90 protein-coding genes and 6 tRNA genes (1 of these 96 only partly in view) are annotated in these 89,997 nt (G+C 60.9%); 53 read left to right on the top strand and 43 right to left on the bottom strand.

Annotated features, from left to right (window positions below):
• Window positions 1-87 precede the first annotated feature (87 nt).
• From JYJ39_RS09215 to JYJ39_RS09205, 3 genes are all read right to left on the bottom strand, one after another.
• A complete protein-coding gene (locus JYJ39_RS09215) occupies window positions 88-1,089 on the bottom strand; it encodes a cation diffusion facilitator family transporter (protein WP_205203813.1) in 1,002 nt (333 codons plus the stop codon).
• Window positions 1,090-1,125: 36 nt separating this feature from the next.
• Window positions 1,126-2,424, bottom strand: a complete 1,299-nt coding sequence (locus JYJ39_RS09210) for a condensation domain-containing protein (protein ID WP_205203812.1) — start codon at window positions 2,422-2,424, stop codon at window positions 1,126-1,128.
• Window positions 2,425-3,007: 583 nt separating this feature from the next.
• Window positions 3,008-3,083, bottom strand: a tRNA-Asn gene (locus JYJ39_RS09205).
• A 75-nt stretch (window positions 3,084-3,158) separates the two neighbouring features.
• Here JYJ39_RS09205 and JYJ39_RS09200 point away from each other — a divergent pair.
• Window positions 3,159-4,832 carry a hypothetical protein gene (locus tag JYJ39_RS09200; protein ID WP_205203810.1) on the top strand — a complete coding sequence of 558 codons (1,674 nt, stop codon included), beginning with the start codon at window positions 3,159-3,161 and terminating at the stop codon, window positions 4,830-4,832.
• 69 nt (window positions 4,833-4,901) lie between these two features.
• Here the strand turns inward: JYJ39_RS09200 and JYJ39_RS09195 are convergent, their stop codons facing one another.
• Entirely contained in the window at window positions 4,902-6,107 is a 1,206-nt protein-coding gene (locus JYJ39_RS09195) for an aromatic amino acid transaminase (protein ID WP_205203808.1), read from the bottom strand.
• Window positions 6,108-6,217: 110 nt separating this feature from the next.
• Here JYJ39_RS09195 and uvrB point away from each other — a divergent pair, with 110 nt between their 5' ends.
• Together uvrB and JYJ39_RS09185 are read left to right on the top strand one after the other, a co-directional pair.
• The gene (gene uvrB, locus JYJ39_RS09190; protein WP_205203806.1) at window positions 6,218-8,305 is read left to right on the top strand and encodes an excinuclease ABC subunit UvrB; all 2,088 of its coding nucleotides are present in this window, start codon (window positions 6,218-6,220) and stop codon (window positions 8,303-8,305) included.
• Window positions 8,302-8,784, top strand: coding sequence for a low molecular weight protein-tyrosine-phosphatase (locus tag JYJ39_RS09185; RefSeq protein WP_205203805.1), 483 nt, complete (start codon window positions 8,302-8,304; stop codon window positions 8,782-8,784). The genes uvrB and JYJ39_RS09185 overlap by 4 nt, the downstream gene beginning before the upstream one ends.
• Window positions 8,785-8,844: 60 nt before the next feature.
• Here the strand turns inward: JYJ39_RS09185 and JYJ39_RS09180 are convergent, their stop codons facing one another.
• The gene (locus JYJ39_RS09180) at window positions 8,845-11,586 is read right to left on the bottom strand and encodes an Rne/Rng family ribonuclease (RefSeq protein WP_205203804.1); all 2,742 of its coding nucleotides are present in this window, start codon (window positions 11,584-11,586) and stop codon (window positions 8,845-8,847) included.
• A 405-nt stretch (window positions 11,587-11,991) separates the two neighbouring features.
• Between JYJ39_RS09180 and JYJ39_RS09175 the strand changes: the two genes are divergently transcribed.
• The 3 genes from JYJ39_RS09175 to JYJ39_RS09165 all read left to right on the top strand — a co-directional run bounded on the left by JYJ39_RS09175 (window position 11,992) and on the right by JYJ39_RS09165 (window position 14,687).
• On the top strand, window positions 11,992-12,996 hold the full coding sequence (locus JYJ39_RS09175) for an RluA family pseudouridine synthase (protein WP_205203803.1): 1,005 nt from the start codon (window positions 11,992-11,994) through the stop codon (window positions 12,994-12,996).
• On the top strand, window positions 12,993-13,643 hold the full coding sequence (locus JYJ39_RS09170; RefSeq protein WP_205203802.1) for an HAD family hydrolase: 651 nt from the start codon (window positions 12,993-12,995) through the stop codon (window positions 13,641-13,643). Before JYJ39_RS09175 ends, JYJ39_RS09170 begins: the two co-directional genes overlap by 4 nt.
• An 84-nt stretch (window positions 13,644-13,727) precedes the next feature.
• Window positions 13,728-14,687 carry a S49 family peptidase gene (locus JYJ39_RS09165; protein ID WP_205203801.1) on the top strand — a complete coding sequence of 320 codons (960 nt, stop codon included), beginning with the start codon at window positions 13,728-13,730 and terminating at the stop codon, window positions 14,685-14,687.
• Here JYJ39_RS09165 and JYJ39_RS09160 read toward each other — a convergent pair.
• Together JYJ39_RS09160 and JYJ39_RS09155 are read right to left on the bottom strand one after the other, a co-directional pair.
• The gene (locus JYJ39_RS09160) at window positions 14,684-15,391 is read right to left on the bottom strand and encodes an SAM-dependent methyltransferase (protein WP_205203800.1); all 708 of its coding nucleotides are present in this window, start codon (window positions 15,389-15,391) and stop codon (window positions 14,684-14,686) included. The two genes, JYJ39_RS09165 and JYJ39_RS09160, sit on opposite strands and share 4 nt — an antisense overlap.
• Window positions 15,388-15,981 (bottom strand): Maf family nucleotide pyrophosphatase, encoded by a 594-nt coding sequence (locus tag JYJ39_RS09155; RefSeq protein ID WP_205203798.1) that lies wholly within the window; start codon window positions 15,979-15,981, stop codon window positions 15,388-15,390. The genes JYJ39_RS09160 and JYJ39_RS09155 overlap by 4 nt, the downstream gene beginning before the upstream one ends.
• A 77-nt stretch (window positions 15,982-16,058) precedes the next feature.
• On the opposite strand from JYJ39_RS09155, the gene JYJ39_RS09150 reads away from it, so the two are divergent.
• The 9 genes from JYJ39_RS09150 (at window position 16,059) to JYJ39_RS09110 (ending at window position 22,601) form a co-directional block, all read left to right on the top strand.
• A complete protein-coding gene (locus tag JYJ39_RS09150) occupies window positions 16,059-16,547 on the top strand; it encodes a YceD family protein (protein WP_240189605.1) in 489 nt (162 codons plus the stop codon).
• A 20-nt stretch (window positions 16,548-16,567) separates the two neighbouring features.
• Window positions 16,568-16,747, top strand: a complete 180-nt coding sequence (gene rpmF, locus JYJ39_RS09145; protein ID WP_205203796.1) for a 50S ribosomal protein L32 — start codon at window positions 16,568-16,570, stop codon at window positions 16,745-16,747.
• 53 nt (window positions 16,748-16,800) lie between these two features.
• A complete protein-coding gene (plsX, locus tag JYJ39_RS09140; RefSeq protein ID WP_205203795.1) occupies window positions 16,801-17,829 on the top strand; it encodes a phosphate acyltransferase PlsX in 1,029 nt (342 codons plus the stop codon).
• A gap of 1 nt (window position 17,830) precedes the next feature.
• Window positions 17,831-18,790: a beta-ketoacyl-ACP synthase III gene (locus JYJ39_RS09135; protein ID WP_205203794.1), complete on the top strand. Its 960-nt coding sequence runs from the start codon at window positions 17,831-17,833 to the stop codon at window positions 18,788-18,790.
• Window positions 18,791-18,807: 17 nt separating this feature from the next.
• Entirely contained in the window at window positions 18,808-19,734 is a 927-nt protein-coding gene (fabD, locus tag JYJ39_RS09130; RefSeq protein ID WP_205203793.1) for an ACP S-malonyltransferase, read from the top strand.
• Between the two features lie 4 nt (window positions 19,735-19,738).
• Entirely contained in the window at window positions 19,739-20,479 is a 741-nt protein-coding gene (gene fabG, locus JYJ39_RS09125; protein WP_205203792.1) for a 3-oxoacyl-ACP reductase FabG, read from the top strand.
• A 73-nt stretch (window positions 20,480-20,552) separates the two neighbouring features.
• Complete coding sequence (acpP, locus tag JYJ39_RS09120) at window positions 20,553-20,789, top strand: acyl carrier protein (protein WP_027458475.1); 237 nt, start codon at window positions 20,553-20,555, stop codon at window positions 20,787-20,789.
• A 102-nt stretch (window positions 20,790-20,891) separates the two neighbouring features.
• Window positions 20,892-22,127, top strand: a complete 1,236-nt coding sequence (gene fabF / locus JYJ39_RS09115; protein WP_205203791.1) for a beta-ketoacyl-ACP synthase II — start codon at window positions 20,892-20,894, stop codon at window positions 22,125-22,127.
• A gap of 30 nt (window positions 22,128-22,157) precedes the next feature.
• On the top strand, window positions 22,158-22,601 hold the full coding sequence (locus JYJ39_RS09110) for a protein YgfX (protein ID WP_205203790.1): 444 nt from the start codon (window positions 22,158-22,160) through the stop codon (window positions 22,599-22,601).
• On the opposite strand, the gene nadB is transcribed toward JYJ39_RS09110, so the two are convergent.
• The 4 genes from nadB to JYJ39_RS09090 form a co-directional block, all read right to left on the bottom strand.
• Window positions 22,576-24,159, bottom strand: coding sequence for an L-aspartate oxidase (gene nadB / locus JYJ39_RS09105; protein ID WP_205203815.1), 1,584 nt, complete (start codon window positions 24,157-24,159; stop codon window positions 22,576-22,578). The two genes, JYJ39_RS09110 and nadB, sit on opposite strands and share 26 nt — an antisense overlap.
• Window positions 24,160-24,240: 81 nt before the next feature.
• Window positions 24,241-24,630 carry a hypothetical protein gene (locus JYJ39_RS09100; RefSeq protein WP_205203788.1) on the bottom strand — a complete coding sequence of 130 codons (390 nt, stop codon included), beginning with the start codon at window positions 24,628-24,630 and terminating at the stop codon, window positions 24,241-24,243.
• Window positions 24,631-24,642: 12 nt separating this feature from the next.
• Entirely contained in the window at window positions 24,643-25,065 is a 423-nt protein-coding gene (locus JYJ39_RS09095; protein WP_205203786.1) for a DNA polymerase III subunit chi, read from the bottom strand.
• Window positions 25,062-26,552: a leucyl aminopeptidase gene (locus JYJ39_RS09090; RefSeq protein ID WP_205203784.1), complete on the bottom strand. Its 1,491-nt coding sequence runs from the start codon at window positions 26,550-26,552 to the stop codon at window positions 25,062-25,064. Before JYJ39_RS09090 ends, JYJ39_RS09095 begins: the two co-directional genes overlap by 4 nt.
• A gap of 85 nt (window positions 26,553-26,637) precedes the next feature.
• Between JYJ39_RS09090 and lptF the strand changes: the two genes are divergently transcribed.
• Both lptF and lptG read left to right on the top strand, forming a co-directional pair.
• Window positions 26,638-27,720 (top strand): LPS export ABC transporter permease LptF, encoded by a 1,083-nt coding sequence (lptF, locus tag JYJ39_RS09085; RefSeq protein WP_205203782.1) that lies wholly within the window; start codon window positions 26,638-26,640, stop codon window positions 27,718-27,720.
• A complete protein-coding gene (gene lptG / locus JYJ39_RS09080) occupies window positions 27,717-28,808 on the top strand; it encodes an LPS export ABC transporter permease LptG (protein WP_205203780.1) in 1,092 nt (363 codons plus the stop codon). Before lptF ends, lptG begins: the two co-directional genes overlap by 4 nt.
• On the opposite strand, the gene JYJ39_RS09075 is transcribed toward lptG, so the two are convergent.
• A complete protein-coding gene (locus tag JYJ39_RS09075) occupies window positions 28,758-29,222 on the bottom strand; it encodes an RDD family protein (RefSeq protein WP_205203778.1) in 465 nt (154 codons plus the stop codon). The genes lptG and JYJ39_RS09075 overlap by 51 nt on opposite strands.
• A 120-nt stretch (window positions 29,223-29,342) precedes the next feature.
• Here JYJ39_RS09075 and ilvB point away from each other — a divergent pair, with 120 nt between their 5' ends.
• The 4 genes from ilvB to pssA all read left to right on the top strand — a co-directional run bounded on the left by ilvB (window position 29,343) and on the right by pssA (window position 33,475).
• Window positions 29,343-31,043, top strand: a complete 1,701-nt coding sequence (ilvB, locus tag JYJ39_RS09070; RefSeq protein ID WP_205203776.1) for a biosynthetic-type acetolactate synthase large subunit — start codon at window positions 29,343-29,345, stop codon at window positions 31,041-31,043.
• Between the two features lie 18 nt (window positions 31,044-31,061).
• The gene (gene ilvN, locus JYJ39_RS09065; RefSeq protein WP_205203774.1) at window positions 31,062-31,553 is read left to right on the top strand and encodes an acetolactate synthase small subunit; all 492 of its coding nucleotides are present in this window, start codon (window positions 31,062-31,064) and stop codon (window positions 31,551-31,553) included.
• A 24-nt stretch (window positions 31,554-31,577) separates the two neighbouring features.
• Entirely contained in the window at window positions 31,578-32,594 is a 1,017-nt protein-coding gene (gene ilvC, locus JYJ39_RS09060; protein ID WP_205203772.1) for a ketol-acid reductoisomerase, read from the top strand.
• A gap of 125 nt (window positions 32,595-32,719) precedes the next feature.
• Window positions 32,720-33,475 (top strand): CDP-diacylglycerol--serine O-phosphatidyltransferase, encoded by a 756-nt coding sequence (pssA, locus tag JYJ39_RS09055; protein WP_205203770.1) that lies wholly within the window; start codon window positions 32,720-32,722, stop codon window positions 33,473-33,475.
• Here the strand turns inward: pssA and JYJ39_RS09050 are convergent.
• Both JYJ39_RS09050 and JYJ39_RS09045 read right to left on the bottom strand, forming a co-directional pair.
• Window positions 33,472-33,819: a DUF2069 domain-containing protein gene (locus JYJ39_RS09050; RefSeq protein WP_205203768.1), complete on the bottom strand. Its 348-nt coding sequence runs from the start codon at window positions 33,817-33,819 to the stop codon at window positions 33,472-33,474. The two genes, pssA and JYJ39_RS09050, sit on opposite strands and share 4 nt — an antisense overlap.
• Window positions 33,819-35,324 (bottom strand): hypothetical protein, encoded by a 1,506-nt coding sequence (locus JYJ39_RS09045; RefSeq protein ID WP_205203766.1) that lies wholly within the window; start codon window positions 35,322-35,324, stop codon window positions 33,819-33,821. Before JYJ39_RS09045 ends, JYJ39_RS09050 begins: the two co-directional genes overlap by 1 nt.
• Before the next feature lie 134 nt (window positions 35,325-35,458).
• Between JYJ39_RS09045 and rpsP the strand changes: the two genes are divergently transcribed.
• From rpsP to rplS, 4 genes are read left to right on the top strand one after another with little or no spacing between them, the layout of a single operon-like run.
• Entirely contained in the window at window positions 35,459-35,710 is a 252-nt protein-coding gene (gene rpsP / locus JYJ39_RS09040; RefSeq protein WP_205203764.1) for a 30S ribosomal protein S16, read from the top strand.
• A gap of 21 nt (window positions 35,711-35,731) precedes the next feature.
• Window positions 35,732-36,238, top strand: coding sequence for a ribosome maturation factor RimM (rimM, locus tag JYJ39_RS09035; RefSeq protein WP_205203814.1), 507 nt, complete (start codon window positions 35,732-35,734; stop codon window positions 36,236-36,238).
• Window positions 36,235-37,020, top strand: coding sequence for a tRNA (guanosine(37)-N1)-methyltransferase TrmD (trmD, locus tag JYJ39_RS09030; protein WP_205203761.1), 786 nt, complete (start codon window positions 36,235-36,237; stop codon window positions 37,018-37,020). Before rimM ends, trmD begins: the two co-directional genes overlap by 4 nt.
• A gap of 22 nt (window positions 37,021-37,042) precedes the next feature.
• A complete protein-coding gene (gene rplS / locus JYJ39_RS09025) occupies window positions 37,043-37,414 on the top strand; it encodes a 50S ribosomal protein L19 (RefSeq protein ID WP_205203759.1) in 372 nt (123 codons plus the stop codon).
• Window positions 37,415-37,476: 62 nt separating this feature from the next.
• Here rplS and folE2 read toward each other — a convergent pair whose 3' ends face one another.
• From folE2 to xseB, 4 genes are read right to left on the bottom strand one after another with little or no spacing between them, the layout of a single operon-like run.
• Window positions 37,477-38,271 (bottom strand): GTP cyclohydrolase FolE2, encoded by a 795-nt coding sequence (folE2, locus tag JYJ39_RS09020; protein ID WP_205203757.1) that lies wholly within the window; start codon window positions 38,269-38,271, stop codon window positions 37,477-37,479.
• Window positions 38,272-38,296: 25 nt separating this feature from the next.
• Window positions 38,297-40,144, bottom strand: coding sequence for a 1-deoxy-D-xylulose-5-phosphate synthase (gene dxs / locus JYJ39_RS09015; RefSeq protein ID WP_205203755.1), 1,848 nt, complete (start codon window positions 40,142-40,144; stop codon window positions 38,297-38,299).
• Window positions 40,145-40,157: 13 nt separating this feature from the next.
• The gene (locus JYJ39_RS09010; RefSeq protein WP_205203753.1) at window positions 40,158-41,042 is read right to left on the bottom strand and encodes a polyprenyl synthetase family protein; all 885 of its coding nucleotides are present in this window, start codon (window positions 41,040-41,042) and stop codon (window positions 40,158-40,160) included.
• Window positions 41,039-41,278, bottom strand: coding sequence for an exodeoxyribonuclease VII small subunit (gene xseB / locus JYJ39_RS09005; RefSeq protein WP_205203751.1), 240 nt, complete (start codon window positions 41,276-41,278; stop codon window positions 41,039-41,041). Before xseB ends, JYJ39_RS09010 begins: the two co-directional genes overlap by 4 nt.
• Before the next feature lie 101 nt (window positions 41,279-41,379).
• Here xseB and JYJ39_RS09000 point away from each other — a divergent pair, with 101 nt between their 5' ends.
• From JYJ39_RS09000 to JYJ39_RS08990, 3 genes are read left to right on the top strand one after another with little or no spacing between them, the layout of a single operon-like run.
• Window positions 41,380-42,513, top strand: coding sequence for an aromatic ring-hydroxylating oxygenase subunit alpha (locus JYJ39_RS09000; protein WP_205203749.1), 1,134 nt, complete (start codon window positions 41,380-41,382; stop codon window positions 42,511-42,513).
• 16 nt (window positions 42,514-42,529) lie between these two features.
• A complete protein-coding gene (locus JYJ39_RS08995; protein ID WP_205203746.1) occupies window positions 42,530-43,369 on the top strand; it encodes a DMT family transporter in 840 nt (279 codons plus the stop codon).
• A gap of 31 nt (window positions 43,370-43,400) precedes the next feature.
• Window positions 43,401-43,751 (top strand): STAS/SEC14 domain-containing protein, encoded by a 351-nt coding sequence (locus tag JYJ39_RS08990; RefSeq protein WP_205203744.1) that lies wholly within the window; start codon window positions 43,401-43,403, stop codon window positions 43,749-43,751.
• Window positions 43,752-43,785: 34 nt separating this feature from the next.
• Here the strand turns inward: JYJ39_RS08990 and JYJ39_RS08985 are convergent, their stop codons facing one another.
• The 3 genes from JYJ39_RS08985 to queG form a co-directional block, all read right to left on the bottom strand.
• Window positions 43,786-44,883: an EAL domain-containing protein gene (locus JYJ39_RS08985; RefSeq protein ID WP_205203742.1), complete on the bottom strand. Its 1,098-nt coding sequence runs from the start codon at window positions 44,881-44,883 to the stop codon at window positions 43,786-43,788.
• Between the two features lie 19 nt (window positions 44,884-44,902).
• Window positions 44,903-46,552, bottom strand: coding sequence for a methyl-accepting chemotaxis protein (locus JYJ39_RS08980; RefSeq protein WP_205203740.1), 1,650 nt, complete (start codon window positions 46,550-46,552; stop codon window positions 44,903-44,905).
• Between the two features lie 97 nt (window positions 46,553-46,649).
• Window positions 46,650-47,729, bottom strand: a complete 1,080-nt coding sequence (queG, locus tag JYJ39_RS08975) for a tRNA epoxyqueuosine(34) reductase QueG (protein ID WP_205203738.1) — start codon at window positions 47,727-47,729, stop codon at window positions 46,650-46,652.
• Between queG and tsaE the strand changes: the two genes are divergently transcribed.
• The 11 genes from tsaE (at window position 47,724) to JYJ39_RS08920 (ending at window position 62,216) form a co-directional block, all read left to right on the top strand.
• The gene (gene tsaE / locus JYJ39_RS08970) at window positions 47,724-48,272 is read left to right on the top strand and encodes a tRNA (adenosine(37)-N6)-threonylcarbamoyltransferase complex ATPase subunit type 1 TsaE (protein ID WP_205203736.1); all 549 of its coding nucleotides are present in this window, start codon (window positions 47,724-47,726) and stop codon (window positions 48,270-48,272) included. The two genes, queG and tsaE, sit on opposite strands and share 6 nt — an antisense overlap.
• Window positions 48,212-49,507 carry an N-acetylmuramoyl-L-alanine amidase gene (locus JYJ39_RS08965; protein ID WP_205203735.1) on the top strand — a complete coding sequence of 432 codons (1,296 nt, stop codon included), beginning with the start codon at window positions 48,212-48,214 and terminating at the stop codon, window positions 49,505-49,507. The genes tsaE and JYJ39_RS08965 overlap by 61 nt, the downstream gene beginning before the upstream one ends.
• Before the next feature lie 72 nt (window positions 49,508-49,579).
• Window positions 49,580-50,515 carry a bifunctional riboflavin kinase/FAD synthetase gene (locus JYJ39_RS08960; RefSeq protein WP_205203734.1) on the top strand — a complete coding sequence of 312 codons (936 nt, stop codon included), beginning with the start codon at window positions 49,580-49,582 and terminating at the stop codon, window positions 50,513-50,515.
• A 22-nt stretch (window positions 50,516-50,537) separates the two neighbouring features.
• A complete protein-coding gene (ileS, locus tag JYJ39_RS08955; RefSeq protein ID WP_205203733.1) occupies window positions 50,538-53,354 on the top strand; it encodes an isoleucine--tRNA ligase in 2,817 nt (938 codons plus the stop codon).
• Window positions 53,347-53,820 (top strand): signal peptidase II, encoded by a 474-nt coding sequence (gene lspA / locus JYJ39_RS08950; RefSeq protein WP_205203732.1) that lies wholly within the window; start codon window positions 53,347-53,349, stop codon window positions 53,818-53,820. Before ileS ends, lspA begins: the two co-directional genes overlap by 8 nt.
• Window positions 53,817-54,248, top strand: coding sequence for an FKBP-type peptidyl-prolyl cis-trans isomerase (locus JYJ39_RS08945; protein ID WP_205203731.1), 432 nt, complete (start codon window positions 53,817-53,819; stop codon window positions 54,246-54,248). Before lspA ends, JYJ39_RS08945 begins: the two co-directional genes overlap by 4 nt.
• A gap of 90 nt (window positions 54,249-54,338) precedes the next feature.
• On the top strand, window positions 54,339-55,820 hold the full coding sequence (locus JYJ39_RS08940) for an efflux transporter outer membrane subunit (protein ID WP_205203730.1): 1,482 nt from the start codon (window positions 54,339-54,341) through the stop codon (window positions 55,818-55,820).
• 10 nt (window positions 55,821-55,830) lie between these two features.
• Window positions 55,831-56,928, top strand: a complete 1,098-nt coding sequence (locus JYJ39_RS08935) for an HlyD family secretion protein (protein ID WP_240189604.1) — start codon at window positions 55,831-55,833, stop codon at window positions 56,926-56,928.
• Between the two features lie 3 nt (window positions 56,929-56,931).
• On the top strand, window positions 56,932-59,685 hold the full coding sequence (rbbA, locus tag JYJ39_RS08930) for a ribosome-associated ATPase/putative transporter RbbA (protein ID WP_205203726.1): 2,754 nt from the start codon (window positions 56,932-56,934) through the stop codon (window positions 59,683-59,685).
• Between the two features lies 1 nt (window position 59,686).
• Entirely contained in the window at window positions 59,687-60,820 is a 1,134-nt protein-coding gene (locus tag JYJ39_RS08925; RefSeq protein WP_205203724.1) for an ABC transporter permease, read from the top strand.
• A 37-nt stretch (window positions 60,821-60,857) separates the two neighbouring features.
• Window positions 60,858-62,216 (top strand): MBL fold metallo-hydrolase RNA specificity domain-containing protein, encoded by a 1,359-nt coding sequence (locus JYJ39_RS08920; protein ID WP_205203723.1) that lies wholly within the window; start codon window positions 60,858-60,860, stop codon window positions 62,214-62,216.
• Window positions 62,217-62,314: 98 nt separating this feature from the next.
• Here JYJ39_RS08920 and JYJ39_RS08915 read toward each other — a convergent pair.
• The 20 genes from JYJ39_RS08915 to JYJ39_RS08820 all read right to left on the bottom strand — a co-directional run bounded on the left by JYJ39_RS08915 (window position 62,315) and on the right by JYJ39_RS08820 (window position 75,811).
• Window positions 62,315-62,390: transfer RNA gene (locus JYJ39_RS08915), tRNA-Gly, on the bottom strand.
• A 415-nt stretch (window positions 62,391-62,805) separates the two neighbouring features.
• The gene (locus JYJ39_RS08910; protein WP_205203722.1) at window positions 62,806-63,735 is read right to left on the bottom strand and encodes a hypothetical protein; all 930 of its coding nucleotides are present in this window, start codon (window positions 63,733-63,735) and stop codon (window positions 62,806-62,808) included.
• On the bottom strand, window positions 63,725-63,964 hold the full coding sequence (locus tag JYJ39_RS08905; protein ID WP_205203721.1) for a hypothetical protein: 240 nt from the start codon (window positions 63,962-63,964) through the stop codon (window positions 63,725-63,727). The genes JYJ39_RS08910 and JYJ39_RS08905 overlap by 11 nt, the downstream gene beginning before the upstream one ends.
• A 70-nt stretch (window positions 63,965-64,034) precedes the next feature.
• A complete protein-coding gene (locus JYJ39_RS08900; RefSeq protein WP_205203720.1) occupies window positions 64,035-64,439 on the bottom strand; it encodes a hypothetical protein in 405 nt (134 codons plus the stop codon).
• Complete coding sequence (locus tag JYJ39_RS08895) at window positions 64,436-66,526, bottom strand: phage terminase large subunit family protein (protein WP_205203719.1); 2,091 nt, start codon at window positions 66,524-66,526, stop codon at window positions 64,436-64,438. The genes JYJ39_RS08900 and JYJ39_RS08895 overlap by 4 nt, the downstream gene beginning before the upstream one ends.
• Entirely contained in the window at window positions 66,523-67,029 is a 507-nt protein-coding gene (locus JYJ39_RS08890) for a terminase small subunit (protein ID WP_205203718.1), read from the bottom strand. Before JYJ39_RS08890 ends, JYJ39_RS08895 begins: the two co-directional genes overlap by 4 nt.
• A 221-nt stretch (window positions 67,030-67,250) precedes the next feature.
• Window positions 67,251-68,885 (bottom strand): hypothetical protein, encoded by a 1,635-nt coding sequence (locus JYJ39_RS08885; protein WP_205203716.1) that lies wholly within the window; start codon window positions 68,883-68,885, stop codon window positions 67,251-67,253.
• Window positions 68,882-69,883 carry a DUF7146 domain-containing protein gene (locus tag JYJ39_RS08880; RefSeq protein WP_205203715.1) on the bottom strand — a complete coding sequence of 334 codons (1,002 nt, stop codon included), beginning with the start codon at window positions 69,881-69,883 and terminating at the stop codon, window positions 68,882-68,884. The genes JYJ39_RS08885 and JYJ39_RS08880 overlap by 4 nt, the downstream gene beginning before the upstream one ends.
• A 255-nt stretch (window positions 69,884-70,138) precedes the next feature.
• A complete protein-coding gene (locus JYJ39_RS08875) occupies window positions 70,139-70,375 on the bottom strand; it encodes a hypothetical protein (RefSeq protein ID WP_205203714.1) in 237 nt (78 codons plus the stop codon).
• Window positions 70,372-70,614, bottom strand: coding sequence for a hypothetical protein (locus tag JYJ39_RS08870; protein WP_205203713.1), 243 nt, complete (start codon window positions 70,612-70,614; stop codon window positions 70,372-70,374). Before JYJ39_RS08870 ends, JYJ39_RS08875 begins: the two co-directional genes overlap by 4 nt.
• A gap of 111 nt (window positions 70,615-70,725) precedes the next feature.
• On the bottom strand, window positions 70,726-71,265 hold the full coding sequence (locus JYJ39_RS08865) for a hypothetical protein (RefSeq protein ID WP_205203712.1): 540 nt from the start codon (window positions 71,263-71,265) through the stop codon (window positions 70,726-70,728).
• Window positions 71,266-71,367: 102 nt separating this feature from the next.
• Window positions 71,368-71,679, bottom strand: coding sequence for a HigA family addiction module antitoxin (locus JYJ39_RS08860; protein ID WP_205203711.1), 312 nt, complete (start codon window positions 71,677-71,679; stop codon window positions 71,368-71,370).
• Window positions 71,680-71,689: 10 nt separating this feature from the next.
• Window positions 71,690-71,968, bottom strand: coding sequence for a type II toxin-antitoxin system RelE/ParE family toxin (locus JYJ39_RS08855; protein ID WP_205203710.1), 279 nt, complete (start codon window positions 71,966-71,968; stop codon window positions 71,690-71,692).
• Between the two features lie 116 nt (window positions 71,969-72,084).
• Window positions 72,085-72,444: a hypothetical protein gene (locus JYJ39_RS08850; protein WP_205203708.1), complete on the bottom strand. Its 360-nt coding sequence runs from the start codon at window positions 72,442-72,444 to the stop codon at window positions 72,085-72,087.
• Between the two features lie 3 nt (window positions 72,445-72,447).
• On the bottom strand, window positions 72,448-72,597 hold the full coding sequence (locus tag JYJ39_RS08845) for a hypothetical protein (RefSeq protein WP_205203707.1): 150 nt from the start codon (window positions 72,595-72,597) through the stop codon (window positions 72,448-72,450).
• 2 nt (window positions 72,598-72,599) lie between these two features.
• Window positions 72,600-73,490: a tyrosine-type recombinase/integrase gene (locus tag JYJ39_RS08840; RefSeq protein WP_205203706.1), complete on the bottom strand. Its 891-nt coding sequence runs from the start codon at window positions 73,488-73,490 to the stop codon at window positions 72,600-72,602.
• Window positions 73,491-73,565: 75 nt separating this feature from the next.
• A tRNA-Cys gene (locus tag JYJ39_RS08835) sits at window positions 73,566-73,639 on the bottom strand.
• A gap of 47 nt (window positions 73,640-73,686) precedes the next feature.
• Window positions 73,687-73,762: transfer RNA gene (locus JYJ39_RS08830), tRNA-Gly, on the bottom strand.
• Window positions 73,763-73,831: 69 nt separating this feature from the next.
• The gene (locus JYJ39_RS08825) at window positions 73,832-75,046 is read right to left on the bottom strand and encodes an MFS transporter (protein ID WP_205203705.1); all 1,215 of its coding nucleotides are present in this window, start codon (window positions 75,044-75,046) and stop codon (window positions 73,832-73,834) included.
• Window positions 75,047-75,139: 93 nt separating this feature from the next.
• Window positions 75,140-75,811 (bottom strand): c-type cytochrome, encoded by a 672-nt coding sequence (locus JYJ39_RS08820; RefSeq protein WP_205203704.1) that lies wholly within the window; start codon window positions 75,809-75,811, stop codon window positions 75,140-75,142.
• Window positions 75,812-76,000: 189 nt separating this feature from the next.
• Between JYJ39_RS08820 and JYJ39_RS08815 the strand changes: the two genes are divergently transcribed.
• From JYJ39_RS08815 to JYJ39_RS08805, 3 genes are all read left to right on the top strand, one after another.
• Entirely contained in the window at window positions 76,001-76,462 is a 462-nt protein-coding gene (locus tag JYJ39_RS08815) for a PaaI family thioesterase (RefSeq protein ID WP_205203703.1), read from the top strand.
• A 101-nt stretch (window positions 76,463-76,563) separates the two neighbouring features.
• Window positions 76,564-76,648 (top strand) — tRNA-Leu (locus JYJ39_RS08810).
• A gap of 29 nt (window positions 76,649-76,677) precedes the next feature.
• Window positions 76,678-76,762, top strand: a tRNA-Leu gene (locus JYJ39_RS08805).
• Between the two features lie 79 nt (window positions 76,763-76,841).
• Here the strand turns inward: JYJ39_RS08805 and JYJ39_RS08800 are convergent.
• Window positions 76,842-78,818, bottom strand: a complete 1,977-nt coding sequence (locus tag JYJ39_RS08800; RefSeq protein ID WP_205203702.1) for a SpoIIE family protein phosphatase — start codon at window positions 78,816-78,818, stop codon at window positions 76,842-76,844.
• A gap of 234 nt (window positions 78,819-79,052) precedes the next feature.
• On the opposite strand from JYJ39_RS08800, the gene JYJ39_RS08795 reads away from it, so the two are divergent.
• The 10 genes from JYJ39_RS08795 (at window position 79,053) to JYJ39_RS08750 (ending at window position 88,607) form a co-directional block, all read left to right on the top strand.
• Entirely contained in the window at window positions 79,053-79,436 is a 384-nt protein-coding gene (locus tag JYJ39_RS08795) for an STAS domain-containing protein (RefSeq protein ID WP_205203700.1), read from the top strand.
• Window positions 79,437-79,442: 6 nt separating this feature from the next.
• Complete coding sequence (locus JYJ39_RS08790) at window positions 79,443-79,874, top strand: ATP-binding protein (protein WP_205203699.1); 432 nt, start codon at window positions 79,443-79,445, stop codon at window positions 79,872-79,874.
• Between the two features lie 57 nt (window positions 79,875-79,931).
• A complete protein-coding gene (locus JYJ39_RS08785; RefSeq protein ID WP_205203698.1) occupies window positions 79,932-81,104 on the top strand; it encodes a hypothetical protein in 1,173 nt (390 codons plus the stop codon).
• Window positions 81,101-83,611: an acyl-CoA reductase gene (locus tag JYJ39_RS08780; protein ID WP_205203697.1), complete on the top strand. Its 2,511-nt coding sequence runs from the start codon at window positions 81,101-81,103 to the stop codon at window positions 83,609-83,611. Before JYJ39_RS08785 ends, JYJ39_RS08780 begins: the two co-directional genes overlap by 4 nt.
• Entirely contained in the window at window positions 83,608-84,876 is a 1,269-nt protein-coding gene (locus JYJ39_RS08775; RefSeq protein ID WP_205203696.1) for a phenylacetate--CoA ligase family protein, read from the top strand. The genes JYJ39_RS08780 and JYJ39_RS08775 overlap by 4 nt, the downstream gene beginning before the upstream one ends.
• On the top strand, window positions 84,866-86,374 hold the full coding sequence (locus tag JYJ39_RS08770) for a GNAT family N-acetyltransferase (protein WP_205203695.1): 1,509 nt from the start codon (window positions 84,866-84,868) through the stop codon (window positions 86,372-86,374). Before JYJ39_RS08775 ends, JYJ39_RS08770 begins: the two co-directional genes overlap by 11 nt.
• Window positions 86,375-86,525: 151 nt before the next feature.
• Window positions 86,526-87,113 carry an RNA polymerase sigma factor gene (locus JYJ39_RS08765; protein WP_205203694.1) on the top strand — a complete coding sequence of 196 codons (588 nt, stop codon included), beginning with the start codon at window positions 86,526-86,528 and terminating at the stop codon, window positions 87,111-87,113.
• Window positions 87,106-87,588, top strand: coding sequence for an anti-sigma factor family protein (locus JYJ39_RS08760; RefSeq protein ID WP_205203693.1), 483 nt, complete (start codon window positions 87,106-87,108; stop codon window positions 87,586-87,588). Before JYJ39_RS08765 ends, JYJ39_RS08760 begins: the two co-directional genes overlap by 8 nt.
• Window positions 87,585-88,028, top strand: coding sequence for a Spy/CpxP family protein refolding chaperone (locus JYJ39_RS08755; protein ID WP_205203691.1), 444 nt, complete (start codon window positions 87,585-87,587; stop codon window positions 88,026-88,028). The genes JYJ39_RS08760 and JYJ39_RS08755 overlap by 4 nt, the downstream gene beginning before the upstream one ends.
• 99 nt (window positions 88,029-88,127) lie before the next feature.
• Entirely contained in the window at window positions 88,128-88,607 is a 480-nt protein-coding gene (locus tag JYJ39_RS08750) for a hypothetical protein (protein ID WP_205203690.1), read from the top strand.
• A 102-nt stretch (window positions 88,608-88,709) separates the two neighbouring features.
• Here JYJ39_RS08750 and earP read toward each other — a convergent pair whose 3' ends face one another.
• A complete protein-coding gene (gene earP / locus JYJ39_RS08745) occupies window positions 88,710-89,822 on the bottom strand; it encodes an elongation factor P maturation arginine rhamnosyltransferase EarP (RefSeq protein ID WP_205203689.1) in 1,113 nt (370 codons plus the stop codon).
• A gap of 25 nt (window positions 89,823-89,847) precedes the next feature.
• Between earP and uvrC the strand changes: the two genes are divergently transcribed.
• Window positions 89,848-89,997: the 5' end (the start) of an excinuclease ABC subunit UvrC gene (gene uvrC / locus JYJ39_RS08740; protein ID WP_205203688.1), read on the top strand. It continues 1,734 nt past the right edge of the window; only the first 150 of its 1,884 coding nucleotides appear in the window; its start codon is at window positions 89,848-89,850; the stop codon falls past the right edge of the window.

Raw genomic sequence — 89,997 nt, 5'->3', positions numbered from 1 at the left:
TATCGCCCCTCAATTCAAGATTCTATCGAAGCGACAACTATTCTGACCCAGGGGGTGCTGAAGCGGGGCGATTTTCTCCATTGGGGACTAGATATGGGCTTCGATCAGTGGTGGCTGGGCGTCGTTGCCGCCAGGGTTTGTGAGATCCTCAGCATTTCCCCCTTGCTGTAGCGGCTTGATGACAACGCTGACTTCCGCATTTGGAATGTCTGTTTCAACGCCCATTCGCAAGGACTCGATAGTGATCTCTGCCTCGCCTATCGTCTTGGTGGGATCAAAGCCCAGAGCTATCTCGATGAACAGCCGGTTGCCGGCTCGTCGTGAGCGTACGCCGTGAAATGCCTCGTAGCCATCAAAATGCTTGGCCAGGTGCCGCATGATGACGATTTGCACGTCTTCGGCGAGTGTGCGGTCGAGCAGGTCATGGAGCGTTTCCAGCAGGACAGGAACGTATAACCCGATGGCAAAGATGGAATAAGCCAGAGCGCATGCCGGGTCGAGGTAGATAGCCCACGGCTGATCCTGGAATACCAGGGCAAGCCCAAGGGCGATCAGGATGGCCACGGCCCCCAGGGCATCGTTACGTTTGTGACGCCACTCCATGTCAATCAAGGGGGAGGGCGAAGTGGTGGCAAGCCGTTTGTAGTAGATCCACAGGCCACCATTTACGACAAACACCAGGACCTGAACGACGATGCCGACAAAGGTAAAGTCAGCGTCGAGCGGTTCCGGTTGCAGCAGACGCATGAATGAATAGATGGCAAGTGCGACCAATGTCCCGATATAGCACAAGGCTCCGAACAAACTACCGACTCGTTCAAGCTTTCCGGCGCCGTAATCAAAATCATGCAGCTGGCCTTCGCGAATGTTTCTGAGAATACGCAGAGACACCGCGTAGGAAGCGAAACTCTTGATGTAATCCGCAACGTCCGAGAGCAACAACATGGACCCGGAAAGAATGGCGATTAGTGCGTAGGGTATGAACGTCACGAGATAAATCACCACGCTGATCCACAGTGCGCGCGCCTGACGTGCAGCCTGCTCTTGTGCATTTGTTTTGGCTGCTTGCGATGAACGGGTTGTACTCATTTTTTGATTGTTTGGGTGTTTTTTGCTGCTGAAAAATTATTGCACGCGGCCAATTCTTACTAATTCTATCAGGCTGCACTCAAGCTCATTTTGAATTTCAATAATTGTTGCGCACGAGATGTACTGCCCCCAGAAGATATAGTAAAAACTCATTTCTTCGTAATCAAGGTAGTCTGAGATGTATAAGCTAAAAGGAAGGTTGGAGCTTTTTGAGTTATGATGATGCAAGCTTGCAAAACCCAGAGAGTGGTTTTTGTTGAAGCAAAAATATGATACTTCGGCCTGAGGTGTATATGGGCCATTTTTTTCCATATTCGATGGAGAGATTATTCCATTGCTCCAAGGGAAATCTTTGTGGCGATAAAATTCTCTGGATTGAATTTTGGCTGATTCAATGGCGTCATTCAATTTATTTGAGTTGCTGAAATCGAAGGTGAATGGTGCTGCGATTTCGTAAGCGCCAATGCTGTTTTTTTCTTCTTTTCCGACACGGTTTCCAATCGGTATTTCAATGCTGATCCGTTGGCATCCGTTTTTTTTCGCTAGCAATTCAGCAAGGGCTGAGGAAATCACGAGGTAAGGCGATATTTTTTTCTGCTCGCAATAGCCGAGTAGTGCGCTTTTTGATTCCTTGTCTAGCTGAAAATTCAAGCTGGTGGCATCTGATTCTTCGATCCCGATGGCGTCTTTAAAAATGGGCTCGCATCTTGATAGTTCATGAAATTTTGTTTCCCAGAATTTTTCATCATCAATGTGACTAATTCTGGTGCTGTTGAGACGAACCTTTTCTAGATGCGATGCGAATGGATGCCAGTGTATTTCCGTGTGCTCGTCAAGCAAAACTTTCTGGATGGCTTCGTAAAGAATGATTCCGGAAATTCCGTCGAAAACAAGATGGTTGAAGCAGAAGTGCAGATTGTTGAAAGAGTTGTTGATTGAGTAGATGAATGCGTGAAACAGCTTGTCTCTGTTGTTGATTTCTTTTTCTGGGATGCTGTCGCAGTATCTTTGATACTGTTCAGTCGATGGGAAGTTGTATGTTTTTATCTCCGGTATTGTGGGCGCTGAAAATTCCATGTGCTTTTCATTGCCATCAGTGAAGCATTTTGCACCGGAGATGTCTGCAGGCAGAAGACATTTTTTCACTGCGTGGCGTAGCTGTTCTACTGGGAAGTGTCTGGAAAACCTTATTTCGAATGAAATGTTGTAAGGCGTTCCTTTTGACCTGTCGTTGACGTCGAATATATAACTCTGTTCATCTGTCAGATGGAGTTTTTTCATTTTTATGTTCGGATTTCCAGGAAGATCGTTTCTTGCCGTTGCGGAGCTTTGCATGTTTTTGGAGTCTTCGCGCGGAATTCTGGTGTGCTGTCAAAACTATGCTGACCCAGGGGGGGCAGATTGTCGACTCTGATCACTACGCCGCAGCCAAACACGCACAGGCATGCAGCATAAACTGCCTCAGGCAGAAAAAATACGCACAATCACTGGTGGGGGCACAATTTTATTGCAGCACGAAGGAGGAATTCGGCTACTTGCAATGCGCGTAATCTCACGGTTACGTGGGCTTTTCCGTTGCCGTTCACTGCAGCATGAAGGCCTCGTACTCCAGGCGGTTGAGTTGACGGGTCAGCAGGATCAGGCCGGTGCACAGTGTGATCAATACAGACAACGTGAAACCATAGCCGTGCAGTGCCGCGCCGAAGGCGAGTGTGGGGCCGCGACGCCGCCCAAAAAACGAAGCGGGGGATTCGGGAGAAACGGGTGATGCCCGAATCCCCCGTTTCTCCCGTGGCAAAAGTTGGAGTAGGCTACGACGTGGGGGGCGGCAGGCAACCGACGGACTGGGGATCTACCGGACGACGGACCAGAAAAGCAAAAAGCCCGCAAAAATGCGGGCTAAGTGCTTGTGTTTATTTGGCTCCCCGACCTGGGCTCGAACCAGGGACCTACGGATTAACAGTCCGGCGCTCTACCGACTGAGCTATCGGGGAATATAAAGATGGCATTATAGTAGTAGAATGCCTTAAAGTCAAGATAGACGGTAGATTTCCGAGGAAAGGAAGTTCATGGGTTCTGCACGAATTTATGCAAAAACGCCTGCTGGCGATGAGGCGGTACGGCAAAGTACACGTGTGGTTCAGAGGAACCTGCGCCTAGTTCTGGTGCAGGTGGATGGCAAGTTGAGTGTCGATGAATTGATTGCCAAAATTGGCAACGCGCGACTGGTGGAAAGCGCGATCAATGACCTGGAGCGCGGGGGGTTTATTGTGCCGCAGGCTGAGGCAGCTGCGGCATGGGCGGTAGGCGTGCCGCCGGAGAAGGAGGAGTTGCATTCGGCGATTTCACAATTCTCGACTTTCGGCGAACGTGCGCCTACGTTCGTCTCCATGGAAGCGCCCGGGGCTGGGCCTGCCAGTGTTTTCTCCGCATTCGGCAAGCCGGTCTTGCCCGCGAGTGAGCAGGAAGCTCCGCCGAAGAAACGGCAGAAACTGGAGGAAGAAACCGCTGAACCAGGCCCAGGGCGGCAATGGCGGATTTTTCCTCTGCTTGGCGGTGCCTTTATGGTGCTGGTGGCACTGTTGGTTTTGCTGGTGTTCTTTTTTCCCTATAACAATTACCGTGCCGATCTGGAGCAGTTGGCTGGCAAGTTGTTGCACATGCCTGTCACGATCGGGGAGGTGGAGTTTGTTGCTCTGCCACGACCGCGCCTCGAGTTGCATGATTTACGTCTGAGTGGCGCGGGCGAGGAGACCGCCAGGATTGGCAAGGTGAGTTTGCCGCCGCCTTGGCACTTGTTGCTCAAAGGCGGTGCGGCGGTGACGCAGCTGGACTTGGTAGATGTGAGCTGCTCGCTGGACAGGCTGCTGATGCAGCCGGGGGTGGCCAGCGACAAGGCGTTTGCTCTGCTGGCCTTGCGTCAGGTTAACGTCGATGGTCTGCAGGTTCTTGCTGCAAAGAATACGGTTTTGGGACCGTTTAACGGCCTGCTCCGCTATGAAAACGGGCATTTCGTCGAAGGGCGCCTGGAAACTGGGGAACGTGAATTGCTGATTGAGGCAAAGCCTGCCGCAGGTCAGCTTGCTTTGCGTATTGAAGGGCGCGCCTGGCTGCTACCTGGTACGCCTGTGCGCTTTGGGGCGCTGGATGCGAAAGCGACCCTTGATATCCAGGGTTTGCAGGTGCGGGAAATCGACGCGAGTTTTTCTGGTGGGGTCTTGAGGGGGGACTGGAGCCTGGGCTGGTATGAAAATGGTTTGGCCATGCGGGGAGACTTCCTCCTGGCGCGGGTGGATCTGCAGCAAGCTGGTGGTGTGTTGCCCAGGCTCAAGTTGGCAGGTGCTCTGGAGGGGCCGCTGCGCCTTGAGGGCAGTGGTGCCAGTTGGGCGGATATGTGGTCGGCTGCCCGTCTGGAGATGCAGGCCAAGGTGCTGCGCGGTAATTTGTTTGGTGTGGATCTTGGCGAGGCCAGCCGGCGTGGCCCCGGGTCTGTGGTCCGGGCGGGAAGTACACGTTTTGATCAACTGACGGCAAGGGTAAGCGCAGATGCGTCAGGGATTGCGCTCAATGAATTGCAACTGGATGCTGGCGCCTTGAATGCCGGCGGCGCCCTGCGCCATACACCGGACGGGCGGCTGGAGGGGCGTTTGACAATCGAGGTGCGCTCTTCGGTGGCTGCAATCAAGGTCCCGGTGCGGGTCAGTGGTGTTCTACCCAATGCAGAAGTGATGGTTGAGCGCTGATTTTCCTTTTTTCCATGAACAAAGGCCGCGATCTGCGGCCTTTGGTTTATTGAACGCCGGCAGTGCGTGTCAGCGGATCACCGTGGCAACAGCCTTGGCGACGTAATCGATGTTCTTGCTGTTCAATGCGGCCAGACAGATGCGGCCGGTCGATACGGCATAGATACCGAATTCCTCTTTCAGGCGCTCGACCTGGGCTGCCGAGAGTCCCGTGTAGGAGAACATGCCGCGCTGCTGAACAACGAAAGAGAAGTCCTGCGCGCAGCCGGTGGCCTTGATGGCATCGACCAGGCCGGTACGCATGGCACGGATGCGGTCGCGCATGCCGGCGAGTTCGGCTTCCCACTGGGCGCGCAATTCGGAAGAGGCAAGCACGCCGGCAACCAGTGCGGCACCATGGGTGTGGGGGTTGGAATAGTTGGTGCGAATGACGCGTTTGACCTGCGACATGACACGCGCTGATTCTTCCTTGGAGGCGGTCACGATGGACAAGGCGCCGACGCGTTCGCCGTAGAGCGAGAAGTTCTTTGAGAACGAGCTGGAGGCAAAGAACTGCAGGCCGGAAGCCGAGAAGGCACGGATGGCCACGGCGTCGGCGTCAATGCCGTCGGCGAAGCCTTGGTAGGCCATGTCGAGGAAAGGCACCAGACCGCGTTCTTTGCAGATGGCGACGACTTCGGACCACTGGGCGTCGCTCAGATCAGCGCCGGTCGGATTGTGGCAGCAGGCATGTAGCAGAACGACCGAGCCTGGAGCCATCTTGTTCAAATCGGCCTTCATGCCGACGAAGTTCACGCCACGGGTCGCCGCATCGTAATAGGCGTAGTCTTCGACGATGAAGCCGGCGGCTTCGAACAAGGCGCGGTGGTTTTCCCAGGAGGGATTGCTGATGTAGACCTTGGCGTCCGGGTTCAGGCGCTTCAGGTAGTCGGCGCCGATGCGCAGCGCGCCGGTGCCGCCGATGGCCTGGGCGGTGATCACGCGGCCCGCGGCGAGCAGTTCCGAGTCCTTGCCGAAGAGCAGGTTCTGGACGGCGGTGTTGTAGGCCGGAGCGCCTTCGATTGGCTGATAACCGCGCGGCAGGGCGGCTTTGACGCGGGCATCTTCAGCGGCCTTGACGGCGGCGAGCAGGGGGATTTTCCCGTTGTCGTCGAAGTACACGCCAACACCGAGGTTCACCTTGGTGTCACGTGCATCGGCGTTGAAGGCTTCGTTCAGACCCAGAATCGGGTCGCGCGGGGCGAGTTCCACCGCGGCAAAGATCGAAGAGGACATGACTGACTCCGTGGAATAATAGGAAGGAAATGTGCGACAGCCGTCAGGGCTGCCGGAAGGCGGCGGTTCTGCTGGCCAGAGCGGCGCGACAGAAAACGTAAAATACTAACATGAGCGAATCTACCCAAAGCACGCCTGTGGTGACTTTTTCGGGCAGTCCTTACCGGCTGCACCAGCCTTTTCCTCCGGCCGGCGATCAACCAGTGGCGATCAAACAATTGGTCGAGGGCGTCGAGGATGGCTTGTCCTTTCAAACCCTGCTGGGTGTGACCGGCTCGGGCAAAACCTACACCATGGCCAACGTCATCGCCCGCACCGGGCGGCCGGCGCTGGTGCTGGCGCCGAACAAGACGCTGGCGGCGCAGTTGTACTCGGAGTTCAAGGAGTTTTTTCCGGAAAACGCCGTCGAGTACTTCGTTTCCTACTACGACTACTACCAGCCGGAAGCCTATGTGCCGTCGCGCGACCTGTTCATCGAAAAGGACAGTTCGATTAACGACCACATCGAGCAGATGCGCTTGAGTGCAACGAAGAGCCTGATCGAGCGGCGCGATGTGGTGATCGTGGCGACGGTATCGTGCATCTACGGCATCGGCGACCGTGACGAGTACCACAACATGATCCTGACCATGCGCGTCGGCGACCGCATGGACCAGCGCGACATCGTCAAGCGCCTGACCGACATGCAGTACGAGCGCAACGAAATGGATTTCCACCGCGGCATCTTCCGCGTGCGCGGTGACGTCATCGACATTTTTCCGGCCGAGCACGCCGAACACGCGATTCGTGTCTCGCTGTTCGACGACGAAATAGAAAAGTTGCAGTTTTTCGATCCGCTGACTGGCCAGTTATTGCACCAGGCGTTGCGCTTCACCGTATTCCCCGCATCGCATTACGTCACGCCGCGGGCAACGGTGCTGAAAGCTATCGAAACGATCAAGGCTGAATTGACCGAGCGTATCGCTTATTTCACCGCCAGCCAGAAACTGGTGGAAGCGCAGCGGATCGAACAGCGCACCCGATTTGATCTTGAAATGCTCGATCAGATTGGCTTCTGTAAAGGCATCGAAAACTACTCAGGGCATTTTTCCGGGCGTCAGGCGGGTGAGCCGCCTCCGACCCTGATCGATTATCTGCCGCGTGACGCGCTGATGTTCATTGATGAATCGCACGTGACCATCGGCCAGGTCGGCGGCATGTACAAGGGTGACCGTTCGCGCAAGGAAAATCTTGTTGATTATGGTTTTCGCCTGCCGTCAGCGCTCGATAACCGTCCCTTGCAGTTCAATGAATTTGAAGCGCATTTGCGGCAAACCATCTTTGTCTCGGCGACCCCGGCGGATTATGAAGCCACGCATGCAGGCCAGGTCGTGGAACAGGTGGTGCGGCCGACCGGGCTGGTTGATCCGGAAATCATCGTGCGGCCAGCGTCTACCCAGGTCGATGATCTGCTGGGGGAAATCAGGCTGCGGGTGGCGGCAGAGGAGCGGGTTTTGGTGACCACGCTGACCAAGCGCATGGCTGAGGATCTGACGGATTTTCTCGCTGATCACGGGGTACGCGTACGCTATTTGCATTCGGATATTGATACGGTCGAGCGGGTCGAGATCATCCGTGACCTTCGCCTGGGGGAATTTGACGTCTTGGTGGGTATCAATCTGCTGCGCGAGGGGCTGGATATTCCGGAAGTGTCATTGGTGGCGATTCTCGATGCCGACAAGGAGGGCTTTCTGCGCTCTGAGCGTTCGCTGATTCAGACCATTGGTCGGGCGGCCCGGCATATCCATGGTACGGCCATTCTTTATGCCGACAAGGTCACGCAATCGATGCAGCGGGCTATCGCTGAGACCGGGCGGCGACGCGAAAAACAGCTGGCATTCAACCTGGAGCACGGGATTGTGCCGCGCGGGGTATCGAAGAAAATCAAGGACATCATTGATGGTGTGTATGACGCCGGCCAGGCACAAAATGCGCTGAAAGTAGCCCAGGACCGGGCAAATTATGCGACGATGAGCGAAAAATCAGTCGCTAGGGAGATCAAGCGGCTGGAAAAAGAAATGCTCGACTGCGCGAAAAACCTTGAATTTGAAAAAGCGGCGGCAGCGCGGGATGCGTTGTTCCGTTTGCGCGAACAAGTGTTTGGTGCGGCGCAGCATGATGGATCTGGAGAGCATCCCGACAGAGGAGCTGAACAATGACAATCCGTGTTCTGATGGTGTGTATGGGGAATATCTGCCGGTCGCCTACGGCAGAGGCGGTATTGCGCCATTACGTGCGAGCCAATGGACTGGGCGACCAAGTGGAAATCGATTCAGCGGGCACCCACGGCTATCACGTTGGCGAGGCGCCTGATCCGCGCACGCAGCGGGCTGCTGCTGCGCGCCATTATGATTTGTCGCAGTTGCGGGCACGCAAGGTGGCTTATCAGGACCTCGATTATTTTGACCTGATTCTTGCCATGGACAAGAACAACTTCGACAACCTGCAGCGCATGGCAACGCCGGAGCAGTTGTCAAAAATCCATCTGCTGATGGAGTACGCCAGAAATTTCGACGATCATGAAGTGCCCGATCCTTACTACGGTCTTGGGCATGGTTTCGATCTGGTACTCGATATGGTCGAAGACGCCGCGCAGGGGTTGGTTGGTGTATTGAAGAAACAAGTCAGCAGGAAGTAGGTAGGCAAAAAAAACCGGGGAATTTGTCCCCGGTTTGTCTTGGTCGCTGCTCTGACGTGCTTACTTCGGTGCAGTTTCCACCATGACCATGGCTTCTGCCTCAGCCGGCGCGGTCCGGGTTTTGCGCGGACGTCCCAATTTTTGTGGCGGTTCAACTACAGCCGGTGCATTCGTGGCAGCGGTAGTCTGCACCAGCACCAGGCCACTGTCGGCAAGTGCGGCATCAATGTCGATGGCGGGCGCTGCTACTACTTCCGGGGCTGCTTCGTCCGTGATTGGCGGTGTGCTGGGAACGGATTGAACAGGTTCGGCAACAACGGGTTCTTCCATCACCTCGACCGCTGCGGCTGCTTCTTCAACAACCGGTGTGCTGGCAATCGGCTCAGCAGATACGGATCCGATTTCAGCCGCTGCGACGACAATAGCTGCCGGTTCAATGACCGTGGTGGCTTCAGCCGGGACTTCTTCGCTGGCAGTTGCTGCTACCAGCGGTTCAAGCGCAACCACGGCGGTAGGCAGCGGTGTCGTGAGCGGGAAGCTGGGGCTGTTTTCCGTATTTGTTTCGCTGGCTTGAGTTGCCATCGGCGGAGTTTCCTCGGTCGAGACGCTCAAGGTTTCTTCCGTGCTGGTGGAGATTTCACCTTCGCGCCGTTCCGGGCGGTCACCACGGTTACGGCCACCACGCCGGCCACGCCGACGGCCACTTCCTTGCTCTTCGCTCACGGCAGTCTCACTGGCTGGCGAAATGTTTTCTCCGCCAGTCGGTTGTGCGACAGTCTCTGCGACGGGTTTGTTTTCAGCGGGAGTGCGCTCGCGCCGCTCTCGGCGTGGTTTACGCTCCGTGCGTTCGCTCGTGGGTGTGGCTGCTACGTTGTCGCTGGCAACGGTTTCCTCCTGCGCGGCTTTCTGGCTGCGCTCGCCGTTGCGGGTATTCTGGCGCTCACCGCGTTCGCCATTTTCCTCGTTACGACCATTGCGGTTATTACGGCCGTTGCGCCGGTTGCCCTGACGCTCGCCGCGTTCGTTGTTGCGACCGTTGCGCGGTTTTTGTGCCGGCGTGGCGGTGGGTTCCGCCGGGGCTGCGGCTGCGGTGTTGCCGGCGAACAGCGATTTCAGCCAGCCCAGCAGGCCGCTTGTGGCAGCGGGGGTCGTGACCGGGAGGACAGCCTGTTTTTCGGCAACCACCGGGGCAGGTTGGGCCGGAGTGATACCTTTGACGGCGGCTTCCTGGCGTGGTTTTTGTTTGTCCGCCGGGTTGTTTTTGCGCGTTTCTTCCTCGCTGGGCTGGTCCACCATCTTGTAGGAGGGGGCGCGCTCGTCTTCGTTGTTCAGGTCGTCGTGGCGTAGGCGAGTGATCGTGTGCGCCGGAGTTTCCAGATGAACATTCGGAATCAGCAGGATGGTGACCTTGTGGCGCAGTTCGATGGCCTGGATGTCCGGGCGCTTCTCGTTGAGCAGGAAGGTGGCGACATCGACTGGCACCTGAACATGCACGGCGCCGGTGTTTTCCTTCATCGCTTCCTCTTCGAGGATGCGCAGGATATGCAGCGCGGCCGATTCGGTCGAACGGATGTGGCCGGTGCCGGTACAGCGCGGGCAGGAAATGTAGCTGGTTTCGGCAAGGGCCGGACGCAAGCGCTGGCGCGACAGTTCCATCAGGCCGAAGCGGCTGATCTTGCCCATCTGGACGCGGGCGCGGTCGAAACGCAGGGCGTCGCGCAGGCGGTTCTCGACTTCGCGCTGGGCCTTGCTGTTTTCCATGTCGATGAAGTCGATGACGATCAGGCCACCCAGGTCGCGCAGACGCAGCTGGCGGGCCAGTTCATCGGCGGCTTCGAGGTTGGTCTTGAGCGCCGTTTCCTCGATGTCGGCACCTTTGGTGGCACGACCGGAGTTGACGTCGACAGCGACCAGGGCTTCGGTGTGATCGATGACGATGGCGCCACCGGACGGCAGGTTGACCTGGCGAACGAAGGCGGTTTCGATCTGATGTTCGATCTGGAAGCGGGAGAACAACGGCACGTCGTCGCGGTAGCGTTTGACGCGATTGACGTTGTGCGGCATGACGGTGCCCATGAAGGCCTGGGCTTGTTCGAACACGTCGTCGGTGTCGATCAGGATCTCACCGATGTCCGGTTGGAAATAGTCGCGAATGGCGCGGATGACCAGGGAGCTTTCAAGATAGATGAGGAAAGCGCCCGAATGCTCTTTGGCCGCATTATCGATGGCGGTCCACAGCTGCATCAGGTAGTTCAGGTCCCACTGCAGCTCTTCTGCCTGACGGCCGATGGCGGCGGTGCGGGCGATCAGGCTCATGCCCTGCGGGACTTCGAGTTGATCCATGGCTTCGCGCAATTCGGTGCGCTCATCGCCGTCGACGCGACGGGAGACGCCGCCGCCGCGCGGGTTGTTCGGCATCAGCACGAGGTAACGGCCGGCCAGCGAGACGTAGGTGGTCAGGGCAGCGCCCTTGTTGCCACGCTCATCCTTGTCGACCTGGACGATCAGTTCCTGACCTTCCTTGAGGGCGTCCTGGATACGGGCCTTGCCCGGTTCGACGCCCGCCTGGAAATAGGCGCGGGAGACTTCCTTGAACGGCAGGAAACCGTGGCGCTCCGAACCGTAATCGACGAAGCAGGCTTCGAGTGACGGCTCGATGCGGGTGATGACCCCCTTGTAGATGTTGCTTTTGCGTTGTTCCTTGGCGGCGGATTCAATGTCGAGATCAATCAGTTTCTGACCATCGACAATGGCGACACGGAGTTCTTCCGCCTGTGTCGCATTGAAGAGCATGCGTTTCATGTTATTCGGGCTCCAGCTGGTCGGAGCACGGCGAAACGCCCATGCAGGCAGCGACAGGTTCAGTGATCGGGTTGCGTCATGATGAAAGAGGCAAAGGCGATGATGAGTGTGCTGATCGTTAAATGGCCACGCGTCTTTTTGCGACAGGCGCGGCTTGAAATTCCTGCAACGGGCGATCCGTGCGTGCTTGTGACAAGCTAATCCATTACCATCGCTACTTTTGGTGAGCGAACTTAACCAGGCGTTTTACGTGGTTTGCCCCGGGCAATTGGCACGGGAGGGAATTCATGGCCTGCCACGCGATGGTCGCACCCCGGTAGTATTTACCTTGGGCACTGCGCGCGTGGTCTGATGGTTCGGCATCCCTTCAAACGACGACGTGAAACCCGGGCAGTATATTTGAAAATGAGTGTGGCAGGGAATAATTCAGTCAGCTATCTGACGGTTGACGAAGATGCTGCAGGCCAGCGCCTGGATAACTTTTTGTTCCGGCATTGCAAGGGTGTGCCGAAGAGTCATGTCTACCGCATCCTGCGTAGTGGTGAAGTGCGTGTGAACAAGGGGCGGGTGGCCGCAACCTATCGTTTGCAGCCCGGTGATGTCCTGCGTCTGCCACCGCTGCGGCTGGCGCAGCGGCCGGCGGCTGAGGTGGTTGCGGCCGCCAAGGAGAGGGTCGAGTTGCCGCTTTTGTTCGAGGATGATGCCCTGCTGGTGGTGAATAAACCCGAAGGCGTGGCGGTGCATGGGGGGAGCGGGGTCAGTTTTGGTGTGATCGAAGCCCTGCGTCAGCAGCGACCGCAGGCCAAGTTTCTCGAACTGGCGCATCGCCTCGACCGGGAAACATCGGGAATCCTGCTGGTGGGCAAGAAACGTTCGGCGTTGACGGCCTTGCACGACATGTTCCGCGAGCATGGGGCGGGCGCGGATAAACGTTATCTGGTATTGGTCAGGGGGCGTTGGATGAATGCTGTCCAGCACGTTCGTTTGCCTTTGTACAAGTACTTGCAGGATAACGGCGAACGACGGGTGCGCGTGGATGCGTCAGGCAAGCCCGCGCATACGGTGTTCCGCCTGCTGGCACGCTGGCCGGGTATGAGTCTGCTGGAGGCGCAACTGAAAACTGGGCGTACGCACCAGATTCGTGTGCATCTGGCGCATCTGGGATTTCCCATTCTGGGGGACGAAAAATATGGCGATTTCGCTCTCAACCGGCAACTTGCTGCTGCAGGGCTGAAGCGGATGGCGCTGCACGCCTGGCGGATGGGTTTCCTGCATCCGTTGAGCGCCGAGCCGCTGGAGTTCATCGCGCCGTTGCCTGCGAATCTGCGCACCTATATCGCGCAGCTGGATGCGCAGGCGCCGCGCGAATTTTCTGCCGACACTTGTCCGGCCATTCTGGAGCGACAATGAAGTACGAATTGGTGATTTTTGACTGGGATGGCACCTTGCTCGACTCGACGGGGGCCATCGTACGTGCCATTCAGGCGGCTTGCGCTGATCTTGACTTGCCGGTGCCCAGTCGGGCTCAGGCCAGTCATGTGATCGGCCTCGGCCTGGGTGATGCCATGCGCCATGCGGTGCCGGATCTGAAACCGGAGAACTACCAGGCGATGATCGACCGTTACCGCTTCCACTACCTGTCGGGTGATCACGAACTAAGTCTGTTCGCAGGCGTGCCGCAGATGCTGGCCCGCCTGCAGGCAGCCGGGCATGTGCTCGCGGTGGCGACGGGCAAGAGCCGCCTGGGTCTGGAGCGGGCGCTCGATCATTCGGGTTTGCGCCCGTATTTTTCCGCCTCACGCTGTGCGGATGAGTGCCATTCAAAACCCCATCCGCAGATGCTGGAAGAATTGCTGGCTGAGTTTGGGGTGACGGAAGCTGCCGCCGTTATGATCGGTGATACCTCACATGACCTGCTGATGGCCCGTAATGCCGGGGTTGATGCTGTGGCGGTGACGTATGGGGCGCATCCGGTGGAACACCTGCAGGCGCACGCGCCGCGCGTCTGTGCGCAGGATGTGGCGGAACTCGATGGCTGGTTACGAGTCCATGGGTGATGATGTGCGGGTGCAACAAATGCGTTACAAACAATGGCATGATGCTCACCCTGTTGATTCAGATAACGATGTAGGACATACCTGATGGATAACACCTCACGCCCAGAAAACGATCCGGCCTGGGAACGCAAGACCCTGGAAAAACTGGCTTTTGCCGCGCTGAGCGAACAGCGGGCCAAACGTCGCTGGGGAATTTTCTTCAAATTGCTGGGTTTTGCTTACGTCAGCTTCATCCTGTTTGCCATGGTTGACTGGGATTCGGCCAAAGTGGCAGACAAGCATGTCGCGCTGGTGCAGTTGCGTGGCGTCATTGCGCCACAGTCTGAGGCGAGTGCGGAAAACCTCGTGGCTTCACTTAATTCCGCGTTTGAAGCGCCGAATTCGCAGGCCGTGATCTTGCGCATCAATAGCCCTGGGGGTAGCCCTGTGCAGGCAGGCATGGTTAACGATGAAATTCGTCGCCTGCGTGCCAAATATCCCGATAAACCGCTCTATGCGGTGGTGGAGGACGTCTGCGCATCCGGGGGGTACTACATTGCGGTCGCTGCGGACAGCATCTATGTCGATAAGGCCAGTATCGTGGGCTCCATCGGGGTGCTGATGGATGGGTTCGGTTTTACCGGCACCATGGAAAAGCTGGGTGTAGAACGGCGTTTGCTTACGGCAGGAGGGAACAAGGGGTTTCTTGATCCGTTCTCGCCGCAGTCAGAGGAGCAGACTGTGCATGCGCGTCAGATGCTGGCCAGCATCCACGAACAATTCATCAAGGTGGTGCGCGAGGGGCGTGGCAAGCGCCTGAAGGAAGGTGAGGATACCTTTTCCGGCTTGATGTGGACCGGCGAGCAAAGTGTGGCCATGGGGCTGGCTGATGCGCTGGGCTCGGTCGATAGCGTGGCGCGCGACGTGATCAAGAACGAGGAATTGCTCGACTATACCGTCAAGGAAAATCTGGCCGAGCGTTTTGCCAAGCGCTTTGGTGCTGGTGCGATGGATAGCCTGTGGCAGGGGCTGAGCAGCCGCCTGACAACGCCCGGGGTGTTCTAGGCCAGAAACAGGAAAACCGTCGGACGCCGCTCGAGATCGGGCGGCGTTTGTTTTTTCCAGGCAGCGATTGTCTGCGTGCGGATGCGCTCGCTGGGCAGGCTCAGGTCAGTCGCCACGCACAGCCGTGTGCCGGGCTGGCAATGGCGCAGCAGGGCGTCGAACAGGGCGGCATTGCGGTAAGGGGTTTCGATGCAGAGCTGGGTTTGCCGCTTCTGCCGCGACTCCTTTTCCAGGTCGCGCAACACCTTGCTGCGCTCGGCATCCTTGGCTGGCAGGTAGCCGTGGAAGGCGAAATGCTGGCCATCCAGGCCGCTGCCCATGAGGGCGAGGAGGAGGGATGAGGGGCCGATCAGCGGCACGACGCGGATGTTCTGCTGCTGTGCCAGTGCCACCAGCGCGGCCCCGGGATCAGCTACGGCCGGGCAGCCGGCCTCGGAGAGCAGGCCCACATCCTCGCCGGCGAGCAACGGCGCCAGTAGCGGGGCAATATCCGCCGGCCGGCTGTGTTCGTTGAGTTCATTCAGCTGCAATTCCTGCAAGGGCAGGGTGGTGCCGGCGATCTTGAGAAAGGCGCGGGCGCTTTTTGCGTTCTCGACCACGAAATGCCGCAGTGGCTGCAGGGTGGAGAGGGTGTGCGGTGGTAGCACATCCTGCGGCGCACCGGGGCCGAGCGGCACCGGGATCAGGTAAAGGGTGCCACTCATGCCAGCGGATTCATGCCGACCTGGCGCAGCATGGCGCACAGGGCGATCAGGGGCAGGCCGACCAGAGCGTTTGGGTCGTCGCCGGAAAGGCTATCCAGCAGAGCAATGCCGAGTCCTTCGGATTTGGCGGAGCCGGCGCAGTTGTAAGCGGGTTCGCGGGCGAGATAGTTCTCGATTTCGCTGTTGCTGAGCGAGCGGAATTTGACCTGTGTGGGAACGCCGCAGATCTGACGGCTGTCATTCCGGCTGTCGTAGAGACAGAGGGCGGTGTAAAAATTGACGCTCTGACCGGAGAGCTCCTGCAGTTGCGCCACGGCACGTTCGTGCGTGCTCGGTTTGCCGTAGATTTTGCCGTTGGCAATGGCCACCTGATCGCTGCCGATGATCAGGGCCTGCGGATACGCGGGCGCGACGGCGCGGGCTTTGGCTTCGGCCAGGCGCAAGGCAAGGGCTTCCGCTGCTTCGCCAGGGAGCGGGCTTTCATCGGTGTCCGGGCTGGCAACGGAAAATGGCAGTCCCAGGCGGGAAAGCAGCTCGCGGCGGTAGGGCGAGGTGGAGGCAAGAACGAGTGTGACGGGGGGCTGGTGCATGGTGTGGTTCTGGTTTTTCTTTGACTTGGTCAGCCGAAAATAATATCATCCGCCGTTTAAGTCGCAACAGATTCAAATTGAAAAGGATCAACGACGCCTTTCTCTTCGCCCGCGAAGCGCGTGTTCTGCAAGGAACAGTGCCGGTTTCCGGGATGGAGCGCCTGCATGACCTGCTGGTTGAGGTGGCGGGGGAAGTGGTCTGGCGCCTGGAAGGCATGCGCGGTGCGCGTGGGGAGTTTCTGCTGCACCTCACGGTGGGTGGGGTAATTCCTCTGGCCTGTCAGCGCTGTCTGAGTGCCATTCCTTTTCAGCTGGCGGTCGATAATTTGCTGGAGTTGGTGCCGGTGGATGCTGATCTGTCCCAGGATGAGCTGGAAGACGACAGCCGGGATTTTCTCCCGCTGGAAAAAGAACTGGACGTGGAAGCGCTGGTGGAGGATGAAATTCTTCTTTCCCTGCCGGTGGCGCCCCGTCATGAGCAATGCGTTGTACCCGGAGCTGCCGTGGCCGGTGAGCGGATCAATCCGTTTGCTGCCCTGGCGGGCTTCAAGGGTAAGCCGAACTGATTTTTTTGGAGTAACACATCATGGCCGTTCAACAGAACAAGAAGTCCCCGTCCAAGCGTGGCATGCATCGTGCACACGATTTTCTGACTGCTGCGCCGATCGCCATCGAGCCGACCACGGGTGAAACGCACCTGCGCCACCACATCTCGCCGAGCGGTTTCTATCGTGGCAAGAAAGTCCTCAAGGGCAAGGGCGAGTAATTATTCGAGGTAGGGGCAGGGCTTCTTCCGAAGCGCCTGCCCTTTCTTTTGCCATGACAACCCGCATCGCCATTGATTGCATGGGGGGAGACCACGGTCCGTCAGTGACGGTGCCGGCGGCGCTCCGTTTTCTCAGGGAAGATCCGGCGGTTGAGCTGATCCTGGTGGGCCAGGAGGCGCTGCTGCGTCCTTTGTTGCTGGGTGAGGAAGCTAACTCCCGCCTGCGTCTGCAGCATGCCTCGGAAGTGATCGGCATGGATGAGGCGCCGGCGCAAGCCTTGCGCAGCAAAAAAGATGCCTCGATGCGCGTCGCCCTCAATCTGGTCAAGGCCGGTGAGGCGGATGCCTGCGTCTCGGCGGGTAATACCGGTGCCCTGATGGCTATTTCACGCTTTGTGCTGAAAATGCTGCCAGGCATTGATCGTCCTGCGCTGTGTCCGATTTTGCCGACGGCGGATGGCGGGCACGTGCACATGCTTGACCTTGGCGCTAACGTCGATTGTTCGGCGCAGGATCTCCTGCAGTTTGGGGTCATGGGGGCGATGCTGGCTGCCGCAGTGGATCATCTTGAGCGGCCGCGTGTCGGATTGCTCAATATCGGTTCGGAAGAAATCAAGGGTAACGAAGTGGTCAAGGAGGCTGGGCGATTGCTCAAGGCTTCCGGGCTGAATTTCGTCGGCAATGTCGAAGGTGACGGTATTTATCGGCACGAAGCAGATGTCATCGTCTGTGATGGTTTCGTCGGCAACGTGGCGCTGAAAGCCTCGGAAGGGGTGGCACAGATGCTGGCCAGCCTTCTGAAAACGGAGTTTTCGCGTAATCCCCTGACCAAGCTGGCGGCTTTGGTCGCCCTGCCTGTGCTCCGTCGCTTCAAGCAGCGGCTGGATCCGCGTCGCTACAACGGTGCGGTGCTGCTGGGCTTGAAGGGGGTTTCCGTGAAGAGCCACGGTTCGGCCGACGCCCTGTCCTTTTATCACGCTCTGGCCCGTGCCCGCGATGCGGCGCAAAACCGGGTGGTCGAGCGGATTGCCGCGCAGTTGGCGCAGTTGCCTGCGACAGATGTGGCGGCGGAGGTTTCCTGATATGTACGCACGGATTACCGGAACCGGCAGTTATCTGCCGGGTGATGCCGTCAGCAACACTGAGCTAGCGGCGCGTGGTATTGATACGTCGGATGAATGGATTGTCACGCGCACCGGCATCCGCAGTCGCCATCTGGCCCCCGCCGGGACGACTGCCAGCCAGCTCGGCTGCGAAGCGGCCCGCCGCGCGCTTGAGATGGCCGGTGTCGAGGCGACTGCACTTGATCTGATCATCGTTGCGACGTCGACGCCGGATTTCATTTTTCCCAGCACCGCCTGCCTGATTCAGGCCCAGTTGGGCAACAAGGGGGCAACCGCGTTTGACGTGCAGGCGGTATGTGCCGGTTTTGCCTATGCGCTCGGTATCGCCGAGAAATTTATCCGTTCCGGGAGCCACAAAAGGGCACTGGTGATCGGTGCCGAAGTGTTTTCACGCATCCTCGACTGGCAGGATCGTGGGACCTGTGTCTTGTTCGGCGATGGCGCTGGTGCCGTGGTGCTCGAAGCTGCCGAAACGCCGGGTATCCTGGCCACGGCGATGCACGCGGACGGCAGCTACGCGGGGATTCTCAACGTGCCAGGGCAGATCAGCCGGGGGCAGGTGACGGGCGATCCTTTCCTGCGCATGGATGGACAGGCGGTGTTCAAGTTTGCCGTGCGCGTGCTGGCGGAAGTGGCGCAGGAAGTGTGTGCGGCGGCAGAGATGGACAGCGCGGACATCGACTGGCTGATTCCGCATCAGGCCAATCTGCGCATCATCGATGCCACGGGGCGCAAGCTTGGCATTGCGCCGGAAAAGGTTGTGGTGACGGTCGATCGCCATGGCAATACCTCTGCTGCCTCAGTGCCGCTGGCGCTTGATGAGGCGGTGCGCGACGGGCGTATCCAGCGCGGGCAGAAGGTGTTGCTGGAAGGTATCGGCGGCGGTTTTGCCTGGGGCGCCGCCCTGCTCGAATTCTGATAACAGGAGACTGATCGATGTCTTTTGCCTTCGTATTTCCCGGCCAGGGCTCGCAGAGCGTTGGCATGATGGCCTCTTACGGCGATGCCGCCGTGGTTCGTGCCACCTTTGACGAAGCGTCTGCCGCGCTTGGCGACGACCTGTGGGCGATGGTTGCCGACGGCCCGGCCGAAGTACTGACCCAGACCGTCAATACCCAGCCGGTCATGCTCACCGCCGGCATTGCCGCCTGGCGCCTATGGTGCGAGAAGGGCGGCAAGATGCCGGCCGTCGTCGCCGGCCACAGCCTGGGCGAGTATTCGGCGCTGGTTGCCGCTGGCGTCATCGAATTCAAGGACGCGGTGCCGCTGGTCCGTCTGCGCGCCGCTGCCATGCAGGAAGCCGTGCCGCTCGGCACCGGTGCCATGGCCGCCGTGCTCGGCCTCGATAACGCCGGTATCGTTGCCGCCTGCGCTGAAGCAGCGCAGGGTGAGATCGTCGAGCCGGTTAATTTCAACGCCAATGGTCAGACCGTGATTGCCGGCCACAAGGGCGCCGTCGAACGCGCGATGGACGCCTGCAAGGCGCGCGGCGCCAAGATGGCCAAGGCGCTGCCGGTGTCGGCCCCGTTCCATTCCTCGCTGATTCGCCCGGCGGCCGACAAGCTGGCGGCACGATTGGCCGAACTGACACTGAACGCGCCAAAAATTCCGGTGATCAACAATGTCGATGTCGAGATCGAGAACGATCCGGCCCGGATCAAGGACGCGCTGGTGCGCCAGGCCTACAACCCGGTGCGCTGGGTCGAGACCATCCAGAAAATGGCCGCCATGGGCGTGTCGACCGTAGCAGAGTGCGGCCCGGGCAAGGTCCTGGCCGGTCTGACCAAGCGTTGTGCCGACGGTGTCGCCGGGGTTGCCCTGGCTGACGCGGCGGCCATCGAAGCCAACCTCGGCCTGGAGTGATCGCATGCTGAATGACAAGATTGCGCTGGTGACTGGCGCCACTCGCGGCATCGGCCGTGCCATCGCCCTCGAACTCGGTCGTCAGGGCGCCACCGTGATCGGTACGGCGACCAGCGAAGCCGGTGCTGGGCAGATTTCGGCCTACCTCGCCGAAGCTGGCATCAAGGGCCGCGGTGTCGTCCTCAACGTCACCGACAACACCCAGACCGACGCGGTGCTTGCCGATGTCGCCAAGGAATTCGGCGCCATCACCGTGCTCGTCAATAACGCCGGCATCACCCGCGACAACCTGACCATGCGCATGGGCGACGACGAGTGGGATGCGGTCATCGACACCAACCTGAAGGCGGTTTTCCGCCTGTCGCGCGGTGTGATGCGCGGCATGATGAAGGCGCGCTTCGGCCGCATCGTCAATATTTCGTCGGTGGTCGGCTATTCCGGCAACGCCGGTCAGGCCAATTATTGTGCTGCCAAAGCAGGCGTCGCTGGTCTCTCCCGCTCGCTGGCGCGCGAACTGGGTAGCCGCAACATCACGGTCAACTGCGTCGCGCCGGGCTTCATCGCTACCGACATGACGCACGCGCTGACTGAAGAACAAAAGGCCGCAATGCTGGCTTCGATTCCGCTGGCGCGTGCCGGCACGCCAGAAGACGTCGCCGGTGCGGTCGGCTTCCTGGTTTCTCCCGCTGCCTCGTATGTCACGGGTACCACCGTGCATGTGAATGGCGGCATGTTCATGGATTGATTTCACCAAGCTGCGGCTTTTGGTAGAATCAGCACGTTTTTTTTCGTACCCCCTAGGGGAAGGAGTTTTTTGAATGGATAACATCGTAGAGCGCGTCAAGAAGATCGTCGCCGAACAACTGGGCGTGAACGAAGCGGACATCAAGAATGAGTCCTCCTTCGTGGACGATCTGGGCGCGGATTCGCTGGACACCGTGGAGCTGGTCATGGCCCTGGAAGAGGAATTCGAGTGCGAAATTCCGGACGATCAGGCCGAGAAGATCACGACCGTTCAGCAGGCTGTCGATTACATCCTCGCCAACAAGAAGTGATTCATTGCCGGCCCTGTGCCGGTGATGAGCTGTTTCTGTCAGGTTCAACCTAACAAGGCCGGCCCCGAAGGCCGGCCTTGCCATTTTCACGCGGAGCGCACCTTGGCACGTCGCAGAGTCGTTATTACGGGCCTCGGCCTGATTTCCCCAGTCGGCAATACGGTCGAAGAAGGCTGGAAGAACATCATTGCAGGTGTTTCCGGCATTGCCCCGATTACTCGTTTCGATACCAGCAGCTTTCCCGTGCAGTTCGCCGGGGAAGTCAAGGGCTTCGACATCACCCAGTACATTTCTGCCAAGGATGCCCGGCGCATGGATACTTTCATCCATTACGGCCTGGCGGCAGGCATGCAGGCCGTGCGCGATGCCGGTCTTGATCAGGAAGGCGCCGCTGATCCCGAGCGGGTCGGGGTTGCCATTGGTTCCGGCATTGGTGGCCTGCCGCTGATCGAGGCGACCAAGGATGAGTACAACGCTGCCGGCGTGCGCAAGGTCTCGCCCTTCTTCGTGCCTGGTTCGATCATCAACATGATTTCCGGCAACCTGTCGATCGAATTCGGCTTCAAGGGGCCGAACCTGTCGATCGTCACTGCCTGCACGACCGGTACGCACTCGATCGGTGAAGCCGCGCGCATCATCGAATACGGCGATGCCGACGTAATGGTCGCCGGTGGTGCCGAATCGACGGTTTCGCCGCTTGGTCTGGGCGGCTTCTGCGCGGCCCGTGCGCTGTCCACCCGCAACGACGACCCGGCTACGGCCAGCCGTCCCTGGGACAAGGATCGCGACGGCTTCGTGCTGGGCGAGGGGGCTGGTGTCCTGGTGCTCGAAGAATACGAACACGCCAAGGCTCGTGGCGCCAAGATCTACGCCGAAGTGGCCGGCTACGGCATGAGTGCCGACGCGTATCACATCACCGCCCCGAATATGGACGGTCCGCGCCGCTCGATGGTCAATGCGCTGAAGAATGCCGGTGTGACGCCAGCCGACGTTCAGTACGTCAATGCCCACGGCACTTCGACGCCGCTCGGTGACAAGAACGAATCGGACGCGATCAAGGCAGCTTTTGGCGATGCGGCCTACAAAATCGTCGTCAATTCGACCAAGTCGATGACCGGTCATTTGCTCGGCGGCGCTGGCGGCGTCGAGTCGCTTTTCACGGTGCTGGCCATCCATCACCAGATTTCGCCGCCGACGATCAATATTTTCAACCAGGATCCCGAGTGCGATCTGGATTACTGCGCCAACCAGGCGCGGCCGATGCAGATCGACGTGGCGCTGAAGAACAACTTCGGTTTTGGTGGTACCAACGGCTCGCTGGTGTTCAAGCGGGTCTAGGGCCCCGGATTTCGTTCCGGAGTACGGACGGTGCAGCTTCCGATCACGATCGAGCTGCACCGTTCGCGTTTACAACCCCGGATTCTTGCCTTACTCCTGAGTGCGGCACTGATCGTCGTGCTCATTTATCCCCTTCCTGTGCCGCTACGATTGATTGGAGTGACATTGCTGGCGCTCGGGGGCGGCTGGATGGTGCGGCAGCTGCGACCACAGGTCGCGGCCCTGCAGTTGCTGGCGGATGGCAGTCTGGGCATCAGAGGTACGGGCTGGAATCATCCGGAATTCGTTCCTGCGCGCATGCTGCAGGGTGCCACCGTGCATCCGTGGTTAACTGTGCTGCGCCTGGAGGCACAGGAAGGTCTGCCGTATCGTTTGCTGCTGACGCCGGACTGTCTGTTACCCGAAGATTTTCGTCGCCTGCGCGTGTTCCTGCGTTGGCGTAGTACGGTCAGCGCTTCTGACGCGCCGGTTTGAGTACCGTGCTGCGCGCCTTTTTCAGTACGTCCGGATAGTCCCGGGAGTAGTGCAGGCCGCGGCTTTCCTTACGCAGCAAGGCGCAGCGGATGATGAGCTCGGCGGTGAGTACCAGGTTACGCAGTTCAATCAGGTCGTGGGTAACGCGGAAATGCGAGTAGAACTCGTTGATTTCACTGTGCAGCAGATGGACGCGGTGCAGCGCGCGCTGCAGGCGCTTGGTCGTGCGCACGATGCCGACGTAATTCCACATGGAACGGCGCAATTCGTCCCAGTTGTGGGAGATCACGACTTCCTCATCGGCGTCGGTGACGCGGCTGGCGTCCCATTCAGGCAACTGTGGGAGTACGGCCGGGGTCTGTGCCAGGATGTCATTGACGGCTGCCTCGGCAAAAACCAGGCATTCGAGCAGTGAATTCGAAGCCAGGCGGTTGGCGCCGTGCAGGCCTGTGCAGGAAGTTTCTCCCGCAACGTACAGACCGGCGACATCCGTGCGGCCGGTGAGGTCGCAAACGACGCCGCCGCAGGTGTAGTGGGCGGCAGGTACGACCGGGATCGGATCACGGGTGATGTCGATGCCCAGTTCGAGGCAGCGCGCGTGAATATTCGGGAAATGCTCGCGGATGAAGGCTTCACCCTTGTGCGAGATATCGAGGTAAACACAGTCCAGACCGTGTTTCTTGATTTCGAAGTCGATGGCGCGGGCTACGATGTCACGCGGGGCGAGTTCGGCGCGCTCGTCGTGCTCTGGCATGAAGCGGCTGCCATCGGGTAGCTTCAGCAATCCGCCTTCGCCGCGGACGGCCTCCGAAATGAGGAAGGATTTGGCGTTGGGGTGATACAGGCAGGTGGGGTGGAACTGGATGAACTCCATGTTCGACACGCGGCAGCCGGCACGCCAGGCCATGGCGATGCCGTCACCCGTGGAGGTGTCCGGATTGGTGGTGAACAGGTATACCTTGCCTGCACCCCCGGTGCCCAGCAGGGTGTTGCTGGCGGCAAAGGTATGCACCTCGCCGCTGTTGTCATCCAGCACATAGGCACCGTAACAGCGGTTGTCATCGCTGCGGCCGAGGTGTTTGCCGGTGATCAGGTCGACCGCGATGTGATCTTCGAAAATCCGGATGTTGGGATGGCTGCGTACTTTTGCCGTCAGTGTTTTCTGCACGGCGGCGCCGGTGGCATCGGCGACGTGGATGACACGGCGGGCACTGTGGCCTCCTTCGCGGGTCAGGTGGTAGCCGGTCTCGTCCTTGGTAAAAGGCACCCCCTGCTCGATCAGCCAGTTGATGGCACGACGCCCGTTCTCGACCACGAAGCGGGTCGCCTTTTCATCGTTCAACCAGGCGCCGGCGATAAACGTGTCGTGAATGTGGGCGTCAATGGAATCCTGCGTGTCGAGTACTGCGGCGATACCGCCTTGGGCCCAACCGGAAGCCGAATCTTCCAGCTTGCGTTTGCTGATCAGGGCGACCCGGCGCTGATCGGCCAGACGTAGTGCAGCGGCCTGGCCAGCGAGGCCACTGCCGATGATGAGTACATCAAAGTTGAGCACGATGGTTCTCGGGAGGAAATCCGGGCGCGCAATATAGCACGAGCGGTGAGGGGCGGATGTGGTGAATTGCGCTGGATGGTCAGCTCAGCTTGCCTGCTCTGTTTCTGGTCTTGCCGCAGCTGCGGTTGCGGCAGGAGAGGGCAGGCGGTGCGCCATGACGTCGGTTACGGCACGTTCGATCAGGCCCGGCAGGGCAGCTTGCAGGTGCACATGCAGGGCATGTGCCAGGTCGGCAGCAAGGCTGGAGGGACTGCTCTCGGCAGCGATTACCGTCGGTGCGGCAGAGGGAGGAGCGTGTTCCGCAAGCGGTCCCGGGCTGGGTTCTTCGGGCGTGGCTTCGACTTGCAGCAGGATGGGAATGTTTTCTTCTTCATCCAGGGCGTCGGTGAGAATGGGGAAATCTTCTGCGGAATCGGTGCTGTGCGGGCGGCGGTGCATCAATGCATCGGCGCGGGCAAGGATGGGGCTGGGCATGATGAGCAGGTGTCAGCGTTGGCTGAGATCGAAAAACTGAACGGTACAGCCATCCGCCCGGTACTGGTGGACGCGCTCGCGGGCGGCCAGGCGGTCTTGTTCATCGCGGCTGACCACTTCCACCAGGGTGGTGAAGCGCTGGTAGGCGGGAGGGAGTTCGCGGGAGAGGTTCATCAGGCGTTCTGTCTGAGCCACCTGCTCGAGCCGGGCGGCGATGAGGATGGGGGTTTCCGCTGCCAGCGGTGAATCGGCCCGGCAGTGGGGAATGAAACTGCCCGCTTCGCTGGCCCACAGCGCGCGGTCTACGGTGTCAGCCAGTTGCGGGTCGGGGGCATAGATCAGCAACGGGTTACGCTTTTTCCAGACCCCCTTGATCAAGGCGCAGGCCGCCGCGAGATTGTCGCTGGCGTCATGGTAGAAAAAAACCTGGGTCACGCCTCGCTCTCGCTGTAGTGCATGAGGTAGTGGGTGAGCAGCGGCACCGGCCGGCCAGTGGCGCCTTTGTCCTTGCCGGAGTTCCACGCAGTGCCGGCAATATCGAGGTGCGCCCAGGCGTATTTTTCGGTGAAGCGGGCGAGGAAGCAGGCAGCGGTGATGGCGCCACCCCAGCGGCCGCCGATGTTGGCAAGGTCGGCGAACGGGCTCTTCAGCAAGTCCTGATAGTCGTCCCACAGCGGCAGTTGCCAGGCGCGGTCATCACACTCTTCGCCCGCACGCAGCAGGGCACGGGCGAGAGCCGGTTTGCTGGAGAACAGGCCGGTGGCAAAGTGCCCCAGCGCGACGACGCAGGCACCGGTGAGGGTGGCGACATCGATCACCGCCGCCGGCTTGAAACGTTCGGCATAGGTGAGGGCGTCGCAAAGAATGAGGCGGCCTTCAGCGTCGGTGTTGAGAATTTCGATGGTTTGCCCGGACAGCGAGGTGACGATGTCGCCCGGGCGGGTGGCGTTGCCGTCAGGCATGTTCTCGGCTGCCGGAATGATGACGGTAAGGTTGATTGGCAGCGCCATTTTTGCCGCGGCCTTGAGCGCACCGAGGACGCTGGCGGCGCCGCTCATGTCATATTTCATCTCGTCCATGTCGGCGCCCGGTTTGAGCGAAATGCCTCCCGAATCGAAAGTGATGCCTTTGCCGACCAGTACGACGGGGGGGGCATTTTTCTTGCCGCCGCGATAGTGCAGGACGATCAGGCGCGGGGCTTGGGCCGAACCGCGGGCGACGGCAAGCAGCGCGTGCATGCCGAGTTCAGCCATGGCGTCCTGTTCGAGAATGTTACATTCGAGCTGGTATTCCTCTGCCAGGGCGCGTGCCGTTTCCGCCAGATAGCCTGGATGGCAGATGTTGCCCGGCAGGTTGGCGAGATCGCGGGTGAATGAACAGCCCTCGCCAATGGCAATCCCTTCGTGCAGGCCCTTTTCCGCCGCCGCCAGTTCGCCCCGGCGGGAGACGATCAAGGTGAGTTTGCGCAGGGCGACAGGTTTCTTGTTTGATTTGAAACGATCAAAGCGGTAACTGGCCTGCAAGGCGTTGCTGGCCGCCTGGCGGATGCGCCAGGTGGTGTCATGGGGGGCAACCGGGATTTCGGTGAGAAACAGGGCGGCGTCACTGCAGCCGGTGTCAGTGAGGGTTTTCACCGCCAGACGGATGGCGGCGACGTAAGCCTTGGCGTGGAAAGCCTTGGCCTTGCCCAGGCCGACCAGCAACACGCGTTCGCACAGGCTGCCGGGCAGATTGTGCACGAGCAGTGTCGTACCTGCTTTGCCGTCCATGTCGCCACGTCGCAGGATGTCGCTGAGCGCGCCCGCGGCAGCGTTGTCGAGCAATTCGGCAGCCAGGGAGAGTTGCCTCTGTTCAAAAACGCCCACGACCACGCAGCCACACCGCTGCTTTTCCGGGCTTCCGCTTTTTATGCTAAATTCCACGCGCTGCTCCTGTGTGCAAGGGCCGACCGTTCTATCGGCGGACAAGCGGCCGATTATCCACGCATTCTTAAAGTTTCGTCAAAGCATGATCTACGAGCGCGCCGCGCGGCGTGAATTTGCCCAGGCGGCGGCCGCTACCATCGTGGTATTGCTGGCGGTCGTTCTTTCTGTCCAGCTCATCCGCTTATTGAAGGATGCGGCGTTGGGCAAGCTCGCCCCGGAGGGCGTGCTGGCGATGTTGACCTTCGCCGCGACCCGCTATATGCCGATGCTGCTGACGCTCACGCTGTTCATTGCAGTATTGCTGTCCTTGTCGCGGATGTACCGCGATTCGGAAATGGTGGTCTGGTTCGCCAGCGGCATGCCCTTGCAGCGCTGGATTGGTCCGGTGATCCGCTTTTCGCTGCCGATTCTCCTGGTCATTGCTGCCCTTTCCATGGTGCTGTCGCCCTGGGCGACGCAGGCGCAGGCGACATACCAGGCGACCATGTCCGTGCGTTCCGAGTTGTCGATGGTGACGCCGGGAGCGTTTCGTGAAATCCGTGACGGACAGCAGGTCTATTTCATCGAAAATCTCGATGATCAGAGTGGCAGGATAGGTACCGTGTTTGTCGCCTCGATGCTGGAAGGCAAGCTGGGGGTGGTGATGTCGGAGCGCGGTCATCAGGAAACCCTGGCTGGCGGCGAACGTTTTCTGGTGCTGGAGCAGGGGCGTCGCTATGAAGTCGAGCCGGGGACGCCGGCCTTCCGGGTGATGGATTTCGAGCGTTATGCCGTGCGCACCGAAGATGGTGACACCCCGCAGACACGCCGTGCCCCGGGTCGGATTCCCTTCCTCGAGTTGATCCAGATGGATGATCCGATCATGCGCAGCGAAGTGGTCTATCGTATTGCCGTACCGGTTTCAGCCTTGATATTGGTATTGATGGCGATACCGCTCGCGTATGTCAATCCACGCGCCGGAAGGTCGGCCAATTTGTTGATTGCAATCATCATTTACGCCATTTACAGCAACGTGATGTCGATTGCGCAGACCTGGGTCATGAAAGGCAAATTGCCGTTTGCCGTAGGCATGTTCCTGCCGCACGTCCTGATGCTGCTGCCACTGCTTCTTCTGTTCTATGCGCGCCAGGCGGGTGGGTTGCGCTGGCGGAGGAAGGTGTCATGAGGCTGGCCCGGAAGATTTACCAGCGCTATCTGGTGCGCGAAACCCTCGCTGCGGTGGGGTTGGTGTTGCTGGCCTTCATCGCCTTGTTTGCCTTCTTTGATTTCATCGAGGAGCTGCGGGGGGTCGGGCGTGATCGCTACGGTGCCGGTGTGGCCGTGCTGGCCGTGTTACTGTCGATGCCCGGGCTGATCTATGAATTGCTGCCGGTGGCCTGCCTGATCGGTACCCTGTACGCTCTGGCGACCCTGGCGCGCCACTCGGAAATAACGGTGCTGCGCGCCTCCGGGTTGTCTACGCGCAGTCTCCTGTTGACGCTTTACCGCGTGGCGGGACTGCTGGCCCTCGCAACTTTCCTGCTCGGTGAAGTGGTTGTGCCGTGGACCGATCGCCTGGAACAGCGGCTCAAATCCGGGGCGCTGGACAAGCCGTTCGCGCAGCAGGGTTTCATGAGCGGGATCTGGATCAAGGATGGCAATCAGTTCATCAATGTGCGTAATCCGCTCGATCCTGCCTATCTGGAAGATATTCGCATCTACCGTTTTGCTGAAGACAAAGCCTTGCAGAGCGTGCTCGAGGCCAAAGCCGCCAGCTACAGTGAGGCAGCTTCCGGCTGGCGGATGCAGCAGGTGGTGAGGACCGTGCTGGAGGGCGAATCGGCACGGGTGGAGCGTCAGGAAGAGGAGCTCTGGCCGTCGTCGATCACGCCTGACCTGCTCTCCGTGCTGATGGTGGCGCCGGAGCGCATGTCCTTGTACGACCTGTTCGGCTATACCCGGCATCTGTCGAACAACAAACAAAACACCGGGCGCTACGAAATTGCCATCTGGAAGAAGCTCTTTTACCCGCTGGCTGCGCTGGTGATGGTGACGCTGGCGCTGCCGTTCGGCTATACGCATGATCGCGTGGGGGGGGTCAGCCTGAAGATCTTTGGTGGTGTCATGCTCGGTATTGCTTTCTATGCCTTGAATGGGCTCTTCTCCAATCTTGGCATCATCAACTCCTGGCCGCCCTTTGCCAGCGCGCTGGCGCCTTCGGCGCTATTTCTTCTGGCGGCGGGGACGCTCATCTGGTGGGTTGAGCGGCGCTGAGTCGGGTGGCCTGGCAATACGGGTGCCCGCGATACGGTCGTGCAGAAACTGGCCTTCGCGGTCAAACAGTGCCCAGATGATGCCGATGCCGCCCAGCACGATGCTGGGCCAGCAGGCCATGTAGCGCAGCATGGCCTGGAGCGGGCGCAGCGATGTTCCATCGGCACTTTCAATGCGTAGTTTCCATGTTTTCATCGGTAAGGTCTGGCCACCGTGCAGCCAGCACCAGACGAAATAGACCATGAGCACAAGGAAAACGTGCAGCCACTGCAGGCGGCCGCTGGGTTGCCAGCCAAAGGCCTGAAAAATGATCTGCGGAAACAGGAAAAAGGCGATCAAAAGGGCGAAGATGACCAGGCTTTCATAGAGCATGGCACCCAGCCGGCGGCCGATGCTGGAAGGGTCTTGGATCATGGTGTGGGAAAAATGTTGCGGTGCGGGAAAAAGCGGACTTTTATCCGGGAGAATCTTGACCGCTTCGGGGGTGTCGATTAAGGTTACACCCTTTTAGGCTAACAGCTTTTGGGCTCGAGCATGATGATCAGCGGTGCGGAAATTGTAATCAAGTGCTTGCAGGAAGAGAAGGTGGACTGCGTGTTCGGCTACCCGGGCGGGTCCGTGCTGCATATCTACGACGCACTCTTCAAGCAGGATCTCATCAAACACGTTCTGGTGCGCCATGAACAGGCGGCAGTCCATGCGGCGGATGCGTACTCGCGTTCCTCGCAGCGCGTTGGCGTCGCGCTGGTGACGTCCGGCCCGGGGGTGACCAACACGGTGACCGGTATCGCCACCGCCTACATGGACTCGATTCCGATGGTCGTGCTGTGCGGCCAGGTGCCGACCAGCTACATCGGCCAGGATGCTTTCCAGGAATGTGACACGGTGGGCATCACCCGCCCGTGCGTCAAGCACAATTTCCTGGTCAAGGATGTCAAGGATCTGGCGCTGACCATCAAGAAGGCCTTCCACATTGCGGCGACCGGCCGCCCGGGGCCGGTGGTGGTGGATATTCCGAAGGATGTCACCGCCCAGATGTGCGAGTTCGAGTACCCGAAGACGATCCAGATGCGCTCCTACAATCCGGTGGTCAAAGGCCATCTGGGGCAGATCAAGAAAGCCGTCCAGGTTCTGCAGGAAGCCAAGCGGCCGATCATTTATGCTGGCGGTGGGGTGATCCTGTCCGATGCGGCCGAGCAGTTGACGCGGCTGGCAAAAAAGCTCGACTTCCCGGTGACCAACACGCTGATGGGGCTTGGTGCCTATCCGGCCACTGATCGCCAGTTCGTCGGCATGCTGGGTATGCATGGCACGTTCGAAGCCAATAACGCCATGCACTACGCCGACGTGATCCTGGCAGTGGGCGCTCGCTTCGATGACCGCGTGATCGGTAACCCGGAGCATTTTGGCAGCGAACAGCGGCGCATCATTCATATCGACGTCGATCCGTCGTCCATTTCCAAACGGGTCAAGGTGGATGTGCCCATCGTCGGCAATGTTGCCGACGTGCTCGACGAAATGCTCAAGCTGCTTGATACCGGCTGCAAGACCGATCCGGAAGTTGCGGACTGGTGGAAACAGATCGATACCTGGCGTGGCCGCAATTCGCTGGCTTATCGTCAGAGCAATCACATCATGCCGCAGTACGTGGTGGAAAAACTGTACGAAGTGACCGCCGGCGAAGCCTTCATCACTTCCGATGTGGGGCAGCACCAGATGTTCGCGGCGCAGTACTACAAGTTTGACAAGCCGCGCCGCTGGATCAATTCAGGCGGTCTGGGCACCATGGGTGTCGGCCTGCCGTACGGCATGGGCGTGCTGATGGCCAATCCGGGGGCGCCGGTCGCTTGCATTACCGGCGAGGGCTCGATTCAGATGTGCATTCAGGAAATGTCCACCTGCAAACAATACGAACTGCCGGTGAAAATCATCAACCTGAACAACGGCATGCTGGGCATGGTGCGCCAGTGGCAGGAAATGTTCTATTCGAAGCGCTATTCGCAGTCCTATGTGTCTTCACTGCCGGATTTCGTCAAGCTGGCAGAAGCCTACGGGCACGTCGGCATGCGCATCGAGAAGCCCGAAGACGTGGTGCCGGCGCTGCAGAAGGCCTTCACCGAACACAAGAACGATCTCGTGTTCATGGACTTCATCATTGATCCGGGCGCCAACGTCTTCCCCATGGTGGCGGCCGGCAAGGGTCTGACCGAAATGATCCTGGCCGAAGAACTGTAAGTGGGGAAAGAAAATACTATGCGACACATTATTTCCATCCTGATCGAAAACGAAGCCGGTGCACTGTCCCGTGTTTCCGGCCTGTTTTCGGCGCGTGGCTACAACATCGAGTCACTTACCGTGGCGCCGACCGAGGACGAATCGCTCTCGCGCATGACCATCCTGACAGTTGGCTCGGACGATGTCGTCGAGCAGATCACCAAGCAGCTGAACAAGCTGGTTGATGTGGTCAAGGTCGTCGATCTGTCGGAAGCTGCACACGTCGAGCGTGAGCTGATGATGATCAAGGTGCGTGCCACCGGCAAGGACCGTGAAGAGATGAAGCGCATGACCGACATTTTCCGTGGCCGTATCATCGACGTGACCGAAACGACCTATGTCATTGAGCTCACTGGCGACAGCACCAAGCTCGATGCCTTCATTGCTGCGCTTGATGGCGGCTTGATTCTCGAAACCGTTCGCACCGGTGTTTGTGGCATCGGCCGTGGCGATCGCATTCTCAAAGTCTAACTACCTGTCAACAAAGAGGAATTCATGAAAGTTTATTACGACAAGGACGCCGACCTCTCCCTGATCAAGGGCAAGAAGGTCACCATCGTTGGCTACGGTTCGCAAGGCCATGCTCATGCCCAGAATTTGAATGACTCTGGCGTCAAGGTTACGGTGGGGCTGCGCAAGGGTGGCGCGTCCTGGAAGAAGGCTGAAGCAGCCGGCCTCAAGGTTAAGGAAATTGCCAAGGCGGTGGAAGACGCCGACGTGGTCATGATCCTTCTGCCGGACGAGAACATTCCCCAGGTGTACAACGAGGAAGTGGCCCCCAACCTGAAGAAGGGCGCTGCCCTGGCCTTCGCCCATGGCTTCAACGTGCACTACAACCAGGTCGTGCCCCGTGAAGACGTGGATGTCATCATGGTTGCCCCCAAGGGCCCCGGCCACACCGTGCGTTCCGAGTACCTGAAGGGTGGCGGCGTGCCTTCCCTGATCGCCGTGTACCAGGACAAGACCGGCAAGGCCAAGGACATTGCCCTCTCTTACGCGGCTGCCAATGGCGGCACCAAGGGTGGCGTGATCGAGACCAACTTCCGCGAAGAAACCGAAACCGACCTGTTCGGTGAACAGGCCGTGCTGTGCGGCGGCGCCGTCGAACTGGTCAAGATGGGTTTCGAAACTCTGGTTGAAGCCGGCTATGCCCCGGAAATGGCCTACTTCGAGTGCCTGCACGAACTGAAGCTGATTGTCGACCTGATGTACGAAGGCGGCATCGCCAACATGAACTACTCCATCTCCAACAACGCAGAGTATGGCGAGTACGTGACCGGCCCCGAAGTCATCAACGAACAGTCGCGCGAAGCCATGCGTAACGCCCTGAAGCGCATCCAGACCGGCGAGTACGCCAAGATGTTCATCCTCGAAGGCCGTACTAACTATCCTTCGATGACGGCCCGTCGTCGCCTGAACGCCGTGCATCAGATCGAGACGGTCGGCGGCCAGCTGCGTGACATGATGCCGTGGATCAAGAAGAACAAGCTGGTGGATCAGACCAAGAACTGATCTACACCTGCTTTTTCTTCGCCGCGGGCGGTGTGGGTAACTGCACCGCCCGCGTTGTCTCTGTACTGGGCGATTGCGGTGTATCCTAATCGCCTGCGGTTTTACCGTGACTTGTTGCCTCTCGCATGACAGAACTCAAACCTCGCAAATCCTTGTTCAATCCTGAAGTCAAACGCCGGGGCATTTATGTCCTGCCGAATCTGTTTACGACGGCGGCCCTGTTCGCCGGATTTTTTGCCATCGTCCAGGGGATGCAAGGAGATTTCGAGCGTGCGGCCATGGCGATTTTCATTGCCATGGTTCTGGATGGGTTGGACGGTCGGGTGGCGCGTCTGACCAACACGCAATCGGCGTTTGGGGCCGAATATGACTCCCTTTCCGATATGGTCAGCTTTGGTGTGGCGCCTGCCTTGGTGATGTATGAATGGGCCCTGAAGGATCTGGGGCGCCTGGGCTGGATTGCCGCCTTCATCTACTGTGCTGGGGCGGCTTTGCGGCTGGCGCGGTTCAATACAACGCTGGAAGTGGTCGACAAACGGTTTTTCCAGGGTTTGCCTTCACCCGCTGCGGCTGCACTGGTTGCCGGTCTGGTTTGGGTGATGCTGTTGGCGGATGTCTCAGGTTATGACGTACGCTGGCTGGCGTGTGTGCTGACCATCTTTGCCGGATTGACCATGATTTCCAACATCCGCTATTACAGCTTCAAGGATGTGAATCTCAAGAAAAGCGTGCCTTTTTTCGTGATTGCCGCGATCGCCCTGGGCTTTGCTCTGGTGGCCTACAGTCCCGAGATTGCCCTGTTTTCTTTCTTTGTCGTTTATTGTCTGTCTGGCTACGTACTGGCGGCAATCGGTCTGGTCCGGGGTAAAAGCAGCGCTTAAGCGGTTTGGCGCGTCTGCCTGACAAAGGCGATGCAGCAGATGAAAATGACGAGAGCCAGCAGGGTTTCCGCGATGGCCAGGGTTTGGGTCAGGCCGCTGTCGCTGGTGCCGCGTACCAGACCTTCCAGCAGATAGAACTGGATCAGCAGGGACAACCATTTGTAGGTGTAGCGTTTGCCACGCAGGAGACCGAACAGCGGCGCCAGCAGGATGGCTCCCTTGAGGATCAGCCAGGAGCCGCCGGGGCGTAAGGGGGCGAGCCAGCCTTCCCAGAAGATGCAGAGGAAAATCAATGCAGTCAGCGTAGCGCAGGTCAGGTAGCGCAGGCGGTCGGCGGTGAGCATCAGGGCGTTTCGGGAAAGATGGTGAAGATTTCTACGGCGCCGGTTTGCTCGCGCAGGGCGCCGGTACGGATTTCGCGGATACTCAGGTTGCCCTGCTCGATCATCAGCACCACATGCCGGAGATCTTCGTGCAGCAGGCCGCTGGGAACCACCAGGGTCTGCTCCGGATGGACCGGGGTGGCTGGCAGGAGCAGTGCTGGAGTTTGTGTGTCCTCCTTGGCCTGCGCCCGGATGACGCGAGCGGGCATGGGGCGGGCGGAGAGCAGTTGCAGGCCGATCTCGATGTGTTCGGGATTGTCAGACAAGGCCCAGCGGACGATGCAGAGATGCCAGTTGCTTTCTCCCGGCGTCGCTGCCTGTTGCGGCCGAATCGATACGATGTCACCGACGCGCAGCGTCGATGTGCTGCCCGACACGTGCATCAGGGCATACCCATCCGGGCTTTCATTGGTCACCATCCATTCGCTGCCGCTCTTTGTTTCTCCTTTGCGGAGCAGGCGGTGCAGGGTGTTGAGGCCGGCGTGGAGGCGTACCCGATAGATTTGCCGGCGGCGGGGGAATTTGCGTTTGACGGGGTTGCCCCAGGCGGTTTCAAGGCGGCGTAGCACACCCTGTCCGGCGCGGGTGGCGGCAAAATCGGGCAAATCGAGTTGTGCCGGGGTGTTGCCCTGGTGCAGGGATTGGCGTAGTTCGCTAATCAGGCGGGCAAGTTCGCTGCTATTGAAAAACCAGGTGCGGCTTTCCGGGCTCGGAGAACGACGCAGCAGGGCCGTGGCCGGGGTGTCGCGCTCGGGGTCAATCCAGAAGCATGCCGCAGCATCAGTGCATGGCGTGTCTTCGAGGCGTAGCGGCGGTGAGAGGCGCCTGACCAGATGGTCGACGAAGCTGAGCTCCTCGGCGGTGTAGGAAGATGGCTGAATGGCTGCAAGCAACAGGGCGTTGAGGTAGATGCGCTCGATTGACGGGCCGTTCTGTGGCCCCGGGGCGCGCTCCACCGCCAAGCGCCGTGCCGACTGGTAGGTGCTGTGCAATTGCTGCCACAAGCCGGCGCGGGGGGTGGCGGAAATCCGGTCGTGCAGCTGTATCTGCCAGATGAGCAACAAAATTGCCCGGCGCAGCGTGGTTTGCGCCATATTCGTGGGCGGTTGATTGAGCGGGTCGAACAGCAGCGCCAAGGTGTTGAGATAGTCCTGGGCCAAAATTTCCAGCAAATCGAGCAAGGCACGGATGCGTTGCCGTAGCCGCCGGGAGATGGGGAGGGGCAGGTCGCGCAGGCTGGTGTGTTGGTGCTCGATCAGCGATTCGATGCGGGGGAAGATGAGGTCGAGCAGCCGAACCCGCTGCGGTGTTGGCAAGGGGGTCTGGCGCAGCAGGGTGAGTTGTTCAAACAAGCTGTCGACATGCGCGTCGTCGAGTATTTCTGGCGCGCCAGCCAGCCACTGCAGGATGTCGTCAATGCCGGAATCATCGGCGGTGCTGGTGAGGGCGCTTGAAATGGGGCTCATGGTGGGGCGCAGATTAGCAAAAAAGGCAAAAATGTGCACGCCGCGGCTGCGTCCATGGCAGGTTTGCTGCTTGTTTTTTGTTGCTTAACCGCTATAATCCCACGTCTTTTTTCCCAGCTTAGGAAATCATTCCCATGGTTGTTATTCGTCTTGCTCGTGGTGGCGCCAAGAAGCGTCCGTTCTACAACATGGTGGTTACCGATTCGCGCAATCGTCGCGATGGTCGTTCGGTTGAGCGCATTGGTTTCTACAACCCGATGGCTTCCGGTGCCGCCGAAACTCTGCGTATCGCCACCGATCGCCTGGAATACTGGGTCAACAACGGTGCCCAGCTGTCGCCGACGGTCGCTCGTCTGGTCAAGCAAAACGCCAAGCCGGCTGCGTAAGATTCCTTGCCTGTCAGCGAGATCATCGTTCTTGGTCGTCTGGTCGAACCTTACGGGGTGCGCGGCTGGATGCACCTGCAGATTTACGGTGATGACCCGCTGAGCTGGAAGAATCTGCCGGTCTGGCAGGTCGGTAAGGAATCCGGGTCCTGGCAGGGCTATGAACTGCAGGGGCTGAAGGCGCACGGTGATGGTTTTGTCGTGGCCTTTGCCGGCGTTGCCGATCGTACCGCAGCTGAGGCGATGAAGGGGATGCTGGTCGGTGCGCCGCGGGCGGCCTTGCCGGCAGTGCCCGAAGATGAGTTTTACTGGGCGGATCTGGTCGGCCTGAAGGTGGTCAATCAAGCCGGCGAGTCGCTGGGCAGAGTGGACGGGTTGATCGAGACTGGTGCCAACGATGTCTTGCGTGTGGTCGATACCGATGCTGCAGAATCTGTCGAACGCTTGCTGCCATTTGTGGCGGCAGTGGTTGGCAAGGTGGATGTGGCTGCTGGCGTGATTCACGTCGATTGGGAGCGCGACTGGTGATCCGTTTTGACTGCGTGACACTCTTCCCCGAGATGTTCGCGGCAGTGACGGCAAGTGGCATTACCCGGCGCGCTCTGGAAGAGCATCGTTGGGCTTGGCAGGCGTGGAACCCACGTGATTTTGCCGAAAATGCCTGGCGGCGGATCGATGATCGTCCGTTTGGCGGTGGTCCAGGCATGCTGATGCAGCCCGGGCCGCTGGAGAAGGCCATTGCGGCAGCTAAAGCCGCGCAGCAGGAAGCGGGTCTCGCTAGCAGCCGGGTGATTTATCTGTCGCCCCAGGGGCAGCCCCTGCGGCATGAACGGGTGATGACTCTGGCAGCGCAAGCACAGGCAGCTACGGGCCTGGTACTGCTGTGCGGGCGATATGAAGGAGTCGATGAGCGTGTGATCGAGCGCTGCGTCGATGAAGAAATTTCGATCGGAGATTTTGTGTTGTCCGGTGGCGAGTTGCCGGCGATGGTGCTGATTGATGCCATCGTTCGTCAGTTGCCCGGGGTGCTTGGTGATGCGACGTCGGCAGTGGAGGACTCTTTTGTCAGTGGCCTGCTCGATTGTCCGCACTATACTCGACCGGAAACTTATGCGGGACAAGCGGTGCCGGAGGTGTTGCTGTCCGGTAACCACGAAAGAATTCGGCGCTGGCGGTTGCAGCAATCGCTGGCTCGGACCCGGGAGCGCCGCCCGGAGCTGTTGGCCAAATGGCTGGCGCAACGCAGTCTGACTGCAGAAGAGACGCAACTCCTCACGGAACTTTCCGGAGCGGAGCAATGCGGTGAGTAATTTTCAACAACAAGGATCTCACATGAACCTGATTCAACAACTTGAGCAAGAAGAAATTGCCCGCCTGGGCAAGACCATTCCCGAATTTGGCCCCGGCGACACCGTCGTCGTTCAGGTCAAGGTCAAGGAAGGTGCCCGCGAGCGTCTGCAGGCGTATGAAGGTGTGGTGATTGCCAAGCGCAATCGCGGCCTGAATTCCTCTTTCATCGTGCGCAAAATTTCTTCCGGCGAAGGCGTCGAGCGGACTTTCCAGACCTATTCGCCGCTGGTTGCCAGCATCGATGTGAAGCGCCGCGGTGATGTGCGCCGCGCCAAGCTGTACTACCTGCGCGAGCGTTCCGGCAAGTCGGCACGGATCAAGGAAAAGCTGCCGGCGAAGAAGGTTTCCGCCTGATTCGACAGCAGAGCAACAAAAAAGGCGCTACGGCGCCTTTTTTGTTGTCGTCTGCGGGGGATTTACCCCGCAAGCTTGTCGCGTTCGATCAGTGCGTAAGCCGAGTGGTTGTGGATGGATTCGAAATTTTCCGATTCGACGACATAAGCGACAACGCGTGGCTCGGCATTGAGGCGGGCTGCGACATCGCGGACCATGTCTTCGACGAATTTTGGGTTGTCGTAAGCGCGTTCAGTGACGAATTTTTCATCCGGACGCTTGAGCAGGCCGAACAGCTCGCAGGAGGCCTCGGCTTCAACCAGCTGGACGATCTCCTCGATCCACATGAACTCGTTGGTGCGTGCGGTGACGGTTACGTGTGAGCGCTGGTTGTGGGCGCCACGGTCGGAGATTTTTTTCGAGCAAGGACACAGACTGGTGACCGGGACCACGACCTTGGTGGCCACCTGAATTTTGCCGTTGATGATGTCACCAATGAAGGTGACGTCGTAATCGAGCAGGCTCTGCACGCCGGAAACCGGGGCGGTCTTGTTGATGAAATAAGGAAAATTCATCTCGATGTGGCCGCTCTCGGCCTCCAGGCGGACCAGCATGTCCTGCAGCATGGCCGGGAAGTTTTCCACTGAAATGGCCCGTTCGTGGCTGTTCAGGATTTCCACGAAGCGCGACATGTGCGTGCCCTTGAAGTTGTGCGGCAGGCCCACGTACATGTTGAAGGTGGCAATGGTGTGCTGGGTGCCTTCCGATTTGTCGCGCACCTTGATGGGGTGACGGATCGACTTGATGCCGACCTTGTTGATGGCGATCTGGCGGGTGTCGGCTGAGCTCTGTACGTCGGGGATGCTGGTAGTGGTCATGTGTTGTTATGGCTGCAGGAATGGGTTAAGAGGTCGTTGCGGCGCGAATCTGGCGCACGATGCCGTCGGTGTCGAGGCCGAGTTCGGCAAGGAGCTGACCTTGTTCGCCGTGCTCGATGAAGGTGTCGGGCAGACCCAGGCGCAATAGGCGGGAATCATTGCCGGCTTCGCTCAGGGCGCGTGCGATTTCCGCTCCGGCGCCGCCGATGATGGCGTTCTCTTCGATGCTCACCAGCAGTGAATGGTTCCCGGAAATTTCCTGTAGCAGCTTGCGGTCCAGTGGTTTGATGAAGCGCATGTTGACGACGGTGGCATCGAGAATCTCGCCGGCGGCCAGGGCGGCCGGGACCAGGCTGCCAAAGGCGAGCAGGGCGATGCTCCGGCCCTGGCGCAGAATTTCGGCCTGGCCAATGGGCAGGGTGTCGAGGTCGGCGGCGGGCGCCTTGCCGCTACCGCCGCCGCGCGGGTAACGCACCAGGCTGGGGCCAGGATAGGCGTACGCGGTCGACAGCATGCGCCGGCATTCGGCTTCGTCGGCTGGCGCCATGATCAGCAGATTGGGAATGCAGGTGGCAAAAGACAGGTCGAAACTGCCGTGATGGGTCGGGCCGTCAGCACCGACCAGACCGCCGCGATCAACGGCAAACATGACGGGGAGATTCTGCAGCGCCACGTCGTGAATGAGCTGGTCGTAAGCGCGTTGCAGGAACGTCGAATAGATGGCGACGACCGGTTTCAGTCCTTCGCAGGCCAGACCGGCGGCGAAGGTGACGGCGTGTTGCTCGGCAATCCCGACATCGTAGTAACGGTCGGAGAATTCCTGGGCGAAGCGCACCATGCCGGAGCCTTCGCGCATTGCCGGGGTGATGCCGATCAGTCGCTGATCGGCACGTGCCATGTCGCATAGCCAGTCACCGAAGACCTGGGTGTAAGTGAGCTTGTTGCTGCCCCCCTGGGCGATGCCCTGGTCGGCCGCAAATTTGCCAACACCGTGGTAGAGCGTCGGGTCGCTTTCCGCCAGCTTGTAGCCGTGCCCCTTTTTGGTAATGACGTGCAGGAATTTTGGCCCTTTGAGCTTCTTCAGATTTTCCAGGGTGGGAATCAGGGCATCGAGGTCGTGCCCGTCAATCGGACCGTAGTAATGGAAGCCGAATTCTTCGAACAGCGTGCCGGGGGCAATCATGCCTTTGACGTGTTCCTCGGCACGGCGCGCCAATTCCAGCAGGGGTGGGGCGAAGCCCAGCATGTGTCGCCCCGCTTCACGGGCGACGTTGAAGGTCTTGCTGGAGGTCAGGCGGGTGAGGATGTTGTTGAGGGCACCGACCGGCGGTGAGATCGACATCTCGTTATCGTTGAGGATCACCAGCATGTCGGCGTCCGCCACGCCAGCGTTGTTCATGGCTTCGAATACCATGCCGGCGGACATTGCGCCGTCACCGATGATGGCCACCACCTGGCGCTCCTCGCCCTTGTGCTTGGCGGCCAGCGCCATGCCGAGGGCAGCGGAGATGGAAGTCGAGGAGTGGCCGACGCCGAACGTGTCGTACTCGCTTTCGCAGCGTTTGGGGAAACCGGCAATGCCATGCCGCATGCGCAGCTTGTCCATGCCGGAGCGCCTGCCGGTCAGGATTTTGTGCGGATAGCACTGATGCCCGACGTCCCACACCAGGCGGTCATGCGGGGTGTCGTAGACAGCGTGCAGGGCAATGGTCAATTCGACCGTGCCTAGGTTGGACGACAGGTGGCCGCCGGTTTGCGATACCGAGGAGACCAGGAACTGACGCAATTCGCCGGCCAATTCGACCAGCTGTCGCCGCTCCAGGCGGCGCAGTGCGGCGGGGGTGTCGATGCTGTCGAGCAGGGGATATGCCATGGTGTGCGGAAATTCAGAATTGCCGATGGCAGATGAAATCGGCCAGTTCGGTCAGTCGTCGGGCGCGTGCGCCAAAGCCGCTCAGCGCGGCAAGCGCTTCGTGGCGCAGGTCCTGGGCGTATTCGCGGGCAGCGTCAAGGCCAAGCAGGGTGACATAGGTCGGTTTGTCGGCGGCCGCATCCTTGCCGGCAGTTTTGCCGAGGGTGGCGGTATTGGCAGTGCAGTCGAGAATGTCGTCCACCACCTGAAAGAGCAGGCCGGCGCGTTTGGCGAAACGGTCCAGTTGCTGACGTTCCTCGGGGCTCAACGGGGTGCCGGCCAGGGCGCCGAGGAGGACGGCGGCACGGATCAGCGCGCCGGTCTTGAGTGCGTGCATCAGCTCCAGCTCGGCCTGTTCCAGCGGTTTGCCGACCGCAGCCAGGTCGATTGCCTGGCCGCCGGCCATGCCGCAGGAGCCGCTGGCCTGAGCCAGGAGGGTAATCATCTCGAGCTGATGCTGGCCCAGCGGATGGCTGGCGAGCAGTTCGAAGGCGAGCGTCTGCAGGCTGTCACCTACCAGCAGTGCCGTCGCTTCGTCGAATTCGATATGGCAGGTCGGACGGCCCCGGCGCAGGACATCGTTGTCCATGCAGGGTAGGTCGTCGTGCACGAGAGAATAAACGTGGATCAATTCGACCGCGCAGGCGGCGATAGCGAGTCGTTCTGGTGGTGCGTTGCTCAATTCGCCAGCGGCGAAGACCAGTAGCGGGCGTACCCGTTTGCCGCCGCCCAGGGTGGCGTAGCGCATGGCGTCGTGCAGGCGCTGCGGAATACTGTCGCGGGCGGGCAACAGGCGGCTGAGTGCGGCCTCGGTACGTCCTTGCGTAGTGGCCATCCAGTCGGTGAAGCTTGAATTCATGCGCGCTCCAGGAGATTGCGGTCGACTTCGCGGGCCTGGCCGTCTTCAATGATGCGCACCTGCCCTTCGGCGCTGTCCAGCTGGGCCTGGCAATGCCGGATCAGCGCGACGCCGTGCCGGTGAGCGGCCAGAGAGTCTTCCAAGGAGAGTTGCCCATTTTCCATCGCGGCAATGGTTGCCTCCAGCTCGGCCAGGGCGGCCTCGAATTTCATTCCGGCAATCGGGGTCGGTTCCATGACGCAAGGTTTCGGGGAAACGCACGAAAATACTCCATTCCGGGTGGGGTGGTCAAATTCGGGTAAAATCCACCGTTTATCAAACCCGCTGGAGGCTTGGCATGTCAGACATGGCTACTTCGTCCCGGTTGGCACCGGCAACATCGCAGTTGCCCGTGAACTGGTACTTTGACGAACGGATTCACGCCTTGGAGAAGCAGCTCATCTTCGATGCCGGTCCGGGCTATGTCGGCCACCGTCTGATGGTTCCGCAAAGCGGTGATTACCGCAGCCTGGAATGGGCCGATCATGGGCAAATCCTGCTCAATGGCGGCGCGCAGGGGGAACATGCCGGACTTTGGCGCATGTCGAATGTCTGCCGCCATCGCCAGGCGATCATGCTGCAGGGCAGCGGTCGTCTCGATGGTCCTGTGGTGTGCCCGATACACCGGTGGACCTACGATCAAGGGGGTAGCCTCATTGGCGCGCCGCATTTTCCGCAGAATCCCTGCCTCAATCTGGACAAGGTCCGCCTGACGGAATGGAACGGCTTGCTCTTCAAGGGGCCGCGGTCGCCGGGCGCCGATCTGGCGGGCATGCTGAGCGCGCCCAATTTCGATTTCTCCGGCTACAAGCTCGATCATGTCGAGATGCACGCCTGCAACTACAACTGGAAGACCTTCATCGAGGTGTATCTGGAGGATTACCACGTCGTGCCCTATCACCCGGGCTTGGGTAATTTCGTAACCTGCGACGATCTGACCTGGCAGTTCGGTGAATGGTATTCGGTACAGAAGGTCGGCATCACCTCGTTGATGAAGGCTGGTTCCCCCGTCTATGAACGTTGGCAGAAGGTCGTCCGCGAGTACTACGGTGGCCGTGGCGAAACGCCGCCGCAAGGGGCGGTGTGGCTGACTTATTACCCCAATGTGATGGTCGAGTGGTATCCACACGTGCTGGTGGTGTCGACCGTGTTGCCGCAAGGCCCGGACAAGACCATGAACGTCGTCGAGTTCTACTATCCTGAGGAAATCGTCGATTTCGAACGCGAATTCATCGAGGCCGAGCGCGCTGCCTACATGGAAACCGCGATTGAGGATGACGATATCGGCGAGCGCATGGATCGAGGCCGCAAGGCCCTGCTGGCGGCAGGGCGGAACGAAGTCGGGCCGTATCAGAGCCCGATGGAGGACGGCATGCAGCACTTCCACGAGTTCTACCGGCGCATCATGCAGGGGGCGATTGCGGCGCTGTAAGTCGCAGCCATGACCCATGCAGTCATTGTGGATGATCGTTGCCAGTTTTCTCTTTGCCTGCATGGGAGTGTGCGTCAAGCTGGCGGCAGCGACGCACTCGGTGGCCGAGATCACGTTCTGGCGCAGCTTCGTCGCCCTGCTGCTCCTTTTCGTGCTGGTGCGCGTGCGTGGAGTGACGCTTGCCACGCCGCACTGGCGCTGGCACCTCACGCGGGGTGTGGTCGGTTATACGGCGCTGTTTGGCTATTTTTACGCGATTGCCTTGCTGCCACTGGCGACGGCCGTAACGCTCAACTACACCTCGGCCATTTTTCTTGCCCTCTATCTGGCGCTCACCGGCCTGCGTCTGCGGCCTGGCATGCTGCTGGCACTGGCGCTGGGGCTTTTGGGGGTTGCCCTGCTGCTGCGTCCCAGCCTGCACCCCGAGCAACTATGGGGTGGGGTGATCGGCCTGGCGTCCGGGGCGGTGGCAGCGATGGCTTACTTCAGCGTGCGCGAACTGGGTCGGCGGGGGGAGTCGGAAGTGCGCACGGTGTTTTATTTTTCCCTGGTGGCGACGCTGTGTTCCCTGCTTTGGCTGTTGTTTTCTGACATGCATTTGCCCGATTTGCGCAGCGGTTTGCTTTTGCTTGGGGTCGGTGTGTTTGCGGCGTTGGCACAGCTGGCGATGACGCGAGCCTACGTGCGCGGCAAAACACTGGTGTCTGCTGCCCTGGCTTACAGCACAGTCATTTTTTCCAGTCTGGCCGGCCTGCTCTTCTGGGGCGAAACCCTGCCGTCGTCCGCCTGGGCGGGCATTGTCCTGATCATCCTGTCCGGTGTGGGGGCAACGCACTTTTCCCGGGCGAAAGGTTAAACTGGGCGCAGGACAACTGCAGGAGCACACCATGATCGTCATCGACCACCAGAAAGAACGCGTCAACGTCACTGTGTTTGGCGAATTCACGCTGGCCGATTACCGGGAATTCGAGGAAGTCGTTAACTACAAAATCCGCTTTGAAGGGCCGGTCGACCTGCTTTTCGATCTGAGTCAGATGGCCGGCCTGACGCTCGATGTGATGTGGGAGGAGATCAAGTTCTCGCGCCAGCATGCCAACGATTTCCGCCGGGTCGCGGTCGTGACCGACAGCCAGTGGGTGACCTGGAGTGCTTGGCTGTCCCAGACATTTGTTGAAGCGGACGTCGAAGTTTTCGATACTGCTGCAGCGGCCAGCGAGTGGCTGGACAGGCCGGCGTAAGCGGGCGCCAAGTTGGCGCCGCTCCTGGCGGCGGCTAATTGCCGTTGAGGGCGCGCTCGAGATCGAGTGGGCGGCCGTACAGCCAGCCTTGGCCGAGTTCGATGCCGCACGCGACAAGTGCGGCGTGCTGGCTTTCCGTCTCGACACCTTCGGCCAGGACTCGGCAGCCCAGCGCCTGCAGCTGCTGCGTCGTTTGTTTGATCGCGTGGATGAATGGGTCGCCGCGGTCGGCGTTGCGGATCACCGTGATGCACAGTTTGACGATTCCCGGGCGCAGGATTTCGGCGGTACGCAAATCGGCAAAACCACAGCCGGTGTCATCGAGCGCGGTATGCAGCTGGAGTTGATGCAGGCGGTCGATGGCGCTGCGTAACTCTGCGGCAGCATCGAGGGGCAGGTGTTCGGTCAGTTCGAAGACGACATCGGTGCGTCCGGCCAGGGGGAGGACGTCGGCAGCCCGGAGCAGTGCTGCCGGGCCGAGATTGATGGTCAGAAACTGGCCATGGTTCAGGCGGCCCCGGGTGCGTTCCAGGGCCAGTCTGGCGCAGATCAGTTCGGCGCTGACACTGAGACCGGCGGCGCCGGCCGCGGCGAAGAGGCGGTCGGGTCGTTCCAGCGTCGAGCCCAGCGGTCCCCGCGATAACGCCTCGAAACCGAGAAGCTGACGATCCTGCAGGCGGACGATGGGCTGCAGGACGGTGCGCAGATTTTCATCCGCGAGAATGCGTTCAACCTCGTCCGCGTCGGCGCTGCTCAGTGGCTCAGCTTCGGGCACAGAGGCGATATTGCCGGGCAGGATGTGCAGGCGCGCCGGAATGCGCATGCCGGAGGCGTTACCGAAGATGCCGTTGAGCGCCTCGCGGAGCAGGGTCTGCCCGACCTGGCCCAGGCTGGACAGGATTTCGCCACGGTCAGCGGGGGGCTCTGCAAGACGGAAACGGACGCTCCAAGAGCAGTTGTGCTCGTCGCACTGCCGCTCAAGGATGATGTGCCGTGCCAGCAGGCGGTCCACCAGCGTGCTGCAGGCGGCGTTGAAATCGCGCAGCGCCTGGCCGGCGGCATCTTCGCCAAAGATGTCGAAGAGACGCTGGCGGTCGCTGAGGTCGATGTGGAGGCGGGCGGTATCGGGCATGGCGTCGTAGTGGTCCGGGTCAGCGCAGCTTGAAGCGGCGAATCTGCGCTTTCAGGGTGTGCGAGATTTGTTCCAGATCGGCCACGGCCAGGGTGTTGGCCTGCATCGCTGTGCTGGTTTCGGTCGACATACGGGCGATCTCTTCCACTCGCTGGGCAATGTCGGCGGCACCTTCGGCTTGCTGTGCGGTGGCGCGGGCAACTTCATGCACATTGTGCAGCGAGCTCTGCGCCTGCTGGTGAATTTCGCTGAGCATGCGGGTGGCCTCGGTCGTCAGTTTCAGCCCCTTTTCCACCTGCGGCGTGGCGGCGTCCATGGCGCTGACGGAGTCCTGGGTCTCGCTCTGGATGACCTGGATCATGCGGGCAATTTCGGCGGTGGCATTACTGGTGCGTTCGGCCAGTTTGCGAACTTCATCGGCCACCACGGCGAAGCCGCGCCCGGCCTCACCGGCGCGCGCTGCCTCGATGGCGGCGTTGAGGGCAAGGAGGTTGGTCTGCTCGGCGATTTCCTTGATCACGCTGGCAATGCCGCCGATTTCTTCCGAGCGTTGCTGCAGGCTGCGGATCTGCTCCGACGACGCCGCCACGGTCTGGGCGATGCGTGCCATTTCGCTGGCTGCATCGCTGACCAGACGGCTGCCCTGTTCCGAAAGCTCGGCCGTGCGGCCGGAGTTTTCCTCAGTGTGACGGGCAATTTGCGACACTTCGCCAATACTGTGGTTCATCTGTTCGATGCCGGAAGCGGATGCCGACGAGGCGCCGGCTTGCTGTTCGGCAGTGCTGCTGGCAGCACGTGATGCAGCGCCGACCTGGGTCGCCTTGTCGGACAAGGTACCGGTGGCGCTGCCGATGTCGGTGAATAGCTGGCGCAACTGTTCCTGCATGGCGGCGACGGCAGCAAGCATGCTCTCAGGGTGGCTGGCACTGATCGGGGTGGTCAGATCGCCGGCGGCAATCTTGCTGACGATGCGGGCCGCTACCTCGGGTTCGCCGCCAAGCGCCAGCTTGAGGCGGCGGGTGATGCGCCACGCAATTGCGCTGCCAATCAGGATGGCCAGGCTGCACAAGCTGATCATGAGCAGGGCGAATTGCCCGGCAATCGTGCGGGCGTGCGCCGTGGCGACACGGTTTTTTTCTTCCTGATAGTCGATGAAGCGGTTGATGCTGGCCAGCCAGTCGCTCAGCGCCGGCCGTGCCTGGGTGAGCAGGATGCGCCGGGCGCTGTCGATATCGCCTGCCTGGCGAGCGGCGATGATCTGGCTGGCCAGCGGCAGGGTGCGCTGTTCAATCGATTTGATGGCGGCCAGCAGCGCTTTTTCCTCATCGGGGATGGTGTTGTCGGCAGCAAAAATACTGTCGAGGGCTTGCGCGGCCTCGCTGTAGAAAGCCGCCAGTCGGTCGATTTCGGCAAGAGTGGCAGTGAGGTCGGCCGGCGATTCGAGCAGCGTCACATCGCGCAGGCTGATCGCCCGGTCGTGCACGCTGCCCCGGAAGTTGATCGCATAACGTTGTTTGACGGCATTGACATCGGTGATTTCTGTCAGGGTGCGCTCAATGAAATCCACCTTCTGGATGCCAAAACCGGTGAGGGCAATCATCAGTGCCAGGACGAGGCCGAAACCGAAGGCGAGACGCTTGCCGATGGTCATGGTGGATGGGGTCTGCATGAGAAATCCAGTGCTGTAGCTAGGGCGCTGATTGTTTCATGGCGCCGCGGTAGGTGGACATTGGATTTGTGGATTGAGGCGATAACTTCTGGCTATCTCACGCGGGGCGCGCTGCGTCTTCCGGTGCTGCGCGTGAATGCAGGCGCTGCCGTGCCCAGCCGACATGCTCGCGGACCAGGGCCGAGGGATGGTCGGCGCGTGCGCTCAGGGCAGCGTGGGTTTCTGCGCTGGCGGGGCCGTTGCCGAGGGCGACGGCGATGTTGCGCAGCCAGCGCTCAAAGCCGATGCGGCGGATTGGATTGCCTGCCAGGCGTTCGTTGAATTGTGCTTCCGTCCACCCCAACAAGGTAGTGAGACTGCCTGTATCAAGGCCGTGGCGCGGGGCGAAGGCGCTGTCGCCAAGGTGGGCAAAGCGGTTCCATGGGCAGCATAGCTGGCAGTCGTCGCAACCGTAGATGCGGTTGCCGATCAGCGGGCGGAATTCCTCCGGGATGGCGCCCGCCAGTTCGATGGTGAGGTAGGAAATGCAGCGGCGGGCATCCACTACGTACGGCCGGACAATGGCTGCCGTCGGGCAGGCGCTGATGCAACGGGTGCAACTGCCGCAGTGGTCGGACATGGGAGAGTCGGGCGGCAGGGGTAAATCGCAGTAAATGGTGCCGAGAAAGCGCCAGGAACCACGTTGTGACAGGAGCAGGCTGTGCTTGCCGCGCCAGCCCAGTCCGGCCTGGGTGGCGAATTCGACTTCCATGACTGGAGCCGAATCGGAAAACACCCGGTAGCCAAACGGGCCGGCCAGTTCGCCGATGGCGTCGGCGAGTTTCTGCAGGCGGCTGCGTACCACCTTGTGATAGTCGCGGCCTTGTGCATAACGTGAAATGGCGGCTTGCGCCGGGTCGGTGACATGTTTTCGGTGTGGCAGATAGTCGATGGCGGCACAGATCACGGTGACCGTGCCGGGGTGCAGTTCCTGCGGCTGGGCGCGCAGCTGGGCATGGCGCGCCATATAATCCATCTCCCCGTGCATGCCGGCCGCCAGCCAGGCCTGCAGGTGGGCGATGGCGGGGCCGGGTTCGGCGCGGCTGACGCCCACTTCGGCAAAACCCAGGGTTTTCCCCAGTTCACGTATGCGCAACTTGAGCGCAGCGCCATCAAGCAAGGAGTTCTGATCATGCATGCGCCGCATCTTACCGCTGATTTTGCTGCCGCTTCTGCCGTTGCTTCCGCCCGGCTGCTCATCGATCTGCCAGACGAGGCGGCGACCCAACGACTGGGGGCGGCGCTGGCGCAGACCGTGCAGCCGGGACTGGTGATTTTTCTCGAAGGCGACCTGGGGGCGGGTAAAACGACGTTGGCGCGTGCCCTGATTCGGGCGCTTGGCTATGGCGGGCCGGTGAAGAGTCCAACCTACGCTTTGGTTGAACTTTACGTAATTTCGAGTTTATACTTGTATCACTTTGATTTTTATCGCTTCGAGTCAGCAGAGGAATTCCTCGATGCGGGTTTTGACGAATATTTCAACGCAGCGTCCGTTTGTCTGGTCGAATGGCCCGACAAGGCGGCTGGCTGTGTCCCGTCGCCCGATCTGCGCATCTCGCTGCAACATGCTGGAGAAGGTCGACGCATCGAGTTTGTGGCCTGTTCCGAAAGGGGGGCATCATGCGTAAGACAACTGAACATTCCCGGCGCCAGTTCCTGCGCCGCGCCGGCGCCGCACTGATTGTTTCGGTAACGCCACTGGCCGGCCATGCCGCCAACCGGCCGGCCATTGTCGCCGTGCGCATCTGGCCGTCCGCGGATTACACCCGCGTCACCCTGGAGCATGATGCGCCACTGAAATTCAACCATTTCACGGTCGAAAATCCGGATCGGCTGGTGGTCGATATCGAAGGGGTCGAGTTCAACAGCGTGCTGGAAAGTATTGCCGGCAAGATTGCCGAAAACGACCCGCATATCAAGCTGTTGCGCGCAGGACGTTTCAAGCCGGGGGTGGTGCGCCTGGTGATGGAATTGAAGACACGGGTGGCGCCACAGGTGTTTTCTCTGGCGCCGGTGGGTGAGTATGGTCACCGTTTGGTGCTCGATGTCTATCCGGAAACGCCGGCCGATCCCCTGATGGCTCTGCTGGAAGGGCGGCAGGAGGTGGTTGAGCCGCTCAAGATCGATCCGGAACTGGCGGACAAGGCCCCGGCGAAGCCGGTTGAGGCGCCGCGCCCCGGCAAGCCGACAGTGGATCGCATGCTCACCATCATGCTCGACCCCGGACATGGCGGCGAAGACCCCGGAGCTGTCGGCAAGCGCGGGACCTATGAAAAGAACGTCACGCTGGCGATCGCGCGGCGCCTGAAAGCGCGCATCGATGCCGAACCCAACATGCGTGCGGTACTGACCCGCGATGGCGATTTCTTTGTGCCCTTGCATGTGCGGGTGCAGAAGGCGCGTCGCATCCAGGCCGATCTGTTCCTTTCCATCCACGCGGATGCCTGGATCAAACCGGATGCGCGTGGTTCTTCCGTGTTCGTGTTGTCGGAAAAAGGGGCATCCAGTACCCAGGCGCGCCTGCTAGCGCAAAAGGAAAACAATGCGGATCTGATCGGGGGGGTCAATCTCGCCAAGACCAAGGATGTCTTCCTGGCGCGCACCCTGATCGATCTGTCGCAGACCGCCACCATCAACGACAGCCTGAAACTGGGTAAATATCTGCTTGGTGAAATCGGTTCGATCAACCATCTGCACAAGACCAGCGTCGAGCAGGCCGGCTTTGCCGTGCTGAAAGCACCGGACATTCCTTCTGCCCTGATCGAAACCGCCTTTATTTCCAATCCGGAAGAAGAACTGCGCTTGAAGGATGATGCCTACCAGGCGCAAATGGCGGAGGCCCTGCTGCGGGGCATCCGTCAGTTCTTCCTCAAACATCCGCCCGGCCCCAAGGCCCGGCTGGCACAGCTGGGCTGATGTCACCACCTCGCCGGCGCCGGGATTGTGGCGTGGGGCGGGGTATAATCGGCCCTTTTCTCCGGTTCCGGCATGCGCGTTTTTCGCGGTCATTTACACGCTGTACCGACTCCCACGGCAGTGGCGATCGGCAATTTCGACGGGGTGCACCTGGGGCATGCCGCTTTGCTGCGGCAGTTGGTGACGACAGCAGCCGTGCGTGGCCTGACGCCGACGGTGCTGACCTTCGAGCCCCATCCGCGCGAGTTTTTCAGCCCGACGACGGCGCCTGCTCGCCTCAGCACCCTGCGCGAGAAGCTTGAATTGCTGGCTGAGCAAGGTGTGGCGCAGACCATGGTGTGCCCGTTCAATCACCGTTTTGCCGCGCTGGGCGCGGAAGATTTCGTGAGCGTTGTGCTGCGTGATGCCTTGCGTGCCCGTTATGTGGTGATTGGCGATGATTTCCGTTTCGGCCGTGGCCGCGATGGAGATTTTGCGCTGCTGCAGAAAATGGGTGCGGCGGCTGGTTTTGAAGTGGCGGCCATGGGCAGTGTGCTGCGCTCCGGGGTGCGGGTGTCCAGTTCGGCCGTGCGTGCGGCATTGTCTGCCGGTGATCTGAGCCTGGCCGCTGCCTTGCTGGGGCGCCCGTACAGTATGGACGGGCAGGTGGTACGTGGGCAGCAATTGGGGCGGCAGATCGGATTTGCCACCGCCAACTTGCGCATCAAGCACAATCCCCTGCCGTTGTGCGGCGTGTTTGCCGTCGAGGTGACAGGTCTGGGCGGGGCGCCACTACCCGGGGTGGCCAATCTCGGCCTGCGTCCGACGGTGGGCGGCACGCGCCCCCTGCTGGAAGTGCACCTGTTTGATTTTTCAAAGGATATTTACGGCGCGCATATTGCGGTACGCTTCCTGAAAAAGCTGCGCGACGAGCAACGTTTTGCCGATTTTTCTGCCCTGAAGGCGCAAATTGCCCTCGATGCGGCGGCTGCGCGCGATTTCTTCGCCACTGCCGACGTGGATTCCTGACAACTTATTGATTTTTCTGACCATGGCTGACTACAAACACACTTTGAATCTTCCCGACACCCCCTTCCCGATGCGGGGTGATCTGCCCAAGCGGGAGCCGCAATGGGTCGCCGCCTGGCAGGAAAAAAAGCTCTACCAGCAGATCCGCGCCCTCTGTGCCGGTCGGCCCAAGTTCATCCTGCACGACGGCCCACCGTATGCCAACGGCGACATCCACATCGGGCATGCGGTGAACAAGATTCTCAAGGACATCATCATCCGTTCGAAGACGCTGGCTGGCTTCGATGTGCCCTATGTTCCCGGCTGGGACTGCCATGGCATGCCGATCGAAATCCAGATCGAAAAAACGCACGGCAAAAACATTCCGCGCGAACAGGTGCAGAAACTGGCGCGTGCCTACGCCGGTGAGCAGATCGAGCGGCAGAAGAAGGACTTCATCCGTCTCGGGGTGCTGGGCGAGTGGGATAACCCCTACCTGACCATGAATTTCAAGACCGAGGCCGCCGAGATTCGAGCCCTGGCGGCGATGATGCAGCGCGGCTTCGTTTATCGCGGGCTGAAGCCGGTGAACTGGTGCTTCGATTGTGGCTCCGCCCTGGCCGAAGCCGAAGTGGAATACCAGGACAAGAAATCACCCGCCATCGATGTGGCTTTTCCGGTGGTCGAACGCGACAAGCTGGCGGCTGCCTTCGGGCTGACCGAACTGCCGGCGGGCGAGGCCCGGGCCGTCATCTGGACCACCACGCCATGGACTATTCCCGGCAACCAGGCGCTCAACGTGCACCCGGAACTTACCTATAACCTGGTGCAGACGGAGCAGGGGTGTCTGGTGCTTGCCGCCGACTTGCAGGAAGCCTGTCTCGCGCGCTACGGCCTCGGCGGCAGCACCGTTGCCAGCTGTCCGGGCGCGGCGCTGGAGCGCATTGCTTTCCGCCATCCGTTGTACGACCGTCTGTCGCCGGTTTTCGTTGCCGATTATGTCAGTCTCGATGCCGGTACCGGCATCGTGCACTCCGCGCCTGCCTATGGTCTGGACGACTTCCACACCTGCAAGCAGTACGGCATGCACAACGAGGACATCCTGACGCCGGTGCAGGGCGATGGCAGCTTTGCTGCCGACCTGCCGTTCTTCGGCGGCATGAATGTGTGGAAGGCCAACCCGGTCATCGTCGACAAGCTGGCAGAAGTTGGCGCGCTGTTGAAGCACGCCACCATCGAACACAGCTACATGCACTGCTGGCGCCACAAGACGCCGCTGATCTACCGCGCCACCAGCCAGTGGTTCGTGCGCATGGACGCGCCGGACGTCGACAGCCAGGGCGTCGCCGCCACCGAGCCGGCCGGCCACACGCTGCGCGAAGCCGCGCTGCAGGGCGTCGAGGACACCGCCTTCTATCCCGCCTGGGGCAAGAACCGCCTGCACGCGATGATCGCCAACCGCCCGGACTGGTGCATCTCGCGCCAACGCAACTGGGGCGTGCCGCTGCCTTTCTTCACGCACAAGGCGACTGGCGAACTGCATCCGAACACGCTGGAGCTGATGGAAGCCGTGGCGAAGCGCGTCGAGCAGGGGGGTATCGAGGCGTGGACGCAACTGGATGCTGCCGAACTGCTCGGCGCGGACGCCGCCGACTACGTCAAGACCACCGACATCCTCGACGTCTGGTTTGATTCCGGCACGACGCACATGAGCGTCATGCGCGGCTCGCACGGCGACCAGCTGACCTGGCCGGCCGACCTTTACCTGGAAGGCTCCGACCAGCACCGCGGCTGGTTCCATTCCTCGCTGCTGACCGGTGCGGCGATCGACGGCCGCGCCCCGTACAAGGCGCTGCTGACGCACGGTTTCGTCGTCGATGGCAAGGGTCACAAGATGTCGAAGTCCAAGGGCAACGTCATCGCGCCGCAGCAGGTGTCCGACAAAATGGGCGCCGACATCCTGCGTCTGTGGGTGGCGGCGACCGACTACTCCGGCGAGCTCAATATTTCCGACGAGATACTGAAACGCGTCGTCGAAGCCTACCGCCGCATCCGCAACACCTTGCGCTTCCTGCTGGCCAACGTGTCCGATTTCGACCCGGCGAGCGACATGCTGCCGGTCGGCGAATGGCTGGAAATCGACCGCTACGCACTGGCGCTGACTCGCCAGTTGCAGCAAACCTGTACCGCCGATTACGACAAATTCGAGTTCCACCACGTGGTGCAGGCGTTGCAAACCTTCTGCTCTGAAGATCTCGGCGGCTTCTATCTCGATATCCTGAAGGATCGCTTGTACACCACCGGCGAAAAATCGCGCGCCCGCCGCTCGGCGCAATCGTCCCTGTGGCACATCGTGCATGCGTTTACCCGTCTGCTGGCACCGATTACCGCGTTTACGGCGGAAGAGGTGTGGGGCATCCTCACCGGTAACGCCGATGATTCGGTGCTTCTGCACACCTGGCACGAACTGCCGGCGCAGGATGGCGAGGCCGCTCTACTGGCCAAGTGGGGTCTGATTCGCGACGTACGCATGGATGTCACCAAGGCGCTCGAAGCCCGGCGCGAAGCGGGTGAAATCGGCGCCGCCCTGCAGGCGACGGTGGAAATCCGCTGCAGCGGGGAAAAATACGCCGCCCTGGCCTCGCTCGGGGACGACCTGAAATTCATCTTCATCTGCTCGGCCACCACTTTGCGCGAAGATGCCGCTGAAGCCGTCACCGCCACGCCGCTGGGCCACGCCAAGTGCGAGCGTTGCTGGCACGTGCGTGCCGATGTCGGTAGCGACGCCGCCCACCCCGATCTGTGCGGGCGCTGTGTGAGCAATCTCCATGGTGCCGGCGAGGCGCGCCAGCATGCCTAAACCCGGCCACTGGTACGCGCTTGCAGCGCTGGTGATCGTGCTCGATCAATTGAGCAAGTGGCTGGCGCTGGCGAGCATCATGCCGGGCGAGGTGATCTATTTCGCGCCCTTCTGGAACTGGGTGCTGACCTTCAATCCGGGGGCGGCATTCAGCCTGCTGGCTGATCAGCCGGGCTGGCAGCGCTGGTTCTTCACGCTTCTGGCGTTGGCCGTAGCGGCCTGGATTGCGCTGGAATTGCGTAAACACCCTGAGCAGAAACTGCTGTCCCTGGCGCTGACCCTGGTCATGGGCGGTGCCCTCGGCAATGTCATTGATCGCGTGCGCTTCGGTGCCGTGGTCGATTTCGTCCAGTGGCATGCTGCCGGCTACTACTGGCCGGCGTTCAATGTCGCCGATTCGGCCATCTGCCTCGGCGCGGCCCTGCTCATTTTTGCCTCATTCACTCACAAGAAGGATTCCCCATGACGGCCAGCGTGCAAGCCGACAGCTTCCTCACCCTGCATTACCGCATTTCCACCCTGGCCGGCGAGGAGTTTCTGTCCACCTTCGACATGAGCCCGGCGACCCTGCAGATGGGCAGCGGCCAGCTGGCGGAATCGCTGGAGGAGGTGCTGCTGGGCCTGGAGCAGGGCGGTCACTATGTCTTCGAGCTGGAGCCGGAGCAGGCCTTTGGTCAGCCCAACCCGCGCCTGGTCGAGCGCATTGCCCGCAATGCCCTGCCGGCGGGGATGGAGCTCAAGGAAAATTCCATCGTCGAATTCACCGCCCCCACCGGCGCTGCTTTTTCCGGCTTTCTGCGCGAATTGAACGACACCAGCGCACTGTTCGATTTCAATCACCCGCTGGCCGGCAAGGCGATCCGTTTCGAAGTGAAATTGATCGGGGTGATGTAGGGCGGAGATGCCGGGCCATAAGCAGAAACGCGCCTGACGGTGTATCATTGGGCCGTGATTCGCTGATAGCCCCTGCCAGGCCTGCTGCCCATGATTTTCTCCCTGTTATCGTGCTTCACGCGGCGTGCTGTGTGCGCCCTGGTCGTGGTACTAGCGTTGAGTGCCTGTGATTTTCTGGCGCCGCGCGGCGTACAGCCCGATCCGCAGGTGGCCAACTACTGGCCGGAAACGACGTGGGATCGGGGGCGGCCTGCGGGTGGCCAGCCAGCCACCGCCCTGCACTGGCGCGATTATTTTGTGGCGCCCGAATTGGTGGCGTTGGTCGATACGGCGCTGCAGAACAATCGTGATCTGCGCCTGGCGCTGCTGCGGGTGGAAGAGGCCCGGGCGGTCTATGGCATCCAGCGTGCGGCGCAGTTTCCGTCCCTGGCTGTTGCTGCGCAGGGCGCGCGTAGCCGGGTGCCGGGCGATCTCAACGCCAGCGGTCGTTCCGTGGTTGCCAGCGAATATCAGGCCTATGCCGGCGTGAGCAGCTGGGAACTGGATTTGTGGGGGCGGGTACGCAGTCTCAAGGAGGCGGCGCTGCAGGAATATCTGGCGACGGAAGAGGCGCAGCGGGCCGCACGCATCACCCTGATTGCCGCCGTGGCCCAGGCTTATCTCGGTCTGTGGGAGCTTGATGCGCGCATTGCCCTGGCCGGGCAGACGGTGGCGTCACGGGAAGAAAGCTACCGGATCTTTCGCCGGCGTAACGAAGTCGGTGCGGTCTCGACCCTGGAACTGACGCAGGTGGAAACCTTGCTCAACACCGCCCATGCCTTGCTGGCACAGCTGCAACAGGCGCGAGCGTTACAGGCGCATGCCCTGACGCAGTTGCTTGGCGTGCCGCAGGTGGTGGCGCCGCTGGCCGCTGAGCACTGGCCTGATGGGGCGGTGTTCGCCCCCCTGCGGGTGGGTCTGCCGGCCGAACTGCTGACGGCGCGGCCGGACATCCGGGCAGCGGAAAAACGTCTGGCAGCCGCGCAGGCCAATGTGCAGGCCGCGCGCGCTGCGTTTTTCCCGCGCATCGCATTGACCGGCAGCCTGGGGACGGCCAGCGCCCAGCTCGATGGCTTGTTTGCTTCCGGCAGCCGGGCCTGGACTTTCGTGCCGAGCATTTCCCTGCCCATTTTTGATGGGGGCCTGCGTCAGGCGGGTCTCGATCTGGCGGCTGCACGCAGCCACATCGCGGTGGCCAATTACGAACGCACCGTGCAGCAGGCTTTTCGTGAGGTGGCCGATGCGCTTTCTGCGCGCCAGTGGCTGACGCAGCAGCTCGCCATCCAGCAGCAATCGCTGGCAACACAGCAACAGCGGGCGCGTCTGGCGCAGTTGCGCTACGACAACGGGGCGACGTCTTATCTCGACGTGCTCGATGCGCAGCGCGATCTGCTGGAGGCGCAGCAGCAGTCGTTGCAAGTGCGGCGCCGGCTGCTGGCCAGCCAGGTCGACCTGTACACCGTGCTGGGTGGAGGCTCCGAACAATCCGATGGCAGTAGCGCCGAGTTGCGCGCTGCTCCTTCTTCGCCTTGAGGTAATCGCTGTGGCATGGCCATTCCTGTCAAAGAAAAATGTCCGTCTCCTTATTCTGCTGGTCGCTGCGGCAGCCCTGCTCTGGTATGGCTGGGAACGTTATGCGCAGCGTGGGCCAGGCGAGGGTTTCGTCAGTGGCAACGGGCGGATCGAAGCGACCGAGATCGATGTGGCCAGCAAATACGCCGGCCGAGTGAGCGAGATCATGGTGCGCGAGGGGGATTTCGTCACGGCAGGGCAGGTGGTGGCCCGGATGCAGATCGACACGCTGGTGGCACAACGGGAAGAGGCGCGCGCCGGTTATCAGGAAGCGCTGCATGCGGTGGCGGCGGCCAAGGCCCAGATCAGCCTGCGTCAGAGCGATGTGGTTGCCGTGCAGGCGCTGGTTGCCCAGCGCGAGGCCGAGCTGGACGCAGCGCGGCGGCGGCTGGCGCGTTCGGAAACCCTGAGCCGGGAGGGGGCGGCTTCGCAGCAGGAACTTGATGATGACCGGGCCAAGGTACGCAGCGCTGAAGCCGCCCTGGCCGCAACCCGGGCGCAGGTGGTGGCGGCGCAGGCGGCGGTCGAATCGGCACGGGCCCAGCAGACCGGTGCGGAAGCGCGGGTCGGTGCGGTGCAGGCAAGCATCGAGCGGATCGAGGTCGACATTGCCGACAGCGAACTCAAGGCCCCGCGCGATGGCCGGGTTCAGGTGCGGGTGGCGCAGCCGGGGGAAGTGATCGGTGCCGGCGGACGGGTGCTCAACCTGCTCGATCTGTCGGATGTGTACATGACGTTTTTTGTGCCCGAGGTGGTGGCGGGGCGCATTGCGCTGGGCAGCGAGGCGCGGATCGTGGTTGATGCCGCCGCTGGCGCGGTCATGCCGGCGCGGGTGTCGTTTGTTGCCAGCCAGGCGCAGTTCACGCCGAAAACGGTGGAAACCACCAGCGAGCGGCAAAAACTGATGTTCCGGGTGCGTGCGCAACTGCCGCCGGAGTTGTTGCGCAAGTATATGGATCAGGTCAAGACAGGCGTTCCCGGCGTGGCCTGGCTCAAGCTCGACCCACAAGCGGCGTGGCCTGCTGAACTGGCGATCTCGCCGGCGTTGCAGGTGTCGCCGGCAGACTGAGCGATGACGCTGCCGCCCATGCCGTCGGCGGTCGTGCGTCTGCACGCGGTGCGGCTGCGCTATGGCCAGATCGAGGCACTGGCGGGTATCAGCCAGGAGATTCCTGCCGGCTGCATGGTCGGGCTGATTGGTCCGGATGGTGTCGGCAAATCCAGCCTGCTGGCACTGATTGCCGGCGCCCGTCAGATTCAGGAAGGGACGGTGGAGGTGCTGGGCGGCGACATGGCGCAACGCCCGCACCGTGCCAGCGCCTGTCCGCGCATTGCCTACATGCCGCAAGGTCTGGGCAGGAATCTGTACCCCACCTTGTCGGTCGAGGAAAACCTGCAGTTCTTTGCCCGCCTGTTCGGTCATGATGCGGCTGAACGTCGCCGCCGCATCGACGATCTGACCCGGGCGACCGGCCTGTATCCTTTTTTGACGCGACCGGCCGGGAAATTGTCCGGCGGCATGAAGCAGAAGCTCGGCTTGTGCTGCGCTTTGATCCACGATCCGGACCTGCTGATTCTCGATGAGCCGACCACCGGCGTCGATCCGCTGGCACGCGCCCAGTTCTGGGAACTGATCGCGCGTATCCGCAGCCGACGCCCGGGCATGAGCGTGCTGGTAGCGACCGCCTATATGGACGAGGCGCAGCGTTTCGACTGGCTGCTGGCGATGGATGCCGGCCAGATCCTGGCCACCGGAACCCCACAGGAACTGCTCGACCGTACTGGGAGCGAGACGCTGGAAGCGGCTTTCATTGGACTGCTGCCGGCGGCGAGGACGCGCGGTCACTCAGCGGTGGTGATTCCCCCTTTGCAGGTGGATCAGGACGACATCGCCATCGAGGCGCAGGGGCTGACCATGCGTTTCGGTGATTTCGTCGCGGTCGACCAGGTCAGCTTCCGCATCCGGCGCGGCGAGATTTTTGGCTTTCTCGGGTCCAACGGCTGTGGCAAGACCACCACGATGAAGCTGCTGACCGGCTTGCTGCCAGCCAGCGAGGGGCGGGCTTGGCTGTTCGGCCACGAGGTCGATCCACGCGACATCGCGACCCGTCGCCGTGTCGGCTACATGTCGCAGGCGTTTTCGCTCTATGGCGAATTGACCGTGCGGCAGAACCTGCTGCTGCATGCCCAGTTGTTCAACGTGCCGGCGGCGGACATTCCCGCCCGGATGGATGAAATGGTGGCGCGCTTCGGTCTGGCGGAGGTGCTCGACAGCCTCCCGGAAAGCCTGCCGCTGGGCCTGCGCCAGCGCCTGTCGCTGGCCGTGGCGATGGTGCACAAACCCGAGATGCTGATTCTCGACGAGCCCACGTCAGGGGTGGATCCGGTGGCGCGCGATGCTTTCTGGCGTCTGCTGGTGGAATTGTCGCGGCGTGACAAGGTGACCATTTTCATTTCCACCCATTTCATGAACGAGGCCGAGCGCTGTGACCGCATGTCGATGATGCATGCCGGCAAGGTGCTCGACAGCGATACGCCGGCCCAGCTGGTGGCCAGACGCGGTGCGCGGAATCTGGAAGAAGCCTTCATCGGCTATCTGCGTGAGGCCGATGGCGTGCCGCCGGTCACGCCAGAAAAGGAGGGCGCGGCCGTGCCGGAGGCGGTGGCAGAACCGACGGCGCAGGCTGCTGGCGGGGCAAGGGCAGGTTTCAGCCTGCAGCGCATGCTGGCCTACCTGTGGCGGGAGGCGCTGGAGTTGCAGCGCGACCCGATCCGCGCCACGCTCGCGCTGGGGGGCTCGATCCTGCTGTTGTTCGTGATCGGCTTCGGCATCAACATGGATGTCGAGAACCTGCGTTACGCCGTGCTCGACCGCGACCAGACGACGCTCAGCCGCGACTACGCGCTGCAATTGTCGGGCTCGCGCTATTTCATCGAACAGCCGCCGCTTGCCGATTACGACGAACTCGACCGGCGCATGCGCAGCGGGGAGTTGTCGCTTGCCATCGAGATTCCTCCCGGTTTCATGCGCCAAGCCCTGGCTGGGCGGCAGGTGGAGATCGGCGCCTGGGTCGATGGGGCCATGCCGGTGCGGGCGGAAACCGTCCAGGGGTACGTGCAGGGCATGCATCAGCACTGGCTGGCGGGGCAATTGAGCGAGCGGCTCGGCGTGCAGGCGAAGGGGGCCACGATCCAGACCCGCTTCCGCTACAACCCGGATGTCCGCAGCTTGCCGGCCATGGTGCCGGCGGTGGTGCCGCTGCTGCTCCTGCTGCTGCCGGCCATGCTGACGGCGCTGGCGGTGGTGCGCGAGAAGGAAACAGGCGCAATCATCAATCTCTACGTCACCCCGGTCAGCCGCAGCGAATTCCTCTTTGGCAAGCAGTTGCCTTATGTCGGCCTGACCCTGCTGAATTTCCTGTTGATGAGCCTGCTGGCGGTGACGGTATTCGGGGTGCCGATAAGCGGCGATTTCCTGTCCCTGTGCCTGGCGGCGCTGATCTTCGCGTTCGTGTCCACTGGCATGGGGCTGCTGGCGTCGGCTGTGACCAAAAGCCAGATTGCAGCGCTGTTCATTGCCATGGTCGGCACTATCCTGCCGGCCATCCAGTTTTCCGGGTTGATCAACCCGGTGTCTTCGCTCGAAGGTGGCGGGCGGCTGATCGGCGAGGTGTACCCGGCCACCTACATGATCATCATCAGTCGCGGGATATTCAGCAAGGGGCTGTCGCTGGTCGATCTGAGCGGGGCGTTCTGGTGCATGCTGGCGTCGGTGCCGCTGATTCTCGGTGTCGCCATTCTGCTGCTGAAGAAACAGGAGCGCTGAGATGCAGTTGCGCCATCACCTTGCCAATATCTACCGCCTCGGCATCAAGGAGTTGTGGAGCCTGGCGCGCGACCCGACCATGCTGGTGCTGATCGTCTATGTGTTCACCGTTGGAGTGTACACTGCCGCCACGGCCATGCCGGAAACCTTGCACCGGGTGCCCATCGCGCTGGTTGATGAGGACGATACGCCCTTGTCGCAGCGTATCGTTTCAGCGTTTTATCCGCCGCAATTCAATACCCCGGAGCTGATTACCATGCCGCAGATGGACCCGGCCATGGATAACGGCGAATACACCTTTGCCCTGTACATCCCGCAGGGGTTTCAGCGCGATGTGCTGGCCGGGCGCGCGCCGGAAATCCAGCTCAACGTGGACGCCACCCGCATGAGCCAGGCGTTCACCGGCAGCGGTGCAGTGCAGCAGATCGTGCAGGGAGAAATCAACGAATTCGTCCAGCGCCAGCGTGTCGGCACGGTGTTGCCGGTGGATCTGGCCTTGCGCGCCCGCTTCAATCCGGCGCTGGAGAAAAGCTGGTTCGGCGGGCTGACGCAGGTCATCAACTACATCGCCATGCTGTCGATCGTGCTCACCGGCGCGGCGCTGATCCGTGAACGCGAGCATGGCACCATCGAGCATCTGCTGGTGATGCCGGTGACCCCGACCGAAATCATGCTGTCAAAAATCTGGTCGATGGGCCTGGTGGTGCTGTTGGCGTCAAGCTTGTCCCTGAACATTGTCGTGCGCGGGGTGATCGGCGCGCCGGTAGCCGGCTCGCCCCTGCTGTTCTTCTGCGGTGCGGCCTTGTGCCTGTTCGCCACCACCTCGATGGGGATTTTTCTGGCGACGGTGGCACGCAACATGCCGCAGTTCGGCATGTTGATGCTGCTCGTCCTGTTGCCGCTGGAAGTGCTCTCCGGTGGCACGACGCCGCGCGAGAGCATGCCCGAATTGGTGCGCACCCTGATGCTGGCGGCACCGACCACCCATTTTGTCGAAATTGGCCAGGCCATCCTGTATCGCGGCGCGGGGATCGAGGTGGTCTGGAAGCCGTTTCTCTGGCTGCTGCTGATTGGCAGCGTACTGTTTACACTGTCGCTGTCGCGTTTTCGCCGGACCATCAGCCAGATGGCCTGAGGTTTGTCCCGGGCGGCAAGGAAAAGGAGGAAAGAACATGTTTTCACTGACCAGTCTCGGCGGGGTGGGTACCGTCACCGGCTCCAAGCATCTGCTGACTTACGGCGACACCCGCATCCTGATCGATTGCGGCTTGTTCCAGGGGCTGAAGAATCTGCGCGAACTGAACTGGACGCGCCTGCCGGTCGAGCCGCGCGACATCGATGCGGTGGTGCTGACGCACGCCCATCTGGATCACTGCGGCTATCTGCCCCGACTGGTGCTCGACGGTTTTCGCGGCCGGATTTTCTCGACTGCGGCCACCCGCGATGTGGCCGAGCTGATCCTGCTCGATAGTGCCTGGTTGCAGGAGAAGGATGCCGAATTTGCCAACCGCAAGGGATTCTCCAGGCACAAACCGGCTTTGCCCCTGTACACGCGGCTCGATGCCGAACGCACGCTGACGCATTTCGCGCCGCAGTCTTTAGGGCAGAAAATCGCGCTGCCCGGTGGGGCGACCCTGGTGTTTCGCCGCGCCGGTCACATTCTGGGCGCGGCCACGGCGGAAATCGAGGTCCGGGGCAAACGCATCGTGTTTTCCGGCGATCTCGGGCGCTATGACGATCCGGTGATGCATGCTCCCGAGCCAGTGCCGGCGGCCGACTATGTCGTGATTGAATCGACTTACGGTAACCGCGATCACGACCGCAGCGATCCGGTTACAGCCCTGGGCGACATCATCGAGCGCACCTTGCGCCGTGGCGGCACCGTGGTCATTCCCGCCTTCGCCGTCGGGCGCGCCCAGTCGTTGATCCATGCCCTCTGGCAGTTGCGCCAGCGCGGTGGCCTGCGCAATATCCCGGTCTATCTGGACAGCCCCATGGCGACCAATGCCACGGCACTGCTGTATGCCTATCACGATGAACACAAATTGGGCAGCGACGAGTTTCAGGCGGCCTTCGCGGCAGTGACTTACGTGCAGGACGTGGAAGAATCCAAAGCGCTGTCGGCCAACCCCTTCCCCAAGGTCATCATCTCGGCCAGCGGCATGGCGACGGGAGGACGGGTGCTGCACCACATCGCGGCGTTTGCCGGGAGTCATCAGAACACGCTGCTGTTCTCGGGCTTCCAGGCCGCCGGAACGCGCGGGCGCAAGCTGCTCGAAGGTAGCCGCGAGGTGAAAATTCACGGTCGCTGGTTGCCGGTCAATGCCGAAGTGGCGGAGCTGCCCATGCTGTCGGCGCATGCCGATCGCGGCGAGTTGCTGCGCTGGTTATCCGGTTTCAGTCACCCACCCCAGCACGTGTTTGTCGTCCATGGCGAGGCCGAGGCCTCGGAAGCATTGCGCGAACGCATCCAGCGCGAACTGGATTGGCCGGTTAGCGTGCCGCGGCAGAATCAGGAATTTCCGCTGTAGTCGGGGGTAGAGGCGAGGGATAAACGAAAAAAGGAGCCGAGGCTCCTTTTTTCGTTTCAGCGTACTGGCATCATATTGAGTATTGATGCCAGAGAGTCTGGAGCGGCAGAAGAGTCTCGAACTCTCGACCTATACCTTGGCAAGGTATCGCTCTACCAACTGAGCTACTGCCGCAAAACTTTTGGAGGCGCGGGCCGGAGTCGAACCGACCTACTCGGATTTGCAAACCTTCTGAAACCCTTGCGCCCCTTGGGACAGCCGGCATTCTATGGGATCACATGGGACGAGTCAATACTATCCGGATCAATAATCCGGCGTTTTTTCGCGCCAAGTCACCCACAAAAAAACCCGCACTCGGCGGGCTTGGGTGTTGCTCCTGTCGTTGAGGTGTGGCGAAGGTCGCGACTCCGTAAAATCGACCATCCTCCGCCGTGCTTGTTGAGATTTACGCAACCGCCAGGTTAGCTCTACAAGCTGGTTGGCTCGCCATACAGAGATTCCACCGCGGAATCCCCACCAGCCGCCTATGGCTCACCGCGTCTCGGCTATCGGCTGGGTTTTTCTGGAACTACACCTTGCCTCTGGCTTTTCAGTAGGTGTTTTCCTTTTCGACATGATCTTGGGAAAGTTTCAGGGACTCGAGTCGCGAATGCCCGAATTCCATTTGCCGCCCGTCGGCACGCGTGACGCTCGGTTCTGTTCTTGGCGAGAAGGTGCCGCCATTGGTGCGCGTCAAAAACTCCTGGTAGCCTTTCGGCATGTCTTCCAGCGCAGTCATGGCGAACTGGTCCCGGAATTCCCGGCGCTGCGCTTCCAGCGTCTGAATCTCGGCAGATAGGGCGCGAGCCTGGTTCAGAAGTTCATCGGTGCCTGGGCTGTTTTCAGGAACGCCGGCATCCTTCAGGATATGGCGGATATTGGCTTCAATCGCCGGGTAGAACAGATCGGGGCACAACGCCAGCAGAGTAAAAACACCGCTATCGTATTCGACGAGGTGGATCGGGCTGGCGATGCTTTGCGAGAAGGTCAAATTGCCGGCGCCATCGAAACCGCCCATTGTTTCAACCGCCCCAAAGTTTGTGACTTTTCGAGCCGCCAGGATATTTGAGCGGATAAGCTCGCTAGCTTGATGGCGCTCAATATCATCCCGCAACTGATTCATCAGCAGCTTGGTCGCGTCATCAATCGAAACGCTCATGATCAGCTTGTTCAGTTCGGCGGATTTTTGCTCAATCATGTCATTCAAGCTTGCCATGTTCGATTTGAGCGTTTCGCGCAGTTTCTTTTGTTGATCGGCTAAGTTGGCTACTGCTTTTTCTATGGCTGCAATGGGGGCAGTGATACTTTCGGCGGTATGACCAAGGCCCGGCGTCAGGGCTTGCGCGGCGAAGTCGCTGGGCGCCGATGCCAAGGCTTCTTTTGCCGTGCTGGTGGCTTCGGCCGGCATGGTCTGGCGGGCGGTTTCCAGTTCGGCAGTGTCGGCAAGGGCGTTTTGCTTGATGTTTAATTTATTTGTCATGGTTGGTCTCCGTCTTGCAATGGTGGAAGCTGGTGGCGCAGCTCACCAGCTCATTGTGTTCTTCGGATTTGGTGGGGCTCATGGCGGCGGCCAGTGCTTCGCGCTGATCTGGCGTCAGTCTTGCGTGAATCGTCGTGTTGTCGAACCAGATCAACAAAATAGACTTGGATCGGTCGAACATGACTGCGCCTTGTGTTTCCGGCTTGCTTTGAACGCAGGTGACTTTCATGGGTAGGGCGGCTCCGTGGTGTTATGGCGATGTGAGCATTTTCTGTCACTTCCCACGGATGACATTTCAATCAGTTATTAAACGTCGCTGCCACAGTACGGCCGGCAATGATGCGTTCAAGTTGCCGCACACTGCGAGGCAGGCGAGCTGTTTTGCGCTCGATTTCGAGCAGCTCAGGGTCGTTGGCTTGCAGGCGGCGCAGCAGATTTCGGGCGCGCTCTTTATTGGTCCCCGGCAGGGTGGCGCAAGTCTTGCGCACCGCCGCATCGCGGGCCGGAAGCGGTGTGTGGGCATGTAGCCGCCCACCTGCCCTGCTACGCAGTCCTAGCAGGCGCTCCAGGTCGCTGCCCGGCTGGCGTAGCCGGGTAATCAGGCTGCCGACTAGCCATGACCGCTCCGCTGGCGGCAGACCCTGGCCGCTGGCTAGAAGTTTTGCGATTTTTTCGAGCGTTTCGCGTGCTTCGACCGGCTTCATAGCAGGATCGGCCGGAAAATGTCGTCGTCGGCAACGGCAGCGTCATCGGCAGCGTCATCGGCAGGGTTGTCGGCAGCGTCATCGGCAGGGTTGTCGGCAGGGTTGTCGGCAGGGTTGTCGGGTGGCGGTGCAGGGGCTGGCTTAGCGGCCTGTGGCGGCGGATTGGCACTGAACAGGTCTGGCGGCGGCTCGACCTTTGCTTCGAGGTCGTCCCACCACTTGCGGTTTTTCGGTGCCCACAGGTTTAGACGCTCTTCCAGCCAAAGGCAGTAGGCAGTCATGTCGAGCACTTCGTTGCGTTTGCGGTTTGGCACCCAGCGCGTCTGATTCCCATGCCGGCCACGCACCGTGACGCGATCCTCGGCGGCCATCTGTCGAAACCACTCGTCGCTGTTTTCGTTTGACAAGTGGATATAGCCGGGTCCAGGCGTGGTGACTTCAAGCCGGCTTGCCAGGCGATCTTTTGCGAGATTCGTTCCGACCAGCCACAGCGTCGGTCCGTTGCGTTCTCGTTTGCCGCGAAAATTGAAGCCGACTTTTGAGTTTCCGTTTTCGATGCCGCGCTCTGTGCCGCTCGATCCTTTAACGGCATGCACGCGGCGGGCACGGTGGGTATGAGCGAAGGCATACACCATATCGGTATGATGGCCGCCGCTGTCAATTGCCGTGGCGTGTATCCCATGTTCTGTGCCGCAGGCGTGCGTGTACTTTTCCTCAAGCAAAAACTGCTCTAGCTCGTGCCACACGTCAGGCTGCCCAGGATTGCCAAAAAATACGCGGTGGTCTATCGACCACATTTCTCCGCCGCGCCCGATGCCCCACACCTGCGCTTCCAGGCGGTTACCCTGTACGTCGACACCACAGAGCAGCAGCAAGCAGCCGCGCGGCATGTGGCGCAGCGCAAACGGCTCTGCGCGCAGGCGTAGCTCGTCGGCGTCTGTCCGTTCGATTTCGTCCTGCCAGGTCTCGCCCAGGGTGGTGTTGACAAACGCCTTCATCATCGATGCGTCGCCGGTTTCGATTTTTTCATGAGCCGCGAAGAACTCGCGCACCAGCTGCGGCCAGGAAACAGCTGGTGAATAAGCTGCCCAGACGTGGAACGCCAGATGCCTCGGCGGGGATGTGGGTGATCCATCAGGGCGCGTAAAGCGGCCGTCGGCGTGTAGCCAGAGGTCGCCGGCCTGGTTGATCCAGACGCCGGCATCAGCGGCGGCCAGATAATCTGCTTGGTCGATCAGACCGGCGCAGTGCGGACACAGGTGGCGCACGCTGTCCGGTGCGCGGGTGGTGCGGTCAAATTTGAAGCCGTGCGGCTCGTCCGGTCCGCCCCAGGCCAGCGCGTGGTGGCCGGCGCAGTGCGGGCAGGAGATTTGATAATTCATGCGCTCGTCAGCTGCCTGATAACGCGCATCAAGATGACACCAGCCGCGCGCCTTGGGCGTGCTGCCAGTCACGAGTTTTGGAAAGGTTGCGCCGGCAACGCGCTTGGCACCCAGCGAAAACGGGCTGCCTTCGCCCTCGATATCCTGCTCGAATGCTGACAGTTCGTCGAAAACGCCGATATCAACGCTGATTGCCCGGTAGTTTTTCGCCGATCCGCCGCCCAGGATGTGCAGCAAACAGCCAGCAAATTTTTTCTGCGTCAGTGTGTTGTCGCGGTGGCGTCCCATGCCGCGACTCGGCATGACTTCTTTCATTGCAGAGACATCGCGCAGGGCTGGCTCTAGCTCGGTTTTGACAAATTTTTTCTGGTCGCCATCGCTGGGAAGCCAAATCGCCTGATTGCGCCGCCGATGGTGCGCTGCGTAAAGCAGGAACGAGAGCAGCATTTTTGTATAACCCACCCGCGCTGATTTTTTTATTGTCACTTCTGCGATGTCGTCGCGTGACAGGGCGTGCATGATGCCGCGCTGGAACGGCCACGGATTCCATGCCTGTTCGATGTAGGAAGATTCGGACGACAGGTGGAAGTTTTGCCGCGCCCATTCATCCAGGCTGACCGGTGGTGGTTTGCCCCAAGTGCGCAGGCCGCGCTCTAGCGCCTGTGAAATCTGTAGGTGAGAGTCGAACGCCTCGAAGTGGGTCATTCCAGCACCTCTGCGTCGTCGTCGGGTGCGTCGTCAGCATCGCTCAGGTCGGCAAGGCGCATTTCTGCGGCAAGGTTGCGACAGGACGCGATATCGTGCTCGATCAACGTCAGCGCATCGGCTGGTAGATCAGGCGCGCGGCGAGCAATCTGCCCAGGCAGCGCATCAAGCAGCCGCCCCACCCGCGCACCGGTGGCTGATAAAACGCTCTCCAGCGCCGCAACAGGTGCCAGCTCGCCGCGCTGGACGGCGTTCTGCATCGCTACGCGGTCGGCTTGCTCTTTCGCAAGCCTGGCACGCTCGCCGGCCAGATCAAGATCACCCTGCGCCGCTCGACCGGCAGCAGTTTCTCGCAGGTGGTTGCAGTACGACAGCAGCCACTCCCCGGCGGTGCCGCCTGGTGCAATGACCTTGCGGGCTAGCATGTCGGACACGGCGGGCTGACTGACGCCGACCAGATTCCCGAATTCGCTTTGCGTTATTTTTGCTTGTAAATCAATCATATAGCACCGTTAATATATAACCCCGTTGAGAATAGTTCGCAACTAGGGAGGGTGGGCGCGTCCCTGTCCCCGTACTGTCTAGGCACTTGGAAGGACCCGCTGACCGCTCGCCAGCATTTGGAAAAGCGGGGTTTGCGGGGTCAGCGGGGTTGATTTCCGCCCATATATGTTTTTTGTCACTTACTGACACTTTTTCACGTTAGGTAGAAACTGACCCCGCTTTACCCGCTGACCCCGCCATCAATAACCTGCCAACGGGCCACCTTCTTTTTCCCATCAAAGCCGGTTTGTTTGAGTTGAAACCCGTCGAGAATCTTGTCTCGGTGCCGTCGAAGCCAGCTTCCCAATCGCCGTGTATTAGGTTTTTCAGCACAGGCCTGTTGCAGGGCATCGCGCAGGTCATCGTTGGCGCTCTGACCGACGGAGGTGGAGGAGGAAACGACTTCGGCGGCGGTCACAGGCCGGGTGCCGAATTCATCCCGCCAGGCGGCGAACAGCAGGCGCATGCACTCAACGTCCGGATCGGCTGCACGCAGTTCATCGGATGACAGCAACGGATCAGCAAGGCCCAGCCAGGCCAGCGGCCGGCGTACCATCGCGTCCCACTTCTCGAAGCCACCGAAACTGTGCAGGCCAGGTATCGCTGGCGATCCGGCGGCCAGATAGGCGGCGATGATGGTCATGGCGTCGGTGATGATCTCGCCACGGCGTTCAAGCACGGTAGATAGATGGTCGCGGTCAAACGTGCGATGTTCCGGCCGCTCCACACGGGCGTCGAGACGAACCAGTACCACGCGCCGTTTCAGATCACCGACTATGCTCAGGTTGTTGCCCGTGGCGATCATGATGGAATGGGTTGGTACATTCAGCATGCCGGAGCCACCCAGCGGGCGCAGCCGCAAATATTCCTGAGTCAGCGCCTGGCAGATCAGATCACCGCCCAGCGGACGTTCGACGTTATCAATCATCAGGCAGGCATCGCCGGCCATGAATGCGCCGGCCAGGCGCTTCTCGGTTTCGGCATCGTCATGGCCCAGGCTCAGGACGGAAGCACGTCGGCCCGTGGCGACTTCCGCCAGGCTTTCACACAGCAGCGTTTTGCCGGTGCCGGGACTCGGGGCGCTAATCGCAAGCATGGGTGCAGCGGGGAGCAAGCGTCGCTGAATGGCGGTCAGCACGCCGGCCAGCATGGCGACACGATCCTCGTCAGCCACAAACGGGAATGTCTTGAACAGTTCAAGCAACCGGATGACTGCACGTTCCGCATCATTTCTGCTCGGTTTTTTGGTCGGGCGTTGATAGCCGGGGATTTTGCGGAAGGCACAAAACAGGCCGCTATCCTGGTCGTAACCGGGCGCGTCGATAACTCGGCCAGTCGCTGTGATGGTCGGCGTCTCGATAAACCCAAGCAGATCGGGCAACCGTGGCCAATGGCCACGCGCCAGGTAGGCATCGGCCACGCGGCGAGGGCAATCGATAGGCACGAAGTCTGAACGGCGGGCGTCCCACTTTTCATGCGCTGCTGCACGGGTGGCAATCTCGGCAAGGTGCGCGGACTCAACCGGGTGCAGCATGATGGCGCCGGCCGGGCGTTTGATGTTCTTGTCGGCGCTTTCGTCGGCCTGATAAACCCGTGCCAGGCGGCCGGCGTAGCGGAAAAGATTGAGCGTTCCGGATTCACTCAGTGCGACTTCGAGCGCATCCAGGATTTCCGGCAGCTGGCTTGGCTGGTGGCGGATAATGCGCCGCCCTTGGGCATCGAACAGTTCGCCGGCATGGGTGGCGGCAGAGGTGGTCTTGGTACGTTTGCTGACCGCTTTGCCGGTTGATAGGTCAATGAGGTGCGATTCGTTCATGCGGCCATCCCTCTCGATTCGAGCAGCCAGTCATTCCAGTCACCTGTGCCTGGTGGGGTATGTATCCACGCTTGCCGTCCTTCATCGGCTAGACGCTGCGCCAGGGCTAGGGCGGCGCGTTGGCCGGGTTCGTCTGGATCGGCACCGATGTGCACTATCCGTACATCAGGCGGAAAAGCGGCCGCCGCCAGTCCAGGCGCGGAAACGCCAGCCCATACGGGAATGCCGGCGCCCATACCAAACGCCAGCGCGGTTTCAATGCCTTCGCAGATGCCGACCACGCCATCAACCGGCCGCGCCAGTTGCACGGCAGCACCGGCTAGGTCTCCGGCCTTGAACAGTTTTTTGGCGGGTAGGCCATCAAGCGCGAGTTTGCGGCCGTCTGGTGTCAGGTAAATGCGATGCAGGCCGCAGCCGCGCCCGTCTGGTAGGCTGATCCGTGCCAGCAGTGCCGGGAAGTTGCCGACCAGCTCGGCGCGGCCGTCGCCAGGCTTCCAGTAGGGCAGTGCCGGGTGGTGGCGCAGATTGGCGCTGTCGGCTGGTAGGGCTGGGCCACGCCCAGCCAGGTAGTAGCCAGCGGCATCATTAGATGAAATCTGGTGGGCGGCGCTCCACATCTCTGCGGCCTGGCGGCGGGCGCGTGACCAGTCTGCCGCCGGGACCGGAGCGGGTGTGGGCGGGCGCTGTGCTGGCCGGTTTGAGGTGGCGGCGTTCATGCCAAGCGCCCCTGCCACCAGCCGCGCAGCCTCGGCAAACCCAATGTCAAGCGCATGCTCGATAAGCTCGAATCCATCGCCTCCGCCCTTTGGATGGGCGCGGCAGGAAAACGCGCCGGCCGGGCTGCGGACATTGAACTGAAAGCGGTCAGACCCGCCGCAGCCGGGGCATGGCCCGTTACGGCCGGTCAGGTATTGCTCGCCGACAATGATTTCGAGGAGGCCGGACCAATGGCCGCGCGCGGCGGCGCGGATGTCGTCGAATGGAATCAGGCTAGTCATTTGTCGGTGTCCCATTGTGGAATCGCCCTACCGCAGCCATGACAGCAGTGCGTCCAGCCTCATCCGCTTTCGCCTGGCGCAAGCAGCACCCGCAAATGCCGTAGGCGAATTGGAAGTGACCCACAGGAACACCGGGAAGGTAGGGAAGCACGCGCACATCGCCAGCACGCGGGTTGGTGGCGTTGAATTCGCGGCGACAGCTGGCGCACTCGTGGTTTGGGGTGCCGATGAACAGCTCGTGGATCGGTGTGGCGCTCATGCGGATGCTCCGGCCAAATACAGGCCGACGACGACCACCAGTAGTGCCATTTCCGCGAGCAGGCCGGGATCAATCCAGCCTCGTGCGCCACGTTGCCAGCCGCGCTTCTGGCGGCGGCTGCGTGATGGCTTGGCGAGGCTGAACGCTTCTGCTTGAGGGTATGTGTTCGGGTTATAATCGCTGCGCTGATTCTGGTCGTGCCGTCTGGTGCGGCCATTTTTTTTGGAGGTCATTTTTCACGGCCTCCGGTATCCAGGTTAGCGGCAGCGATGCGCTGAAACTCCGGCCAGAATCGGGTGCGGTTCAGGAAAATATGCACCCCGACTTTTGCCATTGCGCCGGCCTCGATCAGTTCGCGCTGAATCGGACGGGTGTGGTAGTGCAGCAGCTTGTCGGATTTGAACACGCCTTTACCGTGTTCGAGAAACCACGTTTTCAGTGGTAAAAAATCTTGTGGCTTGGTGTCTGTCATTTCCTATTCTCCTAAGTAGCGTCCGGCTTGGCGGCTTGGGACGCTTTGGAGAATATGGAAATCAGTTTTTTACTAAAATGCAGAGTGCCAACTTTTACTTTGCATGGCCCGTCACATCGGGCCGTTCACCTCGTCCCAATCAGAGCCCGTAAGGTTTTTAAACATGCGGCGGGCAGCGGATTCATGGCTACCCGGCTTGTCAGGATCGGCACCTAAATTGATCAGTGTTTGATATACCGCGGAATCAAAGGCGTGCACTCTTTCAACCAAGTCATCAAGCAAGCGTTTAAGTGTTCTGGCTTCCGATGGCGGATGATCACCAAAGGAATCAGACAGCTCTTTTACCGCTTCGGAACAAGTTGTATCGCCCCTGTAATGGCGCTTAGCCGCCTCCCACTGAGGGGAGCCCATTCTGTAATCTTTGGCGTTCCACTGGATATTTTTCCGCTTGGGTAAATGCAACAGCTTGCGGCAAGCTGCTGTCTTCATGAGTCTTGCCAAGACCTCTGCGGCGACGGTAGCAGTATCTACATCAAGTTCAGGGAGTCTCCCTTCTAACTGAGCTTTGAAAATTGCCGCCACGAAATCATTGATGTACGCCTCGGCTTCACCTCTATCGACAATTTCCTTGATCTCGTTCTTCGTTTTCACTTGGCCTTCCTTCGCTACGCCCCTCAAAAGGTGCCACTCCCAGGCGGTGAAGGAATCCGCTTTTCGCCTGGCCGGGCTAGGGAGTGGCTTACTCGGTGCGGCCTAAGCTGAAACCTGCTGCACGGCGGCGCGTTGAACGGTGGGCAATCCGGCTTCCCTGGCCTGCCACAGGTCATAGGCGGTTTGCTGGCCCAGCCAGGCATCGGCGCTGCCGCCGTTTTCCACGCCTAGCCAGCCCTCGATGCGCAGGGCCATTGTCGGGGAGATGGCAGCGCGGCCATTGAGTACGCGGGAGAGCGCAGCACGGGTGACGCCCAGCTGCGCGGCAGCCTCGGTCACACTCAGGCCCAGGGCAGGCAATACATCTTCCCGTAGCGTTTCGCCGGGGTGGGGTGGGTTGAACATTCTGCTCATTTGCAACCTCTCAGTGATAGTCCTGGTAATCGACCAGGACGGCATCGCCATCTTCAAAGGTGAAAGTCAGACGCCAGTTTCCGTTCACCGTGATTGAGTAATGCCCGGCCAGGTTGCCTTGCAGGCCGTGAAACTTCCAGCCGGGCAGGTTCATGTATTCGGGGGCTTTTGCCATATCAAGACGGATCAGCTGGCGAGACAACCGGGCCGCATGATGCGGCTGGATACCTGCCTTGCTGCCGGTCTCGAAGAAGGCTTGCAGCCCTTTGTGCTGAAAGCTTTTTATCATGGTGGATTGTATAGCGTAGCGTTACGGTTTGCAAATTGCCCGGCCAGAACGGGGACGAGTGCTGCACCTCACGGCGATGTGTTTCGCCTGGCCGGGCTGGGGAGTGGCGTACTGGGTCAGCCTAGCACCAAGCGGCGCGCGGCTTCAATGCTGCTGAGGCTGGCAATATGGTTGCGAACATATGACTCAAATGTCTGCCGGTCGGCCATCGTCAGAAAGTTGCTTTCGTAGGCGAGAAACAGGGTGGCAAGCAATCTTTCCTTGATACCGAGTAGGCGGTGATGCCTGCCGTGCAGCCGATCAATGTTCTCGAGAAGGGCAGGAAGTTCGAGGTAGATAATCGTTCCGTCCTCAGCCCACAAGTCGACCGAAATTTCACCCGTATTGCAGCCAATGTTGTGTCCAAGGTGGGTTAAGGTGATCTCGCCGATCATGGGATTGGTTTTCGAGAGGTCAAATGATTGGTCGGTGCTCATGGCTCAAACTCCAGTTGTGGGAAGGTCGGCCAGTTTCAGCCAGTGGGCAATGATGGCGATGAACTGTTGTCGCTCTGCTTCGGTCAACGCCCGCAGGTTTGCGGTGGTCATTTGGTTGCGCAGCAGCTTAATGGCTTGTTTTGCGGGGTTCATGTTCAGCTCCCCGCAAAAACGGCGTTGACGGTATTGGCGCGGCCTTTGACGCACAGGTGCGAATATCGGCGCGTCATGGATAGCGAACGATGGCCGGCATGCTCGGCGATTTGCAGGATATCGACACCCGCTTGCGCCAAGCGGCTGCATGAGGTGTGGCGCAGGGTGTGGAAGGTGACGCCTTCGATGCCGGCCAGCTTGCAGGCTTCAATGAAGCCGTGGCGGAAATCGTGTGGCCGGTCCAGGTGTTTGCCGGTGAATATCAGGTCACAGTCTTTGGCCTTGATGCGCCGCATGCGTCTGAATTCTTGAACCAGATCAGGGGTAAGTGGTGAAACGTGCGGGTCATCATTTTTGGTGCGCTCGATCCGCACGTGTGGCGTGCTGTCGTCGAGAATTACATCGCCCCAGGTCAAACCCAGCAGCGCGCCACGGCGCAGGCCGGTGACGATGGCGAGGCGGATCAGTAGCGGCAGCAGTACCCAGGATTGCACGCGGGCGGCGTCCATCAGCCGCTGTTCTTCGTCCGGGGTCAGGAATCGCACCTTGCCGGGGTTTTCCTTGTGTTGGGGGATATGGTCGAAGGGTGACACCCAACCGCGCGGCAGCAAGCGTTTCTGACGGGCGAAACGCAGCAGGCTGTGGGCGGCCATGCGGTAGCGGTTGATTGTCGGGCCGCTGAGCATCTTGCCGCTGGGGCCAGGTGATGTTTCCAGCTCGGCCAGGGCGGCGTCGACATCGTCGGCAGACAGATCGGCTAACGGCTTGTCGCCATAGCGGTCTGTCCAGAATGACAACCGGGATTTAAGCATGGGGTCGCGCACCGGAGTGAACGACAGAAAAACAGCGGCAATTTCAGCGACTGTTTTGGGTGTTTCGAAGGTAATTTTCACTTGGGCACTCCTCAATTCCGCATCGGATTGAAAAAATGTCCCAAAGGGCCGCCAAGCCTTGTGCTACCTAACTTTTGGAGGCGCGGGCCGGAGTCGAACCGACCTACTCGGATTTGCAATCCGGTGCATAACCGCTTTGCTACCGCGCCCCGCCTTCGTATTTGGTTCGGGGAAGCCTGAGCTTCCCCGAGTAATCTGGAGCGGCAGAAGAGTCTCGAACTCTCGACCTATACCTTGGCAAGGTATCGCTCTACCAACTGAGCTACTGCCGCAACGAACAGAGCGCGCATTATAGACGCTCCCAAAGCCTTGTCAACAGCCGTTCTGCAAAAAATGTCGGCTCAGGCGGGGGCTGTTGGCTGTGTTAGCGGCGCTTCCCGGATGGGCAGATTCACCAGTGCGGCAAAGGCAGCGAGGGCCATGTCGGCGTACCACATCCAGCTGAAGTCGCCGAAATGGGCGATGGCCAGACCGCCCAGCCAGGCGCCGAGGAAGCCGCCGATCTGGTGCGAGAGCATGGCGATGCCGAACAGGGTGCCAAGGTAGCGGGTGCCGAATAGCTTGCCGATGATGGTGGCGGTGGGTGGCACGGTGGCGAGCCAGGTGAAGCCGAGGCCGGCGGCGAAAAGGTAGAAAGTCCAGTCGGTGCGTGGCAGCAGCAGGTACATCGCGACTAACAGCACGCGTGAGCCGTACATGACGGCCAGCACGTACTTGCTGCGGTAGCGTGACACACAGTGGCCAGCATAAAGGCTGCCAAAGACATTGAACAAACCGATGATGGCGAGCGACCAGCTGGCGACGCTGGCTGGCAGGCCGCACAGATTGACTTCGCCGGGTAGATGGGTGACGAGAAAGGCGATGTGGAAGCCGCAGGTGAAGAAACCGGCGCTGAGGAGTAGATAACTGCGGTCTTGCAGAGCGTTGACGATGGCGTGGCGCAAACCCTGGTCGCTTTCGTGCGCCGGATGTGCCGCCGGCTGGCTGGCGGTCAGGCGGAACACCAGGGGAATGGCTGCGAGCGCGGCAACCGCCATCGCCCATAGGCCGCCCATCCAGCCGATGCCCTGAATCAGTTTTTGCGTGATTGGCGCAAAGATGAACTGGCCGAAAGAGCCTCCGGCATTGATGACGCCAGAAGCCGCGCCGCGCGATTCAAGTGGCAGGCGTTGCGCGGCGGCGCCGATCAGCACCGAGAAACTCCCCGCGCCGGAACCCGCTGCGGCCAGCACGCCCAGCGTCAGCACCAGACCGAAACCGCTGCCGACGAAAGGTGTGGCCGCGCAGCCGATGGCCAGCACCAGAAGAGCGGCAAGCAGCACCGGGCGAGGGCCGTAGCGGTCGGCGACTGCACCGGCGACAGGCTGGATCGCGCCCCAGGTGAATTGCCCGACCGCCAGCGCAAAGCTGATGGCGACCACGCCCAGACCGGTGGTTTCATCAATCGGGGCGATGAACAGGCCAAACGACTGGCGTATCCCCATGGTGACCATGAGGATGCCGGCGGCGGCCAAGGTGATCGCCCAGATGGCCGGGCTGTGCAGGGTACGGAACATGACTGTGCGGATGCCGGAATGGGGGACGCACTATAACGACCCGTGGCCGGCGGCGCAAACTGGACGTTGCACACCACCGGCCGGGTGTGGCCGTTATTCCGTCGGCTGCAGTGTCGTCAGATAGGCCAGGATGTTCTGGATGTCATCGGCAGAAATTTCCTTCAGCACGGTGACCTGGGGGTCTTCATCTTCGTGCGGCCGTTCGCCGCGCAGGTAAATGTCGATCTGCTTTTTCAGGTAATTGGTGTACTGGCCGGTCAGCATGGGAAAGAGGCCGCGCCCCATGCCCTGCCGGCCGTGACAGCTGCCGCATTTGTCCTGATAGACGACGCCGCCCTTCTCGATATCGCCGACTACACGCGGAATGATCATGACTTTTTCCACCATGTTGAGTCGGGTCAGCGCGTCTTCATCGCCCTTGAACTCAGGCATTTTTGTCGATAGCCGCACGCTGGCGAGCCAGTCCGAGACCAGCCGCATGTCTTCTTCGGGTAGCTCACGTTCCTTGGTGTAGGGAATCATCGGGATGTTGACCCGATGCTGGGTCTGGAAGTTTTTCAGCTGCTCGTACAGGTAACGCGCATGCTGACCGGCCACGCGCGGGTACTCTCCCTTTTTGCCGCCAGCGCCAAACTCTCCATGGCAGGCGGCGCAGGGGCCGTAAATATCCTTGGCTTTTTCGACGTCGATTTTGGCCGCTGTTTCCGCCGCCATCAGGTTGCCGCAGAGCAGGGCGGCGCATGCCAATGCATTGATTATTTTCATGAAACACCCAAGTGAGATTTTTGCGGATTATAGCGACGCGGGTCGTTGAACACGCTTGATGTCAATCAAAAACGCCGTGTGCCGGGCTGGCGGCTTTTGCATGCTTGCTGGCGCCGGGGGCACTCTGCATTCACGCTGGCTCCATCTATCATCGGCCGCTGATGTTAACCACAACGACAGGAGATGAACATGCAGGCTTTTCAGGACTACTACCCGGACAATGTCGCCCACTGCTACGGCTGCGGTAAATCGAACCCGGACGGCCATCAGATCAAGACGTACTGGGACGGCGATGAAACCGTCACCCGCTACACCCCGCGCCCGGAGCACACCGCCATCCCCGGCTACGTTTACGGCGGATTGCTGGCGTCACTGATCGATTGTCACGGCACCGGCACGGCTGCAGCAGCCATGTATCGTGCCGAAAATCGCGCCATGGACAGCGAACCGCCGTTCCGTTTCGTGACGGCCTCGCTGCATGTCGATTACCTGAAACCGACGCCGCTCGGCCCGGAGCTGGAAATTCGCGGCCGGGTAAAGGAAATCCGCGGGCGCAAGGTGATCGTCGAGGCAACCGTCTACGCCGAGGGTGTTGCGACTGCCCGTGGTGAAATCGTTGCGGCGCAGATGCCGCCGAGTTTTCTTGGGTAAAAGCAGGCAGGTGAGGGCGGGGTGGTCACGGGCCGGAAAAAGTCAGGAAAATTGTTGGCAAATCCCGCTTTCCCTCGTACAATGCGCGCCTTTCGACGCCTGCCCAGGTGGCGGAATTGGTAGACGCACTAGTTTCAGGTACTAGCGCTGCAAGGCGTGGAAGTTCGAGTCTTCTCCTGGGCACCAAGAATTCAAGCATTCGTCGTCGAAAAACTGCTCTGGTGGTGAAATTGGTAGACACGCTATCTTGAGGGGGTAGTGCCGCGAGGCATGCGAGTTCGAGTCTCGCCCAGAGCACCACGGACCTGAAAACACCCCCAGCAAGGCCGGCATCCCGATAGTTCGGGGCTGCCGGCTTTTTTGTTGCCCTTGTTGTGGCTTAGCCGTCACCCGGGCCGCGGTAGCCGATTGCCATGAGGGTGATGTCGTCAGATTGCGGGGCGCCAGCGGCGAAGTCGCGGATACTGGAAGTGATCCCCTTGATGAGCTCGCCGACGGACTGGTGTTGTCGTTCGGCGGCAACAGCGAGCAGGCGTTCTTCGCTGTACAGATCATCCTGCAGGTTCATGGCTTCGGTGACGCCGTCGGTGTACAGCAACAGACAATCCCCCGGCGCCAGCTGGGTGCGAGCGGTCTGATAGACGTAATCCTCGCAGGCGCCAATGACCAGCTGCGGGTTGCCGGACAAATAATGGGGGGCGCCCTGAACCGGCAGCAGCAACGGTGGATTGTGGCCGGCGTTGGTATAGGTGAGGGTGCCGTTGCGCAAATCCAGGATGGCGCAGAACACGGTGACGAACATGCTTTGGTCGTTGTCGTGGCTGATCTGCCGATTGACCTGCCCCAGAATTTCGGCCGGGTTGAGTGTTGCCTTGGCGGTGGCCTTGATCAAGGTCTTGGTGACGGCCATGAACAGCGAGGCCGGTACGCCTTTGCCGGAGACGTCGGCGATGACCAGGCAGAGGTGGTCGTCATCGAGCAGGAAGAAATCGTAGAAATCGCCACCCACTTCCCTGGCCGGCTCGACGACGGCAAACAGAGTGAAGGCCGGGTGGCTGAAGAAGGGCGGCAGCATCTTCGGCAGGATCGACATCTGGATGTCGTGGGCGATGCTCAGTTCGCCTTCGATGCGTTCCTTGGCTGCGGTAGTGGCCACCAGATCCCGGATGTGTGTCTGCAGATCGCGGTGCATGGCAGCGAAGGCCCGGCTCAGGTCGCCAACTTCGTCGCGTGCGGTCTGGGCGGGGAGGCGCACCGCAAAATCACCGTTGCGCATGCGGCTGGCGGCGCTGGCCAGGCTGTGCAGCGGGCGGGTGATGGAGCGGGCGGTCACGGCCACGACCAGGCAGATCAGCAGGATGCCGAGCAGACCGATTGCGGCGACGGTCAGGGTCATTTCCCGGATATCGGCAAACAGCTCGTGTTCAGGAAAAACGATGCCCAGCGACCAGCCGGTTGCTGGAATCGGGCCGTAGTACAGCCGGGCGGGCATGCCGGCAAAGCCGTGGTAGGGGACGAAACCACTTTCGCCGCGCAACATGCGCCGGCCAAGCTCGCGCAGCACCGGATCGTCGGCGGCCTCAGCCAGACTGAAAATGGATTCATTCATGATGTGGTCGCTGACCGGATGCGTCAGGATCGATCCGTGGCGCGAAAGGAGGAAGGCGTATCCGGTATCCAGCACCTTGATCGCGCCAATTGTCTGCGCCAGCCAGTCGAGGGCGATATCGGCGGTCACGATGCCGGCAATGTGACGTGTGGCGCCGCTGCCGCGGTGGAATGGGACAGCGTAGGTGGCCATGAGGGTGTTGCCGGCGTCCGCGTCGAAATAGGGTTCGCTCCACCCGGCCTGGTCAAGCTCGCGCGGAATCTGGTACCAGTCCTGGCGCCTGTAGTCGTAGACATCTTCGAGTTGCATGGCGTGGATCTGCGCGTCTTGCCGGTACAGATAGGGGGCGTAGCGGCGCGGTGAGTCAGCGCTGCCGTCGTAATCGAAGGCGATGGCCGTGCCGTAGATTTCCGGGTTGTTTTCGAGGGTGCGGCGCAGCAACCGCTGCAGGGCTGGCGCATCGATCGCGTCGTGGTTCTGCTGTTCCAGTTGCAGCGCCATGATCTCGACCACTCTGGCCGTGGTGCTCAGCGCCGCTTCGACGCGATGGGCTGAGGCCAGCGCCAGATAACGGGCGCTGCTGGCGACTTCGGCCTCGATCAGCGCCCGTGCCCGCAGGTGGCTGAAGCCGAGTATGCCCGCCAGGATGAGCGAGGTGCCCAGCGTGACCAGGAGAATCAGGCGTGCCGCAATCGTTCGCGGGAGAAGCCGGCTGCCCAGAAGTCGGCTGCCCTTGTGTAACGTCATCGTGTCCTGGCTGGCTGCGGCAGCGCCAGCAGCTGTGACAGCATCGTGTTCTGGGTTGGCATGCACCGCCGCGTCTGCCCTTTGGGCTGGAGTCCTTTTGCGGCGATGGTAACACGCCCCGATTTGTCGCCTCTGCCATCCCTGGACGTTTTGCAAGCGCAGAAATTGCACCGGCATGTGAGAAAAATTCAACAGAGTCGACTTTTTGTATGAAAATCACGCACCGGTGGTGCTGTGCTTGCAATTCAGGCGCATGCGCTGGCGCGGCGGCTGTGCGGCATTGTCGCCAGCGACGGCAAGACCTCCATGCGAGAAAGGATGTTTATGGTGACCTATGTCCTGCAGGCAGATAAATTGCGGATCGCTTTCGCGGGTCGGCTCGATACGGCCAGATGCTCCACCATTCAGAATGAATTGATGACGCAGATTGAAGCTACGGAGCTGCCAGTTGTATTCGATTTGCAGGAAGTGAGCTTCATTGCCTCGTCGTTCCTGCGTTTGTGCCTGATGAGTGTGCGCAAACTGGGGGCGGAGCGGTTTTCCCTGACGGCACCGAGTCCGGCGATCGAGAAAGTATTTGTCATGGCAGGCCTCGACAAGGTCATCAGGATCGAGTAGCCGGCCATGGCCTCCATCGACCTCGTGATCGGCAACTCCCTGGCAGCGCTTGAGCAGGCGCAGGCCGGGGTGCAGCAATTTCTCGACCAACAGGCGCTGGATGCGGAAACGGCTTTTCATGTTTTGTTTGCTCTGGAAGAGGTCGTGAGCAACATCATCCTGCACGGCGATCCGGGGCGCGGACGACTGATCCAGGTACGCCTTGAGCGCCATGCACAGCGGCTGCAGCTTGAGGTGCAGGATGACGGCATCGCCTTCAATCCTTTATCCCACCCGGCGCCGGATACCGGCCTACCGCTTGCCGATCGGCCGATCGGTGGCCTGGGCATTTTTCTGACTCGTCAGCTGGCCGATTCGGTGGCCTATCAACGCCGCGCTGACCGCAATGTGCTCACAATCGGATTCAGCCTACCCAGGGAGGGTGGCGGCGCTGCCTGACTCTGAGGCGGGGCTGCAGTCTTTCTTTTATTCATCCTTACCATGCCGGACACAGCCATGCCTACAGCCTCTTTAAGTGTTCCCGATCCCGCCGCCTTGTTGCAGGTCCAGTCGCTGTGCGATCAGACCGATCCCTACGCAACCAGTGCTGCGAGCGATGTGTTGTTTGCTGCCGCCATGCGCGAGATCGTCGCTTGGCATCAGGCGCGTTCTCCTTTCTACGCCCGTCTGCTGGAAGAACGGGGCTTTTCCTGCCAGCAGTTGCAGACGGCCGGCGACTGTGTGGCCTTGCCTCTGATCCATGCCAATTTTTTCAAGACCCACGAAATCCTCTCCGTTCCCCGTGAATCCATCACCCTGCACCTGACCTCCTCCGGCACCACCGGCCAGAAGTCGCAGATTTTCTTCGATGCCTGGTCGATCGGCGCCGGGCAACGGATGGTGCGCAATATTTTTGACTACTACGGCTGGAACACGCCGCAACACCCCGTCAATTACCTGCTCTTCAATTACGAACCGGAAACCAACTGGAAGGTCGGTACCTCCTACACCGCCAATTTCCTCTGCAGCTTTGCCCCCATCCATCAGCTCAACTACGCCTTGCGCCGTACCGGCCAGGGGAGTCACGAATTTGATGTCTATGGCACCCTGCGTACCCTGCAGGAGTATGCCGAATCCGGGCTGCCGGTGCGTATCTTCGGGTTCCCCGCCTTCCTGCATGCTGCCTTGCAGCGCATGCAGGCGCTCGAATTGCCGCCGCTCAAGCTGCATCCCGACTCCCTGGTGTTTTTCGGAGGCGGCTGGAAAGGCCAGGCCGACAAGGCCATTCCCAAATCCGAACTCTATGGCGCCATCCACCGCCAGCTCGGCATTCCCGATCAGCGCATCCGCGACGGTTATGGCTCGGTGGAGCACAGCGTGCCCTACGCGGAGTGTGCCGCCCACAATTTCCACGTCCCGGTCTGGTCGCGCATTTTCATTCGTGATGTGAAGACCCTGGAAGCCAATCCTCCCGGTGTTCCCGGCTTCCTCAACTTCGTCACGCCCTACGTCACCTCGGTGCCCGTACACAGCGTCCTGATGGGCGATCTGGCGGCCTGGCATCCGGGCAGCGCCTGCAGTTGTGGCCTGAACACGCCTTTCTTCGTCCCCCTGGGCCGCGCCGGGGTATCCAAAAACAAAAGCTGCGCCATTGCCGCAGCGGAATTATTGAAAGGGAGAGCAGCATGAAGCCCCATCTGTGGCGCGGCCAATGGCTGGATGACGAAGAACTGGCAAGCCATCTGCCGCAACTAGCCACCCAGCTGGCCGCCGACCTGGATCGTCCACCGCCCCTGAGGGCCCTGCTCCAGGCGGCGCAGGCCCTGGGCCAGAGCCTGCAGCAGGAGGGGGGGCTGCGCCAGCGTTTGCTCGACGCCTTGCTTGCCGCGCCGGAAGCCCGTCACGCTGACGCTCTGGCTGTGGTTGACTCGGTGGCTGGCTTTCTCCAGCGCCAACCGCTGGAATACAAGCTGGAGCGCGAACTGGGCAGCACCGCCCCGTTCACCCCGCGCCGCATTACCTACGAGGATGAGCGTTTTGAGGCCTGGGCGCCCCTCGGTTTTCTGGTGCACATCGCCCCCGGCAATGTGTCTTCGGTCGCACCCCTGTCCGTCATTGAAGGGCTACTGGCGGGCAACATCAACTTCCTGAAAACCAGCAGCGACGCCACCCTGTTCCCGCAGTTGTTGTTGAAGGCTCTGGTGGATCACGACCCCAGCGGCGAACTGGCCCCCTTCATCTACGCCGCCCGGATTTCCTCCCGGGAGTCGGACAAACTGCGCCAACTCTTTGCCTGCGCCGACGGTATTGCCGCCTGGGGAGGCGAAGCTGCAATTGCCGCTGTGCGCGAGATGGCCCCCGGCGGCTGCCGGGTGGTGGACTGGGGCCACAAGATTTCCTTCGCCTACCTGGCCGCCGAAAAGCTGGCAGATGACGCCGCCCTGGAAGCCGTCGCCCGGGAGGTCTGCCTGATCGAACAGCAAGCCTGTTCCAGCCCCCAGTGCCTCTATGTGGAAACCACGGAACGGGATACCCTGTTTGCGCTGGCGGAAAAATTCGCCCAGGTGCTGGCCCGGGTTTCCGCCACTTTCCCGGTCCTCGAACCCGGCCCCCAGGAGCGGGCGGAAATTACCTCGGTGAATGAAGTGGCTCGGGTCGAAGCCGCTTTTTCCGGCCGCACCCGGGTCATTGACGCACCGGACCACAGCTGGCGGGTGCTGGCCGAAGACGAACCGGTGCTGCGCGCCTCCCCCTTGTTCCGCACCCTCTGGATCAAGCCCCTGCCGCTACCAGCCCTGACCCGCACCCTGCGGCCGATGCGGCCCTGGTTGCAGACGGCGGGCCTGGCTTGCGATCTGGGACGCTTTGCCCAGATCGCTTCACATCTGGTGTCAGCCGGCGTCAGCCGGGTCACTCGTGTCGGCGAACAACTGGGCGGCTATGTAGGCGGTCCCCACGATGGCGTCTATGCCCTGCAGCGTTACTGCCGCCGTGTCAGCTTTGAACTGCCCAAGGCGGCGCGGGGGATTTCCAGCTTCGACGAATTGCAGACCCCGACTTCCCCGGTCGAGGCCGGTACGCCCATCCTGACCAAGGAGGGCTTCATGGCCCTGCCCCACGATCCCCAACATGCCCAGCTCTTTTTCAAGAGCGGTGGCAGTTCGGGAGCGCCGAAACTGTCCGTCTACTCCTGGGACGACTACCGCACCCAGATGCGCGCCGCTGCCGACGGGCTTTACGCCGCCGGCCTGGACCCGCTTCAGGACCGGGTCATGAATCTGTATTTCTCCGGCCACCTGTACGGTAGCTTCATCAGTTTCTGGAGCATCGTCGAACACCTGGGCGCCCCCCAGTTCCCCATGGGGGGCATCGACGATCTGGAAGAAGTGGCGCACACCATCGTCAGTCAGCGGGTCAACACCCTGCTCGGCATGCCTTTCTACCTCAACAACCTGTTCACCCAGCAAGCCGACGTGCTGCGTGCCTATAAGGGCGTGAAGAAGATTTTCTATGGCGGCGAACATATGAATGCCCAGCTGCGCCAGCGCCTGACCGAGGAATTCGGTGTCAAGCTGATTCGTGCCGGCGCCTATGGCAGCAACGATGCCGGTCCGCTCGGCTACCAGTGTCCGCACTGCGTCGGCAATGTCTACCACGTCCTCAGTCAGACCCAGTATCTGGAGATCGTTGATCAGGAAGAGGATCGCCCCGTCGCTCCGGGGGAAGCAGGACGGCTGATCTTCACCTCCCTGGCCCGGCGCGGCCAGAAGGTGGCGCGTTACGAGATCGGCGACATGGGCCGCTGGGTCACCGAACCCTGCCCCTGCAGCCGCCAGTCGCCCCGCTTTGAACTGCTGGGCCGCACCGGCGATCTGTTCCGCGCTCCCAATTTCTTCAATTACCAGACCTTCTGCCGCGTGCTCACCGACCATGCCGGCTACGCCGGCGCCGTGCAACTTCAGCTCAGCCACGCCGGCCGGAACGATCAGATCCGGGTGCTGCTGGAGGCAGAAAGCGGCCTGGCCCCGGCAAGCGTGCGGCAATTGCTGCTCGATCATTACCCGGACCTGCGCCAGTTCGTCAATGAAGTGAAATTCACTGACCTGGAAGTGACCCTCATTTCCCTGAGCGAGTTCGCCACCACCCCGAGCACCGGCAAACTCAAACACATCGTCGACCTGCGGAGCCCAGCATGAACATCTACCCCTTGCCCACTCTGGTTGCGGTTGCCCGCAGCCTGTCACCTTTTTATCGTGAGCTCTATGCCAATCTGCCTGCGGATTTCCAGCTCGCCGACCTGCCCGTGGTTGAACAGAAACCCTATTGGGAAGCCAATACGGTGCGCAATAACCGTCTCCTGACCGGCCCATTGCAGGACGGGATCGTGTTCAAGAGCGGCGGTACGACCGGTGACCCCAAATTTTCGGCATTCAGAAAGACGGAGTGGCAAAGCTTCACCGAGGCGTTCGGCGAAGCCCTCGAAGCAGGTGGACTCAAGGATGGCGAGCGCGTTGCCAATATTTTCTATGCCGGTGAGCTGTATTCTTCCTTCGTTTTTGTCATGAAGTCGCTCGATCACGCGCGCGCCAACTGTGTGCAGTTTCCCTTGTCCGGGCGGGCGGATTTTCCGATGATTGCCCACACCATCAGCGATTTCGATATCGATGTGCTGGCGGGCGTGCCGACCACCCTGGTCAATCTGGCCGAATACCTGCGTAGTGAGGGGCAAACCCTGCCCAGCCTGAAACGTATTTTGTTTGGTGGCGAATCCCTTTACCCCGATCAGCGCGATACCCTGCGCCAGGCCTTCCCCAATGCGCGCGCCGCTTCCGTCGGCTACGCCAGTGTCGATGCCGGTCTGCTCGGGTACGCCGATCTCAGCTGCGGCCCGGATGAGCACCGGGCCTTCGATCGCTATACCCACCTCGAAATTCTCGATGAGGAAACGGGCCAGGTGATCGAAGAGATGGGCCGGCCAGGCAAGGTTGTGGTGACCAATCTGACCCGCCTGCTGATGCCCATCATCCGTTATCCCGCCGGTGACCGGGCGGTCTGGCTCGAACCGGCCGGCACCCCGGATCGTAAACTCAAGCTGCTCGGTCGTTCCGAGGAAGGGGCTCGAGTCGGCCCCATGACCCTGTATGTGGAAGACGTCCTGCATGTGCTGGAACCTTTCCACAAGGAGCTGGCGATTGCTAATTTCCAGATGCTCGTGACCCATCACGACAAGAGGGATCAGATGACGCTGCGCATTGTCGCGCATGCGACGCCGGAAGCTCTGGCGCAGGCGGCGGAACGGGTGAAATCCGCCATTTATGCTTGTCGGCCCATGTACGCCGACCTGCTGCAGCAGCAACTGGTACATCCGCTGCAGGTGGAGTGGGTGGACGCCAGCGCCCTGGTCATCAATCCGCGCACCGGCAAACTGAAACGCGTCCTCGATCAGCGCCATGGCAGTTGAACCCCTGATTTCGGGTTACAGCTGCCTGACCCTGACCAACGAGGCCAGCGCGCCAGCGCTGGCTTGTGCTCACGTACGCAGCGTGGCGGCGCAACTCGGTTTCAACGGCGAAGAACAGGACGCCATCGAGCTGGGGGTCGAAGAAGCGACGGCGAATGTCGTCCAGCACGCTTTTGCCTCGGACGAACTCAACAGTTTTCAGGTCATCTGCCGCCCCACCGCCCTGGGCCTGGAAATCTGCATCCGCGACCAGGGCATGCCCTTCGATCCGGAGCAGCTTCCGGAGTTTCAGCCGGAACATGTGCTGGATGCGCCTCTGGAACGAGGGCTGGGCACCTTCCTGATGAAACAGGTATTCGATCAGGTGGTGTTCCGCAACCTGGGCAAGGACGGCAAGGAAACCTGCCTGATCAAGCACCGCCAGCAGCAGTTGATCGGCGACTATGCCGCCCCGCCTGCCCCGAGCCTTCCTCTCGTGGGAGAAGCAATTCAGGCGGTACGCCCGATGCGCGCAGACGAAGCCATCGAGATTGCCCGCTGTGTCTATGAGGCCTACGGCTACTCCTACCCTTACGAACACATTTATTACCCGGAGCGGGTCGTTGCGCTCAATGCCAGCGGTGAAATCAGCTCGGCAGTGGCTACCACCGCCAGCGGCAAGATCGCGGGTCATGCGGCATTGGTGTATGACCAGGAGGGCGGTGCCGAGCTGGCGATTGTGGTGACGCGGCCTGAATACCGGGGCCAGGGGGTTGCCCGCAAGTTGGGGGAGTTCCTCTTGCAATTGGCCCAGCAGCAAGGCTTGGCGATGGTCTACACCAAGGCGGTTACAGCGCACACCTACACCCAGCAGTTTTGCCATGCCCTGGGTTTCAGTGACTGTGCCCTGCTGCCGGCGCATGCGCCGGCCAGCGTGCAATTCCGCCGCATTGCCGAGCGACTGCTGCAGCGCGAAAGCTGCATTCTGGCGCAACGCCCCATCGCACCCATCCGCGAGCAAACGCTCTACCTTCCGCCGCATCACCGGGAGATGATTCTGGCGCTCTACGCCAACATGGGGCGCACGATACTCTGCCCCGAAATTCCTCCGGCCCGACCGCTCACTGGCCGCACCGAACTCTCCATGAGTGCCTCCAGCGGCCTCGATCTGGCCATTCTCGAAGTGCAGGTCTGGGGCAATGACTGCGTTCAGGCCCTGCAGCATCAATTGATCCAGCTGCGCCGACAGCATCTTGCCGTGGTGGAATTGGTCCTGCCGCTGTGGCAAGCGGAAACCGCCCGCCAGCTGCCGGCCCTGGAAGCGATGGGCTTTTTCTTCACCGGCATCGCCCCCGCCGCCGATGGCAAGGATCGGCTGCTCATGCATTATCTGATCGACCCTGCCATCGACTACGCCAACATCCATGTGCATGCGGCCATCAGCGAGCAACTGCTGGCCTATGTGAATGCACACGATCCCAATCGTGCCCTCCCGACCCCTTCGGTGCCGGGAGCTTGATGCATGAGCGCCTGCGGTTGTTCCAGCAGATAGATTGTGGGCAGAGCGTTGGAACTTTTGCGCTCGTGATGCGTTTCAGCGCTGACAGAAGATGAATACTGGCGATGGCACGAGGGAGCAGGCATGGCGTACAGGCCAGGACAGCAGGGTGATGGACGCTAAGAGTGATGACGCGGCGAGGGATCGTGCCCTGGCGCTGGCGGCCCGTGGCGGCGACCGGCAGGCGTTCGCCAGTCTGGTCCGGCGCCACCAGGCACGCTTGTTCAACTTTCTCCTGCGCCTGCTTGGCCGTCGGGAGGTGGCAATGGATCTGACGCAGGATACCTTCCTCAAGGCGTGGAGTGCTTTGCCGGACTGGCAACCAGCGGCTCGCTTCAGTACCTGGTTGTTCCAGATCGGGCGCAACGCCGCCTTCGACGTACTGCGGCGGCAGCAGCGCATTGATTTCGTTTCCTACGATGCCGGAAACCCCGCTGACGAGCCGGGCGATTCCGCACCATCGCCGGAACAGCAGTATGCCGACCGGCAGCGCCTGCGCCTGCTCGAGCGCGCTTTGGCAGCGCTGCCGGCCGAGCAGCGCGAGATCCTGTTGCTGCGCGAGTTGGAAGACATGAGTTATGCCGAACTGGCGGTGACACTCGGCATCAACGAAGGCACCGTCAAGTCCCGCCTGGCCCGCGCGCGCGCCGCCGCCCTTCTGCATTACCGTGACTACACCGGAGAGCATCGCGATGAGTGATTTACATCCCCCCCCTATTGCCCCCCATGTGACGGACGATGAGCTGTCCGCCTATCTTGACGCTGAGCTTGCGGCGCCGGCCCGCCAGCAGCTTGCGGCGCACCTGAGCGTGTGTCCGCGCTGTGCCGACCGCCTGTCGGCATTTGCCGATCTCGCTGCCGATCTTGGCCGCTTGCCGTCGGTGGCGCCGGAGGTGGATCTGACCGGCGTCATTCTGGGTCGCTTGCCGCCGATTGTTTCGCCATCCCGGCCGACCTTCTGGGCGGGATGGCGTGCTCTGCTGCCGGTCGGGATCGGTGCCACCGCCTCCGTTGCGCTCGGGCTTGCTCTTGGCGCCGCCTTGTTTGGCACGGGGGCGGCGCTCCCCGGCGTGGCCGCCATGCAGGTTTTTGACCCACTGCCGCCAGGCAGTCTCTGCCTTGGTGTGGATAGCTGCTACACCCGACACGCCAACCTCACGGGAGTGATCCGATGAAACCTCAACTGTTGCGCATGGCGCTGATTTTTTCCCTGCTCATTAACGCCGGCGTGCTCGGGGCGGCTGCTTACCGCGGGCTGATGGCTGACAGTTTTCCGGGGCTGCCTGACTATCTCGGCCTGAGCCCTGCGCAGACGCAGCAGTGGCATGCAACGGAACAGGATTTCCTGGCCCAGCTCGCGGCAGGGACGCAGGCAATCGAAACCCATCGTGTCCGGCTGATCGAAGCCATCTTTGCCGAGGTTCCCGATCCTGCCCGCATCGATGCCGAGCGGCTTGCCATCGCCAGGCTGCAGGATGTGCAGCAGCAACGGGTGATCGAGCAGCTGCTCAAGGAAAGGGCTCTGCTCGATGCGGCGCAACGCGACCGGCTGGCTGCCTTGCTGCTGGCGCAACCGGCCGGCCCCTCGGGTGTCGAGCGCCTGCATCGCGACTGACGGGAACATCTGGCGGTGAGAAACGTTGAAGTGGGGCAAGCGGCGCTGTTGTCGCTACGCATCAATTTCAACGCTTGATCCATCAGGAGATTACCCCGCATGAAACCCTATACCTTCGTTGCCCTGACCGTGCTTTCCCTGGCCGCCGCCGGCCCCGCCCTGGCTGCTACCGATGCCCACGAGCACCATCACGGTACGGCGCCCGCCAGCTTGCAGCTGAATGCCGGCAAGAAATGGCAGACCGACGCCCCGCTGCGGGCGGCGATGGGGCAGATCCGCCAGTCGATGGCTGCCTCGCTGCATGCCATTCACGCGAACAAGATGTCGGCCAAGGGCTACGATGGGTTGGCGAAACAGGTGGAAGGCGCGGTCGGTGAGATCGTTGCCAACTGCAAACTGCCGCCGGCGGCGGATGCGCAGCTGCACATCGTGGTCGCCGAGTTGCTGGCCGGTGCCGAACAGATGGGCGGCAAGGTCAAACAGGGCAAGCGCATGGATGGGGCGGTCGCGGTGATCGGTGCGCTCGACAATTACAGCAAGTATTTTGACGATGCCGGTTTTCAGCCGATTCCCCACTGAGGGTCAGCCGTGGCCGATGCTGAATGGAAGGCCAACCCTCCGCCTGTACGATTACGGCGCCCGGCATCCGGCGGCTTCTGTCGCGACCGGGCCGGGAGCCAGTTAGGCCGTGAGGCCGGGGTGGCCAGAGGGCAGTCTTTGGCAAAAATCGACCAGCGCAGCGCTTAGTTCCGGCAGCTGCTGGCAGTGCGCTTGCCAGCAGCGGGCGTGTGCAGCGAGCGCTGGCAGGGCGGCGTGGAAGTCGTGCCAGCAGGCGGCGAGGTGGGCGGCGGTAACAGGCGTATTCCAGGCGAGGAAGATGGCGCGCACGATATGTGCCAGCTCGGCGGTCAGGTCGGCGGTGTAGAGATCGAGGAAGGCGTTGAGTTTATCCAGATGGGCGTTGTCTGCCTGCGGGTAAATGTGCCACAGGAAGGGCCGGCCGGCGAGCTGGGCGCGGACAAAGGAATCTTCGCCGCGCACGATATTGACCGTACCTTGGCGCAGCAATGCATCGTAGGCGTCCGGGGCGAGGAAGGGCAGGGCGTTGATGTGGTGGTGGCTGTGCTGCCAGGGGCCGTCGCCACCGAAATGTGAGCCAAGCGCCTGCCGTGGCTGACCGGGAGAAACGTTGATCTGCCAGGATGTGTTGCCCAGGGCGTTCAGGAGCGCCGCGACGGGGGCGTTGGCATAGCAGAACAGGTTGAGGCTGGGCGGCTGGCCGGTGCTGTTGGCAGCGGTAGCGGCGGCCGTGTTTTCGCGCAGCAATCCGCCACTACGGGCCGTGAATCCGGGAAAGAAGAAATATTTCGTCAGCGGCAGGCTGGGGTGCGGTGAGGCCAGGCCGTGGCAGTCGGCAATCCAGGGTTCGGCGCTGAGATATTCAAGATTGAGCCAGCAAGGCGGGGTGCTGCGTGCCGCCATGGCCTGCAGGTAGGGGGGCGGCAGATCGCAGGCGAAGGCTTCGATGACGACATCGGCCGCGGTTGTTGCCGGAAATTGTGCTGGCCAGTGGCAGACGGTGACGCCTTCCTGCTGCTGCCGGTCAGCGTCTGCCGCGAGCATCGGGCACAGCGCGCGCAGGGTGGTGGGTTGGTCAATCCAGAGCCGCACACTCTTGCCGTGGGCGCGCACCAGTTGTCGCGCCAGACGCCAGCAGACGCCGGCATCGCCATAATTGTCGATGACGCGGCAGAAAATGTCCCAGGACTGGAGTGGGGGGCGGGTGCGTTGCATGGGGGGCGATGTTAACATCCCGGCCATGACTGAATCTGCTGCTGCCCCGCAATTGCCCGCTGCGCCAGATGCCGGGCCGGATAGCCCGGCTCCGCTGTTCGATGCCCGGGCCTTTCTTGCCACGCTGACCGAATTACCCGGCGTGTATCGCATGCTGGGTGCCGATGGCGCCGTG

The sequence above is a fragment of the Azonexus hydrophilus genome, from assembly GCF_905120355.1.
Taxonomy (GTDB): domain Bacteria; phylum Pseudomonadota; class Gammaproteobacteria; order Burkholderiales; family Rhodocyclaceae; genus Azonexus.
This window is presented reverse-complemented; position numbering and strand designations above follow the sequence as displayed.

What these genes read in the sequence shown, in the direction of transcription:
- JYJ39_RS08960 (WP_205203734.1), top strand. Translation starts at nt 49,580, where the DNA reads ATGCGCGTTTTTCGCGGTCATTTACACGCTGTACCGACTCCCACGGCA.
- tsaE (WP_205203736.1), top strand. Translation starts at nt 47,724, where the DNA reads ATGCATGCGCCGCATCTTACCGCTGATTTTGCTGCCGCTTCTGCCGTT.
- ileS (WP_205203733.1), top strand. Translation starts at nt 50,538, where the DNA reads ATGGCTGACTACAAACACACTTTGAATCTTCCCGACACCCCCTTCCCG.
- JYJ39_RS08755 (WP_205203691.1), top strand. Translation starts at nt 87,585, where the DNA reads ATGAAACCTCAACTGTTGCGCATGGCGCTGATTTTTTCCCTGCTCATT.
- lspA (WP_205203732.1), top strand. Translation starts at nt 53,347, where the DNA reads ATGCCTAAACCCGGCCACTGGTACGCGCTTGCAGCGCTGGTGATCGTG.
- JYJ39_RS08850 (WP_205203708.1), bottom strand. Translation starts at nt 72,444, where the DNA reads ATGAGCACCGACCAATCATTTGACCTCTCGAAAACCAATCCCATGATC.
- JYJ39_RS09215 (WP_205203813.1), bottom strand. Translation starts at nt 1,089, where the DNA reads ATGAGTACAACCCGTTCATCGCAAGCAGCCAAAACAAATGCACAAGAG.
- JYJ39_RS08905 (WP_205203721.1), bottom strand. Translation starts at nt 63,964, where the DNA reads ATGAAAGTCACCTGCGTTCAAAGCAAGCCGGAAACACAAGGCGCAGTC.
- JYJ39_RS08825 (WP_205203705.1), bottom strand. Translation starts at nt 75,046, where the DNA reads ATGTTCCGTACCCTGCACAGCCCGGCCATCTGGGCGATCACCTTGGCC.
- JYJ39_RS08765 (WP_205203694.1), top strand. Translation starts at nt 86,526, where the DNA reads ATGGACGCTAAGAGTGATGACGCGGCGAGGGATCGTGCCCTGGCGCTG.
- queG (WP_205203738.1), bottom strand. Translation starts at nt 47,729, where the DNA reads ATGCATGATCAGAACTCCTTGCTTGATGGCGCTGCGCTCAAGTTGCGC.
- JYJ39_RS08895 (WP_205203719.1), bottom strand. Translation starts at nt 66,526, where the DNA reads ATGACCCACTTCGAGGCGTTCGACTCTCACCTACAGATTTCACAGGCG.
- JYJ39_RS08995 (WP_205203746.1), top strand. Translation starts at nt 42,530, where the DNA reads ATGCAGTCATTGTGGATGATCGTTGCCAGTTTTCTCTTTGCCTGCATG.
- JYJ39_RS09050 (WP_205203768.1), bottom strand. Translation starts at nt 33,819, where the DNA reads ATGCTCACCGCCGACCGCCTGCGCTACCTGACCTGCGCTACGCTGACT.
- JYJ39_RS08990 (WP_205203744.1), top strand. Translation starts at nt 43,401, where the DNA reads ATGATCGTCATCGACCACCAGAAAGAACGCGTCAACGTCACTGTGTTT.
- JYJ39_RS09160 (WP_205203800.1), bottom strand. Translation starts at nt 15,391, where the DNA reads ATGAGTGGCACCCTTTACCTGATCCCGGTGCCGCTCGGCCCCGGTGCG.
- fabG (WP_205203792.1), top strand. Translation starts at nt 19,739, where the DNA reads ATGCTGAATGACAAGATTGCGCTGGTGACTGGCGCCACTCGCGGCATC.
- JYJ39_RS09010 (WP_205203753.1), bottom strand. Translation starts at nt 41,042, where the DNA reads ATGAATTCAAGCTTCACCGACTGGATGGCCACTACGCAAGGACGTACC.
- lptF (WP_205203782.1), top strand. Translation starts at nt 26,638, where the DNA reads ATGATCTACGAGCGCGCCGCGCGGCGTGAATTTGCCCAGGCGGCGGCC.
- JYJ39_RS09100 (WP_205203788.1), bottom strand. Translation starts at nt 24,630, where the DNA reads ATGCCCAGCCCCATCCTTGCCCGCGCCGATGCATTGATGCACCGCCGC.
- JYJ39_RS08845 (WP_205203707.1), bottom strand. Translation starts at nt 72,597, where the DNA reads ATGAACCCCGCAAAACAAGCCATTAAGCTGCTGCGCAACCAAATGACC.
- ilvB (WP_205203776.1), top strand. Translation starts at nt 29,343, where the DNA reads ATGATGATCAGCGGTGCGGAAATTGTAATCAAGTGCTTGCAGGAAGAG.
- JYJ39_RS08870 (WP_205203713.1), bottom strand. Translation starts at nt 70,614, where the DNA reads ATGACAGACACCAAGCCACAAGATTTTTTACCACTGAAAACGTGGTTT.
- JYJ39_RS09165 (WP_205203801.1), top strand. Translation starts at nt 13,728, where the DNA reads ATGGATAACACCTCACGCCCAGAAAACGATCCGGCCTGGGAACGCAAG.
- rpmF (WP_205203796.1), top strand. Translation starts at nt 16,568, where the DNA reads ATGGCCGTTCAACAGAACAAGAAGTCCCCGTCCAAGCGTGGCATGCAT.
- JYJ39_RS09075 (WP_205203778.1), bottom strand. Translation starts at nt 29,222, where the DNA reads ATGATCCAAGACCCTTCCAGCATCGGCCGCCGGCTGGGTGCCATGCTC.
- dxs (WP_205203755.1), bottom strand. Translation starts at nt 40,144, where the DNA reads ATGGCATATCCCCTGCTCGACAGCATCGACACCCCCGCCGCACTGCGC.
- acpP (WP_027458475.1), top strand. Translation starts at nt 20,553, where the DNA reads ATGGATAACATCGTAGAGCGCGTCAAGAAGATCGTCGCCGAACAACTG.
- JYJ39_RS08855 (WP_205203710.1), bottom strand. Translation starts at nt 71,968, where the DNA reads ATGATAAAAAGCTTTCAGCACAAAGGGCTGCAAGCCTTCTTCGAGACC.
- JYJ39_RS09210 (WP_205203812.1), bottom strand. Translation starts at nt 2,424, where the DNA reads ATGCAAAGCTCCGCAACGGCAAGAAACGATCTTCCTGGAAATCCGAAC.
- JYJ39_RS08945 (WP_205203731.1), top strand. Translation starts at nt 53,817, where the DNA reads ATGACGGCCAGCGTGCAAGCCGACAGCTTCCTCACCCTGCATTACCGC.
- JYJ39_RS09180 (WP_205203804.1), bottom strand. Translation starts at nt 11,586, where the DNA reads ATGAAACGCATGCTCTTCAATGCGACACAGGCGGAAGAACTCCGTGTC.
- JYJ39_RS08760 (WP_205203693.1), top strand. Translation starts at nt 87,106, where the DNA reads ATGAGTGATTTACATCCCCCCCCTATTGCCCCCCATGTGACGGACGAT.
- JYJ39_RS08780 (WP_205203697.1), top strand. Translation starts at nt 81,101, where the DNA reads ATGAAGCCCCATCTGTGGCGCGGCCAATGGCTGGATGACGAAGAACTG.
- JYJ39_RS09000 (WP_205203749.1), top strand. Translation starts at nt 41,380, where the DNA reads ATGTCAGACATGGCTACTTCGTCCCGGTTGGCACCGGCAACATCGCAG.
- plsX (WP_205203795.1), top strand. Translation starts at nt 16,801, where the DNA reads ATGACAACCCGCATCGCCATTGATTGCATGGGGGGAGACCACGGTCCG.
- xseB (WP_205203751.1), bottom strand. Translation starts at nt 41,278, where the DNA reads ATGGAACCGACCCCGATTGCCGGAATGAAATTCGAGGCCGCCCTGGCC.
- JYJ39_RS09135 (WP_205203794.1), top strand. Translation starts at nt 17,831, where the DNA reads ATGTACGCACGGATTACCGGAACCGGCAGTTATCTGCCGGGTGATGCC.
- JYJ39_RS08790 (WP_205203699.1), top strand. Translation starts at nt 79,443, where the DNA reads ATGGCCTCCATCGACCTCGTGATCGGCAACTCCCTGGCAGCGCTTGAG.
- JYJ39_RS08785 (WP_205203698.1), top strand. Translation starts at nt 79,932, where the DNA reads ATGCCTACAGCCTCTTTAAGTGTTCCCGATCCCGCCGCCTTGTTGCAG.
- JYJ39_RS08900 (WP_205203720.1), bottom strand. Translation starts at nt 64,439, where the DNA reads ATGAAGCCGGTCGAAGCACGCGAAACGCTCGAAAAAATCGCAAAACTT.
- JYJ39_RS08965 (WP_205203735.1), top strand. Translation starts at nt 48,212, where the DNA reads ATGCGTAAGACAACTGAACATTCCCGGCGCCAGTTCCTGCGCCGCGCC.
- ilvC (WP_205203772.1), top strand. Translation starts at nt 31,578, where the DNA reads ATGAAAGTTTATTACGACAAGGACGCCGACCTCTCCCTGATCAAGGGC.
- uvrB (WP_205203806.1), top strand. Translation starts at nt 6,218, where the DNA reads ATGAGCGAATCTACCCAAAGCACGCCTGTGGTGACTTTTTCGGGCAGT.
- JYJ39_RS08815 (WP_205203703.1), top strand. Translation starts at nt 76,001, where the DNA reads ATGCAGGCTTTTCAGGACTACTACCCGGACAATGTCGCCCACTGCTAC.
- JYJ39_RS08910 (WP_205203722.1), bottom strand. Translation starts at nt 63,735, where the DNA reads ATGACAAATAAATTAAACATCAAGCAAAACGCCCTTGCCGACACTGCC.
- JYJ39_RS09185 (WP_205203805.1), top strand. Translation starts at nt 8,302, where the DNA reads ATGACAATCCGTGTTCTGATGGTGTGTATGGGGAATATCTGCCGGTCG.
- JYJ39_RS09175 (WP_205203803.1), top strand. Translation starts at nt 11,992, where the DNA reads ATGAGTGTGGCAGGGAATAATTCAGTCAGCTATCTGACGGTTGACGAA.
- lptG (WP_205203780.1), top strand. Translation starts at nt 27,717, where the DNA reads ATGAGGCTGGCCCGGAAGATTTACCAGCGCTATCTGGTGCGCGAAACC.
- JYJ39_RS08890 (WP_205203718.1), bottom strand. Translation starts at nt 67,029, where the DNA reads ATGATTGATTTACAAGCAAAAATAACGCAAAGCGAATTCGGGAATCTG.
- JYJ39_RS09195 (WP_205203808.1), bottom strand. Translation starts at nt 6,107, where the DNA reads ATGTCCTCTTCGATCTTTGCCGCGGTGGAACTCGCCCCGCGCGACCCG.
- JYJ39_RS08980 (WP_205203740.1), bottom strand. Translation starts at nt 46,552, where the DNA reads ATGCAGACCCCATCCACCATGACCATCGGCAAGCGTCTCGCCTTCGGT.
- JYJ39_RS08770 (WP_205203695.1), top strand. Translation starts at nt 84,866, where the DNA reads ATGGCAGTTGAACCCCTGATTTCGGGTTACAGCTGCCTGACCCTGACC.
- JYJ39_RS08885 (WP_205203716.1), bottom strand. Translation starts at nt 68,885, where the DNA reads ATGAACGAATCGCACCTCATTGACCTATCAACCGGCAAAGCGGTCAGC.
- JYJ39_RS08880 (WP_205203715.1), bottom strand. Translation starts at nt 69,883, where the DNA reads ATGACTAGCCTGATTCCATTCGACGACATCCGCGCCGCCGCGCGCGGC.
- folE2 (WP_205203757.1), bottom strand. Translation starts at nt 38,271, where the DNA reads ATGACCACTACCAGCATCCCCGACGTACAGAGCTCAGCCGACACCCGC.
- JYJ39_RS08985 (WP_205203742.1), bottom strand. Translation starts at nt 44,883, where the DNA reads ATGCCCGATACCGCCCGCCTCCACATCGACCTCAGCGACCGCCAGCGT.
- JYJ39_RS08775 (WP_205203696.1), top strand. Translation starts at nt 83,608, where the DNA reads ATGAACATCTACCCCTTGCCCACTCTGGTTGCGGTTGCCCGCAGCCTG.
- rbbA (WP_205203726.1), top strand. Translation starts at nt 56,932, where the DNA reads ATGACGCTGCCGCCCATGCCGTCGGCGGTCGTGCGTCTGCACGCGGTG.
- JYJ39_RS08940 (WP_205203730.1), top strand. Translation starts at nt 54,339, where the DNA reads ATGATTTTCTCCCTGTTATCGTGCTTCACGCGGCGTGCTGTGTGCGCC.
- JYJ39_RS08800 (WP_205203702.1), bottom strand. Translation starts at nt 78,818, where the DNA reads ATGACGTTACACAAGGGCAGCCGACTTCTGGGCAGCCGGCTTCTCCCG.
- fabD (WP_205203793.1), top strand. Translation starts at nt 18,808, where the DNA reads ATGTCTTTTGCCTTCGTATTTCCCGGCCAGGGCTCGCAGAGCGTTGGC.
- rpsP (WP_205203764.1), top strand. Translation starts at nt 35,459, where the DNA reads ATGGTTGTTATTCGTCTTGCTCGTGGTGGCGCCAAGAAGCGTCCGTTC.
- earP (WP_205203689.1), bottom strand. Translation starts at nt 89,822, where the DNA reads ATGCAACGCACCCGCCCCCCACTCCAGTCCTGGGACATTTTCTGCCGC.
- JYJ39_RS08860 (WP_205203711.1), bottom strand. Translation starts at nt 71,679, where the DNA reads ATGAGCAGAATGTTCAACCCACCCCACCCCGGCGAAACGCTACGGGAA.
- JYJ39_RS09170 (WP_205203802.1), top strand. Translation starts at nt 12,993, where the DNA reads ATGAAGTACGAATTGGTGATTTTTGACTGGGATGGCACCTTGCTCGAC.
- JYJ39_RS08925 (WP_205203724.1), top strand. Translation starts at nt 59,687, where the DNA reads ATGCAGTTGCGCCATCACCTTGCCAATATCTACCGCCTCGGCATCAAG.
- JYJ39_RS08820 (WP_205203704.1), bottom strand. Translation starts at nt 75,811, where the DNA reads ATGAAAATAATCAATGCATTGGCATGCGCCGCCCTGCTCTGCGGCAAC.
- pssA (WP_205203770.1), top strand. Translation starts at nt 32,720, where the DNA reads ATGACAGAACTCAAACCTCGCAAATCCTTGTTCAATCCTGAAGTCAAA.
- JYJ39_RS08920 (WP_205203723.1), top strand. Translation starts at nt 60,858, where the DNA reads ATGTTTTCACTGACCAGTCTCGGCGGGGTGGGTACCGTCACCGGCTCC.
- JYJ39_RS09200 (WP_205203810.1), top strand. Translation starts at nt 3,159, where the DNA reads ATGGGTTCTGCACGAATTTATGCAAAAACGCCTGCTGGCGATGAGGCG.
- JYJ39_RS09155 (WP_205203798.1), bottom strand. Translation starts at nt 15,981, where the DNA reads ATGCACCAGCCCCCCGTCACACTCGTTCTTGCCTCCACCTCGCCCTAC.
- rplS (WP_205203759.1), top strand. Translation starts at nt 37,043, where the DNA reads ATGAACCTGATTCAACAACTTGAGCAAGAAGAAATTGCCCGCCTGGGC.
- JYJ39_RS08875 (WP_205203714.1), bottom strand. Translation starts at nt 70,375, where the DNA reads ATGACCTCCAAAAAAAATGGCCGCACCAGACGGCACGACCAGAATCAG.
- JYJ39_RS09045 (WP_205203766.1), bottom strand. Translation starts at nt 35,324, where the DNA reads ATGAGCCCCATTTCAAGCGCCCTCACCAGCACCGCCGATGATTCCGGC.
- JYJ39_RS08750 (WP_205203690.1), top strand. Translation starts at nt 88,128, where the DNA reads ATGAAACCCTATACCTTCGTTGCCCTGACCGTGCTTTCCCTGGCCGCC.
- ilvN (WP_205203774.1), top strand. Translation starts at nt 31,062, where the DNA reads ATGCGACACATTATTTCCATCCTGATCGAAAACGAAGCCGGTGCACTG.